Source organism: Micromonospora sp. NPDC049282, assembly GCF_043197045.1.
Lineage (GTDB): Bacteria > Actinomycetota > Actinomycetes > Mycobacteriales > Micromonosporaceae > Micromonospora.
The window spans coordinates 1-110,787 of the sequence record NZ_JBICSL010000018.1; the positions used below are offsets into that span (position 1 = coordinate 1).

General features: G+C 73.9%; 114 protein-coding genes and 5 pseudogenes (1 of these 119 only partly in view). 64 read left to right on the forward strand and 55 right to left on the reverse strand.

Annotation, left to right across the window (positions count from 1 at the left end; all coding sequences use genetic code 11):
- Positions 1-740 (reverse strand): annotated as a pseudogene (locus ACGFI2_RS24670) (hypothetical protein); the annotation flags it as partial.
- 148 nt (positions 741-888) lie between these two features.
- On the opposite strand from ACGFI2_RS24670, the gene ACGFI2_RS24675 reads away from it, so the two are divergent.
- From ACGFI2_RS24675 to ACGFI2_RS24690, 4 genes are all read left to right on the forward strand, one after another.
- Complete coding sequence (locus ACGFI2_RS24675) at positions 889-2,709, forward strand: acyl-CoA dehydrogenase (RefSeq protein ID WP_393521128.1); 1,821 nt, start codon at positions 889-891, stop codon at positions 2,707-2,709.
- A 90-nt stretch (positions 2,710-2,799) separates the two neighbouring features.
- Entirely contained in the window at positions 2,800-3,249 is a 450-nt protein-coding gene (locus ACGFI2_RS24680) for a class I SAM-dependent methyltransferase (protein WP_393521130.1), read from the forward strand.
- A complete protein-coding gene (locus tag ACGFI2_RS24685; RefSeq protein WP_393521132.1) occupies positions 3,209-3,751 on the forward strand; it encodes a hypothetical protein in 543 nt (180 codons plus the stop codon). Before ACGFI2_RS24680 ends, ACGFI2_RS24685 begins: the two co-directional genes overlap by 41 nt.
- A gap of 250 nt (positions 3,752-4,001) precedes the next feature.
- Complete coding sequence (locus tag ACGFI2_RS24690; RefSeq protein WP_393521134.1) at positions 4,002-4,679, forward strand: NYN domain-containing protein; 678 nt, start codon at positions 4,002-4,004, stop codon at positions 4,677-4,679.
- Positions 4,680-4,767: 88 nt separating this feature from the next.
- Here ACGFI2_RS24690 and ACGFI2_RS24695 read toward each other — a convergent pair whose 3' ends face one another.
- Positions 4,768-5,151: a hypothetical protein gene (locus ACGFI2_RS24695; RefSeq protein ID WP_393521136.1), complete on the reverse strand. Its 384-nt coding sequence runs from the start codon at positions 5,149-5,151 to the stop codon at positions 4,768-4,770.
- Positions 5,152-5,309: 158 nt separating this feature from the next.
- The gene (locus tag ACGFI2_RS24700; protein WP_393521138.1) at positions 5,310-6,263 is read right to left on the reverse strand and encodes a helix-turn-helix transcriptional regulator; all 954 of its coding nucleotides are present in this window, start codon (positions 6,261-6,263) and stop codon (positions 5,310-5,312) included.
- Positions 6,264-6,320: 57 nt separating this feature from the next.
- Between ACGFI2_RS24700 and ACGFI2_RS24705 the strand changes: the two genes are divergently transcribed.
- Both ACGFI2_RS24705 and ACGFI2_RS24710 read left to right on the forward strand, forming a co-directional pair.
- On the forward strand, positions 6,321-7,064 hold the full coding sequence (locus tag ACGFI2_RS24705; protein ID WP_393521140.1) for an alpha/beta fold hydrolase: 744 nt from the start codon (positions 6,321-6,323) through the stop codon (positions 7,062-7,064).
- Between the two features lie 232 nt (positions 7,065-7,296).
- Complete coding sequence (locus ACGFI2_RS24710; RefSeq protein WP_393521142.1) at positions 7,297-8,016, forward strand: VOC family protein; 720 nt, start codon at positions 7,297-7,299, stop codon at positions 8,014-8,016.
- Positions 8,017-8,163: 147 nt separating this feature from the next.
- Here ACGFI2_RS24710 and ACGFI2_RS24715 read toward each other — a convergent pair whose 3' ends face one another.
- Positions 8,164-8,358 (reverse strand): hypothetical protein, encoded by a 195-nt coding sequence (locus ACGFI2_RS24715; protein WP_393521144.1) that lies wholly within the window; start codon positions 8,356-8,358, stop codon positions 8,164-8,166.
- Between the two features lie 10 nt (positions 8,359-8,368).
- On the opposite strand from ACGFI2_RS24715, the gene ACGFI2_RS24720 reads away from it, so the two are divergent.
- From ACGFI2_RS24720 to ACGFI2_RS24740, 5 genes are all read left to right on the forward strand, one after another.
- The gene (locus ACGFI2_RS24720) at positions 8,369-9,019 is read left to right on the forward strand and encodes a methyltransferase family protein (protein WP_393521146.1); all 651 of its coding nucleotides are present in this window, start codon (positions 8,369-8,371) and stop codon (positions 9,017-9,019) included.
- Positions 9,020-9,281: 262 nt separating this feature from the next.
- Positions 9,282-9,695 carry a hypothetical protein gene (locus ACGFI2_RS24725; RefSeq protein WP_393521148.1) on the forward strand — a complete coding sequence of 138 codons (414 nt, stop codon included), beginning with the start codon at positions 9,282-9,284 and terminating at the stop codon, positions 9,693-9,695.
- Positions 9,696-9,713: 18 nt separating this feature from the next.
- Positions 9,714-9,935 carry a helix-turn-helix transcriptional regulator gene (locus ACGFI2_RS24730; RefSeq protein WP_393521150.1) on the forward strand — a complete coding sequence of 74 codons (222 nt, stop codon included), beginning with the start codon at positions 9,714-9,716 and terminating at the stop codon, positions 9,933-9,935.
- A gap of 139 nt (positions 9,936-10,074) precedes the next feature.
- Positions 10,075-10,590: a hypothetical protein gene (locus ACGFI2_RS24735; RefSeq protein WP_393521152.1), complete on the forward strand. Its 516-nt coding sequence runs from the start codon at positions 10,075-10,077 to the stop codon at positions 10,588-10,590.
- Between the two features lie 119 nt (positions 10,591-10,709).
- Positions 10,710-11,717, forward strand: a complete 1,008-nt coding sequence (locus ACGFI2_RS24740; RefSeq protein WP_393521154.1) for a hypothetical protein — start codon at positions 10,710-10,712, stop codon at positions 11,715-11,717.
- A gap of 166 nt (positions 11,718-11,883) precedes the next feature.
- On the opposite strand, the gene ACGFI2_RS24745 is transcribed toward ACGFI2_RS24740, so the two are convergent.
- Positions 11,884-12,159, reverse strand: a complete 276-nt coding sequence (locus ACGFI2_RS24745) for a hypothetical protein (protein ID WP_393521366.1) — start codon at positions 12,157-12,159, stop codon at positions 11,884-11,886.
- Between the two features lie 226 nt (positions 12,160-12,385).
- Here ACGFI2_RS24745 and ACGFI2_RS24750 point away from each other — a divergent pair, with 226 nt between their 5' ends.
- The 4 genes from ACGFI2_RS24750 (at position 12,386) to ACGFI2_RS24765 (ending at position 15,219) form a co-directional block, all read left to right on the forward strand.
- On the forward strand, positions 12,386-13,576 hold the full coding sequence (locus tag ACGFI2_RS24750; protein ID WP_393521156.1) for a helix-turn-helix domain-containing protein: 1,191 nt from the start codon (positions 12,386-12,388) through the stop codon (positions 13,574-13,576).
- 521 nt (positions 13,577-14,097) lie between these two features.
- Positions 14,098-14,316 (forward strand): hypothetical protein, encoded by a 219-nt coding sequence (locus ACGFI2_RS24755; protein ID WP_393521158.1) that lies wholly within the window; start codon positions 14,098-14,100, stop codon positions 14,314-14,316.
- Positions 14,317-14,372: 56 nt separating this feature from the next.
- Positions 14,373-14,540: a hypothetical protein gene (locus ACGFI2_RS24760; RefSeq protein ID WP_393521160.1), complete on the forward strand. Its 168-nt coding sequence runs from the start codon at positions 14,373-14,375 to the stop codon at positions 14,538-14,540.
- Positions 14,541-14,544: 4 nt separating this feature from the next.
- Entirely contained in the window at positions 14,545-15,219 is a 675-nt protein-coding gene (locus tag ACGFI2_RS24765) for an AAA family ATPase (protein WP_393521162.1), read from the forward strand.
- Positions 15,220-15,234: 15 nt separating this feature from the next.
- On the opposite strand, the gene ACGFI2_RS24770 is transcribed toward ACGFI2_RS24765, so the two are convergent.
- Positions 15,235-15,642 (reverse strand): nitroreductase family deazaflavin-dependent oxidoreductase, encoded by a 408-nt coding sequence (locus ACGFI2_RS24770; protein ID WP_393521164.1) that lies wholly within the window; start codon positions 15,640-15,642, stop codon positions 15,235-15,237.
- A 100-nt stretch (positions 15,643-15,742) separates the two neighbouring features.
- Between ACGFI2_RS24770 and ACGFI2_RS24775 the strand changes: the two genes are divergently transcribed.
- Positions 15,743-16,252 carry an AAA family ATPase gene (locus tag ACGFI2_RS24775; RefSeq protein WP_393521166.1) on the forward strand — a complete coding sequence of 170 codons (510 nt, stop codon included), beginning with the start codon at positions 15,743-15,745 and terminating at the stop codon, positions 16,250-16,252.
- A gap of 7 nt (positions 16,253-16,259) precedes the next feature.
- Here ACGFI2_RS24775 and ACGFI2_RS24780 read toward each other — a convergent pair whose 3' ends face one another.
- Positions 16,260-16,931: a DUF899 domain-containing protein gene (locus ACGFI2_RS24780; RefSeq protein ID WP_393521168.1), complete on the reverse strand. Its 672-nt coding sequence runs from the start codon at positions 16,929-16,931 to the stop codon at positions 16,260-16,262.
- Between the two features lie 131 nt (positions 16,932-17,062).
- Here ACGFI2_RS24780 and ACGFI2_RS24785 point away from each other — a divergent pair, with 131 nt between their 5' ends.
- Positions 17,063-17,578 (forward strand): winged helix-turn-helix transcriptional regulator, encoded by a 516-nt coding sequence (locus tag ACGFI2_RS24785; protein WP_393521170.1) that lies wholly within the window; start codon positions 17,063-17,065, stop codon positions 17,576-17,578.
- 103 nt (positions 17,579-17,681) lie between these two features.
- On the opposite strand, the gene ACGFI2_RS24790 is transcribed toward ACGFI2_RS24785, so the two are convergent.
- The 4 genes from ACGFI2_RS24790 to ACGFI2_RS24805 are packed head-to-tail and all read right to left on the reverse strand — an operon-like array spanning position 17,682 to position 20,325.
- Positions 17,682-18,458, reverse strand: a complete 777-nt coding sequence (locus ACGFI2_RS24790) for an MBL fold metallo-hydrolase (RefSeq protein WP_393521172.1) — start codon at positions 18,456-18,458, stop codon at positions 17,682-17,684.
- Between the two features lie 12 nt (positions 18,459-18,470).
- Positions 18,471-19,427 carry a sulfotransferase family protein gene (locus tag ACGFI2_RS24795; RefSeq protein ID WP_393521173.1) on the reverse strand — a complete coding sequence of 319 codons (957 nt, stop codon included), beginning with the start codon at positions 19,425-19,427 and terminating at the stop codon, positions 18,471-18,473.
- Positions 19,428-19,469: 42 nt separating this feature from the next.
- On the reverse strand, positions 19,470-20,060 hold the full coding sequence (locus ACGFI2_RS24800; protein WP_393521175.1) for a uridine kinase: 591 nt from the start codon (positions 20,058-20,060) through the stop codon (positions 19,470-19,472).
- 4 nt (positions 20,061-20,064) lie between these two features.
- Entirely contained in the window at positions 20,065-20,325 is a 261-nt protein-coding gene (locus ACGFI2_RS24805; protein WP_393521177.1) for a hypothetical protein, read from the reverse strand.
- 104 nt (positions 20,326-20,429) lie between these two features.
- Between ACGFI2_RS24805 and ACGFI2_RS24810 the strand changes: the two genes are divergently transcribed.
- Positions 20,430-21,689, forward strand: coding sequence for an MFS transporter (locus ACGFI2_RS24810; protein ID WP_393521179.1), 1,260 nt, complete (start codon positions 20,430-20,432; stop codon positions 21,687-21,689).
- Here ACGFI2_RS24810 and ACGFI2_RS24815 read toward each other — a convergent pair.
- Both ACGFI2_RS24815 and ACGFI2_RS24820 read right to left on the reverse strand, forming a co-directional pair.
- Positions 21,647-21,850: pseudogene (locus tag ACGFI2_RS24815) on the reverse strand (response regulator transcription factor); the annotation flags it as partial. The gene ACGFI2_RS24810 and the pseudogene ACGFI2_RS24815 overlap by 43 nt on opposite strands.
- 76 nt (positions 21,851-21,926) lie before the next feature.
- Positions 21,927-22,277, reverse strand: coding sequence for a MerR family transcriptional regulator (locus ACGFI2_RS24820; RefSeq protein WP_393521181.1), 351 nt, complete (start codon positions 22,275-22,277; stop codon positions 21,927-21,929).
- Positions 22,278-22,335: 58 nt separating this feature from the next.
- On the opposite strand from ACGFI2_RS24820, the gene ACGFI2_RS24825 reads away from it, so the two are divergent.
- Complete coding sequence (locus ACGFI2_RS24825; protein WP_393521183.1) at positions 22,336-23,226, forward strand: NAD(P)-dependent oxidoreductase; 891 nt, start codon at positions 22,336-22,338, stop codon at positions 23,224-23,226.
- Positions 23,227-23,362: 136 nt separating this feature from the next.
- On the opposite strand, the gene ACGFI2_RS24830 is transcribed toward ACGFI2_RS24825, so the two are convergent.
- Positions 23,363-23,926 carry a DUF4240 domain-containing protein gene (locus tag ACGFI2_RS24830; RefSeq protein WP_393521185.1) on the reverse strand — a complete coding sequence of 188 codons (564 nt, stop codon included), beginning with the start codon at positions 23,924-23,926 and terminating at the stop codon, positions 23,363-23,365.
- Positions 23,927-24,002: 76 nt separating this feature from the next.
- Between ACGFI2_RS24830 and ACGFI2_RS24835 the strand changes: the two genes are divergently transcribed.
- Positions 24,003-24,434 carry an SRPBCC family protein gene (locus ACGFI2_RS24835; RefSeq protein WP_393521187.1) on the forward strand — a complete coding sequence of 144 codons (432 nt, stop codon included), beginning with the start codon at positions 24,003-24,005 and terminating at the stop codon, positions 24,432-24,434.
- On the opposite strand, the gene ACGFI2_RS24840 is transcribed toward ACGFI2_RS24835, so the two are convergent.
- The 4 genes from ACGFI2_RS24840 to ACGFI2_RS24855 form a co-directional block, all read right to left on the reverse strand.
- Entirely contained in the window at positions 24,406-24,582 is a 177-nt protein-coding gene (locus ACGFI2_RS24840; RefSeq protein ID WP_393521189.1) for a hypothetical protein, read from the reverse strand. The two genes, ACGFI2_RS24835 and ACGFI2_RS24840, sit on opposite strands and share 29 nt — an antisense overlap.
- A gap of 96 nt (positions 24,583-24,678) precedes the next feature.
- Entirely contained in the window at positions 24,679-25,314 is a 636-nt protein-coding gene (locus tag ACGFI2_RS24845) for a DJ-1/PfpI family protein (RefSeq protein WP_393521191.1), read from the reverse strand.
- Positions 25,315-25,330: 16 nt separating this feature from the next.
- Positions 25,331-26,260, reverse strand: coding sequence for a GlxA family transcriptional regulator (locus ACGFI2_RS24850; RefSeq protein ID WP_393521193.1), 930 nt, complete (start codon positions 26,258-26,260; stop codon positions 25,331-25,333).
- A gap of 82 nt (positions 26,261-26,342) precedes the next feature.
- Positions 26,343-26,948 carry a YdeI family protein gene (locus ACGFI2_RS24855; protein WP_393521194.1) on the reverse strand — a complete coding sequence of 202 codons (606 nt, stop codon included), beginning with the start codon at positions 26,946-26,948 and terminating at the stop codon, positions 26,343-26,345.
- Positions 26,949-26,970: 22 nt separating this feature from the next.
- Here ACGFI2_RS24855 and ACGFI2_RS24860 point away from each other — a divergent pair, with 22 nt between their 5' ends.
- Together ACGFI2_RS24860 and ACGFI2_RS24865 are read left to right on the forward strand one after the other, a co-directional pair.
- Entirely contained in the window at positions 26,971-27,879 is a 909-nt protein-coding gene (locus ACGFI2_RS24860; RefSeq protein WP_393521196.1) for an aminoglycoside phosphotransferase family protein, read from the forward strand.
- A gap of 33 nt (positions 27,880-27,912) precedes the next feature.
- Positions 27,913-28,557 (forward strand): alpha/beta fold hydrolase, encoded by a 645-nt coding sequence (locus tag ACGFI2_RS24865; RefSeq protein WP_393521198.1) that lies wholly within the window; start codon positions 27,913-27,915, stop codon positions 28,555-28,557.
- 10 nt (positions 28,558-28,567) lie between these two features.
- Here ACGFI2_RS24865 and ACGFI2_RS24870 read toward each other — a convergent pair whose 3' ends face one another.
- The 3 genes from ACGFI2_RS24870 to ACGFI2_RS24880 form a co-directional block, all read right to left on the reverse strand.
- Positions 28,568-28,750 (reverse strand): hypothetical protein, encoded by a 183-nt coding sequence (locus ACGFI2_RS24870; protein WP_393521200.1) that lies wholly within the window; start codon positions 28,748-28,750, stop codon positions 28,568-28,570.
- Between the two features lie 12 nt (positions 28,751-28,762).
- Positions 28,763-29,386, reverse strand: coding sequence for a hypothetical protein (locus tag ACGFI2_RS24875; protein ID WP_393521202.1), 624 nt, complete (start codon positions 29,384-29,386; stop codon positions 28,763-28,765).
- Positions 29,387-29,468: 82 nt separating this feature from the next.
- Entirely contained in the window at positions 29,469-29,609 is a 141-nt protein-coding gene (locus ACGFI2_RS24880) for a hypothetical protein (protein WP_393521204.1), read from the reverse strand.
- A gap of 127 nt (positions 29,610-29,736) precedes the next feature.
- Here ACGFI2_RS24880 and ACGFI2_RS24885 point away from each other — a divergent pair, with 127 nt between their 5' ends.
- The 3 genes from ACGFI2_RS24885 (at position 29,737) to ACGFI2_RS24895 (ending at position 31,422) form a co-directional block, all read left to right on the forward strand.
- Complete coding sequence (locus ACGFI2_RS24885) at positions 29,737-30,126, forward strand: OsmC family protein (RefSeq protein WP_393521206.1); 390 nt, start codon at positions 29,737-29,739, stop codon at positions 30,124-30,126.
- A gap of 19 nt (positions 30,127-30,145) precedes the next feature.
- Complete coding sequence (locus tag ACGFI2_RS24890) at positions 30,146-30,754, forward strand: class I SAM-dependent DNA methyltransferase (RefSeq protein WP_393521208.1); 609 nt, start codon at positions 30,146-30,148, stop codon at positions 30,752-30,754.
- Positions 30,755-30,816: 62 nt separating this feature from the next.
- Entirely contained in the window at positions 30,817-31,422 is a 606-nt protein-coding gene (locus tag ACGFI2_RS24895) for a GNAT family N-acetyltransferase (RefSeq protein ID WP_393521210.1), read from the forward strand.
- 4 nt (positions 31,423-31,426) lie between these two features.
- Here ACGFI2_RS24895 and ACGFI2_RS24900 read toward each other — a convergent pair whose 3' ends face one another.
- The 3 genes from ACGFI2_RS24900 to ACGFI2_RS24910 form a co-directional block, all read right to left on the reverse strand.
- Positions 31,427-32,197, reverse strand: coding sequence for an alpha/beta fold hydrolase (locus ACGFI2_RS24900; protein WP_393521212.1), 771 nt, complete (start codon positions 32,195-32,197; stop codon positions 31,427-31,429).
- Positions 32,198-32,244: 47 nt separating this feature from the next.
- On the reverse strand, positions 32,245-32,511 hold the full coding sequence (locus ACGFI2_RS24905) for a hypothetical protein (protein WP_393521214.1): 267 nt from the start codon (positions 32,509-32,511) through the stop codon (positions 32,245-32,247).
- Between the two features lie 121 nt (positions 32,512-32,632).
- Entirely contained in the window at positions 32,633-33,901 is a 1,269-nt protein-coding gene (locus ACGFI2_RS24910; protein WP_393521216.1) for an MFS transporter, read from the reverse strand.
- A 91-nt stretch (positions 33,902-33,992) separates the two neighbouring features.
- Here ACGFI2_RS24910 and ACGFI2_RS24915 point away from each other — a divergent pair, with 91 nt between their 5' ends.
- Complete coding sequence (locus ACGFI2_RS24915; RefSeq protein WP_393521218.1) at positions 33,993-34,943, forward strand: LysR family transcriptional regulator; 951 nt, start codon at positions 33,993-33,995, stop codon at positions 34,941-34,943.
- On the opposite strand, the gene ACGFI2_RS24920 is transcribed toward ACGFI2_RS24915, so the two are convergent.
- Positions 34,918-35,823, reverse strand: a complete 906-nt coding sequence (locus ACGFI2_RS24920) for an aminoglycoside phosphotransferase family protein (RefSeq protein WP_393521220.1) — start codon at positions 35,821-35,823, stop codon at positions 34,918-34,920. The two genes, ACGFI2_RS24915 and ACGFI2_RS24920, sit on opposite strands and share 26 nt — an antisense overlap.
- A gap of 79 nt (positions 35,824-35,902) precedes the next feature.
- Here ACGFI2_RS24920 and ACGFI2_RS24925 point away from each other — a divergent pair, with 79 nt between their 5' ends.
- On the forward strand, positions 35,903-36,541 hold the full coding sequence (locus ACGFI2_RS24925) for a methyltransferase domain-containing protein (RefSeq protein ID WP_393521222.1): 639 nt from the start codon (positions 35,903-35,905) through the stop codon (positions 36,539-36,541).
- 18 nt (positions 36,542-36,559) lie between these two features.
- Complete coding sequence (locus ACGFI2_RS24930) at positions 36,560-37,225, forward strand: hypothetical protein (RefSeq protein ID WP_393521224.1); 666 nt, start codon at positions 36,560-36,562, stop codon at positions 37,223-37,225.
- Between the two features lie 22 nt (positions 37,226-37,247).
- On the opposite strand, the gene ACGFI2_RS24935 is transcribed toward ACGFI2_RS24930, so the two are convergent.
- The 3 genes from ACGFI2_RS24935 to ACGFI2_RS24945 are packed head-to-tail and all read right to left on the reverse strand — an operon-like array spanning position 37,248 to position 39,232.
- Positions 37,248-38,339, reverse strand: a complete 1,092-nt coding sequence (locus ACGFI2_RS24935; RefSeq protein ID WP_393521226.1) for a winged helix DNA-binding domain-containing protein — start codon at positions 38,337-38,339, stop codon at positions 37,248-37,250.
- A gap of 56 nt (positions 38,340-38,395) precedes the next feature.
- Positions 38,396-38,632 carry a hypothetical protein gene (locus ACGFI2_RS24940; RefSeq protein ID WP_393521228.1) on the reverse strand — a complete coding sequence of 79 codons (237 nt, stop codon included), beginning with the start codon at positions 38,630-38,632 and terminating at the stop codon, positions 38,396-38,398.
- Between the two features lie 39 nt (positions 38,633-38,671).
- The gene (locus ACGFI2_RS24945; RefSeq protein WP_393521230.1) at positions 38,672-39,232 is read right to left on the reverse strand and encodes a dihydrofolate reductase family protein; all 561 of its coding nucleotides are present in this window, start codon (positions 39,230-39,232) and stop codon (positions 38,672-38,674) included.
- Between the two features lie 110 nt (positions 39,233-39,342).
- Here ACGFI2_RS24945 and ACGFI2_RS24950 point away from each other — a divergent pair.
- The 5 genes and pseudogenes from ACGFI2_RS24950 to ACGFI2_RS24970 all read left to right on the forward strand — a co-directional run.
- Positions 39,343-39,546: pseudogene (locus ACGFI2_RS24950) on the forward strand (sigma-70 family RNA polymerase sigma factor); the annotation flags it as partial.
- Positions 39,547-39,682: 136 nt separating this feature from the next.
- On the forward strand, positions 39,683-40,576 hold the full coding sequence (locus tag ACGFI2_RS24955) for an ABC transporter ATP-binding protein (RefSeq protein WP_393521232.1): 894 nt from the start codon (positions 39,683-39,685) through the stop codon (positions 40,574-40,576).
- Between the two features lies 1 nt (position 40,577).
- Positions 40,578-41,306: an ABC transporter permease gene (locus ACGFI2_RS24960; protein ID WP_393521234.1), complete on the forward strand. Its 729-nt coding sequence runs from the start codon at positions 40,578-40,580 to the stop codon at positions 41,304-41,306.
- A 19-nt stretch (positions 41,307-41,325) separates the two neighbouring features.
- A complete protein-coding gene (locus ACGFI2_RS24965; protein ID WP_393521236.1) occupies positions 41,326-42,468 on the forward strand; it encodes a sensor histidine kinase in 1,143 nt (380 codons plus the stop codon).
- Positions 42,465-43,070 carry a response regulator transcription factor gene (locus ACGFI2_RS24970; protein WP_393521238.1) on the forward strand — a complete coding sequence of 202 codons (606 nt, stop codon included), beginning with the start codon at positions 42,465-42,467 and terminating at the stop codon, positions 43,068-43,070. The genes ACGFI2_RS24965 and ACGFI2_RS24970 overlap by 4 nt, the downstream gene beginning before the upstream one ends.
- Before the next feature lie 16 nt (positions 43,071-43,086).
- Here ACGFI2_RS24970 and ACGFI2_RS24975 read toward each other — a convergent pair whose 3' ends face one another.
- Positions 43,087-43,455, reverse strand: coding sequence for a nuclear transport factor 2 family protein (locus tag ACGFI2_RS24975; protein ID WP_393521240.1), 369 nt, complete (start codon positions 43,453-43,455; stop codon positions 43,087-43,089).
- A 149-nt stretch (positions 43,456-43,604) separates the two neighbouring features.
- Here ACGFI2_RS24975 and ACGFI2_RS24980 point away from each other — a divergent pair, with 149 nt between their 5' ends.
- Entirely contained in the window at positions 43,605-44,279 is a 675-nt protein-coding gene (locus ACGFI2_RS24980; protein ID WP_393521242.1) for a hypothetical protein, read from the forward strand.
- Between the two features lie 17 nt (positions 44,280-44,296).
- Here ACGFI2_RS24980 and ACGFI2_RS24985 read toward each other — a convergent pair whose 3' ends face one another.
- From ACGFI2_RS24985 to ACGFI2_RS25020, 8 genes are all read right to left on the reverse strand, one after another.
- Positions 44,297-45,976, reverse strand: a complete 1,680-nt coding sequence (locus ACGFI2_RS24985; protein ID WP_393521244.1) for a long-chain-fatty-acid--CoA ligase — start codon at positions 45,974-45,976, stop codon at positions 44,297-44,299.
- A gap of 90 nt (positions 45,977-46,066) precedes the next feature.
- A complete protein-coding gene (locus ACGFI2_RS24990) occupies positions 46,067-46,246 on the reverse strand; it encodes a hypothetical protein (RefSeq protein ID WP_393521246.1) in 180 nt (59 codons plus the stop codon).
- Positions 46,247-46,320: 74 nt separating this feature from the next.
- Positions 46,321-47,031 (reverse strand): spermidine synthase, encoded by a 711-nt coding sequence (locus tag ACGFI2_RS24995; protein WP_393521248.1) that lies wholly within the window; start codon positions 47,029-47,031, stop codon positions 46,321-46,323.
- Positions 47,032-47,111: 80 nt separating this feature from the next.
- Positions 47,112-47,720: a class I SAM-dependent methyltransferase gene (locus ACGFI2_RS25000; protein ID WP_393521250.1), complete on the reverse strand. Its 609-nt coding sequence runs from the start codon at positions 47,718-47,720 to the stop codon at positions 47,112-47,114.
- On the reverse strand, positions 47,659-48,558 hold the full coding sequence (locus ACGFI2_RS25005; RefSeq protein WP_393521360.1) for a sulfite exporter TauE/SafE family protein: 900 nt from the start codon (positions 48,556-48,558) through the stop codon (positions 47,659-47,661). Before ACGFI2_RS25005 ends, ACGFI2_RS25000 begins: the two co-directional genes overlap by 62 nt.
- A complete protein-coding gene (locus ACGFI2_RS25010) occupies positions 48,552-49,145 on the reverse strand; it encodes a rhodanese-like domain-containing protein (RefSeq protein WP_393521252.1) in 594 nt (197 codons plus the stop codon). The genes ACGFI2_RS25005 and ACGFI2_RS25010 overlap by 7 nt, the downstream gene beginning before the upstream one ends.
- A gap of 81 nt (positions 49,146-49,226) precedes the next feature.
- Entirely contained in the window at positions 49,227-50,627 is a 1,401-nt protein-coding gene (locus tag ACGFI2_RS25015; RefSeq protein ID WP_393521254.1) for a rhodanese-like domain-containing protein, read from the reverse strand.
- A gap of 129 nt (positions 50,628-50,756) precedes the next feature.
- Complete coding sequence (locus tag ACGFI2_RS25020) at positions 50,757-51,026, reverse strand: metal-sensitive transcriptional regulator (RefSeq protein ID WP_091064957.1); 270 nt, start codon at positions 51,024-51,026, stop codon at positions 50,757-50,759.
- A 336-nt stretch (positions 51,027-51,362) separates the two neighbouring features.
- Between ACGFI2_RS25020 and eccB the strand changes: the two genes are divergently transcribed.
- Positions 51,363-52,745, forward strand: coding sequence for a type VII secretion protein EccB (gene eccB, locus ACGFI2_RS25025; protein WP_393521256.1), 1,383 nt, complete (start codon positions 51,363-51,365; stop codon positions 52,743-52,745).
- Between the two features lie 13 nt (positions 52,746-52,758).
- On the opposite strand, the gene ACGFI2_RS25030 is transcribed toward eccB, so the two are convergent.
- From ACGFI2_RS25030 to ACGFI2_RS25050, 5 genes are read right to left on the reverse strand one after another with little or no spacing between them, the layout of a single operon-like run.
- Positions 52,759-53,361 (reverse strand): class I SAM-dependent methyltransferase, encoded by a 603-nt coding sequence (locus ACGFI2_RS25030; protein WP_393521258.1) that lies wholly within the window; start codon positions 53,359-53,361, stop codon positions 52,759-52,761.
- Between the two features lie 16 nt (positions 53,362-53,377).
- On the reverse strand, positions 53,378-53,980 hold the full coding sequence (locus ACGFI2_RS25035; protein ID WP_393521260.1) for a phosphatase PAP2 family protein: 603 nt from the start codon (positions 53,978-53,980) through the stop codon (positions 53,378-53,380).
- Between the two features lie 22 nt (positions 53,981-54,002).
- Complete coding sequence (locus ACGFI2_RS25040; RefSeq protein WP_393521262.1) at positions 54,003-54,869, reverse strand: carbohydrate ABC transporter permease; 867 nt, start codon at positions 54,867-54,869, stop codon at positions 54,003-54,005.
- The gene (locus tag ACGFI2_RS25045; RefSeq protein ID WP_393521264.1) at positions 54,869-55,828 is read right to left on the reverse strand and encodes a carbohydrate ABC transporter permease; all 960 of its coding nucleotides are present in this window, start codon (positions 55,826-55,828) and stop codon (positions 54,869-54,871) included. The genes ACGFI2_RS25040 and ACGFI2_RS25045 overlap by 1 nt, the downstream gene beginning before the upstream one ends.
- Positions 55,825-57,216 carry an ABC transporter substrate-binding protein gene (locus tag ACGFI2_RS25050; RefSeq protein ID WP_393521266.1) on the reverse strand — a complete coding sequence of 464 codons (1,392 nt, stop codon included), beginning with the start codon at positions 57,214-57,216 and terminating at the stop codon, positions 55,825-55,827. Before ACGFI2_RS25050 ends, ACGFI2_RS25045 begins: the two co-directional genes overlap by 4 nt.
- A 122-nt stretch (positions 57,217-57,338) precedes the next feature.
- On the opposite strand from ACGFI2_RS25050, the gene ACGFI2_RS25055 reads away from it, so the two are divergent.
- From ACGFI2_RS25055 to ACGFI2_RS25065, 3 genes are read left to right on the forward strand one after another with little or no spacing between them, the layout of a single operon-like run.
- On the forward strand, positions 57,339-58,376 hold the full coding sequence (locus tag ACGFI2_RS25055) for a zinc-binding dehydrogenase (RefSeq protein ID WP_393521268.1): 1,038 nt from the start codon (positions 57,339-57,341) through the stop codon (positions 58,374-58,376).
- Positions 58,377-59,195, forward strand: coding sequence for a sugar phosphate isomerase/epimerase family protein (locus ACGFI2_RS25060; protein WP_393521270.1), 819 nt, complete (start codon positions 58,377-58,379; stop codon positions 59,193-59,195).
- Positions 59,177-60,535 carry a hypothetical protein gene (locus tag ACGFI2_RS25065; RefSeq protein ID WP_393521272.1) on the forward strand — a complete coding sequence of 453 codons (1,359 nt, stop codon included), beginning with the start codon at positions 59,177-59,179 and terminating at the stop codon, positions 60,533-60,535. The genes ACGFI2_RS25060 and ACGFI2_RS25065 overlap by 19 nt, the downstream gene beginning before the upstream one ends.
- A 52-nt stretch (positions 60,536-60,587) precedes the next feature.
- Here the strand turns inward: ACGFI2_RS25065 and ACGFI2_RS25070 are convergent, their stop codons facing one another.
- On the reverse strand, positions 60,588-61,292 hold the full coding sequence (locus ACGFI2_RS25070) for a CBS domain-containing protein (RefSeq protein ID WP_393521274.1): 705 nt from the start codon (positions 61,290-61,292) through the stop codon (positions 60,588-60,590).
- A 354-nt stretch (positions 61,293-61,646) separates the two neighbouring features.
- Here ACGFI2_RS25070 and ACGFI2_RS25075 point away from each other — a divergent pair, with 354 nt between their 5' ends.
- The 10 genes from ACGFI2_RS25075 to ACGFI2_RS25120 all read left to right on the forward strand — a co-directional run bounded on the left by ACGFI2_RS25075 (position 61,647) and on the right by ACGFI2_RS25120 (position 90,056).
- On the forward strand, positions 61,647-62,042 hold the full coding sequence (locus tag ACGFI2_RS25075) for a DUF2267 domain-containing protein (protein WP_393521276.1): 396 nt from the start codon (positions 61,647-61,649) through the stop codon (positions 62,040-62,042).
- Positions 62,043-62,380: 338 nt separating this feature from the next.
- A complete protein-coding gene (locus tag ACGFI2_RS25080) occupies positions 62,381-65,836 on the forward strand; it encodes an AMP-binding protein (protein ID WP_393521278.1) in 3,456 nt (1,151 codons plus the stop codon).
- The gene (locus tag ACGFI2_RS25085; RefSeq protein ID WP_393521280.1) at positions 65,833-68,982 is read left to right on the forward strand and encodes a thioesterase domain-containing protein; all 3,150 of its coding nucleotides are present in this window, start codon (positions 65,833-65,835) and stop codon (positions 68,980-68,982) included. Before ACGFI2_RS25080 ends, ACGFI2_RS25085 begins: the two co-directional genes overlap by 4 nt.
- Positions 68,979-71,285 (forward strand): lantibiotic dehydratase, encoded by a 2,307-nt coding sequence (locus tag ACGFI2_RS25090; protein WP_393521282.1) that lies wholly within the window; start codon positions 68,979-68,981, stop codon positions 71,283-71,285. The genes ACGFI2_RS25085 and ACGFI2_RS25090 overlap by 4 nt, the downstream gene beginning before the upstream one ends.
- Positions 71,282-74,782: an amino acid adenylation domain-containing protein gene (locus tag ACGFI2_RS25095; RefSeq protein ID WP_393521284.1), complete on the forward strand. Its 3,501-nt coding sequence runs from the start codon at positions 71,282-71,284 to the stop codon at positions 74,780-74,782. Before ACGFI2_RS25090 ends, ACGFI2_RS25095 begins: the two co-directional genes overlap by 4 nt.
- 35 nt (positions 74,783-74,817) lie before the next feature.
- Complete coding sequence (locus ACGFI2_RS25100; RefSeq protein ID WP_393521286.1) at positions 74,818-80,274, forward strand: SDR family NAD(P)-dependent oxidoreductase; 5,457 nt, start codon at positions 74,818-74,820, stop codon at positions 80,272-80,274.
- Positions 80,275-80,307: 33 nt separating this feature from the next.
- Positions 80,308-81,261, forward strand: a complete 954-nt coding sequence (locus ACGFI2_RS25105; RefSeq protein ID WP_393521288.1) for a TauD/TfdA family dioxygenase — start codon at positions 80,308-80,310, stop codon at positions 81,259-81,261.
- A gap of 1 nt (position 81,262) precedes the next feature.
- Positions 81,263-81,451: an MbtH family protein gene (locus tag ACGFI2_RS25110; protein ID WP_393521290.1), complete on the forward strand. Its 189-nt coding sequence runs from the start codon at positions 81,263-81,265 to the stop codon at positions 81,449-81,451.
- Positions 81,448-84,570: an amino acid adenylation domain-containing protein gene (locus ACGFI2_RS25115; RefSeq protein ID WP_393521292.1), complete on the forward strand. Its 3,123-nt coding sequence runs from the start codon at positions 81,448-81,450 to the stop codon at positions 84,568-84,570. Before ACGFI2_RS25110 ends, ACGFI2_RS25115 begins: the two co-directional genes overlap by 4 nt.
- A complete protein-coding gene (locus ACGFI2_RS25120) occupies positions 84,570-90,056 on the forward strand; it encodes an amino acid adenylation domain-containing protein (protein ID WP_393521294.1) in 5,487 nt (1,828 codons plus the stop codon). The genes ACGFI2_RS25115 and ACGFI2_RS25120 overlap by 1 nt, the downstream gene beginning before the upstream one ends.
- A 91-nt stretch (positions 90,057-90,147) precedes the next feature.
- Here the strand turns inward: ACGFI2_RS25120 and ACGFI2_RS25125 are convergent, their stop codons facing one another.
- On the reverse strand, positions 90,148-90,900 hold the full coding sequence (locus tag ACGFI2_RS25125; RefSeq protein ID WP_393521296.1) for a GNAT family N-acetyltransferase: 753 nt from the start codon (positions 90,898-90,900) through the stop codon (positions 90,148-90,150).
- Between the two features lie 267 nt (positions 90,901-91,167).
- On the opposite strand from ACGFI2_RS25125, the gene ACGFI2_RS25130 reads away from it, so the two are divergent.
- Positions 91,168-91,452 (forward strand): DUF2277 domain-containing protein, encoded by a 285-nt coding sequence (locus ACGFI2_RS25130; protein WP_393521298.1) that lies wholly within the window; start codon positions 91,168-91,170, stop codon positions 91,450-91,452.
- 28 nt (positions 91,453-91,480) lie between these two features.
- On the opposite strand, the gene ACGFI2_RS25135 is transcribed toward ACGFI2_RS25130, so the two are convergent.
- Positions 91,481-92,605: an FAD-dependent oxidoreductase gene (locus ACGFI2_RS25135; protein WP_393521300.1), complete on the reverse strand. Its 1,125-nt coding sequence runs from the start codon at positions 92,603-92,605 to the stop codon at positions 91,481-91,483.
- A 28-nt stretch (positions 92,606-92,633) separates the two neighbouring features.
- Between ACGFI2_RS25135 and ACGFI2_RS25140 the strand changes: the two genes are divergently transcribed.
- Positions 92,634-93,359, forward strand: coding sequence for a TetR/AcrR family transcriptional regulator (locus ACGFI2_RS25140; RefSeq protein WP_393521302.1), 726 nt, complete (start codon positions 92,634-92,636; stop codon positions 93,357-93,359).
- Between the two features lies 1 nt (position 93,360).
- Here the strand turns inward: ACGFI2_RS25140 and ACGFI2_RS25145 are convergent, their stop codons facing one another.
- Entirely contained in the window at positions 93,361-93,957 is a 597-nt protein-coding gene (locus tag ACGFI2_RS25145) for a TetR/AcrR family transcriptional regulator (protein ID WP_393521304.1), read from the reverse strand.
- Positions 93,958-94,011: 54 nt separating this feature from the next.
- Here ACGFI2_RS25145 and ACGFI2_RS25150 point away from each other — a divergent pair, with 54 nt between their 5' ends.
- From ACGFI2_RS25150 to ACGFI2_RS25170, 5 genes are all read left to right on the forward strand, one after another.
- Positions 94,012-94,779, forward strand: a complete 768-nt coding sequence (locus ACGFI2_RS25150) for an SDR family NAD(P)-dependent oxidoreductase (RefSeq protein WP_393521306.1) — start codon at positions 94,012-94,014, stop codon at positions 94,777-94,779.
- Between the two features lie 80 nt (positions 94,780-94,859).
- On the forward strand, positions 94,860-95,294 hold the full coding sequence (locus ACGFI2_RS25155; RefSeq protein ID WP_393521308.1) for a GntR family transcriptional regulator: 435 nt from the start codon (positions 94,860-94,862) through the stop codon (positions 95,292-95,294).
- Positions 95,291-96,211, forward strand: a complete 921-nt coding sequence (locus tag ACGFI2_RS25160) for an ABC transporter ATP-binding protein (RefSeq protein ID WP_393521310.1) — start codon at positions 95,291-95,293, stop codon at positions 96,209-96,211. Before ACGFI2_RS25155 ends, ACGFI2_RS25160 begins: the two co-directional genes overlap by 4 nt.
- The gene (locus ACGFI2_RS25165) at positions 96,208-97,269 is read left to right on the forward strand and encodes an ABC transporter permease (protein ID WP_393521312.1); all 1,062 of its coding nucleotides are present in this window, start codon (positions 96,208-96,210) and stop codon (positions 97,267-97,269) included. The genes ACGFI2_RS25160 and ACGFI2_RS25165 overlap by 4 nt, the downstream gene beginning before the upstream one ends.
- Positions 97,270-97,335: 66 nt before the next feature.
- Complete coding sequence (locus ACGFI2_RS25170; protein WP_393521314.1) at positions 97,336-97,893, forward strand: DinB family protein; 558 nt, start codon at positions 97,336-97,338, stop codon at positions 97,891-97,893.
- On the opposite strand, the gene ACGFI2_RS25175 is transcribed toward ACGFI2_RS25170, so the two are convergent.
- The 3 genes from ACGFI2_RS25175 to ACGFI2_RS25185 are packed head-to-tail and all read right to left on the reverse strand — an operon-like array spanning position 97,839 to position 100,257.
- On the reverse strand, positions 97,839-99,056 hold the full coding sequence (locus tag ACGFI2_RS25175) for a hypothetical protein (RefSeq protein ID WP_393521316.1): 1,218 nt from the start codon (positions 99,054-99,056) through the stop codon (positions 97,839-97,841). The genes ACGFI2_RS25170 and ACGFI2_RS25175 overlap by 55 nt on opposite strands.
- Positions 99,057-99,096: 40 nt before the next feature.
- Complete coding sequence (locus ACGFI2_RS25180) at positions 99,097-99,609, reverse strand: NUDIX hydrolase (protein WP_393521318.1); 513 nt, start codon at positions 99,607-99,609, stop codon at positions 99,097-99,099.
- 27 nt (positions 99,610-99,636) lie between these two features.
- Positions 99,637-100,257, reverse strand: a complete 621-nt coding sequence (locus tag ACGFI2_RS25185; protein WP_393521320.1) for a hypothetical protein — start codon at positions 100,255-100,257, stop codon at positions 99,637-99,639.
- Positions 100,258-100,361: 104 nt separating this feature from the next.
- On the opposite strand from ACGFI2_RS25185, the gene ACGFI2_RS25190 reads away from it, so the two are divergent.
- Positions 100,362-101,099, forward strand: a complete 738-nt coding sequence (locus tag ACGFI2_RS25190; RefSeq protein ID WP_393521322.1) for a class I SAM-dependent methyltransferase — start codon at positions 100,362-100,364, stop codon at positions 101,097-101,099.
- Between the two features lie 94 nt (positions 101,100-101,193).
- Here the strand turns inward: ACGFI2_RS25190 and ACGFI2_RS25195 are convergent.
- Positions 101,194-101,406: pseudogene (locus tag ACGFI2_RS25195) on the reverse strand (DUF4291 family protein); the annotation flags it as partial.
- Between the two features lie 75 nt (positions 101,407-101,481).
- Between ACGFI2_RS25195 and ACGFI2_RS25200 the strand changes: the two are divergent.
- The gene (locus ACGFI2_RS25200; RefSeq protein ID WP_393521324.1) at positions 101,482-101,976 is read left to right on the forward strand and encodes a type II toxin-antitoxin system PemK/MazF family toxin; all 495 of its coding nucleotides are present in this window, start codon (positions 101,482-101,484) and stop codon (positions 101,974-101,976) included.
- Between the two features lie 31 nt (positions 101,977-102,007).
- Here ACGFI2_RS25200 and ACGFI2_RS25205 read toward each other — a convergent pair whose 3' ends face one another.
- On the reverse strand, positions 102,008-102,643 hold the full coding sequence (locus ACGFI2_RS25205; protein ID WP_393521326.1) for a GGDEF domain-containing protein: 636 nt from the start codon (positions 102,641-102,643) through the stop codon (positions 102,008-102,010).
- Positions 102,644-102,865: 222 nt separating this feature from the next.
- On the opposite strand from ACGFI2_RS25205, the gene ACGFI2_RS25210 reads away from it, so the two are divergent.
- From ACGFI2_RS25210 to ACGFI2_RS25220, 3 genes are all read left to right on the forward strand, one after another.
- Positions 102,866-103,123 carry a DUF397 domain-containing protein gene (locus ACGFI2_RS25210; RefSeq protein WP_091065094.1) on the forward strand — a complete coding sequence of 86 codons (258 nt, stop codon included), beginning with the start codon at positions 102,866-102,868 and terminating at the stop codon, positions 103,121-103,123.
- A gap of 104 nt (positions 103,124-103,227) precedes the next feature.
- Positions 103,228-104,115: a helix-turn-helix domain-containing protein gene (locus ACGFI2_RS25215; RefSeq protein WP_393521329.1), complete on the forward strand. Its 888-nt coding sequence runs from the start codon at positions 103,228-103,230 to the stop codon at positions 104,113-104,115.
- A 450-nt stretch (positions 104,116-104,565) separates the two neighbouring features.
- Entirely contained in the window at positions 104,566-105,612 is a 1,047-nt protein-coding gene (locus tag ACGFI2_RS25220; protein WP_393521362.1) for a serine/threonine-protein kinase, read from the forward strand.
- A gap of 6 nt (positions 105,613-105,618) precedes the next feature.
- Here the strand turns inward: ACGFI2_RS25220 and ACGFI2_RS25225 are convergent, their stop codons facing one another.
- A complete protein-coding gene (locus ACGFI2_RS25225; RefSeq protein ID WP_393521331.1) occupies positions 105,619-105,846 on the reverse strand; it encodes a hypothetical protein in 228 nt (75 codons plus the stop codon).
- A 23-nt stretch (positions 105,847-105,869) separates the two neighbouring features.
- Complete coding sequence (locus ACGFI2_RS25230) at positions 105,870-106,562, reverse strand: carbon-nitrogen hydrolase family protein (protein WP_393521333.1); 693 nt, start codon at positions 106,560-106,562, stop codon at positions 105,870-105,872.
- Positions 106,563-106,627: 65 nt separating this feature from the next.
- On the opposite strand from ACGFI2_RS25230, the gene ACGFI2_RS25235 reads away from it, so the two are divergent.
- Positions 106,628-107,374, forward strand: a complete 747-nt coding sequence (locus ACGFI2_RS25235; RefSeq protein ID WP_393521335.1) for a DedA family protein — start codon at positions 106,628-106,630, stop codon at positions 107,372-107,374.
- Here ACGFI2_RS25235 and ACGFI2_RS25240 read toward each other — a convergent pair.
- Positions 107,338-108,726, reverse strand: a complete 1,389-nt coding sequence (locus ACGFI2_RS25240) for an alpha/beta hydrolase family protein (RefSeq protein WP_393521337.1) — start codon at positions 108,724-108,726, stop codon at positions 107,338-107,340. The two genes, ACGFI2_RS25235 and ACGFI2_RS25240, sit on opposite strands and share 37 nt — an antisense overlap.
- A gap of 96 nt (positions 108,727-108,822) precedes the next feature.
- A pseudogene (locus ACGFI2_RS25245) lies at positions 108,823-108,963 on the reverse strand (glutamate dehydrogenase); the annotation flags it as partial.
- A 68-nt stretch (positions 108,964-109,031) separates the two neighbouring features.
- On the opposite strand from ACGFI2_RS25245, the gene ACGFI2_RS25250 reads away from it, so the two are divergent.
- The 3 genes in view from ACGFI2_RS25250 to ACGFI2_RS25260 are tightly spaced (at most 56 nt apart) and all read left to right on the forward strand, a layout consistent with a single transcriptional unit that may run on beyond the window.
- A complete protein-coding gene (locus ACGFI2_RS25250; protein ID WP_393521339.1) occupies positions 109,032-109,361 on the forward strand; it encodes a MazG-like family protein in 330 nt (109 codons plus the stop codon).
- Positions 109,362-109,417: 56 nt separating this feature from the next.
- Complete coding sequence (locus ACGFI2_RS25255) at positions 109,418-110,248, forward strand: hypothetical protein (RefSeq protein ID WP_393521340.1); 831 nt, start codon at positions 109,418-109,420, stop codon at positions 110,246-110,248.
- 16 nt (positions 110,249-110,264) lie between these two features.
- Positions 110,265-110,787, forward strand: the 5' portion of a protein-coding gene (locus ACGFI2_RS25260) for a pirin family protein (protein ID WP_393521342.1). Its footprint extends 449 nt past the window's final position; only the first 523 of its 972 coding nucleotides appear in the window; it begins with the start codon at positions 110,265-110,267; the stop codon falls past the right edge of the window.

The following is a 110,787-nucleotide window of genomic DNA, read 5'->3' on the forward strand; positions in this document are numbered from 1 at the left end:
CCGCTGTTGGTGTCGCGGAGGTAGAAGGTGGAGGTGCTGGGTCGGAAGACGCCGACGGTGTCGACGCCGTCGCCGTTCCAGTCACCCGAGATCGGAATGTCCTCCAGGCGAGGAGCGGCGACATCCCAGAGGCTGTCGACGATGATCTGGGCGTCCGGCGCCTGAACCTGGTAGCGGTCGGGGTAGGCGGACACCTGCACCGCCTGGCAGACCGTGCCGATCGGGGCGCTGGCCCAACTGCCGTTGGGATACTTCCGCACCATCGCGTCGAGGAAGGCGTTCGTGGCGTAGGCCGGGTTGAGCCGCTCAGCCCGGGTGCCCCACCACTCCTGCTGCTGGAACAGACCGAGGCTGGTGTGGTCCACCTCCTCGCTGATGTTCTGCAGGTGCGTCTCGACGATCACGGTGGTGATCGCGATGACCGCCGCGCGGGAGGAGAGGCCCCGCTCCCGTACCGCCTCGACCACCTCGCGGGCGCAGGAGACGCGGTACGCCGTCATGTAGCCGCGCATGTCGGAGTTCAGCCGCGAGTTGAGCTGGGTCGCGAGCGTCCCGTCGGCCCCGGTGGGACCGTTGGGGTCGCACGCCACCGTCTGGTACAGCGCGGTCAGCGGGGCGAGTGCCGGCGGCAGGTCCGGCTGCTGGGTCGCCTCCGCGCCGAGCGCGGGGGATGCGCCGATCAGCGTGGCCAGCACGACCGTGGCGCAGATGGGCGATACTTTCGAGAGCACGTTGTCCACCAGTGGTAATCCGTTCGCCGAGGGATCCGTCTACCGACCGGGTCGGGTCGACCGGGCCTGCGGTCAGACTCGGGCACGCCCCTGACGGACGGCTGACACCTGACTTCCAGGACCGATCCCGTATCCGGTACGACGGAAGGAACCCCCGTTGTCGTCCTCCGACCTGCTGCTGTCCCGCCGTGACCTGGCGTTTCTGCTGCACGACTGGCTGGACGTGAGCCGGCTGACCGAGCGGCCCCGCTACGCCGAGCACACCCGCGAGACCTTCGACGCGGTGCTCGACCTCGCCGCGCGGGTCGCCGCCGAGAAGTTCGCCCCGCACAACCGGGCCGCCGACACGAGCGAGCCCACCGTCGACGGTGGACGTGTACGCACCATTCCGCAGGTCAAGGCCGCCCTGGACGCGTTCGCCGACACCGGGCTGTTCGCCGCCACGCTGGACGAGTCGGTCGGCGGCATGCAGCTCCCGCACGCGGTGGCCGCCGCCGCGTTCGCCTGGTTCCAGGCCGCCAACGTGGGCACCTCGGCGTACCCGTTCCTCACCCTCGGCAACGCCAACCTGCTGCTCGCCCACGGCAGCCCCGAGCAGGTCGACACCTGGGTCCGCCCGATGGTGCAGGGCCGGTTCTTCGGCACCATGTGCCTGTCCGAGCCGCAGGCCGGCAGCTCCCTGGCCGACCTCACCACCCGCGCCGAGCCGCAGGACGACGGCACCTACCGGCTCACCGGCACCAAGATGTGGATCTCCGCGGGTGACCACGAGCTGGCCGAGAACATCGTGCACCTGGTCCTCGCCCGCATCCCCGGCGGGCCACCCGGCGTGAAGGGCCTGTCCCTGTTCGTCGTACCGAAGGTGCTGCTCGACGGCGACGGCGCGCCCGGCCCGCGCAACGACGTGGTGCTGGTCGGGCTCAACCACAAGCTCGGCTACCGGGGCGCCACCAACACGCTGCTCAACTTCGGCGAGGGCGTGCACCGGCCGTACGGGCGGGCCGGCGCGGTCGGCCATCTGGTCGGCACGCCGCACCAGGGGCTGGCGCTGATGTTCCACATGATGAACGAGGCGCGCATCGGCATCGGCGCCGGCGCCACCGCGCTCGGCTACACCGGCTACCTGAAATCCGTCGCGTACGCCCGGCAGCGGCCGCAGGGCCGCCCGGTCGCGGACAAGGACCCCACCGCCCCGCAGGTGCCGATCGTCGCCCACCCCGACGTACGCCGGATGCTGCTGGCCCAGAAGAGCTACGTGGAGGGCGCTCTCGCGCTCGTCCTCTACTGCGGTCGGCTGCTCGACGAGGAGAAGACCGCACCCGCCGAGTCCGACCGGGAGCGGGCGCACCTGCTGCTGGAACTGCTCACCCCGATCGCCAAGAGCTGGCCGTCGCAGTGGTGCCTGGCCGCCAACGACCTGGCCATCCAGGTGCACGGCGGCTACGGCTACACCCGCGACTACGACGTCGAGCAGCACTGGCGGGACAACCGGCTCAACGCCATCCACGAGGGCACCCACGGCATCCAGGCGCTCGACCTGCTCGGCCGCAAGGTCACCATGCGCGAAGGCGCCGCGTTGGAGCTGCTGCTGGAGACGATGCGCGCCACGGTGAACCGGGCCTGGAAGGCGGACGGGTTCGCCGCCGACCTGGCTGGACGGCTCGGGGCGGCGGTGGACCGGATCGCGGTGGTGACCCGGCGGTTGTGGGCGACCGGTGATCCGGAGGTGGCGCTGGCGAACGCCTCGGTCTACCTGGAGGCGGTCGGGCACGTGGTGGTCGCGTGGATCTGGCTGGAGCAGGTGCTCGCGGCGGAGACGTTGGGGTCACCGGAGGGGCCCGAGGGGGACTTCCTGGCGGGGAAGCGGGCGGCGGCGCGGTACTTCTACCGGTGGGAGCTGCCGAAGGTGGCGGCGCAGTTCGACCTGCTGGAGAGCCTGGACCGCACCACGTTGGACGCGCGCGAGAGCTGGTTCTAGGAAACGCGCGCCGATCAGCGGCATCGTCGCCCTCTCGTCATCCGACCCGTACCCGATGTCCGTGTCTGCGTCGGGGTTACGATGACGCGGGTGGCGACGGACAAGTGGGCACAGTGGCTCTTGACCCGTCGGGACGGCAACAGCGCGGGCTTGCGCGCCCGCAACGCCCTGGATCTGGCGGCGTTCCGGGACGGCGTCCTTGCGGGAGCTGACCTGGCGGCCGACGACGTGGTCCTCGACGTGGGCTGCGGGACGGGACTGATCGGATTCGGCGCGCTGGCTCGACTCGGCCCGGACGGTCATGTCATTTTCAGCGATGTCTCGCTGGATGTGCTCGACGAGTGCCGGCGCACCGCCAGTGGCGACGGGCGGTGCAGCTTCGTGGTCGCGTCGGCCGATGATCTCACCGGAATCGCCGACGCCTCTGTCGACGTCGTGACCACCCGGTCGGTGCTCATCTACTCCGATCGGCTGCCGGCGAAGGCCAAGCCGATCCGCCGTGAGCGAGGCCACCTGGTCGATCACCACGCGCAGCCGTAAGGCCGCCGCCTTCGCGGAGTTCTTCCGGGTCCTGCGGCCGGGCGGACGGATCTCCCTGTTCGAACCCATCAACCGCTTCATGGAGCGGCTCCGGCCCGATGATCTGTTCGGCACGGGCAGGACGCCCGTGAATGCCCTGATCGCCAAGGTCCACGATGTCTACCGGGGCACCACCGAGGACACCGCCCGATCGATGATGGACTTCGACGAGCGTGACCTCGTCGACTGGACGATGGCCGCCGGCTTCGAGGCGGTGGAACTGGATTACCGCGCCCAGGTCGACGTGCCAGCCGACCCGATCGGGGACTGGGAGACACTCAAGCGCGTGGCGCCCAACCCCCTGGTCCCCACGTACGGCGAAGCGGTCGCCGCCGCCCTGACCGACGACGAACGCGAGCGTCTCGACAAATACATGACCGCCCTGGCCGCAGCCGGCACGCCGACGCGGCGCACGATGGCCACGGCGTTCCTTCGCGCACGGCGTCCGCACCGGAACCGCTGAACCGTAAGCGGAGTTCCCGCGCCTCCAGCATCACGATGTCGATGCCCGCTACGTTCAGCGTTGGTGGTAGGCGTGCAGCCCGAGCAGGAGCCCGGCGGGGTCGATGACGTAGCAACCGCGGCCGACGCCGGCCAGCTCGAACGGCGGTACGACGACCCGTGCCGCCGTGCGCGCCGAACCGTGCCGCCGTGCGCGCCGACCGCAGCGTTTGCCGCGTCCAGGTCCGCCCGCCGGGTGGGCCAGGTGCTTGATGCCGGCAGGGCTGGCAGGCAATACCCTTGACCATGAGCACGGCTTTCTCCGGCACGTCAAACGCTCGGGCTCGACCGGTCCGCGCTCGCTGCTCGACTCGAGAGGCACGCCTATGCCCGGTACGACCGAACCCGTCACGTACCTCATCGTGGACGGGGAGAACATCGATGCCACTCTCGGCAACAGTGTGCTGGAGCGCCGGCCGGCCCCTGCGGAGCGACCTCGGTGGGAGCGTCTGCGGGACTTCGCGCGGGACACGTGGCAGCAGCCGGTGAAGGCGCTGTTCTTCCTCAACGCCTCGGGCGGCGGTCTGCCGATGCCCTTCGTCCGGGCCCTCCTGAGCATGGAATACCGGCCCATTCCGCTCGCTGGATCATCGGATCAGAAGGTGGTGGACATCGGCATCCAGCGGACGTTGGAGGCTATCGCCCGGCGCTCGGGCAATGTGATGCTCGCCAGCCACGACGGCGACTTCCTGCCGCAGGTCGACGAGCTCCTACGGAGTGATCATCAGGTCGCGGTCGTCGGGTTCAAGGAGTTCCTCAACGCCGGCTTCGCCGACCTGCCGGGCCTGCAGGTATTCGACATCGAGGAGGATGCGGGCTGCTTTACCAACGTCCTTCCCCGGGTTCGCATCATCGACCTCGAAAGCTTCGACCCTGAGCGCTTCCTGTAGGCCGGACAGCATCCGCGGACCGGCCGCAAGGGCGGTGGTCGCCGTGCCCACTGTGGCCCAGCACCGATCAGGTGCCCCCGCACCTTCGTCAACGCTTCAAGGTCTCGAGGCACAGGATCAGCACTTGGCCGTCCTCGAAAGTCTTCCAGAAGACGTCGTCGGCTGTCGGGGAGCCGGAGCATGCCTCATCGAGGACCTGCTCTGTCACCGGGCTCGGCCTTATCGCGCTGTCCACCACTCGTCTGCGGGCGGCCGGATCCTCACAGGCGACGATGCGCGCGTCCGCTGCCGTCTCCCCGGCTACGCAGTCCCCAATCTCGGCGGAGAACCTCTCTACATCCCGTACGCTGCGGACGAAGCCGAGGACACAACTGATCGCGCCAACGACGGCAAGAATCGCGACCGCAACCGCCGCGAACGCCCGTAGGCCCAACGCCCGAGATCTCTGTTCAGCGGGCAACGACATCAGCACTCCAGTGAAGTGTCGGCAGGGTCGGTGGCATCCAAGGTAGAGTTCGCCGTCAATCGCTGCCACACGACGCCTGTTGGTCCGGACGGCGCCTGGAGCCGCCGATGAAGATTGAGCCCCGCCAGCGGCCTCCTCGACCTGCCGAACGCTCGATCAGCGGCTCACTCGGCGTCGGTGAGCAGTCGGGCGGCCAGGGCGCGTATCTCGTCCTTGAGTTTGTCCGGTCGGTCGATCGTGAACGGCCAGCCGAGGCCGGCGAGCATCTGTGCCGCACCGTCGAGCCGTTCGACCCGGGTGGTGAGGCGCACTCCGTCGGGCACCTCGGTAAGCGTGCCGACCGACGGCGGGATCCGTCGCTGCGCCTGCTCCAGGCTGGTGTGCAGTACCACGGACATGTCGTGCGCGTACGGCACGGCTGCCAGACCGGCAAGTACCCGCGTGGTGGGATCGAAGCCGGCCGGGATGTCGAACCTGCCCTGGGCGGGGTGGGCTGTCCCGATCCGGTCGAGCCGGAACGTCCGCACGGCCCGGCGGTGGTGGTCGTGACCGGTGACGTACCACCGGCCGGCGTGGAAGACCAGCCCGTACGGGTCGAGTTGCCGCTCGCCGGACCGGCCGCGCCAGGTGGTGTAGGTGATGCTCACCGGTTGCTGATGTCGGGCCGCTTCGGCGAGCACCAGCAACACCTCGATGCCGGGCGGGGCGGACTTGCGGACCGGTGCGGTGAAGTCCACGGTGTCCAGCAGCGAATCGATCCGCCGGGTGAGGGCGGCCGGCAGCACCCGGCGGATCTTCGCGGTCGCGCTCTCGGCGGCCGCGCCTTCGGCGGTGACCAGCCCTGCCCGGGTGGCGGCGACGAGCCCGAGCATGACGGCGACCGCCTCCTCGTCGGTGAGCATGAGTGGCGGCAGCTTGTATCCGGGCCCGAGCCGGTACCCGCCGTAGCGACCGCGCCGGGCCTCGACCGGGATGCCGAGGTCGGCGAGGTGCGCAGCGTAGCGGCGGACCGTGCGCTCGTCGACGCCCAGCCGACCGGCCAGGTCCGCGACGGTGAAGCCGCCACCGGCCTGGAGGATCTCCAGCAACGCCAGTACGCGCGCGGTGGGCCGGGCCAATGATCTGACTCCTAATCCGGGCGGAATCTGTCCGGTATTGATCATAGCGTGTGGCGCATGACGACATTCGTACTGGTTCCCGGGTTCTGGCTCGGCGCGTGGGCCTGGCGCCCGGTCGCCGCCGCCCTGCGTGGGCAGGGCCACGAGGTGTATCCGCTGAGCCTGACCGGCCTGGGCGAGCGCGCCCACCTGGCCCGCCCGGACACCGACCTCGACGTCCACGTCACCGACGTGATCAACCTGCTGCGCTACGAGGACCTGCACGAGGTGGTCCTCGTCGGGCACAGCTACGCCGGCGCGGTCGTGACGACCGCCGCCGCCGACCGCATGACCGACCGCATAGCCCAGTTGGTATTCGTCGACACCGGCCCACTACCCGACGGGGCGGCGAACGACGATTTCAGCCCACCCCAGGAGCGTGAACGCAACGCGGCGATGGTCGCCGAACAAGGCGATGGCTGGCGGCTGCCACCCCCGCCGTGGGCCGAACTGGCGGCGAGAGCAGCAGATGTGGATGAATCGGTCGTCGCGCTGCTCGCTGAGCGGTCGGCGGCCCAACCGTGGGCGACCGCCACCACCCCGGTGCGGCTCACCGGGGCGTGGGAGAAGCTGCCCCGCCTCGGTGTGCTGTCGAGCTTCACCGTCGAGCAGGTGCGCGAGATGGCCGCCACCGTGCCGCTGTGCCAGCACATGACCGGCAACTCGTGGCGGTACGAGGAACTACCGACGTGGCACTGGCCGATGCTCAGCCGACCGGCCGAGCTGGCCCGGATCCTGCACGAAGCCAGGCCGTCGGCATAGCCGGCGATGCCCGGGTGACCGCGCACCGAGGTCACCCGGGCGCCGGTGCGCAATCGCGGACGGGCATCGAAACCATTTGATCTTGGCGAGACATATGGCAAGGCAGGAAGGCGCCGCCGATGGCTTGAATGGGCAGCGTTGCGTTCCCGGTCATCAGCCGATCGGATGACCGAAGGCGATGATCGGCTCTTTCCATGTGCGACGGACCACCTGCGACGCTTAGGAAGGAGGCATGACCAACGAGCGGACCGTGCCCCTGCTGCCGTGCGCATCCATTGACGACATCGAGACCTTCTACGGAGTTCTCGGTTTCCGCACCACATACAAACAACGCAAGCCCAATGCGTGCGTGGGGGTGCAGCGGGAAGACCTGCATCTGCAGTTCTTCGAGATCGCCGGATTCGACCCGGAGCAGTCCTATGGCTCCTGTCTCGTACTCACCGAGGACATCGAGGGACTACATCGGGCGTTCACAGCCGGCATGCGTGCCGCGTACGGCAAGGTGCTGGTGTCCGGAACACCGCGGATGACCCGGCCCAGGGCGCGGAAGAACGCCGACGGGTTGGGTGGATTCAGCGTCATCGACCCGGGCGGCAACTGGATCCGCGTCTTTCGGGACGCCGCCACCGCGCCCATGCCGGCCGCCACCCCTGCCGGGCGGCTGGCCAAGGCCCTGGCAAATGCTGTCGTGCAGGCCGACTCCAGGGGAAGCGTCGGACAGGCCGTTCGGATCCTCGACAGCGCGTTGGCCCGCGCGCACGCCGACGACGACCCGGTCGAGCAGGTAGAGGTCCTGGTCTACCGCGCCGAACTCGCGATGGTGCTGCACGATCCAAAGACCGCGGCCGAGATGCTGGCCCGCGCCCAGTCCGTCACGCTCACCGAACACGAATCCGAAAGGGCGGCACCCGCGTTCGACAACGCCGCCGACCTCGCAGCGGCACTGCGGTGACTCACCATACGAACGCCTCCCTCATCTCGGCTACGTCCGGCCGTCCTCGTAGCTGCCACGCCGAGGTCGGCGGCTCCGGAAGGCTACGGACGTGCCGGCACCGGCACGCGCACGATCGGCGGCAAGAGCGTGCGTCACCTCCTTGGGCTAACCCCAGTCGTCGGGGTCGGCGTCGAGGGCGTCCAGTTGTGCCTGGATCTCCGACAGAAGCGCAGCGGGTAGAACTACGACAAAGTCGTAGCTTTCGGGGTCTTGGCCCACACTCAAGGTGAGCTGGCCGTCGCTCGTCCACCACACGCGGCTTTTCGCCGACGTCCCGACGCTGACGTCCACCAGCGGCATGAGGTGCGTTGTGGGTGGCTTTCTCTGGGCGTTGCGGTTGTATACCGCGACCTGGTTCGGTGATACTCGCGGCGTGCCCGTGCCGTATGAAGAGGTCTCGCACTTGGCGCGTATCGTCCTTTTCGTCAGCGTCGGCGCCTTCTCTGCGGGCGAACTCTCACAGGCGCTCCGCGTACGCCGCAGCGCGACGCGCGCCAGTGTGCGCGCGGAGATCGTGTTCAGAGCGATGTTCTTCAGTGCGATCCTGCTGTTGCCCGTCGGTCGAGCTGTCGCCCCAGGCGCCGTGATCGCCGGTGGTGTGTGGCTGTTCGCGCTTGGCGTGGTGATCGGGTGGCTCGGCCTGCTGCTGCGCTGGTGGTCTTTTGCGAGCCTGGGAAACTACTTCACCGTGGTGGTGAAGACCAGTGAGGACCAGCCGGTTGTGGAACGGGGTCCATACAGGGTTCTGCGACACCCGAGCTACACCGGCCTACTGCTCGCCATCGCGGGAGGCGGCCTGATGTTGGGAAATTGGGTCAGCGCCGTGGGCGCGGCCGGCTTGGTGCTGATCGCCCTGATCTATCGCCTTCGGATCGAGGAGCGCGCCCTGAGTACGGCACTGGGCGACCGCTACCGAGAGTTTGCAGCGGGCCGCGCCCGGCTCATCCCCTACGTGTGGTAACCCTGGCTACCCAGCCCGATCCGTCTCGCCTACGCGGAACCTTGATGTGGCAGCAGGTTCGCGCGCTCATCGACAAGTCCGGACGTCGGCTCCAATTCGCTTGACATGACACTCCGTAACGCGCGGATCGCGGCATGTGCGTGCGTTCGCTCGCGGTCCAGGCGGCGACGTTCCCGCCCCGCCCCTGTCTTGGCGAGGGAGGGATTAGGCTCCGATGGAAAGCGTGCTTGACATACACGCGATGGCCGGACATGCTTCCATCATGACAAGCAAGCTTGACACGAACATGCGGAGTCGCGGGGACCGCGCCCGCACCCGCGCCTACTTCCGCGACTTCGCCCCCGCCATGGCCGCCTACGTCGTGGCTATCGTCGCCGTCGTCGCCTGGGGTGACCTCGACGGCGAGAGTCCGTGGCGCTTCGCCTGGGCGTTGCTGCCCGTGCTGCCCGTCCTGGGCGTGGTTCGTGCCGTGGTGCGCGGTCTACGCCGCTCCGATGAGTACGCCCAGCTGGTCCAGCTGCGCAGCCTCGCAGTCGGCTTCGCCGTCGCCATGGTCGCGTGCGTGGTCCTCGGCATGCTGATGGCCGCGAGCCTGAGCGTGCCGGCCGGTCCCTGGCTGGCTTTCAGCGCTGGGATGGGCTCGTGGGGAGTGACCGCTGCCGTCGCCTCCCGTTGAGTGCACCGGACACTAGTCGTGAAAAACCGCATCCGGCAACTGCGCACCGACCGCGGCTGGACCCAGGCCGCTCTCGCAGACCTCTTGGACGTCTCTCGGCAGACCGTCAACGCCTTGGAGACCGGCCGCTACGACCCCAGCCTGCCGCTGGCCTTCCGCCTGGCGCGCCTACTCGGTCAACCCCTCGAAGCGATCTTCGACCCCGAAGACGAACACCACGCCGCCCCGCCACTGCTCTGACCCAGAGACATCCGCAGATCGACAGAGTCGGACGTCTGAGAGCCTGGTCGAACGCGCGCGCGTCGCGGTAGATCCGGATGCGGACTGACTCACGCAGAGCACCCTTCGCGCTCGGTGCCGATCTTGGTAGCTTTCGGCCGTGACTGATGACCGCACGGTCGTTCGCCGTTTCGAGCCCTACGCCGATCATCTGGCCTTCGTCATTTCGGACGCGGAGGCGACCGAGGACATCTTTGACGAAGACACCTGGGACAAGGCCGATGACACCTGGCGCATCGCTGGAGAGCGTCACTGCGTCGTGGTCGGGACGGCCCGCTACGACTACGTACCGGTGAGGCTGGCACTGGTGGATACGCCTCCCGAAGATGCATCTCTCGACGCCTTCGACCATGTCGTCGAAGCAGACATTCTGGTGCCCTCGGGGAAGATGGCAGTGACCGGTGCCACGGAGCTTCCGAGCGAGGTTGAACCTGTGCCGCTGCCGGCAGGTCGATACCGCGTTCGGGTCGCGTACGCGCAGACAGACCGCCGGCCGGCCAGGTTTGATCTGGAAGGTGTGGGTGACCATCTGGAGTACCAAGTCACCATGTGGCCGACCGACGCAGACCTCGGCGTGTACGTCTTGAAGCAAGGCCCATCGCCTTGGGCGTCCTGATGAGTATTACGCACGAAAGGCGCCGCACCCGGTAACGACGGACTGCGGCAGCTGCGGATGCCGCATCGAGGCTTCGCGGACCGCATGATTTGTCGTACCCGATCGTAGGATCATCGGCCATGACTCGCACCACGCCGCCGCGGCCGCTGGACATAACGGAGCTCTTTCCCGAGTTGAGGGAGCACTCGGCGACGGCCACGCGGCTGCATCCCCGGCCCGGTACGCCGACGGCCGCCGCCAGTTCGGTCGGTGGGCCGCTGCTGTGGCCGGCGGATGAGGTTTGGCCAGTGTGCACAGATGGCGATGCTCATTACATCTTCCGGCTCCGGACGCCGTCGGCGGTCCGCCGCAGCCGGGAGATCTACGCGGCGGCGCAGGCCCGTGCCAACGCGACGGGCACTCGTTACGCTCTGAGCGACCAGGAGCGAGCGCAGTTGCCGGGCCTCGACTTCTCCGAGCCGCACAACCTGGTGAACCAGCCGATCTCCCTGGTCCCGGTGGCGCAGCTGTACCGCCGGGATGTTCCCGACTTCGCCGGCCCGGACGGCGCCGATCTGTTGCAGGTGCTGTGGTGCCCGCTGGACCACCCCGAGGAGGGTTACAACCCGCGGATACGGCTGTACTGGCGGCGCAGCGCCGACGTCAGCCGGCCCTTGGCCGCGGCCCCGGAGCCCCCCGTTGTCAACGACTCCTATCTGCCGACTCCCTGCGTCGTGTACCCGGAACAGATTCGCGAGTACCAGTACGGCGGACTGCTGCCCGAGGAACTCGACGCCCGGATCATCTCCTGGCAGGAGGAAACCGAGGAGGAATCCGACGACGAGGAGGGAATCGACTATCAGTTCGACCTGTCCCTGGCACCGGGCTGGAAGGTGGGCGGCTTCGCGAACTGGTCATTGACCGACCCGCATCCGGTGGACTGCACGGAGTGTGGCACGGCGATGACGCTGCTGTTCACTGCCGATTCCGGCGAGTGGCACGGGTCGGGCGGCAGCTGGCGACCGGTGGAAGATCCGGCGGAGGTTCCGCGCAACCCCACCGATGTCTCGATCGGCCGGGGTTATGCCCTGTACGTCTTCCGCTGCCCGGTCTCGTTCGATCACCCACCAGCCACCGCCATGCAGTGATCTCTCCGAACGTCGGCACCCGGAACGGCGCACCACTTTAGGCAGAGTCGGGCGGGAGCGGCTGGTGGGCGCTCGGTCGGCGGCGAATTCGGGTGCTCGGACGCCCGGACACGACCGTGCTGCACCGGGCCCGCAACGAGTCCGAGTGTCGGCTACCCAAACAGCCTCACATCGACAGATCGGGATGACGAGATGCCTGTGCTCCGGCGCAAGGACAATCAGCGACCTCCTCCATCACGACACGGGTGGGTTCAGCCATGCCATCGGTCGGCCGGTGAGTGCAGCGTCGGCGAGGCGTCGGGCGGACTTCGTCTTGAGCGTTCGGCGATCGACTCGGGTCCTTGACGCCGGCGAACCACCAGCCGGTGCGGGCGGCGCGTTTGAGCACGCCCGCCTCGAAGATGAACCTCATCGTCCCTGTGGCATCGCGGTCGTCGCTCATCTGCCACCACCTATGACTCGGCCGATGCGGAGCCTGTAAAGGATAAACCTCGCCTGTGGTCAGGAAATGACGATCCAGCGCTCGACATGGTTAACAAGGCCGCGGCCAGGGCGGGGCGCGGCATGCGTCCTTCGGCGGCCCGCGGTGTACGGTCCGAAAGGGGCAGCTCGTCCGGCAGCCTTTGGCCGTTGCGCGGGCCCTGGTTTTCTCCTGGGAGGCGAACGAGATGGTCGGGCGGACCGACACCATCGGAGCCCGGATCCGGTACTGGCGGATGGGTCGTGGCGGGATGAGTCAGGCGGTCCTCGCCGGGCTGGCCGGGGTCAGCCAGTCCTACATCTCCCAGGTCGAGTCAGGCCGCAAGACGATCGACCGGCGGTCCACCCTGGTCGCGGTCGCCGCCGCGTTGCAGGTGACGGTCGCGGATCTGCTCGGTCAGGGTGTGGAGACCGGGGACCCCGCCCGCGAGCGTGCGGCCGAGTGCGTGCCGGCGATCTGGTCCGCGCTCATCGAGATCGAGGACGGCGAGCGGCGGCCGTCCACGCGCACACCTCAGGAGTTGGCAGCGGGTGTCGCACGAAGTGAGCAGCTCCGTCACCGCTCGAACTTCCCGGCCATGGCCCAGATGCTGCCGGGCCTGCTGCTGGAGAGCGCCACAGCAGGCGGGACCACGCTCGCGCAGGTGGCCTACCAGGCATCGGCCTGCCTGCGGCACCTCGGGTACCGGCACCTGGCGTTGAACGCGGCACGGGTGGCGGTGTCGGCCGCCGAGGACGTGGCGGAACCGGCATGGCTGGGCGCGTCCCGCTTCGCGTACGCGCAGAGCCTGCCCATCGAGTCGGCGTCCCTGGCGGCGCGGGCGGCCGACCGATCGCTGGCGGAACTCCAGTCCGCCGCATCCGATGAGCGGGTCCGCCAGATGCTGGGCCAGTTGCACCTCTCGGCGGCGCTGGCGTCGACGGTGAGTGGTCGGCCGGATGTCGCGCGCGACCACCTGACCGAGGCGGCCCGGGAGGCCGCGACGCTCGGGGATCCCCAGGACGGGATGGGGTTCAACGGCTGCGGGTTCGGACCGACCAACGTGGCGCTGTGGGAGATGTCCATCGCCGGTGAGTCGGGCGAGCCCGGCCGTGTGATCGAGCTGTCCCGCACCGTACGACCCCAGGTTCTCGCGGCGTCGATCCGGCAGATGTCGTACTGGCTCGACCTCGGGCGCGCGCTGGCCGACTCCGGTCGTCGGGACGGGGAGGCGCTTGCGGCGTTCGTCCGCGCGGAGCAGGCGGCGCCGGTGCCGTTCTCGCTCAATCCGCTCGCTCAGGATGCCGTCGTCGCGATGGCGCAACGGGCCAAACGCCGGGCGGTGCCCAACGAACTTCGTCTGCTGGCCGGACGTCTCGGCATCATCCTGACCCCATAACCGCGAGTGATTTCCTTCTCACCGTCAGCTTCTAATGTCCCCTCCGGGTGAGGCGCCCGCTTCGCCCTGGTCCCAGCAGACGGAGGCGGGCATGGGCGGTCGGAACAGGCGGACCGGAAGCCGCAGTGGCCAGCGGATCCAGGCGGCCGAATGGGAGGCGGCCAAGCAACGGATCCTTTCCTTGGCCGAATCGGGCCAGCGACAAAGTGTCCCATCAAGGTCGGGGGACAGGATCAGCGGTGCCGCGCCCTCCGCGCCGCGCAGGCGTCTGCTGCCGTACGACGGCCACCTGCTCGCCGTGGTGCTGACGCTCGTGCGTCGCCACCGGCCGGTCTGGTCGTGGCGCAGGTGGCGGTGGGTGTGCCGGTGCGGCGCCGACCTGCCCTGCCGGGTCCGCCACCGGGTGCCCATCGGCCGGTCGCACTGGCTGCCGGGCGACCGCGGGTGAACGACAGGCGCGAGGAGGGGGTGCGGGCGGGGGAACGGGCGCGCTCCACTCCGTACCTCTGTGGGGTGTGGGGGTGAGCGCGCACGGGCCGGTGCTGCCGGTCTGGACGTGCGACGGTTGCGGCGGGCCGTGGCCGTGCGAGACGCGCCGGCGCGAGCTGCGGGCGGAGTACGCGGGCGCGCCGATCTCGTTGGCGTTGTACATGGGGGCGCAGTTGGCGCGGGCGACGGCGGACCTGAGCTGGGCGCCGGCTAGGGCGTTGCACCGGCGGTTCCTGGGGTGGCTGCGGTGAGGGGCCGCTCGTGAACTCGGTGGCGTGAGCGCCGGGCCAGGCGTGAGGATGCGTCCATGGCGCACGATCCGTTGCTCGCCCGGGCTCGCGGGGCCTGGCTCAAGACGGCCGGCGTGCCGATGGCCTTCCCCGATGCTCGGCCGGAACCGTCCCGCCGGGTGGCGCGGGCGCTGGGCTTCCGCCAGCTCGGCGCGCAACTGAGCCTCTCGCTTACGGGGGAGTGACGGCATGGAGTACGGCACCCGCGACGATCTGCTCCGCCACCTGGCCGAGGCGGTCGGCGCCGTGCCGGCCGGACATCCGACGCGGGTCGCCGTCGACGGGCCGCCCGCCGCCGGCAAGACCACGCTCGCCGACGAGCTGGCCGGCGTCCTGCGCGCGCGGGGCCGGCACGTCATCCGGGCGACGGTCGACGACTTCCTCGTTCCCCGGGAGCGGCGCTATGCGCGCGGCGAGTTCTCGGCCGAGGGCTGTTACCTCGACGCCCACGACCACGGCGCGTTGAACCGGGTGCTGCTCGATCCGCTCGGCCCGGGAGGAGACCGACGCTTCCGGCACGCGGTCTACGACCACGCGACGGACGCCGTGCCGTCCCCGCCGGTCCGGACCGCCCCGGCCGACGCCGTGCTGGTCTTCGACGGTGTCTTCCTGATGCGCCCGGAACTGGTCGACCGGTGGGACCTGCGCGTCCTCGTGTCGGTCGCGCTCGACCGGACCGTCGAACGTGCCGTGACGCGTGAGCGTCGGGTGTCCTCGCGGGCCGAGGTCGAGCGGCGCTGGCGGGAGCGTTACCTCCCCGCCCAGCAGCTCTACTTCACCACGGTCCGTCCGAGCGACCGCGTCGACGTCGTCGTGCACAACGACGAGCCGCAGCGGCCGGCCTGGCAGATCCGGCGACGCTGACGGCGCTCGCTCCGCCTACCGCGCGGGTTCCAGCACGACGACCGGGATCGTGCGGGTGGTCTTCCGCTCGTAGTCGGCGAAACCCGGGTATGCGGCCTTCTGCGCGTCCCAGATCCGGTCCCGCTCGTCCCCGTCGGTGACCCGGGCGACCAGGTCGACGGTGTCCGTGCCGATCTCGGCCCGGACCCGCGGCTGGGCGAGCAGGTTGTGGTACCAGTCGGGATTGGTGGGCGCGCCGGCCTTGGACGCGAACACGGCGTAGCCGTCGTCCAGCTTCTGGTACATCATCGGGTTGACCCGAGGCTGGCCGCTCTTCGCGCCGACGGTGTGCAGCAGCAGCAGCGGGGCGCCCGCGAACTGCCCACCCACCCGGCCGCCGTTGGCCCGGAACTCGGAAATGATCTTGTCGTTCCAGTCGCTCACGTCTGCTCCTCACTCCCGCCGGTCGGCGGTCCGAACACTACCCTGATCCTTACCCAACAATTCGGCGGCGATGATGAGGCGACCAACACTGTTCCTGACTGTGGGACTTCCGTGCACCGGGAAGACCACCGCCGCCCGGCGCATCGAGGTCGAACGCAAGGCACTGCGTCTCACCAAGGACGAGTGGGTGAAGGCCCTCTACGGTGACGAGAATCCGCCCTCGGCCCAGGACGTGATCGAGGGACGACTCATCCAGATCGGGTTGCGCGCGCTCGAACTCGGCACCAACGTCGTGATCGACTTCGGCCTCTGGAGTCGGGACGAGCGCTCCGCCCTCCGGCAGGCCGCAGCCGACGTCGGCGCGGCGGTGGAGTTGCGGTACTTCGCACTCACCGCCACCGAGCAGCGTCGACGACTCGACCGGCGCCAGGCCGAAGCGCCGCACACGACGTGGCCCATGTCCGAGGAGGAACTCACCGAGTGGGCCGCCATTATCGAGATCCCGACGTCGGGTGAACTCGACGGCAGCGAACCCGTCGACGACCCACCGGCCGGATTCGCGACGTGGAACGAGTGGCGCACCCACCGCTGGCCGCCGTCGGTCTTCTGACGCCGGATCACCGGTTCTGAGCGGGTTGCGGGTCGTACTCGTCGTGCAGCCGCCACCACCGGTAGGGCTCGGTCTGCGGCCAGCCCTCCGGCGAGTCCTCCCAGTTCTCCCGCCGGCCGTACGGTGTGAGGTCGAGGAAGGTCCAGTTGCTGCCGAGCCGTTCCACCCCGCGGGCGGTGGTGGAGTAGGTGCGGAAGACCTGGTCACCGACGCGGAGGAAGACGTTCAACCCGAACCCGTCACCAGCTCCCATGTCGACGTTGAAGCTGTTGTTCAGTGACGAGTACCAGGGCAGGGCCCAGCCCATTCTCCGCCGCAACGTCATGAGGTCGGCCAGCGGACCACCGGACGTCAACGTCAGAGTGACATCGCGGGCGTTGAGGTGAGCCAGGTGTCCGACATTGTCGGCGAACATCGAGCAGCCGGTGCAGGCATCCTCGGCGCCGTGCCACATGAAGGTGTAGACGATGAGTTGACTGCGGCCCTGGAACAGGTCGACCAGAGTGGCCGGTCCGTCCGGACCCTCGAACACATAGTCCCGCTCGACCGGTGCCATCGGTAGCCGGCGACGCGCTGCGGCTACCTTGTCCAGCTCACGGGTGAGCATCTTCTCCTGGACGCGCACGCTGTCCAGCGCGGCCTGCCAGTCCTCGGTCGGCACGATGGGCGGGTGGTTCATGCGGCCTCTTCTCGGGCTCTTCCGGCTTGAGGTGGGAACGTGCCCCCAAGCCCGTTCCCTGACGGAACGGACTGGAGGTGACGGTAGCAGCATCCGTTCCCTGAGGGAACCTACTGGCGTATCGTGGCGTCATGCAGCGAACCCAGTTCGGCGCCATGACGTGCTCGATCGCCCGCACCCTCGATGTCATCGGTGAACCGTGGTCTCCGCTGATCCTGCGAGACGTCTACGCCGGAACGAACCGCTTCGAGCAACTCCAGCGAGGGCTCGGCATCTCCCGCAAGGTGCTTACCGAGAGACTGAACTGGCTGGTCGCCCAAGGGGTGCTCGCTCGACGTGAATACTCCGCCCGGCCGGTCCGTCACGAGTACACGCTCACCGACAAGGGGACGGAGTTGTGCGACCTACTCCTGGTCATGGTCCGATGGGGCGACCGGTGGACGGCGGGTGAGGCCGGTCCGCCGGTGCTCTACCGGCACCATGCCTGCGGCAGCACCAGCCATGTGGAACTGCGGTGCTCGGAATGCGAACGACCGATGCGTGCCACCGACATCGACCTGTTGCCCGGCCCCGGTGCCGGCGGACCGTCGGATCGGTCGACGACCGACGGGCAGGAGGGGGAACCTCACGGTTCGGCGAAGCCCTGACGTGGCGATGAATTCCGGGCAGATCCGCACACCGTTCGCCGTGGACCTGGCCGGCGACGCCATCGCGGCCGGATCGCCGCAACAGCCGAGACAGGGACCGAGATCAGGTCGGGCCGAGTGGGACGACGAGGTCCTCGTCCGCGACGAGTACGTCGCCGCCGAAGGTCGAACGGGCCGCGGCCGCGGCGGCGGCCCGATCGTTGCCCGGCCAGAAGTGGGTGAGCATCAGCCTGCGCGCACCGGCCCGGGCGGCCCAGTGACCTGCCTCCTCGGAGGTCAGCAGGTTGCGGTGGGGCTGTTGCGGCTCACCTGTCCGGTCGGTGGCTTCGACGATGTACAGGTCCGCGGCCCTACCCAGCTCAGCCAGACGCGGATCCGGTCCGGTGTCCCCGGTGTAGGCGAGTGTCACCTGGTCATTCCGCAGACGGACGCCGACGTTGGGCACATAGTGGGGCAGCGGAACGCCGTCAAGCTCGAACGGACCGACCCGATACGCTCCGGGCAACTCGTGAACGTCGAACACGGTACGCAGATCGGCCTCGGGCTCCAGACCGTTGAGCCGGGTCAGCACACCCGGCGTGCAGTACAGCGGCAGTCTGGAGCCGGCCCGTCCGCCGTAGAGGCGCATCCGGAACAGCCCGTGCAGGTCGACGCAGTGGTCGGGGTGTTCGTGAGTGATGACGACGGCGTCCACGGCGCCGTCGGGACAGTGGGTCAGCAACCGCGGCAGGGCGGCGTACCCGAGGTCGAGCACGAGCCGGAAACCGTCCCACTCCACCAGAAAACCGCTGCAGGCCCTGCCGGGCTCCGGGTAGGCGCCACAGCTACCGAGCACCGTAACCTGTCGCATCGGCACAGCATTGTTGCCGGGTAGGGACATGATCGTCTCGATTCACTCGTATCCCATGGCCGGCACGACCGTGCCGAGAGCCTCTTCGACGTACTCGCGGGTTCGGTTGTCGAACTGGTGGTCGCGGTTCGCGAGCTTGTGCGACTGGAACGCCGACCGGGTGGCGACGTCGTCGACGCCGAGCCGTTCGAACAGGGCGCGGCGCTGCCCGGGCCAGTCGGCGGCGAGGTCCTCCGCCTTCACCTCGATGTAGCGCCGGCCCGTCAGGTCGACCGTGTCCTTCCAGGCCAGCCAGCGGTGATAGATCGGCTCGAGGTAGGCGAGCGCGCCCTCGACGGTGGGCGGCGCCCACGGCTGGGCCAGGTGGGAGGCGAGCACCGAGACCGGGTGACGCTTGATGTGCACGATCGTCGCGTCGGGGACCAGTTCCCAGAGGAACTCCATGCACAGCAGGTTGAACGGTGTCTTCTCGCACCAGGTCGGCTTGCCCGCGTCGGCGGCCGCGCCGCCGAACAGCGTGTCGACCAGGCCGTGCAGGATGCCGAGCAGCTCCCCCCGGTCGCGGAAATACCTGGGTACGACCCGCCGGCGGCTGGGCGGCCCGAACGGTCCCGTCGGCCGGTCCGCGTCCCCGAAGCCTTCCGCCGGCGCCGGCTCGTCGTACGTGTCCGCGATCAACCGCGGCCAGAGCCGCTGCACCGCGTCCCGGTAGCGCCGCTGGCCGACCAGCTCGGGGACGGTCTTGCCGCGATCGTCGCGCCGGCCGGGCAGCCGGACGGTGAGGAAGTCGCTCAACCGGTGCAGGGCGTCCTCACCGACGGTCGGGTCGTAGCGGTCGGTGAGCGCGTCGGCCAGGTCCCGCAGGCCACCCGGGTCGACGAGGAACCGGGTCTCCATCGGGATCCGGTGGATCAGCGGATGCTGGCCGATGATGTCGGCGATCCGCGACGTGCCCGAGCGGCCCGTGCCCGCGACGAAGACCGGTGAGGGGGAAGGCATGGCGGGCAGTCAAACCCCGCTCCCGGCGCCCGGGCAAGCGGTTTATCCCGGAGGGCCGGGCACGACGAGGTGGACCCTGGTCTCCGGCCGCGTCGTGCGGAGGTAGAAGTCCTCGGCGGCGCGCCACCGCCCGATCCACTCCTCGCTGTTCTCGCCCCTGGCCCGTACCCGGCGTAGGCAGATCTCCCGCGGAGCGTCGACGAAGGCGGTGAGGTCGTAGTAACGGGTCAGCTCCGGGCGGGCGGCGTAGACACCCTCCACGATCACCAGGGACCCCGGGTCGATCTCGTGCCACGTGGTGAGCTGCCCGGTGGACCAGTCGTAGCTCTGCCAGCGGGCCGACCGACCCGCGCGCAACGGCGTCAGCACCTCGTCGCGGAGGCGTTGCCAGTCGAAGTAACGCTGGTAGCCCCGCCGCGGATCGAGCCGAGCGCGCTCGTGGTCGGGCATCGGCCGGTAGAAGTCGTCCCCATGGACGATCGACGCGCCGTCGAGCAGGTCGGCGACGGCCGCCGCCAGCGTCGTCTTGCCCGACCCGCCCGCCCCGTCGACGGCGACGATCGTCGACTCACCGGCGCGCTCGACGGCGCGCGCGGCCTCGGCGACCTCCTGTGCGCGTTCGAAGGAGTCCACGAGTTCATGCTGCTGCCCGCAGGGCGTCCTCGCGGCCAGGACTGGTGAGCACGATCTCCTTGGCTCGTCCGAGGGCGCCCGGGCCGGCACCCAGCAGCTCCCGGGTGACGACGACAGCGTCGACGACAGTGATGTTCCGGTCGCGCAGGAACCGCTGGACGGCATCCATGCCCGCGCCACGTTCCAACAGCGGTCGACACCACTCGACCAGGGCGGCACGTCGCGCGCCCCGCTCCGGATCGGGACCGTTGACGGTGTCGGACATTCGAGCTCCTGCCAGGTGGTGGTATCGGCTCGGGTCACGCTATGTCAGTCATCCGGCACGAGGCTCGCCTGGCTCGCGCTGGTCCCGCGCCATACCGTGGCGAGGTGGCCACGGCTCGCAGGGCGCCGCCGGGGGAGATGAGCCGCCGGTTGACGTTCCTGCTCGCGGTGGCGGCCGGGGCGGCCATCGGCAACCTGTACTGGACGCAGCCGCTGCTCGGCCTCATCGCGGGCGACCTGCGGACCGCCACCGCGACGGCCGGCTGGCTGGTCACCGCCACGCAGGTCGGCTACGCCGTCGGCGTGCTGCTGCTCGTGCCGCTCGGCGACGTCCTCGACCGCCGCCGGTTCGTCCCGCTGATGCTGTCGGCCTCGGCCGCCGTGCTGCTGATGTGCGCGCTGGCGACGTCGATCGGCGTACTCCTGCTCGCGCTCGGCCTGCTCGGCGTGACGACAATCTCCGGGCAGGTCCTCACCCCGCTGGCCGGGGATCTCGCCGGCGCCGCCGACCGTGGCCGCGTCGTCGGCGTCGTCGGATCCGGGACCCTCACCGGCATCCTGGCCTCCCGTACGATCAGCGGCCTCGTCGCCGACGCTGCGGGGTGGCGTGCGATCTTCGCCGTCGCGGCGGTCGTCGCCGTCCTGCTCGCGATCGTGCTGCGCCGCGCGATCCCCCCGCTGGCGCCACGGACGCGCATGCCGTACCCGCGGCTCGTCGCCTCGGTCTTCGCGGTGGTGCTGCGGGAGCGGGCGGCCCGCTGGACGCTGGTCCTGGCCGGTACCGGCTTCGCCGCGTTCTCGCTGTTCTGGACGGCGCTGACGTTCCTGCTCAGCAGCCCACCGTTCGGGTACCCGGCGCCGGTGATCGGGTTGTTCGGGCTGGCCGGCCTCGCCGGCGTCCTCTCCGGACTGCGCGGCGGCCGGCTGCACGACCGCGGCTGGTCGCTGCCGGCCACCGGCGCGGCCTGGTCGCTGGCGCTCGGCGCCTTCGTCGTCGCGGCGTTCGCCGGCCGCTCCCTCGCGCTCGTCCTCGTCGCCGTCGTCATGATCGATGTTGCCCTCCAGACCCAGGCGCTGCTCAACCGGGCGCGGCTGTTCGCCCTCTCCGACGAGGCCCGTAGCCGGCTCAACACGGCGCTGGCCACCAGCAACTTCATCGGCGCGGCGGTCGGCTCGGCCGCCGCGACCATGCTCTGGTCCGTCGGCGGCTGGACCGCGATCACGAGTACCGGCGCGGCACTGTGCGGCGTCGCGCTCGCCGCGTGGGCGCTGGGACGTCGGGGGCCGCTCGTGGTCCGCGCAGCCGTCGACGCACCGCCGCGTCAGTCCTCCGGCGTTCCGGGGCTGACCAGACCGGTCTCGTAGGCGACGACCACCGCCTGCACCCGGTCGCGCAACCCGAGCTTGCCGAGGATGCGGGCCACGTGGGTCTTCACGGTCGCTTCGGACAGGTGCAACGCGGCCGCGAGCTCGGCGTTGCTGAGGCCACGGGCCAGCAGGCGCAGCACCTCCGTCTCGCGCGGCGCGGCGCGCTGCTGCCGGCCGGATGGGCGGCCCGGGCCAGGACCGCGGTGGTGCTGCGTGCCGAGTAGCGCGGCGCGATCAGCCTGGGCCCTGGATGAGGCGGTCCAGGATGTGCCGGGCCGCCGCGAGCTTCTCGATGGACCTGGTGATCCGGACCCGCTCCTCGGCCAGGGCGTCGAGGAGTTCGGGACAGGTGGGTGCGAGCACGGTCCGGTCGTCGGGGATGCAGGGCAGGATCTCGGCGATCGCGGCGGTGCCCAGGCCGGCGGAGAGCAACAGCTGGATGTGCCGCACGACGCGTACGGCCTGCCCGTCGTAGTCCCGGTAGCCGCTGTCGCGACGTGCCGGTCTCAGCAGACCCTGCTCCTCGTAGTAGCGCAGGGCGCGGGGGGTGGTGCCCGTCTGCCGGGCCAGTTCGCCGATCCGCATGCGCAGAGCAGAACAGGACTTGACCTTCACGTCAACGTGAAGGTCTACCGTCACCGCTGTGACAGAAAATGCCATTGCCGTCCTGGGGCTCGGTCCGATGGGCCGGGCGCTCGCCGCCACCGCACTCGCCGCAGGCCACCCGACGGTGGTCTGGAACCGCACGCCGGGCAGGGCCGACACCCTCGTGGCCGAGGGGGCGGTGCTCGCGCCCACCGTGGCCGACGCGGTACGCCAGGCGCGGACCACGATCGCCTGCATGATCCACTACGACGCGGTCCGGGCGAGCATGACCGACCTCGCCGACCTGTCCGGGAGCACGTTCGTCAACCTCAGCAGCGGTCACGCCGGCGAGGCACGCGCCATGGCCGACTGGGCGGCACAGCGCGGCATCCCGTACCTGGAGGGCGCCATCCTGACACCGGCGCCCACCATCGGCACACCCGCCGCGACGATCCTCTACAGCGGCCGACACTCGCTCTATCAACGCAGCCGATCCCTGCTGGACGCCTTCGGCGGCACCAGCATCCACCTCGGCGACGACATCGGCGCCGCGGCGGCGTACGAGATGGCGCTGCTCGACCTGTTCGCCATGTCGGTCGGTGGACTCGCGCACGCCTTCGCGCTGGCCACCGCCGAGGGCATCGAGCCGGCGGCGTTCGCCCGCTTCGCCAAGGGGATCGGCGGCCTGCTCCCCGGCCTCGCCGACCGGTTCGCCGAACAACTCGCCGCCGGCGACTTCCCCGCCGACATCTCCAGCGTCGCGTCGGCGGCCTCCGCGCTGTCCCATGTCAGCGCCGCCGCAGCCGCCCACGGCATCGACACCGCGCCGCTGGAGGCCGTTCGACGCCTCATCGGTCGCGCCGCGGCGGCGGGCCACGGCGGGGACAGCTACGCCCGGCTCGCCCAGTTCCTCGCCGAGACCGACGGCGTGGCCTCGCCGGTGGGCTGACCCGTCCGGGCCGGCCGTCGCGCACACCCGGGTCACCGCATGGTGGAAGCGTCCGATCCATCGCACGGCGGCGTGACGTCGGCGAGCACTGCCGAACCCTACGCCGGCGCGAAGTCGGACGGACGCCTCCGCGACCTCACTGCGCAGGGCGGTAGATGGCGGCGAGCCGGGGAAGGCGGGCGCGCATCTGCTCGTCGTCGTCGAAGTCGAAGTCCTCGCCGGCCGGGTCGGCGGACGCCGTGGGTTCGTCGTCACCTTCGGTCTGCTCCAGCGCTTCCCAGAACGCCTCGTCGTCACCGGTCGACGCGGCATGGGCGTCACCGGCTGCCGCCACCATCTCCTCGCACTCGACCAAGTCGTCGTCCGGGTCGACGCCGACGCCCGCCAACGAGTCCGGGTCGGCCACCGCCTGCTCCCACACGGCCCGTCCCTGGGCGATCAACCAGCCGCGGAAGTAGTCGAAGCCGTCGTCGGAGCAACCGCCCCGCATGAGATACGCCGCGGCCCACAGGTCCCAGCGATATGTCTCCTGGTCCAGCGAGTCGTAGACGTGCTGGAACTCGACCGCCGTCGAGGGTCCCAGGGCGGTCAGCTGTGCGACCAGGTGACGGGCGACCGTCGCGGCCGACGAGGCGTGACGGGTGTCGCCCACCTCGGCCCGCGACCGCTCCACGATCTCCCAGAACGTCTCACGATTCACGATCGAGATCGTACGCACAACGCCCGCCCCTCGGCGGTAGGCTGCTGCCCTGCCTGCCCGTTGGGAAGTGTCGATCATGGCGATGATCCGTGTCGAAGCTGTCGTCGACGTCCCCGCGCAGCGGGTGTGGGAGGCCGTCGCCGACGTGGGCGCGGTACACCGCCGGCTGTTGCCCGGCCGGGTCACCGACGCCCGGGTCGAGGGCGACATACGGACCCTGACCATGCCGGACGGTCAGCAGGTCCGCGAACTCATCCTGGGCATCGACGACGGCCTCCGCCGAATGGCCTACAGCGTGGTCGAGGGTCAGCGCCTGCCGTTGACCTACCACCACGCGGCGTTCCAGGTGTTCGACGAGGGCGACCGCAGCCGACTCGTCTGGCTGACCGATGTGCTGCCGCACGGGATGGCGGACGCGGTGCGGGCCCGGGTCGAGCGGGGGATCGTGGAGATGAAGGCGGCCCTGGAGAGCGACGAGGTCACCGCCCCGGTTCCGGGGCGACGGTGAGCAGGTATTCCCCGAACCGGTCCGCCCGCAACGCCACGTCGACCAGCTCGGCGGCGCCCTCCGGATACCAGCTGCCCGCCCTCGCCACGTCGAGGAGCGCGGCGCGCAGAACCGCGGCCTGCTCGTCCGACACGCGTCGCCTGCCCATGCCGAGCAGGATGCCGGAGCAGGGCGCACCGCGGCATCCGATTTCGCCGCGACGGTCACGGCGCGCGCGGGTCACTGCCCCAGAGGAAGGGGCCCGTCACGTGACGATCGCCCGGCGGCGGGCGAGGACCGCCGCCACGACGGCTTCGGGCGCGGTGGCCGGGCTGCCGGCCTGGTACGGCGGCTCGGGCTGGTACTCGTGGGCGAGTTGGATGCTCTGGGCGACCATGTCGCCGGCGATGCGGCCGGCCAGGCCGAAGGCCAGGTCGATCCCGGCGGACACCCCCGCGGCGGTGACGTACTTCCCGTCGAAGACGACCCGCTCATGCGTGGGAACGGCGCCCAGCGGAGCCAGGTCGTCGTGGAGCAGCCAGTGCGTGGTGGCGCGACGGCCGGTCAGCAGACCGGCGGCGGCGAGCAGCAGCGAACCGCTGCAGACCGAGGCGGTCCACGTGCTGTGCGCGTCGACGGCGCACAGCCAGCGCCGGACCGGGCCGTCGTGCATGTGCGCGTTCTGTCCCGGGCCGCCCGGGACGACGACCACGTCGGGGCGGGGCACGTCACCGAGCGCCGAGTCGGCGTTCAGGAGCAGGCCGCCGACCTCGTTGCCCACCGGGCCGGGTCGTTCGGCGACGAAGGTCACCCGCGCACCGGGCAGGTGACTGAGCACGTCGTAGGGGCCGACCACGTCCAGGGCGGTGAAGCGGTCGAAGAGCAGGAACGCGATCTGCATGTGGGACTCCTCCGGATCAGAAGCGGCGTCGGTACTCGGTGGGCGGGACGCCCAGCACGCGGACGAAGGCGCGGCGCATGGCCTCGCTCGTCCCGTAGCCGCACCGGCCGGCGATCCGGTCGATGCTGTCGTCGCTCTCCGCCAGGAGGCGGCGGGCGGTTTCCAGGCGTACCCGGTCGACGTAACGGCCCGGCGTCTCGCCGACCTCGGCGGTGAATGCCCGGGCGAACTGCCGCGGTGACAGACTGGCCCGGCGGGCCAACGCCGGAATGCTGAGGTCGGCGTGTGGATTGTCGGTGATCCACCGCTGCGCCTCCCGTAGCCCGGACCGGCTCGCGACCTGGGCGGAGAGCTGGGCGCTGAACTGGGCCTGATTGGCCGGCCGGCGCAGGAACATCACCAGGTGCCGGGCGATGGTCAGCGCGACGTCGCGGCCGAGGTCCTCCTCGACCAGCGCGAGGGCGAGATCGATGCCGGCGGTCACGCCGGCCGAAGTGGCGATCGGCCCGTCCCGTATGAAGATCGGCTCCGGATCGACCTGGACGTCGGGATATCGCCGCGCCAACGTGCCGCAGACCCGCCAGTGGGTGGTGGCCCGGCGGCCGGCCAACAGCCCGGCCTCGGCAAGGACGAACGCGCCGCTGCACACCGAGACGACCCGCCGCGCCTCCGCGGCGTGCGCCCGCAGCCATCGCACGATCCTCGGATCGGTGTCGCGGGTGCCCTCTCCGCCCGGCACGATCACCGTGTCCGGCGCCGGCCCGGCCGGTAGGTCCCCGTCGGGCACCAGGGTGAGCCCGCTCGACGTGCGTACCGCCGCGCCGCCGGGGCTGGCGGTGGCCACCCGGTAGGCCGCGCCGGCGCCCGCGAAGACCTCCAACGGACCGGTCACGTCGAGGCTCTGCACACCCGGGAACAGCAGGATCAGAACGTCGCGGCCGGACATGCCACCAGCCTGCGGCCCGCCGGCGATGGCAGCAACGTCGTGGTTCCCACCTTTTCCGCCATCCGACCCGTGCCGGTGCCGATCACGGCGCGTCCGGCGGCTTGGCCTTCTGCGGGTGGATCGTCTCGTGGCGGGCCAGCATGGCGACGAACTCGCCGATCTTCCGCTCGCGGGTCTCCGCCCGCTTCACCGCGTTGAGGCGGTGCACCAGTGAGAACCGGTTGGTCTTGGTGAGCACGTCGAACATGGCCTGGGCGGCGGGCTCGGCGGCGATGGCGGCGAGCAGGTCGGCCGGCACCTCGGTCTCCGACGGCGGGGCGTAGGCCGCCGCCCAGCGCCCGTCCGCCTTCGCGGCCTCCACCGCGGCGCGGCCGGCCGGCTGCATCCGCCCCTGCTCCTCCAGCCGGGCCACGTGGGCGACGTTGCGCTGCGACCAGGAACTGCGGGCACGGCGCGGGGTGAACCGGATCCAGGAGGTTTCCGCGTCCCGCCGGCGGGCCTGCCCGTCGATCCAGCCGAAGCACAGCGCCTCGTCGACCGCCTGTTGCCAGGTCAGCGTCGTCACGGTGCCGCCCTTGCGGGTCAGGGCCAACCACACGCCGGGTGAGGTGGCATGGTGGGCCGACAACCAGGTACGCAGCTCGTCGGCGTCCCTGACGACCAACTCGTCCAGCTCGGCGCTCGGCATGACGGAAGGCTAACCGGTCGGTATGACACCCGAGATCACCGCGGAGCTGGTCGGGGATCTGCTCCGCGACCAGCATCCCGACCTCGCCGACCGCCCGGTCCGGCTGGGCGCGCGCGGATGGGACAACCAGATGTGGCGGCTCGGCGACGACCTGGCCGTCCGGCTGCCCTGGGCGACCGGATCCGCCGGCGCGCTGCTGCTGCGCAAGGAGCACCGTTGGGTGCCCCGGCTCGCCCCACGCCTGCCGCTGCCGGTACCCGTCCCGCAACGGCTCGGCGAGCCGTCCGAGCGGTTCCCGTACCCCTGGCTCGTCACCACCTGGATCCCGGGTACGCCCGCGGACCGCGCACCGGTCTCCCGAGCCGCCGACGCGGCCACCTCGCTGGCCGGCTTCCTGTCCGCCCTGCACCGGCCGGCCCCCGGCGACGCGCCCACCAGCCACAGCCGTGGCGGGCCGCTGGCCGAGCAGACGGACGGGTTCACCGAGGCGCTGACCTCGGCCACCGAGCGAGGGCTGGTCGACGACCCGGACGCCGTGCGTGCCGTCTGGCACGACGCGGTCACCGCGCCACCGTGGACCGGCCCGGCGCTGTGGCTGCACGCCGACCTGCACCCGGCCAACGTCCTGGTCGCCGACGGCACGATCTGCGGTGTGATCGACTTCGGCGATCTCTGCGTGGGCGATCCGGCGTACGACCTGGCCGCCGGGTGGCTGCTGCTGCCGGCGGGCGCCCTCGACGACTTCCACGCGGCCTACCGGCCGGCCCCGGACGCCGCCACCGCGCGCCGCGCCCGGGGCTGGGCGGCGGCGCGTGCCCTCGGCGGTCTCCTCATCGGCGACAACGGCGTCCACGGTCGACCGGGCGGCAAGGTCACCTGGGGGCCGCCCGCCGACGCCGCGCTGCGACGCCTGACCGCCACGATCCACTGACGAGTGTCGTACCCGGATGTGACGCTTCCGGGCATGGCGACGTTCGTTCTGATCCACGGCGGCGGGGGCAGCGCCTGGGACTGGCATCTCCTGATTCCAGAGCTGGTTGCCCTCGGCCACGACGTGGTGGTGCCGGAGCTGCCGATCGAGGACAGGTCGGCCGGCCTCACCGAGTTCTGCCAGGCGGTCGTCGACGCGGTCGGCGACCGGCGCGATCTCGTGGTGGTCGGCCAGTCCTACGGCGCGTTCACCGCGCCGCTGATCGCCGAGCGGCTGCCGGTCCGCCTGCTCCTCCTGCTCACCCCGATGATTCCGCGACCGGGGGAGAAGCCCGGCGACTGGTGGGACCGCACCGGCTACCGGGGTGTCGAAGGGCTAACCGAGGAGCAGCAGTTCTACAACGGCGTGCCGGCCGAGGTGGTGGCCGAGGCCGCGGCCCACGTGCGGGAGCAGGTCAGCGCCGAGGGCGACGAGCCTTGGCCCCTCGACGCCTGGCCGGACGTGCCGACGAAGGTGCTTATCGCCCGCGAGGACCAGCTCTTCGATGTGGACTTCCAGCGGCGGGTGGCCGCCGACCGGCTCGGCATCACTCCGAACGAGATCGACGGCGGTCACTCGGTGGCGCTCAGTCACCCGAAGCAGCTCGCCGACCGGCTGTCCGGCTACCTGCGGCCCTGAGGCCGCGGGTTCACTGGTCGCGCTTCCTCAACTCCCGCAGCCGGCCGACCTGCGCGCCTGCCAGGCAGGCCATGCCGACCGCGATCGCCCAGGGGCCGATCCGGGAGGGATCGAGCAGGGACAGCACGAGACTGGCGATACCGACGGCGACGGCGGTCACCAGCAGGATCAGCGTGCCTCTCTTCCCCTGCACGCCCGGCGCCGATCAGGCAGCCGGGTCGGCGCCGGCCGACCGGCGACCACCGTGGGAGGTGACCAGTGCGTCAGCCACGGCGTCGGCGTCGGCGTCGGCGATGTCGGCAGGGTATTCCGGCAGCAGGTCGTCCCAGACGACCAGCCAGGATCCGTAGAGCTGCGCCTGGCCCTGCGGCCGGGCGAAGAACCAGACGTGCAGGTGGGCGGCGCCGTCACCGAAGCGATAGACGTGGGCCCTCGAGACGTGCGCCAACGCCTGCATGTGGCGCACGATGCGCGTGGTCAGCAGTCCCAGCTCCGCGGCGAGTTCATCGGGAAGATCCGCCATGTCGTGGTGGTCACGCGGATACAGCATCAGCACGAGCGGCACGCCCACCCCCGGGACCCGGGCCAACCGCCAGCGCTCGTTGAACCAGATCCCCTCGTCGCGTTCGCGGCACATCCCGCAGTCCGCCGGATCCTCGCCGTGCCGCGCCGGCTCGGGCAGCACCGGCGGGCGCAGCGGCGCGACGCGCAGCCCGTCCTGCTCGAACGGGCTGATGTCCCATCCCGTCATCCGTGCCAGCGGCAGCCGACGCTCGCCGTCCGCGACAGCCAGGGCATGGTCGTGGAACTGCTCGGGGGAAAGGGCCACCGCGCAAGGCTAGACCAGGCGGGCGCTCGGAAGGTGACCGTGGGGATCCGACCGGGACGGTGGAGACGCTCGGCATCGCTGATCACGGGACGGTGACGAAGCCCGCCGCGTACTCGTTTGCCGTTCCGCCGTTGTTCGCCGCGCTGGCCTCGGCCCGCAACATCCTCATCGCCGGCGGCAGGTCATCAGGCGCATCGCGGCGTTCCGCGAGGAACTGCGCCACGTCCGCGTCCCCCGGGCGTTTCCGCACTGACCGCCGCGCGGTCGGTGGTGGCCGGACCCCTGGCCAGATCGGTTGGGTGCCGACACAATGACGCGGTCCGGTGTGGCCCGAGGGGACGAGGTAGGCCATGGATCAGTTCGCCGCGGTGGTCGGTGCCGGCGCGCTCAGATCGAGTGCGGCCGACGCGGTACGGTCTCCCCACCACTGGACGCCGGAGGGCGTGACGGTCACCGCCGACTTCACCGGGGCCCACCTCCTGCACGTCGCGGTCGCGGGCTGCGTGCTCAACGACGTGTACCGGGAGGCCGGCGAACTGGGCATCCGCATCGACGGCGTGCGGGTGACGGCCTCGGGCGGCTTCGACCCGGAGAACTGGGCGTCCACCGGCATCACCTACCAGGTCGAGCTTCGCTCACCCGCGCCCGCCGACGAGCTGGACCGGCTGCTGGAGCGGGTCGACGAGGTGGCCGAGATCCCGCGCGCCCTGCGAGCCGGGGCCCCGGTGCGGCGGCGCTGACACCCCATAGGGTCGCGGGGTGACGACAGAACAGGTCCGGCGGGCGTACGCGTCCGTGGCCGATCTCTACATCGAGCTGTTCGGCACCAGCGGCCAGGTCCACGCCGACGACCTCGCGTTCATCCGGCGGCACCTGGCCGATCGGCCCGGACCCGTGCTCGACCTGGGCTGCGGGCCGGGCCACCTGACGGACTTCCTCCGCTCGTGCGGCGCCGACGCGACGGGCTTCGACATCGTCGCCGAGTTCATCGCCCACGCGCGGGCCACCCACCCGGGCGGTCGCTACGTGCTCGGGTCGATGCGCGGCCTCGCCGTCGCCACCGGACGCGTCGCCGGCATCCTGGCCTGGGGCTCGGTGATCCACCTGCCGCCGCCCGACCTCGACGGCGTGCTCGCCGAGTTCCGCCGGGTGACGGCGCCCGGGGCGACGGCCGTGTTCGGCATCTTCGTCGGCGACGAGGTCGCCGCGTTCGACCACAAGGTCACCACCGCCTACCGCTGGCCGGTCGACGAGTTCTCCGCGCGGCTGGCGCGAGCCGGTTTCACCGAGGTCGAGCGCCTGCACCGACCGGGCGACGACAACCGCCGGCCGCACGCCGCCGTCGCCGCGGTCAGGACCGCCGGCTGAGTCCCGCCGGCCGGCGGCGGAAAACGATCGCCGGGCAGGCAGGACCGTGCGATCGTGGCCGGATGCCCCAACCGATCTTGCGCACCGACCGCCTGCTGATGGTTCCGCTGGCCGACCGGCACCTCGAACTGGAGGTGCGGCTCGACTCCGACGCCGAGGTGCTCCGCTACCTGTTCAGCCGGCCGCATACCAGGGACGAGGTGGTCGACTACCACGCACGGCGGATGGCCCAGGCCGCCAAGGTCGACGGCCTGGGCTTCTGGATGGCGTTCGGGTCCGACGACTGCGGGCGTGACTCGATCGCGCCCGCGAGCGAGGACGAGGGCGAGTTCGTCGGGCTGATGATGCTGCCGCCGGCGCACGGACCCGACCAGCCCGACGACCCGACCGTCGCGGAACTGGGCTACCGACTCGTCCGTCGGCACTGGCGCAAGGGCCTGGCCAGCGAGGCGTCCCGCGGCCTGCTGCGGCACGCCTTCGACACCGTCGGGCAGCGCCTGGTGATCGCGCAGACCATGACCGTGAACGTCGGTTCGCGCGGCGTCATGGAGGCCGTCGGCATGCGCTACGTGCGCACGTACGTCCCCGAGTGGGACGAGCCGCTGCCGGGCGCGGACCAGGGCGAGGTCGAGTACGAGATGACCCGGGAGATGTGGCAGGCCAGCTGAGGTGTCACGGGTTCGTCCTCGGCAGCTCGGGGTCGCCGCTGGCGACCAGCTGCCGCACCAGCGGCCACGGATCGTCGTCCCGCGTGCCGTCGGCGCACCGGAGCAGATCGGCCGGCGTCACCCGGATCCTCCGTCGCAGGGGCGAGGCGCGGACCCCGCCGCGGTGGCGGCGTACCAGGCGTCGGGGTAGGCGTTGATGACCCGCTCCGGAATGTCCGGCTGGGCGGAGAAGAACCAGTGGTACCAGTCGCGGGCGAACGTGGCGTCGCACCTGGCGAGGGCCGCGCTGATCGGCACGCCCGATGACCACCAGGTGGTCGACCGCGTCGGGGTGGTCGAGGGCCAGGCGCAACGCCACGTACGCACCGCGGTCGTGCCCGACCACGGCGAACCGCTCGTGGCCCAGCGTGGCCATCAACCGCGCCAGGTCCGCCGCCACCGCCCGCTTGGACTGCTGGGAGTGGTCCGGGCGGAGGTCCGCCTTGCCGGACTGACCGTAGCCCCGCATGTCGGGGCAGACGACGGTGAACCCGCGATGCACCAGTCGCGGGCCGACCTGGTGCCAGGTCGCCCCGGTGCGCGGGTGGCCGTGGACGAGGAGGACGGCAGGGCCGTGCCCGGCGTGCCGGACCCGCGGCTCCACCTCCCCGACGTCGATCCGCTCGTCGGTGAAGTCGTCGAACCCGCCCGGCGTACCCACGGGCGAGCGGCGGCTCCGCTGCTCACCGTCACCGGGCGGCCGGCCCGCCCACCGTCTGACCTGCCGTCCGGCCACCAGCATCCCCACGCCGGCGCCGGCGAGCCCCAGTCCGATCAGCCTCGCTACCGATGAGGTCCTCCCGAGGGCTTCCGGCCGGGGTGGCCGGCGGATCGTCGGAACCGGCGGATCATGATCCTGATGCCCTGATGGATCAGCACCCCGGCCCCGGTGTTGGCGACGGCGAGCAGGGAAGCGCCGAGCAGACCCGGGCCGACCTCCATCACGTCGGCGACGACCAGCAGGGCCGGCCAGCCGACCGCGGCGGCGCCGAGCGACGCTCGCCACCAGCGCCCGACCAGCAGGCCGAACAGGATCAGCGTCGGGATCACGGCGCACCTCCCGGCGCGCCGACGGAGCGGACGTCGCGTGCCGGCGACGCGCCCGGCACCCGGGCGCCGGCACGCCGCCCGGCCCGGTGGGGGACGTCCCGGAGTCGGTGGACCGCCAGGTTCACGAACCGATCCTGCCGGATCGTGCGGCCGGGCGAAAGCCGGTCGACGGCGGCGAGCCGGCACCCGCCGATCGCCGCAGCGCCGCGCCGGGCAGCAGGAGCGGGGTGGCGAGCAGGAGCACACCGGAGACGGTGATCGCGGCCAGCGGGCCGACCAGGGTGGCGAGGACGCCCCACAGCACCGTCAGCGCGGCCTGGGCGAGCCGGCTGCTGACGCTCCACGCGCTGAGCACCCGGGCGGCCCGGTCCGGGGGAGTCCGCCGCAGGCGTTCGGTGGCGAAGATCGGGTTGAACACGCCCATGCACACGATCAACAGGGCCTCCACCACGATCACGATGACCAGCCCGGTGACGCCCGGACGGAGGAACGCGAGACCGAGCGGGAACACCGCGCGCAGCCAACCGGACACGGTCACGACCCGGTGCGGGCCGTGCCGCCGGACCAGGCGCGGACAGAGGCGGGCCCCGGCGAACCCGCCCAGCGCCGGCAGGCCGAACGCGAGCCCGTACTGCCAGGCCGGGAAGCCGTAGTCGCCCAGCAGCAGGACGGCCAGCAGCGGCACGGTGGCCGTGATCAGGCCGTTGACCAGGACCGAGTTGAGGAACAGGCGCCACAGCACCGGGTCGTGGTGGATGAACCGCCAACCGGCGAGCAGGTCGGCGGCACGCATCCCGCCGGCCCGGGGCGTCGTCACGTCGCCGCCGCGGACACGGCGCACCGCCGACGCGGAGAGCAGGTAGCTCACCGCGTCGGCCGCGACGGTGACGACCGGGCCGAGCAGCCCGACCAGCGCGCCGCCGAGCGGCGGGCCGGCCGCCGTCGCCACCCAGGCCGTGCCCTCGAACCGTCCGGTCGCGACCAGCAGCCGGTCGCCGGGGACCAGATGCTTCAGGTACGCGCCGGACGCCGCGGTGAACGCGATGCCCGCGCTACCGGACACCACCGCGACGACCAGGAGTTGGCCGTAGGAGAGCACCCCCAGGCCGTACGTGACCGGCACGCTCGCCGTCGCGGCGAACCGGACCAGATCCGTCGCGATCATCACCGGTCGTTTCGGTCGGTGCTCGACCCACGGCCCGAGCGGGATCGCGACGACCGCCGCCACGGCGAGCCCGGCCGCCTCCAGCAGCGACACCGCGAACGCCGACGAGTGCAGCACCCGCACCGCGAGCAGCGGAAAAGCGCCGAAGGCGAGCCACGTGCCGTAGGTGCTGACCGCGTAGGCCGACCACAGCCAGCCGAAGCCGGCCCCCAGTTTCTCCCGCACCCCCGCATCAGATCGACCACCCGCGCGCGGGAGCAAACAACCGCCCACCGGCGAGCCACAACCGTCGGTTGGGCGGCCCTAGGGTGAGCCGGTGGACACCGAGGCAGTGCGATCGTTCGTCCGGGCGGCCGAGCTGGGTCAGCTCCGACACGCGGCCGACGAGCTGGGCGTCACCCAGCAGGCCGTCTCGAAGCGGGTCGCCGCCCTGGAGCGTGAACTGGCCGTGCGCCTGTTCACCCGTACCGCCCGGGGGGTCGACCTGACGCTCGACGGCCAGGCGTTCCTCCCGCACGCCCGCGGCGTCGTCGCGCACGCCGACCGGGCCGTCGTCGCGGTCCGGCCGGGCTCCCGGTCCCCGCGCGTCGACGTGCTCGGCCTGCGCAGCGCGCAGGCCGTCCTGCTGCACGACTACTGGCGGGCACGCCCCGGCGTCGACCTCGACGTGGTGACGCTGCGGGTGGACGACCCGCACCTGGTGGCCGGCGCCGTCCGGGCCGGCGACCTGGACGCCGCGTTCCGCACCGTCACCGACCCGGCCACCCTGCCGCCCGACGTGCGGATGGTCCACGCGTTCGACTCGCCGCTGGAACTCCTCGTCGGCCCCCGGCACCCGCTCGCCGCCGCCCGCACGCTGACCCCGGCCGAGCTGCGCGGGCACCGCATCTGGGTGCCGGGCATCGTGGCCGGCAGCGAATGGTCGGAGTTCTACGACCAGCTCGCCACCGCGTTCGACCTGCGCATCGACGCCACCGGCCCGAACTTCGGCACCGAGGTCCTCCTCGACGCGCTGGCCGGCGCCGCCGACCTGGCCACCCTCGTCGGCGCCCGCGACCGCTACCTCTGGCCGGCCGGGCACGACCTGCGGCGCATCCCGATCGTCGACCCGACGCTCGCGTACCCCATCTCGCTGATGCTGCCGGCGGCGGACCCGCACCCGGCGCTCCGGCCGATCATCGACCATTTCGCGGGCCTGCCGCCGCTTCCCGAGCCGGTCTGGCGGCCGTCCTGGCCGCGGTTCAGGCCGGCGGCGGCGCGGCGGTGACACGCGCCAGGGTGCGCCGGCCCATCCGGCTCATCGGCGGATTCGACTCCCGGTAGTACCAGACCAGGCCCAGCGCCTGCTGGAACGCCCACGCCCGGCCGCGTTCCCACTCCAGGTCGTCGCAGCCGAGGCGCCGCCGCAGCGCCTCGCGCGGACCGGCGTCCAGCAGGTGCCAGCCGCCGACCAGGTCGAGCGACGGGTCGGCCGGCCCCAGGCCGCCCACGTCGAGCACCCCGGCCAGCCGTCCCTCCCGAACCAGGACGTTGCCCGGTATCAGGTCGGTGTGGTTCATCAGGTCCGGCGTGGCGCCCCTGGGCAGCTCCCGCATCGCCGCCCAGAACCGGCGCAGCGACGGCACGTCCAGCAGCGACCCGCTGTGCCGCAGGCAGGTCTCCACCCAGTCGTCGTGCGTCCGCAGGTCACCGCCTCGACCCCGGCCGGCGAACGTGCGCCCCCGGGTGTCGATGGCCCGCACGCCGGTGACGAACTCGGCCAGGTCGTCGGCGAACGCGTACGAGCCGCCCGGGTCCCGGTCGGTCGCCACCACCCCGGGCAGCCAGGTCTGGACCGACCAGGGCAGGGGATAGCCGGCGCCGGGTCCGCCGACCGCGACCGGCTCGGGGGTGGGGAACCGGGTACGCCCCCGCAGCTCACGAGCCGCGTCCGCCTCGCGTCGCAGCCACCGTCGCGCCGTCTCGGGCTCCTGCGGCTGCCGCGGGAACCGCGCGGTCAGCCGGTCGCCCAGCCGGAAGATGGCGTTGACGGTGCCTTGCGCGGCCACCGGGCGGACCGGCAGCTTCCGCCACTCGGGGAACTGCGCGTCCACCAGCTCCCGCACCGTCTCCGGCGAGACGGTCAGCTCTCCCTCGTGCATCGGCATGCCCGGCAGCCTCGCCGTCGGGCCGGTGGCCCGCAACCGGATTGCCGGCTCGCCGCGACCGACGGCTAGGGTGCCGACGGTGGACGACTCCGGCTGGCTCGACGACACGCGGACCTCCTACGACACGGTGGCGGTCAGCTACGCCGACCTGCTGCGCGACGCGCTCGCCGCCGAACCGTTCCAGCGCGGCATACTCGCGCTCTTCACCGAACTGGTGCGGGCCCGGGGGAGCGGCCCGGTCGCCGACGTCGGCTGCGGGCCGGGGCGGATCACCGGGTACCTGCACGGGCTCGGCCTGGACGCGTTCGGCGTCGACCTGTCCCCGGCGATGATCGAGGTGGCCCGACGCGACCACCCCGGCCTGCGGTTCGAGGTGGGCAGCATGACCCGCCTCGACCTCGCCGACGAGTGCCTCACCGGGCTGCTCGCCTGGTTCTCGCTCATCCACGTCCCGGACGACGAGGTGCCCGTGGTCCTCGCCGAGTTCCACCGCGTGCTGCGGCCGGGCGGCGTCGTGCTGCTCGGGTTCCACGCCGGCGACGGCAGCCGGCTCAAGACCGAGGGGTACGGCGGTCACCCGATGCGCGTCCACGTGCACCGGCGTCCGCCCGAGCGGGTCGCGGGCTGGCTGACGGCGGCCGGGTTCACCGTGGCGGCCGAGATGGCGCACCACCCGGCCCCGGGTGTCGAGGGCGGATTCGTCTTCGCCCACCGCTGAGCGCGATACCGTGCCGGGGTGATCGAGGCTTCGGTGCCGCCGGCCGCCGTGACGTCCACGCTCGACTACTACCTGCTCGGCCCGGCCTCGCCGTGCGGGCTGCTGGTCGAGGAGTTCGAGCTGGCCGACGACCTGTCGGCGACCCGCCTGCGTACCGCCGGTTGGACGCCGGCGGACGGCTGGTGGAGTTCGGCGGCCTTCGCCCGCGCGGTCCGCGCGGACCCGGACGTGCGGGCCCGGGTGCGCGCCGTGACCCGCGCCGACGCGGCGGCGACCTACCGCCGGCTGGGCGGCGGGGCGCTGCCGGACGAGGAGACGCTGCGCGGGCGCTTCCGCGACGACGTGCCGTTGGCGGCCACGGCGCCGCTGCGGCTCGGCCTCGGACCGGCCGTGCACCGGGTGCTGTTCGCCGGCGGGCTCGACGCCGATCGGCTGACCGCGTTGCGGGCGGCGCTGCGCCTCGACGGGATGGCGGACCCGGGTGTCGTCGGCACCGGTCGGCTGCGCGTCGACGGGACAACGTTGCGCTGGGACCTGCGTCGCGTCGGCGGCGGGGTGGCGTGGTGCCTGGACGTGACGGCCGAGCCGGCCGACCGGGAGGCGCTGCGCCCGCTGCTGCGCCGGCTCACCGGCGTCGTGCGCGGCCACGGCCTGGTGCCCGCGACGATCGACTGCCTCGCCTGACCTCGAGCCGGCCCTGCTTCCGTCAGTCGGCGAACTCGACACCGGCGAGGGTGGCGGAGCGGTGCGCGGCGAGGCGTTCGGCCTGCTCGACCACGGCCCGGCGGTGAGCGGCGGTGAGCTTCTGCCACGGCTGCACGGTGACGGTCAGCTTCGTGCCGGACTTGCGGGGACGCCAGGTGCCGACCAGGTCGCCGTCGGCCAGCACCGCGCCCGGTCGACCCAGCACCGGCCACAGCTCCCTGGCCCGGGCCGGGTCGGGCGCCAGCGTCGCCCGGTCCTTCGCCTGGAGAAAGAGGTCGAACGGGCCGAGCAGGCGGGTCGGCGTGCTCCCGGCCGACGCCAGCGCCGCCTCGTCGGCGGCCAGGAGCCAGCGCGTCTCGCCGTCGACCGTCACCTCCACCGCGTCCTGCGGCCAGCGCGCCCTCACGTCCTTGACCGGGGCGTCGAGGTAGTCGGCCACGAGTTTCGGCGTGGCCGGGCCGAGCAGCCGGAGGTAGGCGCGGACAAGATCGAGCCGCTCCCCGGGGGACGCCGCCCGGCGGAAGGCCGGGATGCGGCGCAGCACCGGCGGTGAGGTGTCGGGCGTCAGCTCCAGGCCCGCCCGCACGGCAGCCAGGCGGAACGGCATCTCGTAGAGGTGGGTGACGCCGCACGGCCGGCAGAACCGCAGATAGGGCTCGGGCAGCGCGTCGGCGAGGCGGCCCGAGACGTCGCCCTTGACCGTCGGCTCGGTGACGATCGTCCGCATCCGCGCGGCCACCTCGTCGAGGGCGGCGAGGATGCCGATCCCGGCCGCCTTCAAGGGTTTGGCCGCGTCGTAGATGCGCTTGGCCGCGTCGGCGTCCGAGAACGGCTCGACCGCGGCCGCCACCCGCCCGACGTCGGCGCGACGGTAGAGGTGGGGAGCGCCGCGCACGGTCCAGAGCAGGACCAGGTCGTCGCCGGCGGACGCCGACGCGTCGACCCCGCGCAGAGCCAGCGCCCACCGACCGCCGTCGGGGCCGGTGTGCTGCGCGCCGAGGTCGAGCACGGCGGTTTCGGCCACCGTGCCCCCGGCGCGGTCGAGCTGCTGGGCCCGGACGCGGAAGCCCATCACCTGCCGTCGGTCGACCATCGCCACAGCCTAGGCGCAGGCACCGACACCGGCCGCGGGACGCGGCCGGTGTCGGGTCAGCGTGCCTGCTGCCCCGCGATCGGCGCGGAGGTCGAGCCCTCCGCTCGGCGAGGGCTGCCCGAACGCTTGAGCGCGAACACCCCGCCGCCGATCAGCACCGCGCTGAGGACGATCCCGACGAGGTTGCCGTCGGCGAGACTGCCGAACGCCATGAGCAGCCCGCAGATCACCGACACCCCGCCGACGAGCCGCAAAAGGTAACGCCCGACCGCCTTGCCCCGTGAATCCACCATGGACGCTCGTCTACCCGTGGCGTCGCGACGGCAAACCGCTCACCGGGCGCTGCGCAGCACCGTCAGTGTCGCCGCGTCCACCGGTTCGGCCCGGGTGAACCGGAAGTCGGCGGGCGTGCCGGCGGCGAACAGCCGCTCGCCCCGCCCGAGGACCGTCGGAAAGGTGATCAGCCGGTACTCGTCGACCACATCGGCCCGGGCCAGCGCGTGCACCAGGCTCAGGCTGCCGATCACGACCACGTCGCGCCGGGCCCGCTCCTCGCCGGCCCAGGCCACCGGGTCGCCGTCGATCGCCGCCGAGTTCGACCAGGCGTCCGCGTCGATGCCGGTGCGGGTCGCCACCCGCTTCGGCACGGCGTTCATCAGCCGGGGGTAGTCGCCGGCGCGGGCCGGCCACAGCCGGGCGAAGTGCTCCCACGTCCGCCGGCCGTAGAGCTGGACGCCCCGCTCCATCCGCTCCCCGAGGCGGAACTTGTCACCGCTGACCGCGCCCGGGCCGTACCGGAAGGCCCAGCCGCCGTGGTCGGTGCCGCCGCGCCCGTCGGGGTCGGAGACCACTCCGTCCAGCGTGACGAACTGAATGACGATGATGTCGCCCATCGAAGCTCCCTGCGGTCGTGGCGGCTCCGGTCGGGCCGCCCTCACCCCGCACATACCGGTGCGCCACGCAGAACTCATCGGGCAGGGGAGTTCCGCGTAGGCTCGCGCGGGTGGCGGGGAACACGACGCAGCACGAGGCGTACCGCGGTGACCTGCTGGCGCACTGCTACCGGATGCTCGGCTCCGTCGAGGAGGCCGAGGACGTGGTGCAGGAGACGCTGGTGCGGGCGTGGCGGGCCGCCGACCGGTACGACCCGCGGCGGGCGTCGGTGCGCACCTGGCTGCACCGGATCGCCACCAACGCCTGCCTCACCGCGCCGACCCGGCGGTGTTCGACCTGTTCGGCCTGCCGCACACGCTGGAGCCCCACGCCGTCGGGTGACATTTGTACCGGCCGACCGGGTATCGCCGACCCTGCCGGAGCCGCCCCCGTCTCCCTACCGTCGGGGCATGGACGACGACGCGGTACGACTGGCCGGGCTGACCCGGCACTACGGCCCGGTCCGGGCGGTCGACGGGATCGACCTGACCATCGCGCGGGGGAGCACGGTGGCCCTGCTCGGACCGAACGGCGCCGGCAAGACCACCACCATCTCGATCCTGTTGGGGCTCGCGCCGGCCGACGCCGGTACGGTGTCGCTGTTCGGCGGGACGCCCGCCGAGGCGGTCCGGGCCGGCCGGGTCGGCGCGATGCTCCAGGGCGCCGGGTTCGTCCCCGGTGCCACGGTCACGGACCTGCTCGAGCTGGCCCGGGCGCTCTATCCCCACCCGCTGGACACCGACCGGATCCTGCGCCTGGCCGGGCTCACCGACCTGGCCACGCGCCGCGTCGACCGGCTCTCCGGCGGCGAGGCGCAACGTGCCCGGTTCGCGTTCGCGTTGGCCAGCCAGCCGGACCTGCTGGTCCTCGACGAGCCGACCGCCGCCCTGGACGTCGAGGCCCGGTTGGCGTTCTGGACGGCGATCCGGCGCTACGCCGACGACGGCCACACCGTGCTGTTCAGCACCCACCAGCTGCACGAGGCCGACGAGTACGCCGACCGGGTCGTGGTGCTCGCCGCCGGGCGGGTGGTGGCCGACGGCACGCCCGCGCAGGTCCGCGCGCTCGCCGGTGCCCGCACGGTCGCGTTCGACCTGGCCGGCGGGGCGGTCGACGGTCTGGAGTTGCTGCCCGCCGTACGGTCGGTGCGGGTGCGCGGGGACCGCGTGGTGCTCACCACCGAGGACGCCGACGCGACGGTGCTGGCGCTGGCGGCGGGCCGCGGCTTCCGGGGTCTGGAGGTCGCCGCCCCCGGGCTGGAGGCCGCCTTCCGTGCGCTCACCTCGACTCCGAAGGAGCACTGACATGCGCGCCTATCTGCGGTTCGAGCTGCGGCGGTTGGTCCGGGACCCGCGGCTGACCATGTTCACCGTCCTCGGGCCGGTCGTCACCTACCTGATCTTCTCGCCGCTGGCCGGCGACGACCGGCTGGAGGGCCTCGACGCCGCCACCGCGCTCATGGTCGGCCTGGCCGGCTACGGCGCGGTGGCAGGCGCGCTCACGGTGGCCGGCTCGGTCGCGCAGGAACGCGCGTCGGGCTGGTTGCACCAGCTCCGCGTCACCCCGCTGCCGCCGTGGCGGGTGGTGGTCGCGAAGGCCGTGACCAGCATGCTCAGCGGCGTCCCGGCGGTCGTCGCGGTCGGCCTCACCGGCGTGCTCCAGCACCACGTCGCGCTCCCCGCCGGGCGGTGGGTCGCGCTGGTGGTGACGCTGTGGCTCGGCACGGCGCCGTTCGCGCTGCTCGGGCTCGCCATCGGGTACGCGCTGGCGCCGCACCTCGCCCAGCCGGCCGTCTTCCTCGCCTTCCTCGCCCTGTCCGTGCTCGGTGGCCTGCTCGTGCCGGTGGCGTACTTCCCCGACGCGCTGCGGCACCTCGCGCACGTGCTGCCCACCTTCCGGTTCGCCGAACTGGGGTGGCGCGCGGTCGACGGGCGGGCGCCCGCCCCGGCCGGGCTGGCGTTGCTGCTCGCCTGGACCGGCGTGTTCGCGGTGCTGGCAGCCGGCGCGTACCGTCGCTCGACCGTCCGCCGCTGACCGCCGTACGGTGACTGCCATGGCCCGCCCCGACCCTGACGCCGCCGCCCGGAGGCGGGGCGTCGCGCTGGTCGCGGCGCACACGCTGTGGTTCTGGCTGCTGGTCCCGCCGGCCGCCGCGATCGTCGACGGCGAGGTGCGGCCCGCCGCGCCGGCGGCCGTCGGGCTGATCGGGTTCGCGCTGCTCTACCTCACCATGGTGGCCGTGCCGGTGGTGTCCCTGCCGGTCCCGCCGCTGGCGCGGCGCCTCGGGCTGGCGGTGTTCGCGCTGCTCGGTGTGGGGCTCGCCGCAGCGTACGCCGGTGGTCCCGGCGGCTGGTTGATCCTGTTGATGTACGTGGCGGCGGCGGGTGCCGTGACGGTGGACCGTCCGGCGTGGGGCTTCGGCTGGGTCGGCGCCGCGGTCGCCGCGGTCGCGGCGATCGGCGTGGCCCGTGGGGCGCCGGCCGCGGAGACCGCGCAGACGGCGCTGATCACGATGCTCGCCGGCGCCATGACGCTGGCGTTCGTCCGGATGGCGCAGCTCGTCGACGAGCTGCGCCGGACCCAGCGCGAGCTGGCCCGCTCGGCGGTGCGGCAGGAACGGCTCCGGTTCGCCCGTGACCTGCACGACCTGCTCGGTCACACGCTTTCGCTGGTCGTGGTGAAGGCGGAGGTGGTACGCCGGCTCGTGCCGGCGGACCCGGACCGGGCGGCGGCGGAGGCCGCGGACATCGAACGGATCGGCCGGACCGCGTTGGCCGAGGTCCGCGAGGCCGTCACCGGCTACCGGGACCACAGCTTCGGCCGGGAGCTGGCCAACGCCCGGGCCGCCCTGGCCGACGCCGGGATCGCGGTGACGGTACGGCACGGCGGCGACCCGCTCGACGCGGCGGTCGACGACACGTTCGGCTGGGTGCTGCGGGAGGCGGTGACGAACGTGCTGCGGCACAGCCGGGCGACCCGTTGCGAGATCGATGTCCACCTCGACGCCGACGGGTCGGTGCTGAGCGTCCGGGACGACGGCGTCGGCGGCCGGCCCGAGTTCGGCAACGGGCTGCGCGGTCTCGCCGAACGTCTGGGCCGGGCCCGGGGCACGCTTGACGTCACCCCGGACCCCGACGGCGGCCTGCGGCTCACCGCCCGGGTCCACGGCCGGCCCGCTCCGGCGGTGTGCCGGTGATCCGGCTGCTGCTGGCCGAGGACCAGGGCATGATGCGCGGCGCGTTGGCCCTGCTGCTGAACCTCGAACCCGATATCGAGGTGGTGGCCGAGGTGGGCACCGGCGCCGGCGCGGTCGAGGCGGCCCGGCGGGTCCGCCCGGACGTGGCGCTGCTCGACATCGAGATGCCCGACGGCACCGGCCTGGACGCCGCCGCCGCGCTGCGGGCCGAGGTGCCGACCTGCCGGGTGCTCATCCTCACCACGTTCGGCCGGCCCGGCTACCTCCGTCGGGCCATGGCGGCCGGCGCCCGGGGTTTCCTGGTCAAGGACGGCCCGGTGGAGGAGTTGGCGGCGGCGGTCCGGCGGGTCCTGGCCGGCGAGCGGGTGATCGACCCGGCGCTGGCGGTGGCGGCGCTGTCGGCCGGCCCGGATCCGCTGACCGGCCGGGAACGCGAGGTGCTCGCTGCCGCCATGGACGGCGCGACGGTCGCCGACGTCGCGGCCGAGCTGCACCTGTCGGAGAGCACGGTCCGCAACTACCTGTCGGCGGCGATCGGCAAGACCGGCACCCGCAACCGGATCGAGGCGGCCCGCGCCGCCCGCGCCAACGGCTGGCTCTGACCGTCCCGCCGCGCGCTCAGGACCGCTCGCGGATCTCCATCTCGGCCACCAGCCCGTCGGCGAGGCGGTAGACGTGCGTGACCGTCTGGTTCGCCAGCTCCGACCCGGCCCGGTCCCGGACCACCTGGTGGACGGTGACGGCGATGCGGCCGTCGGGTTCGACGGCGAAGGCGGTCGGCGTCACCGTCGGGTCGATCTCGGCCCACTGCCGGCGCCAGTAGGCGCCCACCTCGGCGTGGCCGTGCAGGACACCGTCCTCCCAGCCGTTGGGCCATCTGACGTCCGGGGTCATCGCAGCCAGCAGGCTGGCTACGTCACGCCCGTTGAAGGCCGCGTAGAGGCTCGCGAGCCGCGTCTGCGGCGCGTCCGGTCCAGGATCCGTCATCCCACGATTCTGGCCGGTCCGGGCGGATCGTGATCGGTGACTTCGCGCTCGGCAGAACGGATCGGACTCGCGCCTCCTGCGGGTCGGCCGGCTGCCGACGACCTTCCCGCCCGGGGCATCGGTGACGCAGCGGATAGTAGGGTCGCGCGGTGACCGCGTACGACATCGCCGCCGAACTGCCGGACATCGACGTGCTGAAACGGCGGTGCCGGGCGCTGGCCGTGCTGGAACGCATTCTCGACGGTGGGCATCCGTACTACGCCTACGATCCGGCGTGGGGTCCGGACGAGGCGGCGCTGATGAGCAACGGCAGTGGCGACGAGTGGGCCGTCGTGTTCACCGCCGACGGCGTGTTCATCCGGGTCTTCGACCACGAGTCGCCCATGTCGCCCTACGCCCACGAGGATCGCGAGTTGTGGCCGGGCCTGCTCGACGGTCTGCCGGAGGTGCTGGGCCCGTTGGTGGCCGAGCCGGCGTTCGGCGACGAGGAGGGGCATTTCGTCGCGACCGCCGTGCTGTGGCGGCTGGACGGCGACGACCGCTGGCAGGCCGGCGCGGACATCACCTTCCCGCCGCGTGCCGGACTGTACGACGACGTCGGGCCGGACGGGTCCGGGATGCTGAAGATCCTCCTCGACGACATCGTGGAGCGGTACGTGGTATTCGCCGAGGACTACTACGAGATCGCCGTGGACCGGGCGGCCGTCGCGCACGTGGTCGCCCACCGGCCGCTGACCGACGCGGTGACGCGGACCCTGAACCCTCGCCTCGTCCTCGCCGACGTCCGGCACGACGTCGCGGCGACGGGCTATCCGGTCGACTGACGCGCGATACCGGCCTGTCAGCCGTCGGCGAGGAGCCGGTCGCGGACCTCGCGGCGGAGGATCTTGCCGATCTGGGAGCGGGGCAGGTCCTCGACCACCACCACCCGGCGCGGCACCTTGTAGCCGGCCAGGTGGGTGCGGCAGGCGGTGCGGATCGCCTCCGGGGTGCCGGCCACGGCGACGTCGAGCACCACGGCCGCGACCACCTCCTCGCCGTCCGCGGTGGGCACGCCCACGGCGGCGGCCTCGATAACGCCGGGGATGCGACGCAACGCCTCCTCCACCTCGGACGGGTAGACGTTGAAGCCGCCGGTGATGATGAGTTCCTTGATCCGGTCGACCACGGTCACGAAGCCGTCGGCGTCCATGGTGACGATGTCGCCGGTGCGCAGCCAGCCGTCGGGCAGCAGCACCCGCGCCGTCTCGTCGGGTCGGTTCCAGTAGCCGGAGAACACCTGCGGGCCGCGTACCAGCAGTTCGCCGGCCTCGCCGGCGGGCCGGTCGCGGGTCGGGTCCTCCGGGTCGACGATACGGACCTCGGTGGAGGGGAACGGCACCCCGACCGTGCCGGGCCGGCGGGTCGGCGCGACCGGGTTGCCAAGCGTGATCGGGGACGTCTCGGTCATCCCGTAGCCCTCGACGAGCAGCCCGCCGGTCACCTGTTCCCACAGGTCCACGGTGGTCGGCGGCAGTGCCATCGCGCCGGAGATGGCGTACCGGATCGAGGTGAGGTCCGCGCCGCGCTCGCGGGCGGCGGTGGCCAGTCGCGCGTAGACCGGCGGCACCGCCGGCAGGAACGTCGGCGGGCGGCGGCGGGCCGCGTCGAGCACCTGGTCGGCGTCGAAGCGCGGGAACAGCACCAGCGTCGCCCCGATGCCCACGGCGAAGGTGAGGCAGAGCGTCAGCCCGTACGCGTGGAACAGCGGCAGCACCGCGTACACCGTCTCCGCGCCGTCGCGCAGGCCGGGCACCCAGGCCCGGCCCTGCGCGGCGTTGGCCCGTAGGTTGCGGTGGGTCAGCACGGCGCCCTTGGGCACCCCGGTGGTGCCGCCGGTGTACTGCAACAGCGCCACGTCGTCGACGCCCGGCCCCGGGTGCGCGGCCGGCAGCGGGTCGGCGGCGGCGACCAGGTCCGACCAGGCCCGCGCGCCGGGCGCGGTGCCGGTCATGGCCGCGCGGGCGGCGCGGACCTTCGGCAGCGGCAACCGCAGCGCCCACCGCTTGAGCCGGGGCAGCGCCGCGGTCAGGTCGACCGCGACCACGGTACGCACGGCGCCGCGCCCCGCCACCAGCGGCGCGATCCGGTCCCACACGACCGCCACCTCGGCGCCGTGGTCGGTGAGCTGCCGGTCCAGTTCGACGGCGGTGTAGAGCGGGTTGTGCTCGACCACCACCGCGCCGAGGCGCAGCACCGCGTAGAAGGCGACCACGTGCTGCGGACAGTTCGGCAGCACCAGCGCCACCCGGTCGCCCGGCGAGACGCCCAGCCGGCGCAGCGCCTCGGCGGCGCGGGCCACCTGGTCGGCCAGCTCAGTGAAGGTGGTGGTGGCGCCGTAGAAGTCGAGGGCCACCCGGGGCCCGAACCGGCCCGCCGCGTCGGTGAGCAGCTCGACCAGCGAGCCGTCCGGCTCGGCGATCTCAGCCGGCACCCCGGGTGCGTAGCTCTGGGTCCAGGGTCGCCGGTCGGTCGCGTCCATCGCCGTCTCTCCTCGCTGCGCGGATGACGGCCCCAGCCTAACGTGACCGGCCGGTAACTTACGCTGGCGTAGGTTGCCGGGTTGGTCACATCAGCGGTGCCTCGCCGAGTGCCGGTCGACCACCCGCCGGGTCTTCAGGATGGCGAAGATGACGACCGCGGCCAGCGCGATCACGCCGATGATGACCAGCCAGCGGACCGCCTCCAGCAGCAGCCCGAGCAGGATGAGCACGCCGGCGACCACGCCGACCACCCAGAGCAACGCACGCATGTCGTGCCTCCCGTCTCCCCCGGTGGGCCGCGCGCTTTCCCGCTCCGCCGGCGACCATGCCCACCGGCGGGCGGTCAGCGCCGGGCCACGTAGACGGTGTTCGCCGCCTCCCGGCCCTGCAGCGGGTTGGGGAACCGGACGACGTGCGCCACCGACGTCGGGAACACCTCGGTCAGCGTGCGCTGGAACTCGGAGTCCGGCGGGTCGTTCGACCAGAGCGCGAACACCCCGTCCGGGTGCAGCAGCGTGGCCAGCCGCCGCAGGCCCTCGACCGTGTAGAACGGGGCGTGGCTCGGGTGCAGCACGTGGCGGGGGGAGTGGTCCACGTCGAGCAGCACCGCGTGGAACCGCCGCCCGGGCTCGTCCGGGTCGAACCCGCCGTCGGCGACCGCGGCGAAGAAGTCCGCCCGGACGAACCGGGTACGCGGGTCCGCGGCCAGACCGGCGGCGAACGGCAGCAGGTCCCGGCAGTGCCAGTCGATCACGTCCTCGATCGCCTCGACCACCAGCAGCGAACGCACCCGGGCGTCCGCCAGCGCGGTGCGCGCGGTGTAGCCGAGCCCGAGCCCGCCCACCACCACGTCGAGCGTCTCGCCGGTGAGCGGGGCCAGCCCGAGTCGGGCCAGCTCGATCTCCGCGACCGGGAAGGCGCTGGACATGAGGTACTCGTCGTCGAGCTTCACCTCGTAGACTTCGGCGCCCAACGCCGGGTCGTGGCGCCGGCGCAGGCTGATCTCCCCGATCGGGGTCTCCCGCCAGGCCAACTCCTCGAAACGCACGCCCACCCGGTGTCCTCTCCGCCGATCCGTCACCGGATGGTACCGGCCGGCTCGGGACTCGGCCCGGCGAACGCCCCGGCCGGCGGTCAGTCCGCCGGGCGGGTGGCCACCACCACGGTGTCCAGCGCGTCGACCGTGCCGCCGTCGGTGGTCGGCACCGGGCGGCGGGCCGTCTCGGCGCGCCGGATACGCAGCCCGGCCAGCCCGTCGACCACCGCCTCCGGGGTGAGCAGCACGTTGGCGTCCTGCGGACCGCCGGTGCCGCCGGAGAGGTTCGCCAGGTCGTGGCCGACCACCACGAGCGTGCCGCCGGGGCGCAGCGCCGACCGGGCCGCGGCGAGCACCCCGGCGAAGTCGGCGGCCGGCAGGTGCAGGTAGCTGATCAGCACCAGGTCGTAGCTGCCCGGCACCGGCCGGTACGCGGTCACGTCGGCGACCCGCCAGTCGACCGAGACGCCCCGCGCGGCGGCCAGCTCCCGCCCGCGCTCGATGGCCACGGTCGAGAAGTCCACCGCGTTGACCCGCCAACCCTGACCGGCCAGCCAGACCGCGTTGCGCCCCTCGCCGGCGGCGATGTCCAACGCCGAGCCGGGACTCAGGCCGGCGACCGACTCGACCACGAACCGGTTGGGCTCAGCGCTCCACACCAGTCCGGATGCTTTGGCGTACCGGTCGTCCCAGGCGTTGCTGTCCACTGTGTCCCCTCCTTCGGCGGCCCCACACCGCCACCGTGACCGTACCGGCTGCGGCGAGAATGGCCAGCGCGAGTCCCGTAACCGGCGGTAACTGCCGGGTCAGGACGAACACGCCCATCACCACGACGAACCAGCCGAACGCCTTGCGCAGCACGTCCTCCGGGATGCGGCCGGCCAGTCGGCCGCCGAGCAGGCTGCCGACGATCGCGGCGGCGGTCACCGCGCCCGCGAGCCCCCAGTCGATCTGCACGCTGGACAGGTAGCCGGCCAGGCCGGCGAATGACTTCATCGCGATGACGACCAGCGACGTGCCGACCGCGACCGGCATCGGCAGCCCGCCGAGCAGCGCCAGGGCGGGCACGACCAGGAACCCGCCGCCGGCGCCGACCAGGCCGGTGACCAGGCCGACGACCACGCCGTCGAGGATCACCCGGCGCACCGGCGGCTCGTGCGGCGTCGCCCGTCCCTCGGCGGGACGCCGGCCGCGGATCATCGCGGCCGCGGTGGCGAGCATCATCAGGGCGAACGCGGTGAGCAGGACGCTCGCCGGGACGAACTCGGCCAGCCGGCCGCCCGCGTACGCCCCGGTCATGCCGGCCAGGCCGAAGACCAGTCCGGTGCGCCAGCGCACCCGGTGGGCGCGGGCGTGCGGCAGCACGCCGACGGCGCTGGTGGCGCCGACGACGAGCAGCGAGGTGGCGATGGCCTCCTTGGCGGGCAGGTCGGCGACGTAGACCAGCAGCGGCACGGCGAGGATGGATCCGCCGCCGCCGAGCAGGCCGAGGCTGACGCCGATGAGCATCGCGCCGGCCACGGTCAGCGCCAGGGCGGTCACGATCGCCGCCCGGCGCCGGAGTCGCGCAGCTGGCCGACGACGGTGTCCAGGTCGCAGCTTGCGCCCCGGTTGTAGGGCAGCTTGCTCAGCAGCATGCCCATCGCGCAGGTGTTCGAGACCGCCGCGAAGGTGAGGCCGGCGCCGATGACGCCGGCGACCCACTCGAGGCCCGGCGCCCACACCGAGCCGACGACGGCGGCCAGCACGATCGAGCCGGCGACGAGGCGGACCTGGCGCTCCAGGTCCCAGCGCGGCCGGCCCCGGTTGACCGGTGCGTTCGCGGCCTGCCACGCCAGCATGCCGCCGTCGAGGACCTTGAGGTTGGGCAGGCCGACGATGGCGAGCGCCTGCTCGGCCTGGGTGGCGCGGGCGCCGGAGCGGCAGATCAGCACCACGTCCTCGTCGAGGTGGTCGCGCAGCTCCTCGCGGTGTTCCCGGAGCAGGTCCAGCGGCACGTTGTAGGCGCCGGCGACGTGCGCGGCCTCGAACTCGCCGGGGCTGCGGACGTCCAGCATCCGGGGGGCGCGGCCGGCGGCGATCAGCTCCCGCAGGGTGGCCGCGTCGATGGTCGACGGGGTCGTGGTGGTCATGCTCTCTCCTTCGGTGGTTCTGGGCAGGGGGCATCGCCGGCCGGCGCGGTGGGCGCGCCGGCCGGGCGGGGAACGGGGAGATCAGGCGGTCGGTGCCAGCCGGACGCCGGCGGCCTCGGCCCGGCCGAACATGTCGTCGATCAGCACCACGTCGTGGCCGGCGTTGGCCAGCAGGGACGCGGCGGCGGTGGCCCGGTAGCCGGAGCCGCAGTGCACCCAGACCGTGCCGGCGGGCACGTCCGCGAGCCGCGTGGGCAGGTCGGGAAGCGGGATGTGCACCGCGCCGTCGACGTGCCCGGCCGTCCACTCGTTGGTCATCCGCACGTCCAGGACGACCTGCGGGGCGGGCAGTCCGGCCGGGGTGTTCCCGGCCTGCGCGGCGGCCAGCGCCGGGAAGTCGGCCACGGTCAGCTCGCGCAGCTCCGACCGTTCGGCGGTCCACCGCTCGGGCGTGCCGGTGGCCTGGGCGGCCGGCCGGTCGATGCCGATCCGGACCAGCTCCCGCTGGGCGTCGGCGACCTGGTCCGGTGTCTCGGCCAGGAGCGTGATCGGCACGCCCCACTCGATCAGCCAGCCGAGCCAGGTCGACATCGGCCCGTCCAGGCCGAGGCTGACGGTGCCGGCCAGGTGCGAGGCCGCGTACGCCTTGCGGTGCCGCAGGTCGACCACCCACTCGCCGGCGGCGATCCGGCGGCGCAGCTCGCCGGCGTCGGCCCGGGCCACCGGGGTGAGGTCGACCGGGGCGGGACCGGCGGCGTTGGCCACCCCCATGTGGGCGTAGTAGGCCGGGTAGGCGTCCAGGCCGGCGAGCGTCTCGGTGACGAACCGGTCGGCGGCCAGCCGCAGCACCGGGTTGGCGTCCTTCTCCCGGCCGATGGTCGACTCGGGGGCGTCGGCCTGGCTGGCCGAGCAGAAGCTGCCGAAGCCGTGCGTCGGCCACACCTGCGCGCCGTCGGGCAGCAGGTCGGCCAGCTTGCGCGCGGAGGCGTGCTGGTGGTGGGCCAGTTCGTGGGCGTGCTGCTGGCCCAGCAGGTCGGTGCGGCCGGTGGTGCCGAACAACAGCGAGCCGCCGGTGAACACGCCGACCGGCGTCCAGCCGCCGTCGCTCGTCTCGTCCAGCACGTACGACAGGTGGTGGAACGTGTGGCCCGGCGTGCCGACGACCCGCAGCCGCAGGTCGTCCGAGACCGGGACCACGTCGCCGTCGGCCGCGCGCATCCGTTCGAAGCCGACCTGGTCGGCGGCGGCCACCAGGTAGTGCGCGCCGGTGATCCGGGCCAGTTCCAGGCCGCCGGAGACGTAGTCGTTGTGGATGTGGGTCTCCACCACGTGGGTGATGCGCACCCCCTTGGCGCCGGCCAGGTGCAGGACGCGGTCGATGTCGCGCTGCGGGTCGACCACGATCGCCACCCGGCCGTCGGCGGCCAGGTAGCTGCGGTCGCCGAGCGAGGACGTGGCGATGACGGAAACCTCGACGGTCACGTGCCGTTCTCCTCTCGTCGTCGCGTATACCCCCGGGGGTATGCGCGGGACAGACTCCGGCCCGGGTTCTCCGGACACGGGTTACCCGCCCGGGCCGCGATCACGCGACCCGGGTCGGATGTCGTGGTGCTAGGCCAGGGAGAGGAAGAGCTTCTCCAGCTCCTCCTCGGTCATCTCCGGCTCCTCGCCCGCCTGCCGGGCGGTGCCGCAGTGCCGCATGCCGGAGGCGATGATCTTGAAGCCGGCCCGGTCGATGGCCTTGGACACCGCGGCGAGCTGGGTCAACGCCGCACGGCAGTCCTCACCGTTCTCCATCATCTCGATCACGGCGTTGAGCTGACCCCGGGCCCGCTTGAGCCGGGTCAGCGCGTCGCCGGTCATCTCGGGTCGTAGCTTCACGTCGCACCTCCTGCCTCCGAACATACCCCAGGGGGTACCCGTTCGCCACCGCCCAGGGCTCCTGCGGCGATCGATCACGACGTTGACGGCGGTCATGTCCGGTATGTCGGTCGCTGACCTCATGATCGACCGAGGCTTGTGGCGTGATCGACACCAGTTCGGCGAAGTGGCGGTGTCGCGGTGGGGTTGATACCGCCACCTCGGCGACGTTGCGATCCCCGCCCCCGAGCGCGAGAGCCCGCGGGCGGGGGGCGTCGGGCGGGGGACACGCAGGGTCGCCGGAGGATCGACGGAGCGCTTATCCTGTGCGCCGGTGAACCCGGCGGAAGGGACTCGATGGCGTCGCGGCAGGATCAGCTGCACTCGTACCAGTTCACCGTCCAGCGTGCGGTCGCCGCGCTTGTCATGCGCGAGACCGACCCGGCGCAGTCGCCGTTCCGCCGGCTGGCCGGCGCCGGTCTGGCCAGCGTGCTGGTGGCGGCGATCGCGCTCGGCGGGGTGGCGCTGTACGGCCTGTTCACCGGCGGCGGCAGCTCCTGGCGGGACACCCGGGCGGTGATCGTGGAGAAGGAGTCCGGCGCCCGGTTCGTCTACCGCGACGAGAAGCTGCACCCGGTGCTCAACTACGCCTCGGCCCTGCTGATCATCGGGGCGGACCGGCCGAAGACCGTGCTGGTCACCCGCCGCGCCATCGAGGGCGTGCCGCGCGGCCTGCCACTCGGCATCGCGGACGCCCCGGACTCGCTGCCCGCCGCGAACCGGCTGGTCCGGGACGGCTGGACGCTCTGTTCGTCGGTGACCGGGGAGGCGGGCCGGGCCGAGGCCCGGTCCGCGCTGCTGATCGGCCGGGGCGCGCCCGGCGGCCGGGCGCTCGGCGAGCAGGGCCTGCTGGTCCGCCACCCGGACGGCGGGCTGCACCTGCTCTGGCACGACCGGCGTTACCTGCTGCGCGACACCGACCGGGTGCTCGCCGCGCTGGCCGCCACCCGGGAACGGGCCGTGCCGGTCGCGGCGGCGTTGCTCAACACCCTGCCGGCCGGCGCCGACCTGGTCCCACCGCCGGTGGGCGATCTCGGCGCCCCCTCCGAGCGGGTCGGCGGCGCCGCGGTGGGCGACGTCTACCTGGTGCGCAACTCCGGCGGCGGCCGGCAGTACGCGGTGGCCGCGCGCGGCGGGCTGGCCGGCATCACCGAGTTGCAGGCCGCGTTGCTGCTGGCGCGCACCGGCCAGGGCGAGCCGGAACCGATCACGCTCGGCCGGTTCGCCGCGCTGCCGAAGCTGCCCGACCTGGAGCCGTCGGGGCCGACCGCGCCGCCCGCCGTGCCGCCCCGGCTGGCCACGCCCGAGGGCGGCGCGCTCTGCGCCCGGGCCGGCGACGACGCGGGCGTACGGGAGATCCGGCTCGGCGTGACCGCGCCGGACCTGACCGCCGCCACGCGTACCCCCGGGGGTCGGGGTGGGCTGGCCGACCAGGTCGTGGTGGAACCGGGGCGCGGCGCGCTGGTGGAGGCGGCGGCCGCGCCGGGCGCGACCGGCGGCGCGGTCTGCGTGGTCACTGACCTGGGCCGGCGGTACGCGCTGTCCGGCGCGGACGTGCCGGGCATGCTCGGCTACGCCGGGGTGCGCCCGGTGCGGCTGCCGGCCGGCCTGGTCGACCTGCTGCCGGCGGGCAGCCCGCTGGACCCGGAGGCCGCCCGCGCGGTGGCCGCCCCGGCGTGACCGGCGGCCCGACTCAGGCGGGCCGGCGCAGCACGGTCACCGCGAACTCGGCGCCGTCGTGCCAGGGCCGCAGGTCCCAGGTGGCGAAGCGGTGCTCCAGGCGCAGCCCGGCGGCGACCGCGTCGGCGTCCAGCTCGGCGACCGGGTAGCCCCGGTCGGTGCCGAAGCCGACCACGACCGCTCCGTCCGGGCGCACGTGCGCGGCGATGCGGGCCAGCACGGCGCGTTCGGTGCCGGGGGCGACGAAGGTCATCACGTTGCCGGCCACCACGGCCGCGTCGAACGGCTCCGCCTCGCCCTGCCCGGGCAGGTCCAGCTCGGCCAGGTCGGCGACCAGGAAGCGCGGCCCGGGGTGGTCGGCGCGGGCCGCCTCGACAAGCGTCGGGTCGGCGTCCACGCCGACGACGGCGTGGCCGCGCCCGGCCAGCGCGGCGGCCACCCGGCCGGTGCCGCAGCCGGCGTCGAGGATCCGCGCCCCGGGCGGCACGAGCGCGTCCACCAGCCGGGCCTCGCCGGCCAGGTCGGCGCCCTCGGCGGCGAGGCGGCGGAACCGGTCGACGTACCACTGCGAGTGGCCGGGTTCGGTGTCGGTCACCCAGCGGGTCGGCTTGCTCATGGGCCAACCGTAACGGTCAGGTCAGCGCGAGGAACGTGCCGGCGGCCAGCGGTGTGCCGAGCGCGACCCCGGCCAGCACCTGCGGCCAGGTGTGGTCGCGCAGCCGCACCCGGGACCAGCCGACCGCCGCCACCAGCGGCCAGCCCAGGTGCGCCACCGGGGGAAACAGCAGCACCAGCACGGCGACCGTGGCGCCGGCCACCGCCGCGTGGATGCTCAGCTTCCACCAGTGGTTGACGAGCGTGCAGGCGGCGCCGACCACGAAGATGACCACGATCACCGCGAACAGCTCGGCCGGCGCGCGCAGCGCCGCCAGCAGCAGCAGCCCGACCGCCACCGAGGCCAGCCCGATCGAGAGCGGGCGGGCCCGCTGCCGGTGGTCGCCGACGTGCCGGTCGGTGAGCCGGCCCCGGCGGACGCCGGACACGATCACCCCGACCGGGATCACCGCGCAGAACAGCAGCGCGGTGCCGCCCCAGAGCAGCAGCTGGGCCGGGGCGCGGCTGACCCGGGCGACGGCGACCAGCGGCAGCGCGGTGACCAGGACGCCCGGGGCGAGCACCTCGGTGAGCAGCCGGGCCAGCCGCGCGCCGGCCGGTCCCTCCCGTGGTGATCGCACCCGGTCATCCTGGCATGCCGCGTCAGCCCTTCTCCGCCCCGCTGGTGAGGCCCTCGGTGAGCAGCCGTTCGCCGGCGAAGAAGAGCACCACGATCGGCAGGGTGAGGATGACCGAGCCGGCCATCAGCACGGTCTTGGGCACCTCGACGCCGTCGGCGAGCAGCGACAGCCCGAGTGAGACGGTCCACCGGTCCGGCCGGTCGACCAGGAACAGCAGGGCGAACAGGAACTCGTTCCAGGCGATCATGAAGTCGTAGAGCGCGACCGCCATCACCGACGGCGCGGCCAGGGGCAGGCTGACCCGGCGGATGATGCCGAGCCGGCCGGCGCCGTCGATCGCCGCGGACTCCTCCAAACTGACCGGGATGGTCTCGAAGTAGTTCTTCAGCATGTAGACCGAGACCGGCAGCGTCTGCGAGATGTAGACCAGCACCAGCCCGAACAGCGACCCGCGCAGCCCGGCCCGGCTGAAGACCACGAACAGCGGGATCGCGATGACGATCGACGGGAACAGGTAGACCGCCAGGAACAGCGCGCTGACCTGCCGGCGGCCGAAGAACCGCAGCCGGGAGACCGCGTACGCGCCGGGGATGGCCACCACCAGGGTGAGCACGGTGGCGGCCAGCGCCACCAGGCCGCTGTTGCGGATGAACGTGAGGAAGCCCTGACCGCCGTTCTCGACCGACCGCAGCACCTCGGCGTACGTGGCGAGGGTCAGCTCGCCGAACGGCACCCAGAGCGAGCCGGGGTCGAGCAGCAGCCGCTCGATCGGGCGCACCGAGAGCACCAGCATGTACCAGAACGGCAGCAGCGTGACCAGCAGGAAGCCGGTGATCACCAGCCGGCGCAGCCAGCGCAGGCCGACCGTCTCGATCCGGTCCCGATCCATCACGCCTCCCGTTTCGCGCCGAAGAAGCGCAGGTAGATGGCCACGAAGACGAGCAGCACCACGGCCAGTACGACGGCTTGGGCGGCGGCCGCGCCGATGTCGGTGCGGGCGGTGAGGAACTGGTAGACCCGGACGCTTACCACCTCGGTGCCGGCGGAGCCGCCGGTGAGCAGGTAGACGTCGTCGAACTTGTTGAACGTCATGATGAACCGGAGCACGCCGAGCAGCGCGATCACCGGCATCAGCTGCGGCAGCAGGATGTGCCGGAACCGCTGCGTCGGCGTCGCCCCGTCGACCCGGGCGGCCTCCTCCAACTCGGCCGGCACGGCCTGGAGCCGGGCCAGCAGGAACAGGAACGCGAACGGGAAGTAGCGCCACGCTTCGAACGCGATCACGGTCCACAGCGCGGTGGACTCCTGGGACAGGAACGCCACCGGAGCGTCCCAGCCGAGGAAGCGCCGCCCCCAGTCGTTGACGATGCCGAGCTGCGGGTCGAGCATCACCTGCCAGACGAACGTCATGGCGACCACCGGCGCCACGTACGGCAGCAGCATCGACGCGCGTACCAGTGTGCGGCCCCGGAACGGCCCGCGTACCGCCAGCGCCGCGACCAGGCCGACCACGATCGAGCCGGCGGTGCCGCCGACGCTGTAGAGCACGGTGGTCCAGAGCGTGTCGGCGAACCCGGGGGTGTGCAGCACCCGGTCGACGTTGTCCAGCGTCAGTTCGCCGAAAAGACCGGTCTTGCGCAGTGTCGCCAGGCGTACCCGTTGGAAGGCCAGCACCACCGTCCACACGATGGGTATGCCGATCACCGCGAGCACGACGAGCAATGTGGGGGTGACCAGCGCGAGTCCGGCGCGGGACTCGCGGCGGCGCAGGGTCAGCGGGCGGCGGCCGGGCCGGCGGGGCCGCTCCGGGGTGGGGGACCGGCCGGCCTCCGGCGCGGTGGTGGTCAATTGACGCCCTTGGCGATGGCCTCGACGTCCTTCTTGGCCCGCTCGGCGGCGGCCTGGGCGTCGGACTTGCCGCCGACCACGTCGGCGAGCGCCTTCGGCACCGGCAGCTCGCCCAGGATCGCCCCGACCAGCTTGCCCTGGCCCTGGGTCAGCCCCCAGCGCTGGAACGTGTCCGGGCTCTCCCGCAGGGTGGCGAGCACGTCGTCGCCGTAGACGTCGGAGAGGGGCTTCCTGGTGTCCACGCCGGCCGGGCTGGTGTTCCAGGCGGTGCGGAACTTCTGCTTGTCCTCGGGCGTGCCGGTGCGCACCGGGAAGCGGCCCTCGGGGGACATGCCGAACCAGCGCGGGTAGCCGTCGGAGAGCATGTACTCCACGAAGGACTTCGCCGGGTCGGCGGCGCCGTCGAGCACCGCCCAGGAGCTGACCTCGCCGTACTGGGCCGGCTCGGTGCCGTTCGGGCCCTTGATCGCGGTGACGAAACCGCTGTTGCGCGCCAGCCAGGCCGGGTCGGACTGGCACTGTGGGCAGGTGGGTCGGGCGTCGTTGCGCAGGCCGGCCAGCTCGTCGAGGACGAACGGCGACCAGATCAGCATGGCCGCCCTGCCGGCGAAGTAGGTGGCCCGGGTGGTGTCGACGTCCTGGGCGCCCTTGACCGAGTTGTTCCGCATCAGGTCGCCGTAGAACCGGAACGCCTCGACGCACTGCGGCGAATCCAGGGTGATCTTGCCGGTGTCGTCGGTGAGCTGGCAGCCGTTGGCCAGCGCGAGGTGCTCGAACGTCTGCTGGGTGAACACGTCGCCGGGGGCGGTCGCCGCGGTGATGCCGGCGACGCCGCCGGTGTTCAGCTTCGCCGCCGCGGCGGCGATCTTTTCGTACGTGTCGGGGGCGGGCAGGCCGGCGGCGTCGAACAGGTCCTTGCGGTAGACCAGCAGCTGGCCCCAGCCGTCGCTGGGCACGGCGAGCTGCGTGCCGCCGTCGCTGGTCAGCTCCAGCGCGCGGGGGGAGAACGTGTCCCGCCCGAGCTTCTCCACCACCGCCTTGTTGGCGTCCGGCTCCAGCAGCTCGTTGCCGGCGAGGGTGCGGACGCCGGCGAGCGACACCGAGCCGACCACGTCGGGCAGGTCACCGGCGGCGGCGCTGGACGCGATCAGGGCGGGGAACTGGTCCTCGTTGACGGTGACCAGGTTGACCTTGACGCCGGATTTCGCGGTGTAGTCGGCGATGATCGCCTTGGTGGCGTTGACCCGGTCCGCCACGTCCTCCAGGCTCCACACGGTGATCTGCGTACTGTCGGATTTCTGCCCGTCGTCGCTGCAGGCGGTCGCGCCGGCCCCGGCCAGTGCCAGGATCAGGCTCGACGCGAGCAACCGTGTTGAGGGTGATGACATCGGTGGCACCTTTCTCCAAGGAGCACGGCGCGGCATCAATACCCACGGATTCATCAATCTAATCAGATATGCCCATTTTTAGGGGTTAGAATCGAGGCCGGCACTTTCCTCGGAGCGACGCCATGGGCAACTGGGTTGTCTCTCTGGCCGGGCCCCGGCGCGTTCGCCTGGAGCCCTGCCCCCCGGACCGGCTCGGCCCGGGTCAGGTCCGCGTCCGCACCCGCTACTCCGGCATCTCCGCCGGCACCGAGCTGACCCTCTACCGGGGCAGCAACCCCCGCCTCCGCAAGGACTGGGACGCGGGCGCCCGGATGTTCGTGCCCCGCCAGGCCGGACCCGCGTACCCGGTGGTCGGCTTCGGCTACGAGGAGGTCGGCGAGATCGTCGAGGTCGCCCCCGACGTCGCCGACCGCCGCGCCGGGCAACTCGTCTGGGGCATCTGGGGGCACCGCGCCGAGGCGGTGCTCCCCGCCGCCGCCGCGCACCCGCTCACCCCCGGCCTCGACCCGCTCGCCGCCGTCTTCGCCCGGCCCGGAGCCATCGCGCTGACCGCGGTGCTCGCCGGCGACCTGCACCTCGGCGACTGGGTCGGCGTCTTCGGCCAGGGCGTGATCGGGTTGCTCGGCACCCGACTCGCGGTCCTGTCCGGCACCCGGGTGGTCGCCGTCGACACCGAACCAGCGCGGCTGGCGCACGCCACCGGGCTCGGCGCCCGCCGGGTGGTCGAGGCCGTCGGCGACTCGGCCGCCACCGCGCTGCGGGCGGCCACCGACGGCCGGGGCGCCGACGTGTGCCTGGAGCTGTCCGGCGCGTACCCGGCGCTGCACCAGGCGATCAAGGCCACCGCGCACGCCGGCCGCGTCGTCGCCGCCGGCTTCTACCAGGGGTACGCACACGGGCTGGAACTCGGCGAGGAGTTCCACCACAACCGGATCCAGCTGGTGGCCGCGCAGGTCTCCGGGCCGGACCCGGCACCCGGCACGGCCGGCCGGTGGACCCCGACGCGGATCGCACACACCTTCATGGACCTGGTGGCGGAGGGCAGCGTCGACCCGCTGCCGCTGGTGAGCCACGTCGTCGACGCGGGCGCGGTGGCCGACGCCCTGGCGTTGCTCGACCGCGGTGACGGTGACGTCCTCCAAGTGGTGCTGAGGTTCTGAATGGACATCCCACTGGCCTGCCAGGAGCAGCTGCTCCCCGGCGCCGACCTGATCGACAGGTACGCCCTCGCCGTCTCCCTCGGCTACCAGGGCATCGAGCTGCGCGGGCGGGGGGACCTGGCGCTGGCCCGGCGGCTGCCGGAGCTGCGCCGGGCCCACGCCGCCGGGGTGGTGACGCCGACCGTCTGCGTCGAGATGGACCACTTCATCGGCGACTTCGACCCGGACCGCTCCCGGGACGCGGTGCGCAACCTGCGTTCCCAGCTCTCCGTGATCGCCGAGCTGGGCGGCGTCGGGGCCATGACGCCCGCCGCCTGGGGCATGTTCTCCCGCCGGCTGCCACCGTTCGAGCCGCCCCGGTCGCCCGCCGACGACCGGCGGGTGCTCGTCGACGCCCTCGGCGAGCTGGGCGAGCACGCCCGGGCCGAGGGGGTCACGCTCTTCCTGGAACCGCTCAACCGGTACGAGGACCACATGGTCAACCGGCTCGACCAGGCGGTCGAGCTGTGCCGGGCGGTCGGGTCGCCCGCGGTGCGGGTGGTCGCCGACACCTACCACATGAACATCGAGGAGGACGATCCCGGCGCCGCGCTGCGCGCCGCCGCGCCGCACCTCGGGCACGTGCAGGTCAGCGACTCCAACCGGTACCAACCCGGCGCCGGGCACCTGGACTGGGCCGCGCTGCTGGGCACGCTCGACGACCTCGGCTATCCCGGGTGGCTGGCGCTGGAGTGCCGGCTGCGCGGTGAACCGGTCGCCGCGCTGCGCCAGGCCGCCGACGTGCTGCGGGCGGACCGGCCGTGGCGGGCCGCCGCGTGACCGGCAGCCTGGCGGCCGGCGTACGGGCCGGCGCCGAACGGGACGCCCGGCTGCGCCGGCTCGCGCTGGCCACCCTGGACGCCAACTGGGAACACGACCACACCGTGCCGTCGCGCACGCTCTACCCGCACCAATGGAGCTGGGACTCGGCGTTCATCGCGGTCGGGCTGGCGCACGTACGCCCGGATCGGGCCTGGCGTGAGCTGCGCACCCTGTTCGCCGCGCAGTGGGTCGACGGGCGGGTGCCGCACATCGTGTTCAACCCGGCGCTGCGCGTCGGCTCCTACTTCCCCGGCCCCGAGTTCTGGGACTCGGCCCGCGCCGACGGCGCCCCGGCGGCGCCCACCTCCGGCATCGTCCAACCGCCCGTGCACGCCCCGGCCGCATGGCTGGTGCACCGCCGCGCGCCGTCCGAGGCGTCGGTGGCCGCGCTGCGCCGGCTCTATCCCCGGCTGGTCGCCCAGCAGCGCTACCTGGCCGGGCGGCGGGACGTCGGCGGGGGCGGGCTGGCCGCCGTCGTGCACCCGTGGGAGTCCGGCCTGGACAACAGCCCCGCCTGGGACGCCCCGCTGGCGGCGGTGCCGGCCGACGAGTCGGTGATGCGCGCGTACCGCCGGCACGACACCGCGTACGCCGACGCCGCGCACCGGCCCACCGACCTGGACTACGCGCGCTACGTCGCCCTGGTGGACAGCTACCGCGCCGGCCGCTACCGGGACGAGGGGCTGCTCGGCCGGCATCCGTTCCTGGTGGAGTGCCCGCTGGTCAACGCCGCGCTCGGGGTCTCCGAGTACGCGCTGGCCCGGATCGCGACCGTCGTCGGCGCGGACCCGTGCCCGCACCGCGACCGGGCCGCCCGGATCACCGAGGCCCTGGTGAGCCGGCTCTGGGATCCGGTAGCCGGCACGTTCCGCCCCCGCGACGTGCGCACCGACCGGCTCGTCGGACCCCGTACCGTGCTCGGTCTGCTGCCGCTGGCGCTGCCCGACCTGCCCGAGCCGCAGGTGCGGGCCGTGCTGGCCGAGGCGTGCTCGCCCCGGTTCGGCCTGGCCGCCCGGATGGACCGGCCGCTGCCCACCCACGACCGCACCGCGCCGGACTTCGAACCGCTGCGCTACTGGCGCGGGCCGAGCTGGGTGAACACGGGCTGGCTGCTCTGGCAGGGGCTGCGGACGCACCGCCGGGCCGACCTGGCGGCCGGGTTGCGCGAGTCCCTGCTCGACCTGGTCGACGGCGCCGGCTGCCACGAGTACTTCCACCCGGACACCGGGGCCGGACTCGGCTCACCGGCGTTCAGCTGGACCGCCGCGCTGGTGCTGGACGCGCTCGCCGAAGGGTGAGCGGGCCGGCGGCGTCACCCGCGGGCCGACGCCGCCGACCGACCGGGTCGGCTCAGGCGATGCCGGCCGGCATGCCGCCGCCGAGCCGCAGGGCCGAGCGCGGCGCGTCGTCGATCGCGTAGCCGAGCGCGTCGACCACCTCGACCACGCCGCTTACCTGACGGGTCAACCGCAGCGCCAGGCGCACCGTGGACCAGCGCTCCAGCTGACCGGTGAGCGTCACCACGCCGCCGTGCACGGTCACGTCCACCACGCCGTCGCGCACGCCGAGCGTGCGCCGCAGCACCTCGTCGACCACGTCCCGCCGGATGTCCGGGTCCGGGCGCAGGTGCACCTTGAGCAGGTCGCCGCGGGTCACGATGCCGACCAGTCGGCCCAGGTCGTCGACCACCGGCAGCCGCTTCACGCCGCGGGAGTCCATCAGCCGGGCCGCCTCGACCAGCGTGGCGTCCGACGTGACGGTGACCGGGGGAGCGGTCATCAGGTCGGCCGCGAGCGTCGCGCCGGCCTTCGCCCGCGCCTCCCGGCGGTGCCGGTCGGGCCGGATCCGCCGCTCACGCGGCTGCCCGGACAGCTCCACCTTGTACATCAGGTCCGCCTCGGAGACCACCCCGAGGACCCGCCGGTCGCCGTCCACCACCGGCGCCGCCGTCACCTGCCGGCCGGTCAGCACGTCGACGATCTCCCGGTACGCCGTGCCCTCCCGCACCGACGCCACGTCGGTGGTCATCACGTCCCGCACCTGCCACGTACGCATGGCGTCCTCCTCGTCCCCGGCGCGCCGGCTCGAGCCGGCGCCTCCGTCCTCGACGCTAGGCGGCGGGGGTGGGCCGGAGCAGGGGCGCACGGACCCGGTGACCGGGCCGGAAGTCCCGGCTCAGCCGGTCGACGCGGGCACGTCCGCGACGTGGTCGGCCGGCGGTTGCCAGCCTTGGTCGGCTCCTTGATCCACACCAGCTCGCCGTGACGGTGGTATCCGATCGGCCGTGATGGAGCCACTTCGCCGAAGTGGAGTGGATCTTGGGAGTGTGGGCTCCGTTTGGTGGGGGTGGGCGCGGGTATTCCGCGGGCCGGCGGAGGGTCGGTGGCCGGCGACGAGGGGAGGGGCGGCATGCGTTTTCCCCTGTTCGTCGACGCGGTGGCGCGTCGGGCCGAGCTGCCCACGGACGACGCCGCGACGATCTCCCGGGCGGTGCTGCAGACCCTCGCCGAACGGATCACCGCCGACGAGTCGGCCGACCTGGCCGCCCAGTTGCCGGACGACGTGGGCGGCTATCTGTCCGCGCCGGACCGGGCGGGAGCGACCGGCGCCGCGGTGGACTTCCTCTACCGGGTGGCCGAGCGGGCCGCGGTGGACCCGGCGGTCGCCGAGGTGGGCGCGCGGGCGGTGCTCGCCACGTTGCGCGACACGGTCACGGTCGGCGAGTTCGAGGATCTCGTGGCGCAGCTTCCGCGCGGATTCGACGCGATGGTGGACCCCATTCCGCGCCCGCCGTACGATGTCTGAGCAGGCTCCCCGCGATCCGGGTCGAGCTGCCGAGCAGGGGCCGTGAGGCGAAAATTTGACGGCCCGGAAGTATTTTCACCGTAAAATAACTCGCGAGTAGGTACCTACGCTGTAAATCGTCTACGCGCCAGAGGGATGATCGGACGAAATCCTCCGTCCGGGGTACCACGGTTCCTCCCACCTTCGGCTCAACCCGCATCGATGCTCTTCCGGTCGAGAGATTGAGCCTTATTCTGCTTCCAATGTGAAGTCCTGGGGGGGATCAATGGTCACATTTGTCGATTGCTGCGTGCCTGCCGTCAGTGGAGCGCGACCCGCTTCCTGACATGACAGAGACGATGATCATCAATCGTTTCGGCGCGGTCGCAGCGGTCCACGGGGGCCGTCCGGCGCTTCTCGGTGAGACCCACGAGGTCGGTTACGCCGAGTTGGCCGGTGCGGCCGGCGGGTACGCGGCCGTGCTCGTCGCCGCCGGCTTCCGACCCGGCGACCGCATCGCGCTGCTCACCACGCACGGCGCGCCGACCGTCGCCGCGCTGCTCGGCACGCTCGCCGCCGGATGCGCGTACGTGCCGCTGGACCCGGGCTTCCCGGTCGCCCGGCTGCGACACATGGTCGCCGCCGCCGGGGTCACCGCCGTGGCGTGCGCCGCCGAGCACCGTGAGCTGGCCCGTGAGCTGGCCGACGGGCGTCTCGTGGTGCCGCTGGACGAGGTGCCGCCGGCTCCGCTGCGACCGGTACCGGTCGACCCGGACGCGCTGGCGTACGTGCTGTTCACCTCCGGCTCCACCGGCGTGCCCAAGGCGGTCGGGCAGACCCACCGCAACCTGGCCCACGTCGTCGACAACCAGATCGAGGCGCTCGGCGTCGGCCCGGCGGACCGGCTCAGCCTGCTCGCCTCGTTCAGCTTCGACGCCGCCATCCCCGACCTCTACCCGGCGCTGCTCACCGGCGCCGCGGTCGTCCCGGTCGACCTGCGCCGGCAGGGCCTGGCGTACGCGGTCGAGCAGCTCGACCGGCACCGGACCACCGTGCTGCACGGCACGCCCACCGTCTACCGGTACCTGCTCGACACGCTCGGCGAGCGCCGGCTGACCTCGGTGCGCGCGGTGCTGCTCGGCGGCGAGCAGGTCACCTGGGCCGACGCCGCGCGCGGCCGGGACCGGTTCGCCCCCGACTGCGTGCTGGTCAACGGCTACGGCGCGACCGAGATGACGTTCGCGGCCCGGCACCTGCTGCCCCTGTCCGAGGTGGACCCGGACGCCGTCGGGCCGCTGCCGGTCGGCACCGCGTTCCCCGGCTACCGGCTCGACCTCGACCCGGACACCGGCGAGATCGTGGTCCGCAGCCGGCACCTCGCGCCCGGCTACCTCAACCAGGACAGCGACCGCTTCGCCATCGACGACGGCGGCGTGCGGTCGTACCGCACCGGCGACCTCGGCCGGCGACTGCCCGGCGGGGAGCTGGTCTGCCTGGGCCGGCTCGACCGGCAGGTCAAGGTGCGCGGGCACCGGGTGGAGCTGACCGAGATCGAGGCCGTGCTCGCCGACCGGCCCGGTGTGGCCGGCGTCCGCGCCATCGCCCGCGACGGCGAGCTGCTGGCGTACGTCCGGCCGGCCGGCGCCCGACCCGACCCGGCCGCGTTGCGGGCGGCCCTGGCCGCCGCCCTGCCCGACTACGCCGTGCCCCGCGCGGTGGTCGTGGTCGACGACTTCCCGCTCACCGTCAGCGGCAAGGTCGACGAGCGGGCGCTGCCCGACCCGGCCACCGAGGTGCCCGCCGAGGCGGCCCCGGCCACCGACACCGAACGCGCCGTGCACGACATCTGGTGCGCGGTGCTCGGCCGCCCGGCGGTCGGCCGCACCGACAGCTTCTTCGACGTGGGCGGGCAGTCGCTGCTGCTGGGCCGGGTGCAGCAGCGGATCGCCGAGCGCTTCGGCGTACGACTGCCGATGCTGCGCCTGTTCGACCATCCCACCGTCGCCGCCCAGGCCGCACTGCTCGACGCCCCGCCCGAGGCGGTCCGCGCCCCGCTGCTGCCCGCGCCCGCCGCGCCGCCGCGCGCGGCCCGCGACCACACCGGCGACGAGATCGCCGTGGTCGGGCTCGCCGGCCGCTTCCCCGGCGCGCCCGACGTGGCGACGTTCTGGTGGAACCTGTGCACCGGGGTGGACTCCGTGCACGACCACACCGACGAGGAGCTGGCCGCGCTCGGCGTCGGGCCGCGGCTGCGCGCCGACCCCCGCCACGTCCGCGCCGCCGGCCGGCTCGACGGGGTGACCGACTTCGACGCCGAGTTCTTCTCCTTCGGCGCCGACGAGGCGGCCCGCACCGACCCCCAGCACCGCCTCTTCCTGGAGACCGCGTGGGAGGCGCTGGAGGACGCCGGGCACGACCCGCGCCGCTTCCCGGGCCTGGTCGGCGTCTACTCCGCCACCTCCGCCAACCGGTACTTCCTGTTCCACCTGATGGACAACCCGGCCGTGGTCGGCGACGTCGACCCGGACGACTGGGAGGCGCGGCTCGTCGGCCGGCAGTTCACCGACCACCTGCCCGGTCAGGTGGCCTACCGGCTCGGCCTGACCGGGCCCGCGCTGGCCGTGCAGAGCGCCTGCTCCAGCTCACTGGTCGCGGTCTGCCTGGCCGCGCAGAGCCTCGCCGACTACCAGTGCGACCTCGCCCTGGCCGGCGGCGCCACGGTCATGTGGCCCCGGCACCGGGCCACCCCCGGCGGGCTCGCCTCGCCCGACGGCCGGTGCCGCGCCTTCGACGAGGCCGCCGACGGCTCCGGCTTCGGCTCCGGCGCGGGCGTGGTCGCGCTGCGCCGGCTCGCCGACGCGCAGGCCGACGGCGACCGGATCTACGCGATCCTGCCCGGCTGGGCGGTCACCAACGACGGCTCGGACCGGGCCGGTTTCGCCGTGCCCGGCCCGACCGGGCAGGCCGCCGCCGTGGCCAACGCGCTCGCCACCGCCGAGGTCGCCCCCGGCGAGGTCCGCTTCGTCGAGGGCCACGGCAGCGGCACCCCGCTCGGCGACGCCATCGAGGTGGCCGCGCTGCACGAGGTGTACGCCGGCGTCGCGCCCGCCGGCACCTGCGCGCTCGGCTCGGTGAAGACGAACATCGGTCACCTCGACGCCGCCGCCGGCATCGCCGGGCTGATCAAGACCGTGCTCGCCGTCCGCCACGGCGTGATCCCGCCGAACCTGCACTTCACCCGCCCGCACCCGGAGATCGACCTGGCCGCCGGCCCGTTCTACGTGCCGACCAAGGCCCGGGACTGGCCGGACGGCGGACGCCGGGTGGCCGGCGTGAGCGCGTTCGGCCTCGGCGGCACCAACGCCCACGTGGTGGTGGAGCAGCCGCCGCCGGTCGAGCCGGTCGACCCGCCCGGCGACGGGCCGTGGCTGCTGCCGGTCTCCGCGCGTACCCCGGTGGCCTTGCGGGCCGCGCTGGCCCGGCTGCGGGCCCACCTGGCCGGAGCCGCGCCGGCGCTGCCCGAGGTGGCCGCCACGCTGGCGCTCGGCCGGCGGCCGTTCGCCCACCGGGCGGCCGTGGTCGCCGCCGACCTGCCCGCCGCGCTGTCCGCGCTCGACGTGCTGCTCGACACCGACGCCCGGACGGCCGGCGACGCCGGGCCGGTGCGCGAGCTGGCCGCGGACTGGGTCGCCGGGCGCGACGTCGACTGGGACGCCCTGCACCCCGAGGGCGCCGTCCGGCGCACCGGGCTGCCCACCTACCCGTTCCAGCGCCGCCGGCACTGGATCGACCCTGTGCAGAGAGGCCCGCGGTGAACTGGTTCGTCTCCACCGGAAGCCGACCCGAGGCGCCGATGCGGTTGTTCTGCCTGCCCTACGCCGGCGCGGGCGCCAGCGCGTTCCGGCGCTGGCCGGCCGCGTTCGACCCGGGCGTCGAGGTGCTGCCGGTGCAGTTGCCCGGCCGGGAGAACCGGATCACCGAGGACCCCCGCTTCTCCGTCGCCGACGTGGCCGACGCCATCGCCTCCCGGGTCGACCGCCCGTACGCGATCTACGGTCACTCGATGGGTGGCCGCCTCGGCTTCGAGGTGGTGCGGGAGCTGCGCCGTACCGGCCGGCCGCTGCCGCTGCGGCTCTACGTCGGCGGCGCCCGCGCCCCGCACGTCGCCGCGCCGGGGCTCTTCGACGGGTTGTCCCGCGCCGACGACGAGGAGCTGCTGCGCCGCCTCGGCGACGGCGGCGGCCTCCCCGCCGAGCTGCTCGACCACCCGGAGCTGGTGGAGCTGCTGCTGCCGTTGCTGCGGGCCGACTTCGGCCGGGTGGACGACTACCGCTACCTCCCCGGCGAGCCGCTGCCGGTGCCGATCGTCGCGTTCGCCGGCCACCAGGACCGGGCGGTCACCCGCGAGCAGAGCGCGGCCTGGGCGGAGCACACCGCCGCCGGGTTCACCCTGCACGAGCTGCCCGGCGGGCACTTCTTCCTGCACGACCGGCTCGCCGAGCTGGTCGCGCTGATTCGGGCCGACCTGACGGCGGGCGCCGCGACCGCGCCGGACGCGGAGACCGCCGGGCCCGGCACCCCGACCACCCGCGCCGCGACACCGGGCGCGGGTCCGGCACCGGTGCGCGCCGCCGGCCGCGGGACCGCCGGCGGTGCGCACCGGGTGCCGCTGGGCGACACCGGCTGGTCGGTGTGGCGCGACGCGATGCTGCGGACCACCGGTTTCCCCGCCGACGGGCTGGAGCTGTTGAGCGCGCCACGGGCCGCGGCGGCCGCCGACGAGCTGCTCGCCACCGGCACCGGCGAGGACCGCTTCGACAAGGAGTTCGACGAGGCGGTGCGCGCCGCGGCCGAGCGGATCGGCGCGCTGGCCGCCGATCCGCTGCTGCGCGAGGCGGTCACCTGGCAGAACCGGGGCGCCCTGGTCGCGCTGGACGGGCTGGTGCGCGGCGGCGCCGACGCGCCCCGCAACGTGCGCCGGCGGGACCGGGAACGGGCGCTGCTCAAGTACTGGCAGCGCTACTGCGGTAAGAACGAGACGGTCGGCTTCTTCGGGCCGAGCTGCTGGGTCACCGTCGACCCCGACCAGCCGGAGGTTGCCCGGGTCAACCCTGGTGACCGGCTGACCCGGCGGCGCTGGGTGTGGTTCGAGTCCTGGGCGCTGACCGCGTACGCCGACCGGATCGGCGCGGACCTGGCGGTCCGCCGCTGGTGGCCGCCGGCGCTGCGGCCCCACCTGGCGATCCGGAACCGGGTCGTGCTGCGGCCCGGCCGCCCGCCGCTGACGCTGACCCCGGTCGAGGCGGCGTTGCTGCGCGCCGCCGACGGGCGCCGCGCCGCCGCGGACCTGGTCGCCGACCCGGCGATCGGGCTGCGCCGGCCGGAGGACGGCTACGCGCTGCTCGACCGGCTGGTGGAACGGGAGCTGGTCACCTGGGACGCGGCGCTGCCGGTGAGCCCGGACGCCGAGCGGGTGCTGGCCGACCGGATCGCCGCGATCGGCGACGAGCCGGCCCGCGCCGTCGCCCGGGCCGGCTTCGACCGGCTGCGCGCCGCCCGCGACGCGGTGGCCGGCGCGGCCGGCGACCCGGCGTCGCTGCGCGCCGCGCTGGACACCCTCGACGCCACGTTCACCGAGCTGACCGGCGCGCCCGCGGTGCGCCGCGCCGGCCAGATGTACGCCGGCCGCACCATCTGCTACGAGGACACCGCCCGCGACCTGGACGTGGTCTTCGGCGCCCCGCTGCTGGCCGAGCTGGCCGCGCCGCTGGACGTGCTGATGCGCGCCGCCCGCTGGCTGGCCAACGCGCTCGCCGAGGCCTACCTCCAGGTGCTGCGCGGCCTGCACGACGAGCTGCGCGCCGAGTCCGGCGGCCCGGTGGCGCTGGCCGACCTGTGGTTCCTGGCCCAGGGCCTGTTCTGGGGCGGCGGCGAGCGGCCGGTCGACGCGGTCGCGGCCGACTTCGCGGCCCGCTGGGCCGGGCTGTTCGGCCTGGACACGTTGCCCACCGGCGCCACCGGGGTGGAGCTGCGCGCGGCCGACCTCGCCGAGAAGATCGACGCGGTCTTCCCCGGCGCCCGACCGAACTGGTCCAACGCCGCCATGCACAGCCCCGACCTGCAGATCTGCGCCACCGACGAGGCGGCGCTGCGGCGCGGCGACTACACCGTGGTGCTCGGTGAGCTGCACGCCGCCTGGTCGTCGTTCGACTGCGCGGTCTTCACCCCGTCGCACCCGCGGGTGGAGCGGCTGCGCGAGGCGCTGACCGCCGACCTCGGCGAGCGGCGGATCCGGTTGCTCTTCCCGGCCGACTGGCCGCGCCGGACCAGCCGCACCGCCGAGTCGCTGACCGGCCCGACCGACCGCCAACTGGCCTTCCTCGACGCGCCGGGCGCCGACCCGGCGCGGGTGCTGCCCACGGTGGACCTCACCGTCGACGAAACCGACGGCGAGCTGGTCGCCACCGCCTCGGACGGGCAGCGCTGGCCGCTCGCCGAGGTCTTCGCCGAGGCGTTCAGCGCGCACGCCGTGGACGGCTTCAAGCTGGTCGCCGCCGCGCCGTACACGCCGCGGATCACGGTGGACCGGCTGGTGGTGGCCCGGCAGACGTGGCGCACCACGGTGGGCGAGAGCGGCTTGGCCACCGCCACCGGTGAACGGCAGCGGTTCCTGGCCGTCCGGGCCTGGCGTCGCCGGCTCGGCCTGCCCGAGCAGGTCTACGTCAAGTTGGGCACCGAGACCAAGCCCTGCTTCGTGGACCTGGCCGCACCCGGGTTCGCCACCATGCTCTGCGCGCTGGTGCGAGCCGCGCGCGTCGACGGCGGCGACGGCGTCCCGGTCACGGTCAGCGAGATGCTGCCCGCCCCGGAGCTGGCCTGGGTGCCCGACGGCGCGGGCCGCCGCTACTTCAGCGAGCTGCGCCTGCACATCACCGACGCCGGCCGGGAGGACGCGCGATGAGTCACCTGGTGCCCCTGGGCGCGACCGGCTGGTCGGTGTGGCGGGACGTGGTCCTGCGTACCGCCGGGTTCCCGGCCGCCGGGCTGGACCGGTTCGCCGCGCCGGAGTGCGCGGGCGCCGCCGACGCGTTGCTGGCCGGCGTCGGCACCGTCGAGGTGTTCGACAAGACGCTGCGCGAGGCGTTCGCCGAGTCCTCCGCGGTGGCCGGTGAGCTTGCCGCCGACCCGCTGCTGCGCGAGGCCGTGACCTGGCAGAACCCGGACATGCTCATCGCGCTGGACGGCCTGTTGCGTACCGACCCGCAGGTGCGCAACGTGCGCCGGCGCAAGCGGGAGCTGAGCCTGCTGCGGTACTGGCAGCGCTACTGCGGCAAGGCCGAGACCATCGGCTTCTTCGGCCCGGTCTGCTGGGGCACGTTCGACCCGACGGTGCGCGGCGTCCGCACCGTGCCCGGCGCGACGCTGGTGCACCGCCGCCGGGTGTTCTTCGAGGCGTGGGCGCTGATCGCGTACGCCGACCGGCTCGCCGACGACCTGGCGGTGCGCCGCTGGTGGGCGCCGGCGCTGCAGCCGCACCTCACCGTGGTCGGCCGGGAGCTGCGCTGGCCGCTGCACCCGCCGATCGCGCTGACCCCGGTCGAGGCCCGGCTGCTCGCCGCCGCCGACGGGCGCACGCCGGCGGTGGAGCTGGCCGGGCGGCTGTGCGCCGAGGGCGTGGTGCACGGTGCCGACGACGTCTACCTGCTGCTCGACCGGTGGGTCGAACGCGGCCAGCTGAGCTGGGGCGCGAACCTGCCGATCGCCCCGGACGCCGAGGCGGTGCTCACCGCCCGGATCGCCGCCATCGGCGACGAGCCGGTCCGCGCCGCGACGGCGGCGGAGTTCGACCGGCTCCGGGCGGCCCGCGACGAGGTGGCGGCCGCGGCCGGCGACCCGGACCGGCTCGGCGCCGCGCTCGCCGCGCTCAACGCCGGTTTCACCGCGGTCACCGGACGCCCGGCCACCCGCAACAGCGGACAGATGTACGCCGCCCGCACCGTCTGCTACGAGGAGACCGCCCGCGACCTGGAGTTCCGGATCGGCTCGGCGGTCACCGACGCGCTCGCCGAACCCCTCGCGGTGGTGCTGCGCACCGCCCGCTGGTTCACCGTGCAGGTCGCCGAGCGCTGCGGCGAACTCTTCACCGAGCTGCACGAGGAGCTGGCCGCCGGCGGCGAGCCGGTGCGGCTTGCCGACCTGTGGCTGCTGGCCCAGGGCACGCTGATCGCCCCGGACGGCCCGATCGGCCGGGCCGGGACGGCGCTCACCGAGCGGTGGGCCGAGCTGTTCGGCCTGCGCGACCTGCCCGCCGGGCAGGCGGAGCTGCGGGTACGCGCGGCGGACCTGGCCGAGCGGGTGCGGGAGCTGTTCCCGGCCGAGACCCCCGGCTGGCCGTCGGCCCGGCTGCACAACCCGGACGTCCAGCTCAGCGCCGCGTCACCGGACGCGGTCGAGCGGGGCGACTTCCTGCTCGTGCTCGGCGAGCTGCACCCCGCCTCGGTCGCCTTCGACAGCGCGGTGCTCAGCCCGTTCCACCCCGACCCGGCCGCGCTGCGCGCCGACCTCGACGCCGACCTCGGCCCGGCCCGGCTGCGGGTGCTCTGGCCGGACAGCTTCCCCCGCCGGACCACCCGCACCACGTACGCGCTGACCGGCCCGGCGGACCGCCAGCTCGGCATCGACACCGCGCACGGCGCCGACGTGGACCGGCTGGTCCCGGCCACCGCGGTGGTGGTGGAACGGGCCGGCGACCGGCTCACCGCGGTCTTCCCGGACGGCGCCCGCTGGCCGCTGATGGAGGTCTTCGCCACCCTGCTCGGCTCGCTGCTGCTGGACGCGTTCAAGCTGTTCGGCGCCACGCCGCACACGCCCCGGATCACCATCGACCGGCTGGTGGTGGCCCGGCGTACCTGGCGCACCACGGCCGGCGCGTGCGGGCTGGGCGGCCACCCCGACGAGAGCGCCCGCTACCTGGCGGTGCGCCGCTGGCGGGCGGCCACCGGCCTGCCCGAGCGGGTGTTCGTCAAGGTGGGCACCGAGATCAAACCCTGCTACGTGGACCTGACCGGTCCGCTGTACGCGCAGTCGCTGTGCGCCATGGTGGACGCCGCGCTGCGCACCGGCGCGGACGTGCCGGTGGTGGTCTCCGAGCTGTTGCCCGCCCCCACCGCGGCCTGGGTGCCCGACGCCCGGGGCCGCGGCTACGTCAGCGAACTCCGCCTCCAGATCACCGATCCGGCCGAGCACCTGGGAGCACACCGGTGACCGACACCCTGACCGTCAGCGCCGCCTCCGGGGCGGACCTGCCCTGGCCGGACGCCACCCTCGCCGACCTGATCACCGACCGGGCCGCCCGGGTGCCGGACGCGGTGGCGGTGCGCCAGTGGGACAGCCGGCTCACCTACCGGCAACTCGTCGAACGGGCCGCCGGGGTGGCCGCCGCGCTGCGCGAGCACGGCGTCGGCCGCGGCGACCGGGTCGGCGTGTGCGGCGCGCGCACCCCCGACCTGGTGGTGACCGTGGTCGGCGTGCTGCTGGCCGGCGCCGCGTACGTGCCGCTGGAGCCGGGCGGCCCGCGTGACCGGCTGCGCGAGATCGCCCGGGACGCCGGCGTGCGGGTGGTGGTCGGCGACGCGGCGGCGGCCGAGTTCGGCGACGAGCCCGGCGTCGAGGCGCTCGGCCTGCCCGGCCCGGCCCCGCTCGCGCCCTGCCCGGCGCGTCCCGGCGACCCGGCGTACGTGCTGTTCACCTCCGGCTCCACCGGCCGCCCCAAGGGCGTGCTCACCACCCACCGCAACGCGGTCGAGTTCGTCACCGGGGTGAGCGCGCTGACCGGCGCCGACGCGTCGGTGCGCAGCCTCGGCATCGCCTCGCTCGGGTTCGACGCGGCCACCATGGACCTGTTCGTGCCGCTGTCCCTCGGCGGCGCGGTGCAGCTGCTCGGCGCCGACGACCGGTCCGACCCGGCGCGGCTGGCCCGGTTCGTCGCCGCGCACGAGGTGACCTGGGGCTTCATCACCCCGACCGTGCTCGCCCTGCTCGACCCGGCGGACGCGCCGTCGTGGCGGGTGCTGCTCTGCGGCGGCGAGGCGGTCCCGGCCGAGCTGGTGGCCCGCTGGGCGCCCGGCCGGCGCTTCCTCAACGGCTACGGGCCGACCGAGACCACCGTGCTGGCGGTCAGCGGCGACCTCACCCCGGCCGACGCCGACCCGGTGCCGATCGGCCGGCCGCTGCCCAACCACCGCGCCTACGTGGTCGACGCGGACCTGCGGCCGGTGCCGCCGGGGGAGACCGGCGAGCTGCTGATCGGCGGGCCGGGGCTGGCCGACGGCTACCTCAACCGGCCCGCGCTGACCGCCGAGCGGTTCGTGCCGGACGAGTTCGGCGCGGTTCCCGGCCAGCGGCTCTACCGCACCGGTGACCTGGTCCACCAGGCGCCGGACGGCCGGATCGTCTACCTGGGCCGGGCCGACCGGCAGGTCAAGGTGCGCGGCCAGCGGATCGAGCTCGGCGAGGTCGAGGCGGTGCTGGCCGCCCACCCGGGCGTCGAGCGTGCCGCCGTGGAGGCCGTGCCCGGCCCGGCCGGCACCGAACTGGTCGCGTTCCTCAGCCCGGCCGGGGCGCCGGACGACGACGTGCTGCGGGCGTACGCCGAGCAGCGGCTGACCGCCGCGATGCTGCCGGCCCGGACGCTGCGGCTGGCCGCGTTGCCGGTCAGCCCGACCACCGGCAAGCTGGACCGGCCGGCGTTGCGCGAGCTGGCCACCGCCGCCGCGCCGGCGGCCGACACCCCCGACGACGGTGACCCGGTCGAGGCCACCGTCCGGCGACTCTGGACCCGGCTGCTCGGCGCCGCCCCGGCCCCGGACAGCGACTTCCTCGCCGCCGGCGGCAACAGCATCGCCGCGATGCGGCTGGTCGCCGCGCTCCGCGCGGAGACGGGCCGGCAGGTGGACACCCGGGTGCTGTTCACCGACCGCACGTTCGCCGCGCTGGTGGGGCGGGTCCGCGCCGCCGATCCGGCCGGCGGCGACGGGCTGCGCACCGGCAACCCGCCCACGCTCTCCCCGCCGCAGCGACGGCTGTGGTTCATGGACCAGCTCGCCCCGTCCAGCGCGCCCTACAACATCGCCGTCGCGCACCGGCTGCGCGGGCCGCTCGACGTCACCGCGCTCGGCGCCGCGCTGCGCGTGGTGGTCGAACGGCACGACGTGCTGCGCTGGCGCATCGCGCAGCAGGGCGGCGTGCCGTACGCGGTCCGCGAGGAACCGACCGACGTGGCCGTGCCGGTGGTCGACCTGACCGCCGCCGCCGACCCGGACACCGAGCTGACGAGCATGCTCGCGGCCGGCGCCGGGCACGCGTTCGACCTGGCCACCGGGCCGCCCTGGCAGGTGACCGTGTACCGGCTCGCGGCCGAGGAGCATGTGCTCGCGGTGACCGTGCACCACGCGGTCTTCGACGGCTGGTCCGAGGCGCTGCTCTACGACGAGCTGGCCGCCGCGTACGACCGCGCGCTCGGCCGGCCGACGCCGGGCCGCCCACCGCTGCCCGCCACGTACGCCGACTACGCGGTCTGGCGGGAGGACCGTGACCGGCGCCGGGGCGAGGCCGACCTGGCCTGGTGGACCGGGCACCTGGCCGGCGCGCCGACCGTGTTGGAGCTGCCCCGCGACCGCCCCCGCCCGGCCGTGCAGACGTACGCCGGCGCGGAGGCCGCGGTCCGGCTGGACGCCGCCGCCGACCGGGCGGTGCGCGACCTGGCCGCCCGGCGTGGCACCACGGTCGCGGCCGTGCTGCTGGCCGGCTTCGGCGAGCTGCTGCGCCGGCTCACCGGTGGCGACGACCACGTGCTCGGCGCGATCGTCGCGGACCGGCGGCTGGCCGCGTTCGACGAGGTGATCGGCTTCTTCATCGACACCGTGCCGGTGCGGGTGCGCGCCGGCGGCAGCTTCGCCGAGCAGGTCGACCGGTGCGCCACCGAGCTGCACGAGGTCACCACGCATCCGGGCGCCCCGCTGGAACGCATCGTCGAGGCGCTCGGCGTCGGCCGGGACACCTCCCGCGCCCCGCTGGTGCAGGTGCTGTTCAACGTGCTCAACTTCGTCCCGCCCCGGCTGGCGCTGGCCGACCTGACCGTCGACCCGGTGCCGGTACCGAAGCCCGGGTCGCCGTTCGACCTCACCGTCTACGTGGTGGAGTCCGACGGCCGCGCCGGCGTCGAGGTGGTGCACAACCCGGACCTGTTCGAGGCCGACCGGATCTCCGCGCTCCTGGCCGACCTGGCCGCGCTGGTCGGCGCGCTCGCCGCCGACCCGGACGCGCCGGCCGGCGAGGTGGCGGCCGAGCTGCCCCGCCCGGCGGTACGGGTGGCCGCGCTCGGCGCGATGACCGTGGTCGCCGCCGAGGCGGCCCGGGCGTCGCTGCCCGCCGGCCCGGACGCGCTCACCGCGACCGAGGAGCTGATCGCCGGCATCTGGCGGGACGTGCTCGGTCGGGACACCGTCGGCGTCGCCGACAACTTCTTCGACATCGGCGGCCACTCGATGGCGCTCGCCGCGGTGCACGCCCGGCTCACCGAGGCCACCGGCCGCTCGATCACCATGCTCGACCTGTTCCGCCACCCGACCGTGCGGGCGCTCGCCGCGAACCTCGACGGCGCCGCCGAGCGGCCGGAGCTGGCCCGTGCCGCGCTGCGCGCCGCCGCCCGGCGGGGCCGCGCCCGCCGTACCCCGCCTCCCCGCCGACCTCACCAGCCGTGATGCCGCAACCGCTTGCGAATGAAGGACGACCTCCCATGCAGAACGACATTCCCGCCGCCGACGACGGCATCGAACCCATCGCCATCGTCGGGCTGGCCGCCCGCCTGCCCGGCGCGGCCGACGTCGACGAGTTCTGGCGCAACCTGGTCGACGGCGTGGAGTCGACGACCGAGCTGACCCGCGAGGAGCAGCTCGCCCGCGGCGCCACCGCCGACGAGGTCGACGACCCCAGCTGGGTGAACCGGGCCCCGCTGGTCGACGGCTACGACGAGTTCGACGCCGGCCTGTTCGGGATGACCGCCCGCGAGGCCGAGATCACCGACCCGCAGCACCGGCTGTTCCTGGAGAGCTGCTACACCGCGTTGCAGGACGCCGGCTACGACCCGGGCCGCTACGACGGCGCGGTCGGGGTGTACGCCGGCACCGGCGGCACGACCTACCTGAACCGCTACGTGCTGCGCAACAAGCGGGTCGGGGGCAGCCCGCACGGCGCGGTCTCCATCGCCACCGGCAACTCGCCGAACTACGTGGCCACCAACGCCTCGTACCGGCTGGACCTGCGCGGCCCGAGCCTGACCGTGCACACCGCCTGCTCCACCTCGCTTGTCGCGTTCCACCTCGCCTGCGAGGCGCTGCGCAACGGCGAGTGCGACATGGCGCTGGCCGGCGGCGTCAACATCGAGCTGCCGCACGCCGGCTACCTCGGCATGGACGGCTTCACCTCGCCGGACGGGCGGTGCCGGCCGTTCGACGCGAGCGCGAACGGCACGGTGTGGGGCAGCGGCGTCGGCGTCACCCTGCTCAAGCGCCTCTCCGACGCGATCGCCGACGGGGACACCGTCCGGGCCGTGGTGCTCGGCAACGCGATCAACAACGACGGCGCCGGGAAGGTCGGCTTCACCGCCCCCAGCATCGACGGGCAGATGGAGGCCGTGGCACAGGCCGTCGGGCTGGCCGGGATCGACCCGCGCAGCATCAGCTACGTCGAGGCGCACGGCACCGGCACCGCGCTCGGCGACCCGATCGAGATCGCCGCGCTCTCCGCCGTCTACACCAGGGACACCGACGAGCGGGGCTGGTGCGGCATCGGCTCGGTGAAGTCCAACATCGGCCACCTCAGCCAGCCCTCCGGCATCGTCAGCGTGATCAAGACGGTGCTCGCGATGGAACACGGGCTGATCCCGCCGACCATCAACTACGAGACGCCGAACCCGGCCATCGACTTCGCCGACACCCCGTTCTACGTGGCGAACACGCTGACCAAGTGGGACGCCGACGGCGGGCCGCGCCGGGCCGGGGTCAGCTCGTTCGGCATCGGCGGCACCAACGCGCACGTGGTCCTGGAGGAGGCGCCGGCGGCGTACCGGTCCGAGCGGCGGGTCCGCCCGGCGCACCTGCTCCAGGTGTCGGCGAAGACCCCCACCGCGCTGGACGCCGCGGTGCGCGACCTCGCCGACCACCTGGAGCGCGCCACCGCCGGCGGCCCGGACCTGCTCGCCGACGTGGCGCACACGCTGCGCGTCGGCCGCCAGCGGTACGCGCACCGTGCCGCCGTGGTCGCCGGCGACCCGCAGGCCGCCGCCGCCGCGCTGCGCGACCGGCGCAAGGCGCACCGGGGCGTCGTCGACGGGCCCGCCCCCCGGGTGGCCTTCCTGTTCAGCGGCCAGGGCTCGCAGTACGCCGGGATGGGCGCCGAGCTGTACGCCGAGGACCGGGTGTTCGCGGCCGCCGTGGACGAGTGCGCCGAGCTGCTCCGCGGCGACCTGGGCCTGGACATCCGGGACCTGATCCTCGGCCGGGATCCGGAGGCGGCGGCGAAGCTCACCGAGACCCGCTGGACCCAGCCGGCCCTGTTCACCGTCGAGTACGCGCTCGCGGCCGCGTGGCGCGCCGCCGGGGTCATCCCGGCCGCGATGATCGGCCACTCCATCGGCGAGTACGTGGCCGCCACCCTCGCCGGGGTGCTCGACCTTCCCGACGCGCTGCGGGTGGTGGCCGCCCGCGGCCGGCTCATGCACGCCCTGCCGGCCGGGTCCATGCTGGCCGTGACGCTTGACGAGTCGGCGGTGGCCGACCGGCTGCCCGAGGGCCTGTCGGTGGCCACCGTGAACGGCCCCGGCACCTGTGTGGTGGCCGGCGGGACCGCGCTGGTCGAGGCGTTCGCGGAGAGCCTGGGCGGCAGGAACAAGTCCAAGCTGCTGCGTACCTCGCACGCCTTCCACTCGCCGATGATGGACCCGATCCTGGACGAGTTCACCGCGCTGATGGCGAGCGTGCCGCTGCGCCCGCCGGCCGCGCCGTTCGTGTCCAACGTGACCGGCACCTGGATCACCGACGCGCAGGCCACCGATCCGGCGTACTGGGCGGCGCACCTGCGCCGGCCGGTCCGTTTCGGCGCGTGCGTGGCCACCCTGCTCGCCGAGGGCACCTGGGCGCTCGTCGAGTGCGGCCCGGGCCGGCAGCTGGCCAACCTGGCCCGGATGCAGGTCGCCAAGGCCGGCGAGGCGCAGCGCGCGCTCACCCCGTTGGGCAGCCTGCCCGGGCCGGGGGAGCCCACCGGCGACCTGGCCACGCTGCTCGGCACCGCCGGCGCGCTCTGGTGCGCCGGTGCGCCGGTGGACCTGGCCGTCGACCCGGAGGCGCGGCGGGTGCCGCTGCCCACGTACCCGTTCGAGCGGCGCCGCTACTGGGTCGACCCGGACCCGGTGCGGGAGGAGGCCGCGGCCCTGGCCGAGACCGGCCCCCGCCCGCTGCCGGAGTGGTTCGCCGTGCCGGTGTGGCGGCAGGCGGCGCCGGCCCGCGCGGTCGAGCCGCTCGGCCGCTGCCTGGTGCTGGCCGACGGCCCGCGCGGCGACGCGCTCGTCGCCGCGTTGCGGGCCGCCGGCGACGACCCGGTCGAGGTACGCGCCGGCGGCGCGTTCACCGCCACCGCGACCGGCTTCCGGCTGCGCCCCGGCGCGCGGGAGGACGCCGAGGCGCTTGTCGCCGCGCTCGGCGCGGACCTGCCCCGGCGGATCGTGCACGCGTTCGCGCTCGACGGCGAGCCGGCCGGCACCGACGTGGCCGCCGCCTGGGCCGCCCAGGAGCGTGGCTTCTTCGGCGCGCTGCACCTGGTGCAGGCGCTCGCCGGCGCCGGCCTGACCGCCGACGAGGCGGGCGTCCGCCTCGACCTGGTCACCGCCGGCATCGGCGACGTGCGCGGCGACGACCTGGTCCGGCCGGAGCACGCCACGCTGGCCGGGTTGGCCCGGGTGCTCCCGGTCGAGCTGCCCGGCCTCACCGTCCGGTTGCTCGACGGCGACCCCGCCGCGCGCGGTGTGGCCGCCCTCGCGGTGGAGCTGCGCAGCCCGGTCGACCCGGAGCACCCGGAGGTGGCGCTGCGCCGCGACCGGCGCTGGGTGGCCGGCTACGAGCAGGTCACCGTGGCCGCCGAGGACGAGCCGGGCGTGCTGCGCGAGGAGGGCCGCTACCTGATCACCGGCGGTCTCGGTGGCATCGGCGTCACCCTGGCCGAGGACTTCGCCCGCCGGGCCCGCGCCAAGCTGGTGCTGCTGGCCCGCTCCGGCCTGCCCGGGCGGGACGACTGGGACGCGCACCTGGCGGTGCACGGCGGCGCCGACCGGGCCGGCCGGGCCATCGCGGCGATCCGCCGGATGGAGGCCGCCGGGGCGGAGGTGCTGGTGCTCGCCGCCGACGTCACCGACGCGGCGGACCTGCGTCGGGTGCGCGCCGAGGCGGAGCGCCGCTTCGGCGGGCTGGACGGCATCGTGCACGCCGCCGGCCTGCCCGGCGGTGGCATGGCCGAGGTGAAGGAGCGGGCCGAGGCGGAGCGGGTGCTGGCGCCGAAGCTCGCCGGCACGCTCGCGCTGGCCCAGGTCTTCGGTGACCTGCCGCTGGACTTCGTGGCGCTCTGCTCCTCGATCACCGCGGTGATCGGCGGCTTCGGTCAGGTCGACTACTGCGCCGCGAACAACGTGCTGGACGCCCTCGCCCGCTCCGGCGCCGGTTTCCGGGCGCCTGTGGTGTCGCAGAACTGGGGCGGCTGGGCCGAGGTCGGCATGGCGGTGGAGACCGCCGCGCCGGCCGCGTTCCGGGCCGCCGGGCGGGACACCGTGACCAGCCCGGTCACCCACCCGGTGCTGACCACCATGGTCGCCGGGCCGGACGGCACGGTGCTGCACGGCCTGGTCGCGGCGGACACCCACTGGCTGCTCGACGAGCACCGGATCGGCGGGGTGCCGGTGGTGCCCGGCACCGCCCACCTGGAGTCGGTGCGCGCCGCGGTGGTCGCCGCGCTGCCCGCGCCGGCGCCGGACGCCGCGGTGGAGCTGCGCGACGTGGTCTTCCTGGAGCCGTTCTCGGTGCCGGACGGGACCGTCGCCCAGTACCGGGTGGAGCTGGCCCCGGCCGAGGACGGGGTGGACTTCACGGTGGCCAGCCTCGCCGCCGGCCGGTTGCGCACGCACGTGCGCGGCACGGCCGGTTGGACCACCGAGTCCGCGCCACCGGCCGCTCCGGCCGAGGTGGCCGGCCGGCGGGTCGACGACGACGCCTCGTTCGGGCGCGGGCGCACCAGCATGCTCACGTTCGGGCCGCGCTGGGCCGCCCTCGCCGAGCACCACCTCGGCGAGGGGGAGGAGCTGGCCCGGGTGCAGGCGCCCGCCGCGGCGCTGGGCGACCTGCCCGCCTGGGGGCTGCATCCGGCGCTGCTCGACGTGGCCACCGCGTTCGGCCGCGGTCAGGGCGCCGGCACCTACCTGCCGCTGTCGTACGGGCGGATCGTGGTGCGCGGGGCGTTGCCGGCGCAGTTCCACAGTCACCTGCGGCACCGGCCCGCCGCCACCGACGAGGTGGTCGCCGCCGACCTGTCGCTGCGCGACCCGGACGGTCGGGAGCTGGTCGCGATCAGCGACTTCGTGCTGCGCCGGGTGGACCAGGGCGCGGTCACCGGGAATCTCGCGGAGTCCCCGGCGGCCACCGACGCGCCGGCCCCGGTCACCGAGGACATCCGCCCGGTCGACGGCGCGGAGGCGTTCCGCCGCAGTCTCGGCGCCGGCCTCGGCGCGCAGGTGGTCATCGCCACCCGCACCGTGGCCGACATCCGGCGCCGGGCCGCCCGGGTCACCACGGACAGCCTGGCCGAGGAGACCGACGCCCCGGCCGGCACGCCGGCCACCGGCGGCGGCTCGGCCGCGCCCGGCACCGAGCTGGAGAAGACCATCGCCCAGGTGTGGCGCGACGGCCTCGGCGTCACCGACGTCGGCATCGACGACGACTTCTTCGCCCTCGGTGGCAACTCGCTTGTCGCCGTGCAACTGATCGCCGCGATGCGCAAGGCGACCGGGGTGCGGCTGCCGATGCGCAGCCTCTTCGAGACCCCCACCGTGGCCGGACTGGCGGCCCGGATCGAGGAGCTGCGCGCCGAGGCGCCCGCCGACCGACCGGCCGCCCCGGCGGCGATCCCGGCCATCCCGCGCCTGCCCCGCGGCTGACACCCCCCGACGGAAACAAGGAGACACCGCATCATGAGCGAGACAACCGCCACGCTCCCGGTGGTCGTCGAGAACGACGGCCGGTCGCTGACCGACCTCATCGCGGCCCGGCGCGCCGAGCTGCGGGACACCCTCGTCGCCAGCGGCGGGCTGCTGTTCCGCGGCTTCGACGTGGGCGGGGTGGACGGCTTCGACGCGGCCGTGCGCGCCCTGGCCGGCGAGCCGCTGACCTACACCGAGCGTTCCTCGCCCCGGCACTCCATCAAGGGCCGGGTCTACACCTCGACCGACTACCCGCCGGACGAGGAGATCTTCCTGCACAACGAGAACTCGTACCAGGCGCGGTGGCCGCTGACGCTGTTCTTCTACTGCGTGACCGCGCCGGAGACCCTCGGCGCCACGCCGCTGGCCGACGTGCGCCGGGTCCACGAGCTGATCGACCCCGCGGTGCGGGAGGAGTTCGTCCGGCGGCGCTGGATGCTGGTGCGCAACTTCCACGGCGACTTCGGCACCCGTTGGCAGGAGGTCTTCAACACCGAGAGCCGCGTCGAGGTCGAGTCGTACGCGGCGGCGAACGGGATCACCGTGGAGTGGGTCGGCAAGGACGGCCTGCGGACCCGCGCGGTGCGCGACGCGGTGCACCTGCGGCCCGGCTCGGACACCCCGCGCTGGTTCAACCACGCCACGTTCTTCCACCTCAGCACGCTGCCGAAGGACTACCAGGAGGGCCTGCTGGCCATGTTCGGCGCCGACGGGCTGCCGTCGAACACCTACTACGGCGACGGCGGCGAGATCCCCGCCGACGTCATGGACCACCTGCGCGCCGCCTACCGGGCGGCCACGGTCCGCTTCGACTACCAGCGTGACGACGTGCTGGTGGTCGACAACATGACGGCCGCGCACGGCCGGGAGCCGTTCACCGGCCCCCGCAAGATCGCCGTGGCGATGGCCGAGGCGTACACCCCCGACACCGCTGGAGCGAACTGACATGGCCGAAGCCCGATTCCTGGTCGTCCGCAACGACGAGGAGCAGTACTCAATCTGGTCGGCCGACCGGGAGCTGCCCGCCGGCTGGCACGACACCGGCTTCGCCGGCAGCCGCGAGGAGTGCCTGGCCCACGTGGACGAGGTCTGGACCGACATGCGTCCCCGCTCGGTACGCGAGGGAACCTCATGAGTCAGGAGTGGACCTTCCCGGCCTCGTACGCCCAGGAACGGGTGTGGATGGCCAACCAGCTCGACGCCGGCTCGCCGGTGTTCAACGTCTCCGTCCCGTGGGCCTTCCCGGCCGGCGTGGACGCGCGGACGGCGAGCGACGTGGTCAACCGGGTGGTGGCCCGGCACGAGGCGCTCCGTACCCACCTGCGGGTCGACGACGGCGCGCTGGTGCAGGTGGTGCGCGCCCACGAGCCGACGTCGCTGGCCACCGTCGACCTGAGCCACCTGCCCGCCGGTGAGCGGCTGGCCGAGTTCGAGCGGCTCCGGGGCGAGCTGGCCCGCACCCCGATCCCGCTGGACGCGGCGCCGCTGTGGCGGGCCCGGCTGATCCGCCTCGAGGACGCCTGGGCGCTGGCGTTCGTGGCGCACCACGCGGTGTTCGACAGCCACTCGGCGGTGCTGTTCCACGCCGAACTCGCCGCGTTCTGCGAGGCCGCGCGCACCGGCGCCGAGCCCGCCGTGCCCGACCTGCCCATCCAGTACGCCGACTTCGCGGTCTGGCAGCGCCAGCAGCTCACCGGCGACGCGCTGGAGCGGCAGCTGGCGTTCTGGACCGGTCACCTGGCCGGCGCGCCGGCGGTCACCGGCCTGCCGCTGGACCGGCCCCGCCCGGCCCAGCTCGGCTTCGCCGGCGACGAGGTGCGCTTCGCGCTGCCCGACGGCCTGCTCGACCGGATCGGCGCGCTGGCGGTCGGCGCGCAGGCCACGCCGTACATGGTGCTGCTGGCCGGCTTCGCGGCGCTGCTGTCGCGGATCTCCGGCGACACCGAGGTGGTGGTCGGCGTCTCCACCGCGGGCCGCGACAACCCCGAGCTGGCCCCGCTGATCGGCATGTTCGTCAACCCGGTGGCGTTGCGCTGCGACGTCTCCGGCGACCCGACCTTCGCCGAGCTGCTCGGCCGGGTGCGCAACGGCCTCATCGACGCGATGGAACACGGGCAGACGCCGTTCCAGAAGATCGTCGAGGCGGTGGACCCGCAGCGTGACCCGTCGGTGCAGCCGGTCTTCCAGACCGCCCTGAACTGGATCCCGGACTCCGGCCTCGACCCGGTGGAGCTGGGCACCACCAAGGACGACCTGGCGTTCGACATCACCACCGGGGAGTCCCGGCTGGTCTACCGGACCGCGTTGTTCGACCGGGGGACCGCGGCGGCGGTGGTGCGGCGCTACGTGCGGCTGCTCGCCGCCGCCGTGGCCGAGCCGGGGCGCGCGGTAGGCGCGCTGCCGCTGCTCACCGACGACGAGCGGGACCTGGTGCTCGGCGGCGACACCACGTACGACGTGCCGGTGACCACCGTGGTCGACGAGGTGCAGCGGCAGGCCGCGGCCACCCCGGACACCGCCGCGCTGGTCTGCGACGGGGTGACGCTCAGCTACGCCGAGCTGAACAGCGCGGCGAACCGGCTGGCCCGGCTGCTGGTGGCCCGCGGCGCCGGCCCGGAGACCCGGGTCGCGCTCCTCCTGCCCCGCTCCTGCGAGCTGGTGGTGGCGATGCTCGCGGTGCTGAAGTCCGGCGCCGCGTACCTGCCGGTGGACCCCGCCTACCCGGCCGGTCGGATCGCCTACCTGCTGTCGGACGCCACGCCGGCGCTGGTGGTGACCACTGGCGACACCGCCGCGTCGGCCTCCGGCGACACGCTGGTGCTCGACGGGGAGGTCGGCGCGGACCAGCCCGGCGACGACCTCACCGACGCCGACCGGGTCGCCCCGCTGCGCCCCGGGCACCCGGCGTACGTGCTGCACACCTCCGGCTCCACCGGCCGGCCGAAGGGCGTGGTGGTCGAGCACCGGGCGGTGACCGCCTATCTGGCCTGGGCCCGGCAGACCTACCCGGGGCTGACCGGCGTCGCGTTGCTGCACTCGCCGGTCTCGTTCGACCTCACCGTCACCGGCCTGCTCGGCACGCTCACCGCCGGCGGCACGGTGCGGCTGGCCGCGATCGACTCCCCGGCCGCCCGGGCCGGCGGCCGGCCGGCCTTCCTCAAGGTCACCCCGAGCCATCTGCCGTTGCTCGACGGCGAGCTGTCGCCCACCACCGACCTGGTGATCGGCGGCGAGGCGCTGAGCGGCGAGCAGCTCGCCGGCTGGCGGGCCGCGCACCCCGAGGTGGCGGTGGTCAACGAGTACGGCCCGACCGAGGCGACGGTCGGCTGCGTCGCGGCCCGGATCGCCCCCGGCGAGCCGGTGCCCCCCGGTCCGGTGCCGATCGGCAGGCCCACCTGGAACACCGGGGGGCTGCTGCTCGACGGCGCGTTCCAGCCGGTGCCGCCGGGCGTGGTCGGCGAGCTGTACGTCACCGGCGTCCAGCTGGCCCGCGGCTACCACGACCGTCCCGGCCTGACCGCGGAGCGGTTCCTGCCCTGCCCGTACGGCCCGCCCGGCGCCCGGATGTACGCCACCGGCGACCTGGCCCGCCGGCGTCCCGACGGGACGCTGGACTACCTGGGCCGCCGGGACGATCAGGTCAAGGTGCGTGGCATGCGGATCGAGCTGGGCGAGGTGGAGGCCGCGCTGCTGGCGCACCCGGACGTGCGGGCCGCCGCCGCGGCGGTCCGCGTCGACGGCGGTGGCGGTGGCGAACCGATGCTTGTCGGCTACCTGGTCGGCCCCGCCCACGAGGACTCCGTCCGCGCCGAGCTGGCCCGCGAGCTGCCGGCGCACCTGGTGCCGGCCGCCCTGGTGCGACTCGACGCGCTGCCGTTGACCCCGAACGGCAAGCTGGACCGGGCCGCGTTGCCCGCCCCGGCGGCCACCGAGCCGACCGAGGACAGCTACGTCGCGCCGCGCACGGAGGCCGAGGGCCTGGTCGCCGAGGTGTACGCCGACATCCTCCAGGTGGAGAAGGTGGGCGCGCTGGACGACTTCTTCACCCTCGGCGGCAACTCGCTGCGGGGCATGCGGGCGATGGCCCGGATCCGCGCCGAGGTGGACGTCGACCTGCCCATGCGGGCGCTGTTCTCCAGCCCCGTGGTGGCCGACCTGGCCGCCCAGATCGAACAGCGGATCGCCGCCGAACTCGACGGTCTCTCCGACACCGAGGTCGCCGCGCTGCTCGCGGCGGAAGAGGACGACAACTGATGACCGACCTGAAGGATCCGGCCCGCGAAGCGGCCCGGCAGGCGCTGATCGCCAAGCGACTCCGCGCCCGCCAGGCCGCCCCCGCGCCCCGGATCACCCCCCGGCCCGACGGCGCGCCGGTGCCGCTGTCCTACGCCCAGGAGCGGGTCTGGTTCATGGACCAGCTCGCCCCGGGCGAGGCCGCGTACCACATCGCGGTGCCGCTGCGGGTGCGCGGACCGCTCGACGTCGAGGCGCTGCGCGCGGCCCTGGCCGCGCTCGGCGCCCGGCACGAGTCGCAGCGCACCCGCTTCCCGGCGGACGCCGACGGCCGCCCCACCGTGGTGGTCGCCGAGACGCCGGACATCCCGCTGACCGTGGTGGAGGCGGCCGACGAGGCCGCCGCGCAGGCCCTGGTCGACGCGGCGGCGGCCGAGCCGTTCGACCTGGCCCACGGCCCGCTGCTGCGCGCGCTGCTGATCCGGATGAACGTCGAGGATCACGTGCTCTTCCTCGGCCAGCACCACATCGTCGGCGACGGCTGGTCGGTGGACGTGCTGCTGCGCGACCTGATCACGCTCTACCGGGGCGGCGAGCCGCCCGCCCTGCCGATCCAGTACGGCGACTTCGCCGCCTGGGAGGTTCGGGAGCTGGACGGCCCGCAGGCCCGGGGGCACGTGGACTACTGGAAGCAGCGCCTCGCGGGGATCACTCCGCTGGAGCTGCCGCTGGACCGGCCGCGCCCGGCCACCCAGACCTACCGGGGTGACTTCGTCGAGTTCCAGCTCGACCCGGCGGCCACCGAGGCGCTGAACGCGCTCGCCCGCGACAGCGGCGGCACGCTGTTCATGACGCTGCTCGCGGCGTACCAGGTGCTGCTGGCGCGGCACGCCGGCCAGGACGACTTCGCCGTCGGCGCGTCGGTGGCCGGCCGGTCCGCGCCGGAGCTGGAGAACGTCGTCGGCATGTTCATCAACATGCTGCCGCTGCGTGCCGAGCTGGCCGGCGACCCGACCTTCACCGAGCTGCTGGCCCGTACCCGCCGCAGCGTGCTCGACGGCTTCGAGCACGCCGACGTCCCGTTCGCCAAGGTGGTGCACGAGCTGGGGCTGGCCCGCGACGTCAGCCGCTCCCCGGTGTTCCAGACCATGTTCGTGCTGCAGAACTACGAGATGGGCCGGTTCCGCGGGGTGTCCCGCACCGACGAGGTCACCTTCGAGTGGACCCCGATGGAGCTGAAGGCGACCCGGTTCGACTTCGAGCTGCACGCGGTGGAGACCGTCGACGGGCTCTGGGGCAAGCTGGTCTTCAACACCGACCTGTTCGACCGGGACACGGTCGAGCGGATGGCGCGGCGCTGGACCGCCCTGCTGGACGCGGTCGTCGCCGCGCCGGACACTCCGGTCTCCCGGCTGCCGCTGCTGCCGGACGCGGAGCGCGCGCTGCTGGCCGGCTGGAACGACACGGCGGCGGACTTCCCGCGCGCGCAGACGCTGCACGGCCCGATCGAGGAGCGGGCCGCCGCCACCCCGGACGCGGTCGCCGTCACCATCGACGGGCACAGCCGCACGTACGCGCAGCTCAACGCGGACGCCAACCGCATCGCGCACCGGCTGCGCGCGGCCGGCGTCGGCCCGGAGACGCTGGTCGGGGTGTGCGCGGAACGCTCGGTCGAGCTGGTCGCCGGCCTGCTCGGCGTACTCAAGGCCGGCGGCGCCTACCTGCCGCTGGACCCGGAGTATCCGGCGGACCGGCTCGCCTTCATGGTCACCGACGCGGACGCGCCGGTGGTGCTGGTCCAGTCGCACCTGCGCGACGTGCTGCCGGGCACCACCGCCACCGTGCTCGACCTGGACGACGCGGCGATCTGGGCCGACCGGCCGGCCACCGATCCGACGCCGCTGGCCGGTCCGGAGCACCTGGCGTACGTCATCTACACGTCCGGCTCCACCGGCCGCCCGAAGGGTGTGCCGAACACCCACCGGGGCATCGTCAACCGGCTCGACTGGATGCAGAAGACGTACGGCCTCGGCGCCGACGACGCGGTGCTGCAGAAGACGCCGGCCAGCTTCGACGTCTCGGTCTGGGAGTTCTTCTGGCCGCTGCGCACCGGCGCCCGGCTGGTGCTGGCGAAGCCGGGCGGGCACAAGGACGCCGGTTACCTGCGTGACCTGCTGGTGTCCGAGCGGATCACCACCACCCACTTCGTGCCGTCGATGCTGACCGTCTTCCTCGCCGAGGAGGGCGTGGAGGCGGCCACCGCGCTGCGCCGGGTGATCTGCTCCGGTGAGGAGCTGCCGCTGACCTCGGCGGTCGACTTCACCACCCGGCTGCCCTGGTGCGGCCTGCACAACCTCTACGGTCCGACCGAGGCGGCCATCGACGTCACCGCCTGGCCGTGCGAGCCGGCGCGGCTGGCCGAGGTGAGCGCGGTGCCGATCGGCGCGCCGATCGCCAACCTGCGGCTGCACGTGCTCGACCCGTCCGGGGCGGTGTGCCCGGTCGGGGTGGCCGGTGAGCTGCACATCGGCGGGGCCGGGCTGGCCCGCGGCTACCACCGCCGGCCGGCGCTGACCGCGGAGAAGTTCGTCCCCGACCCGTTCTCGGCCGAGCCGGGGGCCCGTCTCTACCGCACCGGCGACCTGGCCCGCTGGGTCGTCGGGCCGGACGGCGCCGGGGTGATCGAGTTCCTCGGCCGGATCGACCACCAGGTGAAGTTGCGCGGCCTGCGGATCGAGCTGGGCGAGATCGAGAGCGCGTTGCGCGAGCAGCCCGGTGTCACCGAGGCCACGGTGATCGTCCGCGAGGACAGCCCCGGCGACAAGCGGCTCACCGGCTACCTGGTCGGGCCGGCCGAGCACACCGCGCTGAAGGCGGCGCTGAAGGACACGCTGCCCGAATACATGGTGCCGGCCGCGTTCGTCACGCTGGACGCGTTGCCGCTGACCCCCAACGGCAAGCTCGACCGCAAGGCGTTGCCCGCCCCGGTGGTCACCCGCGAGGCGTCGGTGGCGCTTGTCGAGCCGCGCGACGACACCGAGCGGGCGCTGGCCGCGATCTGGTCCGAGGTGCTCGGCGTGGAGACGCTCGGCATCGACGACGACTTCTTCGACCTGGGCGGGCACTCCATGCTCGCCACCCAGGTGGTGGCGAAGATCCGCAAGGCGGAGCTGGGCGGCCGGGCGGTGGGCGTGATGGACCTGTTCCAGCAGCGCACAATCCGCGACCTGGCCGCGTTCATCTCCGGCGACGCGACGCAGGAGGGGCCGCGTCGGCTGCTCTACGAGCTGACCAAGCCGATCCCGGCCGGCAAGCGGGTGCTGACCTACGTCTGCGTCCCGTACGGCGGTGGCAGCGCCATCGTCTACCAGCCGCTCGCCGACGCGCTGCCGGCCGGCTACGGGCTGTGGTCGCTCGCCATCCCCGGTCACGACGTCGGTCTCAGCGAGGACGGGCTGCCGTTCGACGAACTCACCACCCGGGTCGCGGACGAGATCGTGGAGCGGGTGGAGGGGCCGATCGCGCTCTACGGCCACTGCGGCGTGGGCAGCGCGATCGTCGCCGAGGTGGCCCGCAAGGTGGAGGCGGCCGGCCGGGACCTGGACGCCGTCTACATCGGCGCGATGTTCCCGTTCGCCCGCCCGAAGGGGCCCTTCGCGGCCGCCCGCAACCGCCTGGAGCAGTTGCGCAGCAACAAGCACTACGCGAGCTGGCTCAAGTCGATGGGCGTGGACACCGACGAGCTGGAGCCGGAGCAGGCGGACCGGATCATCAGCAACATGCGGGCCGACTCCCGCGCCTCGGAGGAGTACTTCACCGGCCTGCTGGACCGGCAGGCGACGAAGCTGCGCGCCCCGATCATCTCGGTGGTCGGCTCCGAGGACCCGGTCACCGACTACTACCGCGAGCGGTACGCCGAGTGGCAGTTCCTCAGCGACACGCTGGGGCTGGTCGTGCTCGACCAGGCCGGGCACTTCTTCCTGAAGTACCGCGCCGAGGAGCTGGCCGAGATCGTCACCCAGGTGCACCCGGCGGTGGTGGCCGGCGACGTCGGCGGGCTGGACCCGGCGGCCCGGGGCGAGGACGCCGGCTGGGCGGTGCACGACACGCTGCGGGTCGGCGACACCGGCAAGCCCGCCACCACGGTCAAACCCAGCATGGGCCGGTTCCTGGCGGTCACGGTCGGGCAGCTCGTCTCCAGCACCGGGTCGGCGCTGACCGCGTTCGCGCTGCCGATCTGGCTGTTCAACCGCACCGGCTCGGTGGCCGACCTCGGGCTGCTCTGGGCGCTCGCGCTGATCTGCGGCGTGCTCATGCTGCCGGTCGCCGGCGCCCTGGTGGACCGGGTCAGCCGACGCCGGATCATGATGTTGGCCAGCTGCGTGGCCGGCGCGGTCCAACTGGTGCTGGCCGCCCTGCTGTGGACCGACAACCTGGTGCTCTGGCACATCTACCTGCTGGTGGCGTTCAGTTCGGTGGCCGGGTCGTTCCAGCGGATCGCGTTCCAGTCGGCGGTGCCCCAGTTGGTGCCGAAGCGCTACCTCGGGCACGCGATGGGCATCACCCAGCTCTCCACCGGCGTGGCCACGCTGCTGATGCCGGCCTTCGCCGCCGGCCTGCTCGCCGCGATCGAGCTGAAGGGCATCCTGGTCGTCGACGTGGCCAGCTACGTGGTCGCGGTGCTCACCCTGGCCGTGGTCCGTTTCCCGGACCTGCTCGGCTGGCGGCCCCGCGAGCGGCTGCTGGTGGCCATCGCGAACGGCATGCGCTACTCCTGGCGGCACCGCGGGTTCCGGCTGATGCTCGGCTACTTCGCGTTGGGCAACATCTTCCTGGCGCCGGCGCTGGTGCTCGCCACCCCGCTGGTGCTGTCGTTCGGCAGCCCGACCCAGGTGGCCCAGGTGGCGCTGGCCGAGGCCGTGGGCGCGGTGCTCGGCGGGGTGCTGATGTCGCTGTGGGGCGGGCCGCGCAAGCGGCGGATGATCGGCGTGCTGATCGGCAACCTGGGCACCGCGATCGGCTGCGTGCTGATCGGGCTGGACGCGTCGATCGTGATGATCTGCGTCGGCTTCTGCTGGCTGGCCATGGCGATGACCACCGCGCAGTCGATCTACGCGACGATCGTCCAGGTGAAGGTGCCGCAGCGCTTCCACGGCCGGGTGTTCAGCCTGAACCAGACCATCTCCTGGTCCACCCTGCCGATCGGGTTCGCGCTGCTCGCGCCGGCCGCCACCGCCCTGTTCGAGCCGATGCTCGCCCCGGGCGGGTCGCTCGCCGGCACGGTGGGCGAGGTGATCGGCACCGGTCCGGGCCGCGGCATCGGCTTCGCGTACGTCTGCTTCGGGGTGATCCTGATCCTGATCACCCTGGGCGGCTTCGGGATCCGGCTGCTGCGCCGCTTCGACCTGGAGGTCGAGGACTCCCTGCCGGACGACCTGATCGGCGCCCAGGAGCGGGAGAAGCGCCTGGCCGCCAAGGCGGAGGCCCGGGAGGCCGTCCCGGTCTGACACCCCACCCCGCGCGGTTGATCAAGGAGTTCGCGTCGGTTCCCGGCCGGGGCCGACGCGAACTCCTTGATCACCTCACCTCACCTCGGCGTCAGTCGGCGGCGACGTACAGCCGTTCGCCGGCGGGTCGGTAGCCGACGCGCTGGTACACCCGCCACGACTCCGCGCCGCCGGCCTCCAGCCAGGCCACCTCCGCGCCGGCGTCGAAGAGTTGCCGGGTCGTCTCGGCGGTGATCGCGCCGGCCAGGCCCCGCCGGCGGTACGGCTCGCGGACGGCGATGCCGGCGACCTCGCTCACCGCGTCCGCGGGCGGGGGCGCCCCGCCGCCGCCGGCGCAGGCGCCGGATCCGGCGACCGCCATGACGGCCACGGCGCCGGCCTCCTGCTGGCGCCGGAGCCGGGCCACATCGGCCGCGGTGGCCACCGGTTTCTCGCCGAACGCCTCGTTCTGCGCGCCGATCAACGCGGCCCGCTGGTCATCGGTGCGCGGCTCGACCAGCTCGACGCCGGCGGGCGTGGGCGGTGTCCGCAGCGTGTCGGGCAGACAGACCAGGTAGGTGTGCCGGGCCGCCACGACGAACCCGGCGGCGGTCAGCAGCGCCTCCAGGCCGGGGGCGCAACTGGCGACGTACTCCAGGCGGGGCTTGCGACCGGCCGAGCGGAACGCGGCGATCAGCGCGGTGACGTCGGCGGCGGTGATCGCCGACCCCGGGCGGGGCGTGGCGTAGTTGATGTGCGGGCTGGCCGTGGTCGGGTCGACACCCACCACGAACGGCCCCACCTCCACGGCCGCGGGACGCGCCGACAGGGTGGCGACGACGCACTGTTGGACGCGAGCATCCATGATCAACATAGCACCTCGATGCAGGAGAGAACGGACGGTGGACGGACGATGCGTCGGACCGCCGAACCGTGGCCGGACGGCGCGACGGTCATCCGTCGCGCGGTCGACACTCAGGCGGCCGCTCGGCCCACCCGGATCACAGGCGTCATTCCCTCATGCGGAGTGCCACGCCGAACGCGTGGTCGGCGGCAAGCCTGCCGCAGGCGGCGCCGGCCTGTCAACCATCGGGTCGGTGCGGGTGTCGGACCGGGCTGGCATGGTGGAGGCATGTGCCGGAACATTCGCGTGCTCCACAACTTCGAGCCGCCCGCGACCGACGACGAGATCGAAGCCGCCGCCCTTCAGTACGTGCGCAAGGTCAGCGGCGCGACCCGGCCGTCCGCGGCCAACGAGGAGGCGTTCGACGAGGCGGTCCGCGCCGTCACCACGGCCACCCGGACGCTGCTGGACCACCTCGTGACGAAGGCGCCCTCGCGCGACCGCGAGGTGGAGGCCGCGAAGGCGAAGGCGCGCGCGGCCGAACGCTACGGGCCGAGGGCGGCCACGTCCTGAGTCGACCGGCGCGCGCCGTCGCCTTTCGTCAGTCGACGGGCGCCGGTTCGGCGGGTCGTCGACCGAAGAAGCGGACGAGTTCGTCGCCCGCGGTGGGGGAGAGCATCATTTCCTGCACCCGGTCGCACATCTCCGCGATCGGGCGGATCCTGGCGAACATCGCCTCCTCGTACGCCCGGATCGCCGAGTCGGGGTCGCCGACGTGGGCGGCGAGCGCGGCGGCGAGTTCGGCGCCGTCGAGCATGGCCTGGTTGGCCCCCTCGCCGACCGGCGGCATGAGGTGCGCGGCGTCACCGATGAGCGTGACGCCGGGCCGGTGGGCCCACCGGGCGCCGATGGGCAGCGCCTCGATCCGGTGCGGGACGGGCGTGCCGTCGCCGGCCTCGATGAGCGCGGTGAGGCGGGGGGCCCAGCCGTCGAACTCCTCGAGCAGTGCGCGCTTGCTGCGGTAGCTGTCGGGGTCGCGGTCGTCGGCCGGCAGCGTGACCCCGACCCGGATGTCGCCGTCGCCGAGGCGTTGCCCGGACAGGATCCGGCACTCGCCGACGCACCAGAGGTTGCCGGGGCCGACCAACTCGGCGAGATCCGGGTGGCGCCGGTCGGCGTCGCGGATGGTCAACTCCACCGCCGTGGAGATCGCGGACGGTGTCGTGTCGGTCAGCAGTGGCCGCAGGACCGAGCGGGCGCCGTCCGCGCCGACCAGGACGTCGCAGTCGGCGTGTCGGCCGTTGTCGAACGTCAGCGCGAAACCGCCGGTGGGTCGCGGGGTCGCGGCGACGAGCCGATGACCCCACGCCACCGTGTCGGCGGGGAGCGAGTCGAGCAGCAGATCACGCAACGTGCGACGGTCGATCTCGGGCCGCCCGGAGAACGAGCCGGGCTGCGGCCGGTGGTGCACGAGCGTGCGTCCGGCCGGGTCGAGGATGCGGTGTTCCTCGCCCTGGGTCCGGGCCGCGGAGCGGAACACCTCCTCGAGACCGGCCTCGGCCAGGGCCCGCTGCCCGGACTCCGGGTGCAGGTCGAGCGAGCCGCCCTGCGAGCGCGCGGTCCGGTGCGCCTCGCGTTCGTACACCACCGAGGGGATGCCGTGCAGGTGCAGGATCCGGGCCAGCGTGAGGCCGCCGAGGCCGCCGCCGGCGATCGCGATGCGCATCGGGTCTCCTTGCCGTACACTGTATTCCGTGGATACGCCGTACGGTAACGCATCGCTGCCGATCTGGGAACGGCCCGAGCCCCGCCCCCGGGCGACGCCGGTGCCGCTGACCCGCGCGAAGATCGTCACCACGGCGACCCGGATCGCCGACGCGGACGGCCTCGACGGGCTGTCGCTCCGCAAGCTCGCCAAGGACCTCGGCGTCGGGCCGATGCGGCTCTACGACTACGTGCTCAACCGCGCCGAGCTGCTCGACGTGATGGTCGACGCGGTGTACGCCGGCATCGCCGGGACCGCCCCGCCCGAGGGGTGGCGCGCCGCGGCGCGCGCCTTCGCCAGGGCGACCCGCGAGGCCGCCCTCGACCACGAGTGGTTCGCCGACCTGCTCGGCTCCCGGCCGCACCTGGGGCCGCACGGGCTCGCCGTGGCGGAGGCGACCGCGGCGGCGCTCGCCCGGGCCCCGGGCGTTCGCGATGTCGACGACCTCCAGCGGGCGCTGGGCGCCTTCAACGCGTACCTCGTCGGCGCGCTCCGGCGGGAGGTCACCGAGCGGCGCACCGCGCGGGCGACAGGCGTCGACGTGTCCGCCTGGCAGGCCGCGCTCGGGCCCTACCTGACCCGCATGCTCGACACGGGCCGCTATCCCACCGTCGCCCGGCTCGTCGTCGACGGCGCCCACCTCGACGCCGCGGAAACCTTCGACCACAACCTGACCATCGTGCTGGACGGCATCGCCGGCCGCCCCCGGCCGTGACCTACCGGGGTGCGGCGTCGCCGAAGGCCGCGGCGAACGCCTCGCCGATGAGGTCGGGCAGGTCGCGGCGCCCGTCCTCCGCCGCCCACCGCACCAGCGCGGTGTGCATGGCCGCCAGGCAGGCGCTGGCCGCCGCCGCGGCCTGAAAGGCCCGCTCCGGGTCGGCGGCCTCGTCCCCGAGGCCGTCCACGATGGCCTGTTGCAGCACGTGGTGGTTGTCCAGGTGGCGGGCCCGCAGGGCGGGTGTCGCGATCATCAGTCGCAGGCGGGCCAGCAGGAACCGGTCGTCGCCGGCGGTAAGCGTCCGCGCCGACTCGACGAGCGCGCCGCCGATGCGGCGGACGAGCGGCTGCCCGGCCGGCGTCGCGGCGATCCGCTCGGCGACCAGTGGGCCGTTCTGATCGACCAGGACGAGGTCCTCCTTGGTCGGGAAGTGCCGGTACACCGTCATCGGGGACACGCCGGCGGCCTCGGCGACGTCGTTCACCGTCGTGCCGTCGTAGCCGCGCGCGACGAACAACCGGACCGCGTGCGCCTGGATCACGCGCTGCGTCTCGGCCCGTCGCTTCTCCCGCAGGGTTGAGTGCCGCTCCTCCACATGCTAGACACTACCAGCCTGGTAGTCACTAACAAGTTGGGAGCGGCTAACATCATGAACGATCTGATCGGCAGGACGGCCCTGGTGACCGGCGCGTCGCGCGGCATCGGGGCGGCTGTCGCGATCCGGCTGGCAACTCGGGGGGCCGCCGTCATCGTGCACTTCGGCTCGGACGAGGACGGTGCGGCGGCGACGGTCGGCGAGATCGCGCGGGCCGGTGGGACGGCGTACCCCGTCCGCGCGGCGCTGGGCGTGGACGGGGATGTCGAGACGCTGTTCACGGGCGTCGAGGCCCACCTGGCCGGGCGGCCGCTGGACATCCTCGTCAACAACGCGGCGGCGCCACCCGCCGGTCCGCTGGGCGCCACGACCCGCGCCGCCTTCGACCACCTGTTCGCGGTCAACGTGCGAGCGCCGTACTTCATCATCGAGCGCGCGTTGCCGCTGTTCCGCGACGACCGCGGCCGGATCGTCACGGTGTCGTCCGTGGCGACCCGGATGGCCAACGCCACCCAGACCTCGTTCGCCATGACCAAGGGCGCGGTCGAGACGATGACCCGCACGCTGGCCAACCAGCTCGGCTCCCGGGGCGTCACGGTGAACGCGGTCGCGCCCGGCGCCACCCGGACCGCGACCAACGGGCCGGTCTTCGAGACCCCGGGCCTCGCCGACCTGATCGCCGGTATGACGGCGCTCGGCCGGCTGGGCGCTCCCGGCGACGTCGCCGACGTGGTCGCGTTCCTCGCCTCCGACGCCGCACGCTGGGTCACCGGGCAGGTCGTCGACGCCAGCGGCGGCCTGTTCCTGGGCCCGCGCGTCTGACCCTTGCCATGTTTATTGGCTGGTGTTCTACTTAACCAGAACAATCCGTGACGTCCGGAGCGGATGAGGAGGGTCACCAGGTGATCAACTTTCATGTCGACCGATCCAGCAGCGTCCCCGCCTACGCCCAACTGGTACGCCAGGTGCGCGAAGGGCTGCGGATCGGGACGCTGCGGCCCGGGGACCAACTCCCCACCGTGCGCAGCGTGGTGACCTCGTGCACGGTCAACCCGACCACGGTGCTCAAGGCCTACCGGGAGCTGGAGCTGTCCGGCCTGGTGGAGGCACGGCAGGGCGCGGGCACCTTCGTCAGCGGCACGCTCGGTCACGCCGACCCGCACGTCATGGCCCGGCTGCGCGGCAGCCTGGCCCGGTGGCTCGACCAGGCCCGCGAGGCCGGCCTGGAGGACGAGGACGTCCAGGCGCTGCTCGCCTCGGTGATCGTGGAGAACTCGACCCGACGAACCGCGCCGCCGGCGCCGGGCGCGGGGTATGGGAAGGAGGGCGCCGCATGAGCGCGCAGTCCGTCGCCGTGGAGGCGCGCGACGTCAGCCGGCGATACGGCGCCGTCTGGGCGCTGCGGGAGTGCAGCTTCGAGTTGCCGGCCGGCCGCATCATCGCGCTGGTCGGCGCGAACGGCGCGGGCAAGTCGACGCTGATGAGCATCATCGCCGGCACGTTGGCGGCCACCAGCGGCTCGTTGCTGGTCCACGGCCGGCCGGTGCTGCGAGGCAGGTCCGGCGACGAGGGCGGTTCCGCCGGCAGCCGGGTCGCGATCCTGGCCCAGGACAAGCCGCTCTACCGGGACTTCAGCGTGTCGGACATGCTCCGCTTCGGCAGGTCCACGAACCGGGTGTGGGACCAGCGGCGGTCGCTGTCCTGGCTGGAACGCTTCGACATTCCGCTGGACCGCCGCTGCGGCAGGCTCTCCGGTGGGCAGCGGGCCCAGGTCGCGCTGGCGGTCGCCCTGGGTTCCCGCCCGGCGGTGCTGCTGTTGGACGAGCCCCTCGCGAACCTGGACCCGGTGGCCCGCACCGAGGTGACCGGTGAACTCATGGCGGAGGCCGCCGACGGCGACATGACCATCATGCTCTCCACCCACATCATCGCCGAGCTCAGTGGCGTCGGTGACCATCTGCTGCTGCTCGACGCGGGCCGGCCCGTGCTCACCGGCGACGTCGAGGAGCTGCTCGACGGCCACGTACGGCTGACCGGGCCGCGCGCGGACCAGCCGCCCGGCCCGGGCGTCATCGTCCAGGCGCGGCACACCGACCGCCAGTCCACGTTCGTGCTCCGGCAGCCGGCGACCCCGACGGCGCACGCCGTGGTCGCGCCCGGCTGGGCGGCCCAGTCCCTCACCCTGGACGAGCTGATCCTGACCTACCTCAGGGCGTCGGCCACGGAATCCCGCAATCTGGAGGCGGTTTCATGAACGTGGTCGTGGACACCGCCCCCGCGCAGCGCCGGGAGGATGCCGGGTCCGGCGCGGGGCTGCGCGGCCTGCTGTGGCTGACCTGGCGCCAGCACCGCTGGACTCTGGTCGCCACGCTCGTCCTGGCCGGGGTCCTGGCGGGTTGGATGACCTACCTGTCGATGGAGCTGACGGACCTGTGGCACCAGTGCCACGAGACGTTCTGCCCGGAGAACTCCCCGCAGGGCCGGCGGCTCGGCGGGTCCGAACCCCTGAGCCTGACCCTGGCCGCCCTGGAGCGGCTGGTGCAGTACATGCCGCTGCTGGTCGGCCTGTTCATCGGCGTCCCGGTGCTGGCCAGGGAGCACGAGCAGCGGACGCTGCTGCTGGCCTGGAGCCAGGACGTCTCCCCGACGCGCTGGCTGTGGACCAGGCTGGGTCTGCTCGGCCTGTTCGTGGCGACGGTGACGGCGGTCGTCGGCGTCGTCAGCGACCACCTCCAGCGGACGACCGCCCTGGTCGGCCCGGTGACCCTCTTCGACTACCTGCCGTTCCTGAACACCGGGATGCTGCCGGTGGCGATCAGCCTCGCCTGGTTCGCGGTCGGCGTCGCACTCGGTGGCGCGATCAGACGCACGCTTCCCGCCGTGTTCGCCGTGATCGCGGGCTTCATCGGCCTGACCTACCTCGTCCAGTGGCGCTATCCCACCCTGATGGAGCCGCTGTCCGCGCACCGCCCCATCGGCGGTCCGAACCTCGATGTGCTTCGCGGCAACGCCTTGGTCGTTGACGGCGGCATGGTCGACTACGGGATCGACGGGCCGTCCGGCGCGTTCACCGCCTCCGGGCGCGAGCTCACCGGCGTCGAGCTGCAACGCCTCTGCCAGCCCGACAACGGCACCGGCGAGACGCTCGCCTGCTTCGCGCGCAACCACCTTGAGCAGCACCTGCTGTACCAGCCGGGCAGCCGGATCCCCGACTTCCACCTGATCGTCGCGTCCGGCTACCTGGGTCTGACCGCGCTGGCCCTGCTCGCCGTCTGGTGGATCGTCCGCCGCATCGACCTCAGCGCGGGCTGACCCCGGTCGCCGATCCCGCCCCGGAAGCGGACGCTCTCCGGGGCGGCGGTCTGGAATGCTTCGCCCATGCCTTCCTTCCCGCCCACCTTCGCCGACCGGGTCGTCGCGCTGCCGCCCGGCGGCCAGTTCGAGGCGTTTCTCGACGAGCACCGCGCGGCGCTCGACGGCTGCCTGGACGGGCTGACCGAGGAGCAGGCGCGTCGGTCCCTGGTGGCCTCCCGGACCACGCTGCTGGGCCTGGTGAAGCACGTGACCTTCGTGGAGAAGGTCTGGTTCGACGAGGCCGTCACGGGCCGGTCACGCGCGCAGATCGGCATCCCCGAGCGGTCGGAGGACTCCTTCGTCCTCGACGACGGCGACACGATCGCCACCGTCCGGCAGGCACACCGCGAAGCCTGCGAGGCATCGCGGCGGGCGACGTCGTCCCTGGGCCCCGACGACGTCCTGCGCGGGCACCGGCGTGGCCCGCTTCCGCTGCGGTGGGTCTACCTGCACGTGCTGCGCGAGCTCGCGCAGCACTGCGGGCACGCGGACATCCTCCGCGAGCAGATCCTCGACGTCGGGCCCCGTCAGCCGGCCTCGTCGGCCGGGACGTCCTCCGGGTCCGTGACCCAGGCGGAGTAGACCGGTAGGGCGTGCCACGGGCCGCCCGCGGTGTCCGTGGCCACCGCGACCACCGCGTACGGATGGGCGAAGCGCAGGTCGGCGACGCGGGCGACACCCTCCGGCGGCAGCCCGGCCACCATCCCGAACGCGGTCACCGCGGCGGCCTCGAAGCCGTAGCGGCCGAACCGCGCCACCGCCGACTGCGCCGCCTCGAACGGCGGCTTGGCCAGCCCGAGCAGCTCGCCCAGCGCCCGGGCCGCCGCGTCGAAGCCGAACCCGGCCGCCGTGAGGTCGTGCCGGCTGCGCGCGGCCCAGCACGGCAGCACGGCGGTGGCGCGTTCCTCCCGGCCGTCCCGGGCGAACGTCCGGGTCGGCTCCTCCCGAAGCGTCCACAGCGGGGTCTCGCCCAGCGGCAGGTCGAACAGCGACAGGCGTCCCGGCGCCGGCCCGTCCCCGACGACGGCGGCGGTGACGGCCAGCTCCCGCGCGGCGGCCAGCACCTCCACGGGCGGCACGTCCGGCGCGGCGACCACCGACACCACGAGCATCCCGGCGCCGTCGTCACCCACCTGCGCCGGCGCCACGTGCACCGCCACGTCGCCGGCCCGCTCGGTGGCCGCCACCCAGGCGCGGTGCCCGACCGGGGGCGTCCGGAGCACCTGCCGCAGCCGGCCGGCCCAGGCGCTGCCCGCGCCCAGCTCCGCGGCCGGCGCCACCTCGAACGGGTCGGCCCAGGAAACCCGGGTGGCCAGGGCGTTGGCCAGGATCAGCAGCGTCTCCGGGGCGACGTCGACCGGGAACCGCTCGATCAGACCGCCGGTGCGCTCCCGGGCCCAGGCGTCCAGCGCGGCCTGGTCGGGCAGTGGACCCCGCTCGGTCTGCTCGGGCAGGCCGGCCCGCCACTCGGCCAGCTCCTCGAACGGGGTCCGCTCCCACAGCGCGGTGGCCGCCGCGACCATCGGGTGGGGTGCGGCGAGCAACGCCCGGGCCGCCGCGGCGGCGTCGTCCGGGTCGGCGCCGAGCGCCTCGGCCAGCGCCGCCCGGGCCTCGCCGGTGGCGGCCGGGCCGGTCAGCGCCAGCAGCAGCCAGGCGCCCAGCGGCGAGGCGACGTGGTGGGTGTCACCGGCGGCGCGGTGCAGCCGCTCGGCGTAGTGGGCCAGGGGTGCGTGGAGAGGAGTCACCGTTCCACTCTGCCCGTTGACGCGCCCACCGGCACGTCGGTCAGGACCACAGTTCGAACGGCTCGTCGATCTCCTCGCCGGCGAGGAACGCCGGCAGCAGCTCCGGCAGCCGGCCGGGATAGCAGCGCGGCCGGTCGGCGAGCACCTCGGCCAGCGGCCACCAGCGGAACCCGAAGTAGTCCTCCACCTCGTAGTCCAGCCGGGACGCACCGTCCACCTCCGGCCCCGGACCGGGTAGCCGCACCGGCACCACCACCTCGTCCTGCAGGTGCCGCCGCTGCCGGTGCCGGAAGCTGGCCCGCCGCCGCCAGGTCGGCGCGCCGACCTCGTCCGGCGCGACCACGATGCCGGTCTCCTCGCGCAGCTCGCGCACCGCCGCCTCCCGGTACGTCTCACCCGGGTCCAGCCCGCCGCCGGGCAGCTCCCACCACACCCCCAGGTCGGGGTGCTCCGGGTCCCGGGTGTGGAACAGCAGCACCCGGTCGGCGACGTCGAGCACCACCACCCGCACCGCGCTTCGCTCGAACAACGGCAGATCGCTGGGCAACTCCATGCCCGCAGCCTAAGGAGGGGCCCCCGCTCAACGCTTCCGGTGGAGGAAGGGGCCCCTCTCCGCACCGGGCTTGACGGTGGGCGCGACCCGCTCCGTGCCGCAGCGGGGGCAGCGCACCCGGACTCCGGCCGGGGCACCCGGCGCGCGCAGCCGCTGGCCGCACCGGCAGGCGAACACCACCGACCGCACCATCCGCAGGTACTCCGCCCGGTCCCGGCGGGGCCACCGGCCGTGGCAGCGCCGGCAGACCCGCGGCGGGAAGCTGTGATACCAGGCCATCCCGGCGGCGCCCGCCACCATCACCGTGCCGGACGCCACCAGACCCAGCGGCGCGGCCAGTCCGGGCAGCGCCGCCGTCAGGTCACCCGCCCAGGCGTCACGCACCCCGAACGCGACGAGGAGCACGACCACGGGTACGCCGAGCACGGTCGCGGCGAATCCCCAGACGAACGCCAGCAGCGAGAGCACGAACACCGCCGTCGCCGACGGTGGCGCCCACCGTGCCACGCCGTACCCGCCGCAGCGCGGGCAGTCCGGCGGGGCCGGCTGCGGCGCCGACCGCAGCACCTTCGGGACGACCCAGGTGAGGAGCATCTTCACCAGCTCCTCGGCGAGCTTCTTCACCAGTTCCTGCGCCAGACCACCCACGGCTGTCCTCCTCACCTCCGCTCATCGTCGCCGCCGGCCGCCGGCCCGGCGAGCGCGGCGCGTGACGGGCATCCGACATCGCCCGAACCTGGGAGGATGGCGGCATGTCGCAACTGTTCGGGGAGACGGCCGACACCTACCACGAGGCGCGACCGGGCTACCCGGTCGAGGTCGCCGACGCCGTCCGCGACTACCACGGCGGGCCGCCCGACACCCTGGTCGAGGTCGGCGCCGGCACCGGCCTGGCCACCGCGGCGTTGCTCGCCCTCGGCGCGGCCACCACCTGCGTCGAGCCGGACGCCCGGATGGCCCGGGTGCTCGCCGAGCGCTTCCCGGACGTGGACGTGGTGACCGCCAGCTTCGAGCGGTGGAGCCCGCCGGCCGGCGGCGTGGCCGCGCTGGCCTGCGCGATGGCCTGGCACTGGCTCGACCCGGCCACCCGCAACCAGCGCGCCCGTGACGCCCTGCGCCCGGGCGGCACGCTCGCCGTCCTCGGCCACCGCTACGCCTACGTCGAGGCGGAGCAGGCCGAGGCGATCCGGGCCGCGTTCGCCTCCGCCGACCCCGGCGACCGGGGCGACCGGCCCGACGGCTGGTTCCACGACGACATCGCCGACAGCGGCTGCTTCACCGACGTGCGGCTGTCCCGGTTCCGTCGCGCGGTGCCGCTGGACACCGCCGCCTACCTGCGGCTGGTCGACACGTTCTCGCCGCAGCTGCGCCGCCCGCCCGAGCTGCGCGAGCGGGTCCGCGCCGCGGTCGGCGCGGCGGTCGACGGCTTCGGCGGCACCGTCGTGCTGGACCTGCGCACGACGCTGGTCCTGGCCCGCCGTCCGGTCTGACCGGTCGCCCTGATCGGCCGGGGTCGCCGCCCGGGCAGGGCGATCCGCCGCCGGGCAGGGGCGAGTCGCTGCCCGGCAGCGCCGGCCCCGCGTGCACCCGTTCCTGCCCGGGCTTGAGCGCCCAACCGCAGCGGTACATCATCCACCGGAACGACGGCTTGATCCAGGTCATCCGCTCCCGCTTGAACGGCGGCACGAAGCGGCCGGCGGCCAGCGCCGCGTCGGCGATCTGCGGCGGGTACGCCTGGTAGACGGTGACGGTGTCGTCGGTGAAGGCGGCCCGGATCTGGTGGCGGGGAACGGTCACCTGGGCATGGTGGCGAACCGGGCGGCGCGACCGCCACCGGATTCCGCCGCGCACCGGCGGGATAGGCTGCCCGCCGTGGCAGGTCTGTTGAGGAACGTGGCGTCCCGGCTCGGCCGGATCACCGGGGGCGCCGCCGCGCCCGCCCGCACCGGCGGGCCGATCCCGGCCCAGGTCGCCCGGCGGCGCCAGGTCAGCGCGCTGCAGCGCCGCGAGCTGTCGTACGCGCCGGAGCCGGACGGGCAGGCGGACCCGGGTGAGATCGTCTGGACGTGGGTGCCCTACGAGGACGACCCCCGGCAGGGCAAGGACCGGCCGGTGCTGGTGGTGGGCCGGCACAGCCGCACCCTGTTCGGGCTGATGCTGTCCAGCCAGAGTGACCGGGACGGCCAGCGGCACTGGCTGTCGCTCGGGCCGGGGGAGTGGGACCGGGAGAAGCGACCCAGCTGGGTCCGGCTGGACCGGGTGCTCACCATGCGCGAGGACGCCATCCGCCGGGAGGGCGCGGTGCTCGACCGGCCCCGGTTCGACCGGGTCGGGCAGGCGTTGCGCGCCGGCTACGGCTGGCGCTGACCGAACCCGACGGACGGGTCGGCCGACCGGGTCAGTGTTCGGCGACGAGCTGGCGGGGCGCGCGGGCCGCGCCGAGCGTCTTCGCCTCGTACATGGCGGCGTCGGCGCGGCAGAGCGCGTCGGTGAGCTGGGCGGGGCTGTGGACCGGGGCGAGCCCGACCGAGGCGGTGACCCGGATGCTGCGACCGCCCAGCGGGATCGGCGCGGCGAGCGCCTCGTAGAGCCGGCGGGTGGCGTGCTCGATCCAGCGCCGGTCGGCGGTGGGGCTGGCCAGCAGGCCGGCGAACTCGTCGCCGCCGAGGCGGGCCACCAGGTTGTTGCCGGCGAACGCGGCCAGCCGCTGGGCGACGCAGACCAGGACCTGGTCGCCGGCGGCGTGTCCGAAGCGGTCGTTGATCTGTTTGAAGTCGTCGAGGTCGAGCACCACCGCGACCAGGGGTTGGCCGCCGGGGTCGGTGAGCAGGGTGGCGGCCAGCCGGAAGAAGGCCCGGCGGTTGGGCAGCCCGGTCAGTGGGTCGTGGCTGGCGGCGTGCCGTTCGGCGGCCAGCTCGGCCTGGAGCAGATCGAGTTCGGCCTCGGCGCGCAGGGCCCGACGGCGTAGCTGCCAGGCGGAGAGCAGGGCGCCGGCGGCGGAGATGCCGGAGGCGACGGTCATCGGATCCGGCACGCGCCCTCCTCACCACAGTCGCCGACCGCGCGGGGGCGGCATCCGGGGGCCGGGTTCGAGTCACCGAACGTGAGCGACCCGGCACACCGCACGTTCGGCTATCATGCTCGCAGTCCATTGCAGATGCAATAGCAGATGCACGTGCATCTCACTCCTCAGTCGACACACGTCGCCGCCACCGCTCCTCCCCGCGGCCCCGGCTGGCCTTCCCGAAGGACGCCCATGCAACCGCCCCCCAACGGCGTACCCGTGCCCCACCTGCCCCCGATGCGGTGGTTGAAGAGTCGTCGCAGCAACCCCAGCGGCAACTGCGTCGAGCTGGCCGAGCTGCCCGGCGGCGGTGGCATCGCGGTGCGCAACTCCCGGCACCCGGAGGGGCCGGCGCTGATCTACACCGTGGACGAGATCGCGGCGTTCGTGCTCGGCGCCCGGGACGGTGACTTCGACCACCTGATCCCGCCGTCCCGTACACGAGACTAATTCGTCCGTCCGGAGGAGTTCACCTCACTGTCGGTCCATGGCATGCTTACTCGTCGGCCGGGAGGGCGCCCGGTCGGGAGCAGCCGGGATGCGAGGGCGGTCAGGTGGCGACGGTGCCCGTCGAGGGCGGACCGACAAGCGGTCCGACGGTGCTGCGCATGCTGCTCGGGGCGCAGCTACGCCGCCTGCGCGAGAGCGCCGCGGTCAGCCGGGAGAGCGCCGGTTGGGAGATCCGCTCCTCCGAATCCAAGATCAGCCGGATGGAGCTGGGCCGGGTCGGCTTCAAGGAACGCGACGTCGCCGACCTGCTCACGCTCTACGGCGTCGCCGCGCCGGAGGACCGCGCCGCGCTGCTCAAGCTGGCCCGCGACGCGAACAGCCCGGGCTGGTGGCACCGCTACGGCGACGTGCTCCCCAGTTGGTTCCAGTCCTATCTGGGGCTGGAGGCCGCTACCGCGCTGATCCGCACGTACGAGGTGCAGTTCGTGCCCGGCCTGCTGCAGACCGCCGCGTACGCGCGGGAGGTGATCCTGCTCGGGCATCGCGGCGCCACCCCGGCGGAGCTGGACCGGCGGGTCGACCTGCGGATGGAGCGACAGGAGCTGCTGCGCCGCGCCAACCCCCCGCAGCTCTGGGCGGTGCTGGACGAGGCCGTGCTGCGCCGGCCGATCGGCGGCGCCGCGGTGATGCGCGAGCAGTTGGACGCGCTGATCCAGGCTACCGCCGCGCCGCACGTGCGGCTCCAGATCGTCCCGTTCACCGCCGGCGGGCACGCCGCAGCCAGCGGCGCCTTCAGCATCCTGCGCTTCGGCGACGAGGACCTGCCCGACATCGTCTACATCGAGCAGTTGACCAGCGCCATCTACCTCGACAAGCGGGACGACCTCGACTACTACGCGGAGGCGATGGAGCGGTTGTGCGCCGAGGCCGCGCCGCCGGAGCGCACGCGCGAGCTGCTGGCCCGCGTCCGCGACGAGCTCTACCCGGCCTGACCGGCAGGTCAGACCGGGACGAAGCGTTCACCGGTTGGTGCGGACGGCGGCCGGCCGGGCAGACTGGGGCCATCATGTCGCCGTTCACGCCCGCCCTCCGGCTGCACGACCGCTACGTCCTGCACGAGCGCATCGGGCTCGGCGGGATGTCCGAGGTGTGGCGCGCCGACGACGAGGTGCTGCACCGCCCGGTCGCGGTCAAGGCGCTCGCCGGCCGGCTCGCCGCCGACCCGCACCTGCGCGCCACCATCCAGCGCGAGGCCCGCGCGGCGGCGCGGCTCACCCATCCGCACGTGACCCAGGTGTACGACTACGGCGAGGCGACGCTGCCCGGCGGCCTGGTCACGCCGTACCTGGTGATGGAGCTGGTGCAGGGTCAGACCCTGGCCGACCGGCGGGCCGCTCGCCTGGCCGGACGCGGTCCGGACGGCCGGGCAGGTCGCCGCCGCGCTGGCCGCCGCGCACCGGATCGGCGTGGTGCACCGCGACGTCAAGCCGGCCAACGTGATGCTCACCGAGACCGGCGCGAAGGTGCTCGACTTCGGCATCGCCGCACCGGCCGGTCCGCAGCACCCGGTGGCCGGGCCGGCCGGTGAACCGCTGGCCGGCACCCCGGCCTACTTCGCCCCGGAACGGCTCGATCCCGGCCCGACCCATCCAGCCGGCGACGTGTACGCGCTCGGCGTGCTGCTCTACCGCAGTCTCACCGGCCGCCCGCCGTTGCCGGTGCGGACCTGGGACGACGTGGTCGAGCTGCGGGACCGGCGACCACCGGTGCCGGCGCTCCGGGTGCCCGGGCTGCCCGCCGACGTCGCCGACCTGGTCCTGGACTGCCTGTCGGTGGATCCGGCCCGGCGTCCCACCGCGGCCCGGCTGGCGGATCGGCTCGGCGCGGCCCGCCCGGTCGACCCACCGACCGCGTTCCTGCCCACCGTGCCCCGGCCGGAGCGCCCGCCGACACTTGTCGAGCGGTCCCCGGAGCGGGCGGCTCCGCCGAGCCGGGTCTTTGCGCCGGCCCGCGCGGAGGTCCCGCCGAGCCGGCTGACCGGCGTGCTGGTCGTCGGCGCGGTGGTGCTGCTGCTCGCGCTGGTCGGGGCACTGGTGTTCGAGGGCCGCTCCGGTCCGTCGCCCACCGCCGTCCCACCGGCCGCGTCGACGAGCACCGCCGCCCGGTCCGCGCCGGCGCCGACCCGCGCGGCCCCGTCGGCCGCCGCCCCCCGACCGGTCACCGCGCGCCAGCTCGCGGACCGGTTCACCGACCTGCTGGACCGGGCCGAGGCGGCCCGGCTGATCGACCGTAAGACGGCCGGCGACCTGCGGAAGAAGGTCGTCGAGCTGGACCGGGGCAAGGCCAGGGACCGCGCCAAGCGGGTCGAGGACCTGCACGAGCGGATCGAGGACGCCGTCGACGACGACAAGCTCGACGGGGCCACCGCCGGCGCGTTGCGCGAGGTGCTCGACGCCTACGACCGCCTGCGCGGCGGCGGCGCGGGCTGAGCCCGGTCACCGCCCGCGGATCGCCTCCGCGACCAGGGCCGCCGCGTCGGGCAGCCGGTCGGGATCGGGCGCCCGGCCGTCGGCGCGGTGCCGCATCACCTCGGCCTCGGCGCGCACGTCGCCACCGGCCCGGTAGCGGCGCAGCACCCGCCCGCCGGGCAGCGCCCACACGTCGGCGGTGCGGCCGGCGGCCAGCAGGTGGGCCCCGCCGGCGGGCGGGCGTGGCTGTTCCATCGGCCCAGGCTAACCGTCCGTCCTCAGTGCAGGGTGGCGGTGACCAGCTCACCGGTGGCCGGGCCGGCACGCGCCACCGCCACGCCGGCCGGCGACCAGACGCCCGAGCCGCCGGCCGCCCGCGGGTAGCCGCCGCCGGTCGACCCGGCGAAGCTCGCCATCGCCACCCACACGCCGTGCGCGCCGGCGACCCGGCGGGCGCGCTCGTCCGGGACCGCGGCGTCGTCGGCCGACTCCAGCACCCCGGCCAGGTAGGCGTCCGCGCCCCCGGCCAGGGTCGCCGCCGCGTGCGCCGGCACCCCGGTGTCCTTGCAGACCGCCAGGCCGAGCCGCCAGCCGTCGACGGCGAGCACCGCCGGCTCCCGGCCGGGCCGGAACCGGCTCGGCTCCGCGCCGCCCAGCCAGATCTTCCGGTACGCCACCCGCACGCCGTCGCCGTCGACCGCGAGCACCGCGATGTGCGGTCCCGCCACCGGCGCGCCGGCCAACGCCAGCGTCCCGGTCTCGGCGCAGGCCGTCCGCAGCGGGGCGAGACGGTCGTCGGCCGGGTCCAGGGGCGCGGCGGCCAGCTCGTACCCGGTCAGGGACAGCTCGGGGAAGACCACCACCCGGGCCCCGGCGGCCCGCACCGCGGCGGCGTGCCGGGCGGCGTTGCCCGCGACGTCGTGGGCGACGGTGAGCGGCTGGGCGACCGCGATCCGCAGCGGCGTACGCATGTGCGGCAGCGTAACCGGCCCAGCTTTCCGTGGTCGTCGGTCCGCTCGCCCCGTAACGTGGCCGGATGATCGGAAACGCACAGTTGCTCGCCGGCCCCCGGGTGAGTGCCGCGCGGGCCGCGGAGCCGGCCGGCGAGGGACCCGTCGGGTGGGTCACCGGCCTGGTGGAACGGCTCGGCGGCCCCGGCGCCGGCCTCGCGGTGGCGCTGGAGAACCTGTTCCCGCCCATCCCCAGCGAGGTCATCCTGCCGCTGGCCGGGTTCGCCGCCAGCCAGGGCCGGATGAGCCTGCTCGGCGCGATCGGGTGGACCACGCTCGGCTCGGTGGTGGGCGCGCTGGCGCTCTACTACGTCGGCGCGGCGCTCGGGCGGGACCGGATGCGGGCCCTGGCCGCGCGGCTGCCGCTGATCAAGCTGGACGATGTGGACCGCACCGAGGCGTGGTTCCTGCGCCACGGCGTCAAAGCGGTGTTCTTCGGCCGGATGATTCCGATCTTCCGCAGTCTGATCTCGATTCCGGCCGGCGTGGAACGGATGCCGGTGCCGGTGTTCCTGCTGTTCACCGCGTTGGGCAGCCTGATCTGGAACACCGCGTTCGTGCTCGCCGGCTATCTGCTGGGCGACAACTGGCACGTGGTCGAGGCGTACGCCGGCACGCTCCAGAACGTGGTGATCCTGGCGGTGGTGGCCGGGGTGGGCTGGTTCGTGGTGAGCCGGTTGCGCCGGTCCCGCCGGACCGCCGCCACGCCGGACGCCCCACCCCGGCCGGGCACCGTCTACCGGGGCGGCTGGTACGGCGCCGACGAGGACTGACACGCGGGGTAGAGGCGGCGGGTGCCGGCGCCGGCGGTCCAGGCGGCCGGGTCGCTGAACCGGCAGCCGAAGTCCGCCGCCGCCACCGCCCGTGCGTCGGTGACCGGGTCGCCGGCCGGACGCTTGCCGGTGCGGACCCAGCGGGTCAGGTCGTCCCAGGCGGCGCCGGCCTCGGCCGGGCTGAACTCGCAGTGCTGCGCGGCCCGGACCGCCCGCTGCACCAGCAGCCGGGACCGGCCGTGCCACGCCACGTCCCGGGCGTACGCCTGTTCCATGCTGAACGGCACGAACAGGTCGCCGAGGTCGTGCAGGCTGAGCACCGGCACGGTGGGCCGGCCGGCGATCCGGGGCACCTCGGTCAGGCCGGGGGAGAGCCGCTGGCGCAGGTTCTCCGGCGCGACCCGCTGCACGGTGGCGTTGAGGTTGACCGGCTGGTTCGGGGCGTAGCGGGTGAGCAGGTTGGTGGCGAGCTGACCGGGCCGCTGGGCGGGGGAGTCGCCGCCGTCGGTGGTGGCGATGCCGAACAGGAAGTCCTTCCACACCGCGAACGCGGCGTCGGCGCCCGGCCGGTCACCGCCGGAGCGGGCCACGGTGACCGCGCGCAGTTGCCTGCCGAGCGCGTTTGTGGTGTCCGGGCCGGTGGGGGTGAGCCCGGCCAGCCCGGTCGCCACCTGGATCCGGGGCACCGCGTTCGTCAGGTAGTCGGCCGGCGGCGGGTAGGCGCGCACCCCGGTGAGCGCCTGCGCGACCAGGTTGTAGTCGAGGAAGTAGTCGAACAGCTCCTGGTCGCCGAGCACCCCGCACATCGGCAGCGCGCCGGCGTAGTAGCCGGGGTACTGCTCCAGCGAGCGGCCGATGACGTGCCCGCCCATGGAGACACCGGCGATGAGCACCCGGTGCGGTCGCCGTACGGTGCGGGCGAACAGGTCGGCGAGGGCCCGGGTGCCGAGGACGCCGGAGCGGATGTCGTAGCCGTTGCGGTCGTACGAGGAGGACGCCCAGGCGTAGCCCTGGGCGAGCAGGCGCTGCCGCAGGTCGAAGGCGGGTGGTTCGGGGGAGAGTTCGGTGCCCTGGCCGCGGTAGCCGTGCGCCCACATCACCAGGTCGCCGTTCCACCTCGCGGGGACCTCGACGACGTAGCCGGCGTGCGCGTGCACGCCCTGCCGGACGGTGGTGGCGACGCCGCCCACGACCAGTGGCGGCAGCGGCGGGTTGACGATGGTGTAGCCGGGCAGCGGCTGGCCGCCGTCGTCGTGGCCGGCGGCGCCGGCGGGCGCCGCGCCGGCCAGGCCGAGCGCGACCACGAGGGCGGCGCCGGCGGCGAGCAGCCGGCGGGTGGATGAGGTCTGCATCGCTGCTCCCGGGGGACGGGTGCCTACCGGCCGGTAGGCACCTGAACCTAGGCCGGAGGTCGAGACCTGTCAATCACTGACTGACCGCTCACACCAGCACCTGTCGTGCACGTCCCGCATGATCTCGCGCAACCGCTGCTCCGAGCGGGCGAACGTCCACGAGTCGCGACTGGCGTTCTGCTGCATCTCCAGCGCGCTCACCGCCACCCCGCCGGCGTTGGCCGCCTTGCCGGGCGCGCGCCGGCACCGTTGCCCGCACCGCACCCGGATCCGGATCGTCACCGCAGTCCGGTTCACTTGACCGGGTGGACGACATGATCTGGACCTCGGCCCGGGACGCCCGCGCCTGGCTGGACGCCGCCAACGGCACCGGTGACACGGAGTTGACCTGCCGCATCCTCAAGCTCGGCGAGGAGACCGGCGAGGTGGCCGCGGCGTGGATCGGCGCGCTCGGGCAGAACCCGCGCAAGGGCGTGACCCACACCCGGGCCGAGGTGGCCGCCGAGCTGGCCGACGTGGCGTTCACCGCGCTGGTCGCGATCGAGAGCCTCGGCCTCGACGCGCACGCCACGCTGTCCGCCTGCGCGGCCAAGGTGCGGGCCCGACTCGCCGACGCCTCCCCGCCGGGCGAATGAACCGCGGCGGAAACGGAGACGTATGACCCGGTGGGGACCGGTGAGAGGGGACGACCATGACGACATCCGGGGACGACGCCGACCTGACCGACACACGCTGGTCCGCGACCGCCCGGCTACTGGTCGCCGCCGCCGTGCTGGTGGTGGCGCTCGGCGCGGTCGCGGTCGCGGTAACCCTGTCCAACCCGGCCCGCCTCGGCGTGGTCTTCTCCGGTGGGCCGTCGTCCTCGCCGGGCGCCGGCGGCTCGGGTGGCGTCGGTGGCGCCGAGGTCGCCGCCGCCGAGACGCTCACCGCTCCGCGCGGCGACCGGCGGCGGGCGGACTTCGAGCTGGTCGACGGCCTGACCAGCTTCACCCTGCGGGCCGCCGACCTCGGCGACGACCTCTACCGGATCGCCACCCCGGACGACGCCGGCGTGACGCCGCGCCCGCAACTGGCCGGCGACCGGGTCCGGCTGCGGATCGAGGAGAACGGCCGCCCCGGCCCGTCCGCCGTGGAGGTGGTGCTCAACTCCCGGCTGACCTGGCGGCTTCGGCTGGTCGGCGGCGTCCGGGAGCAGCTACTGGACCTGGGCGCGGCGCGGCTCGCCGGCATCGAGCTGGTCGGCGGCGCGTCGCGTACCGAACTGCGGTTGCCCCCGCTGGACGGCACGCTCACCGTGCGGATGACCGGCGGGGTCAGCGAGCTGACCGTGACCGTGCCCGGCGGGCCCCCGGCCCGGGTGCGGGTGGCCTCCGGCGCCGGCTCGCTGGCCGTGTACGACGAGCGCCGCGCCGGGATCGCCGCCGGGGACGTGGTCGGCTCGCCGGGTTGGGACCGGGCGGCCGACCGGCTCTACCTCGACCTGGTGGCCGGCGCGAACGCGGTGAGCGTCACCGCGGACTGAGCGTACAGTTCGGGCGGTGGACGGTATCGAATCGTTGCCCGCGCAGACGCTCCCACCCGGGGTCGGCCCCACCGACCCGGGCAGCGTGCTGCTGCCCGGCCACGACGTTCCCCTCGGCCGCTACACCACGGTGCGCCGGCTGCTGCCGCAGCGGCAGCGGCGGATGGTCGGCGCGTGGTGCTTCGTCGACCACTTCGGCCCGGACGACGTGGCGCAGCGGCCGGGCATGGAGGTGCCGCCGCATCCGCACACCGGGTTGCAGACGGTCACCTGGCTGCTCGACGGCGAGATCCTGCACCGGGACAGCCTCGGCAATGTGCAGCCGATCCGCCCCGGCCAGCTCAACGTGATGACCTCGGGGCGGGGCATCGCCCACTCGGAGCGCTCTCCGCTGGCGCACCCGCCGTTGATGCACGGCGTGCAGCTCTGGGTGGCGCTGCCCGACCCGGCCCGGGCCGGCGACCCCGACTTCGCCCACCACGCCGAGCTGCCCCGGTGGCGTGCCGGTGACTGGGACCTGACGCTGCTCGTCGGGGAGT

Excerpts from the sequence above, each read along its gene's own strand:
- ACGFI2_RS24690 (WP_393521134.1), top strand. The coding sequence starts at position 4,002 with ATGCCGGCAGGGCTGGCAGGCAATACCCTTGACCATGAGCACGGCTTT.
- ACGFI2_RS24705 (WP_393521140.1), top strand. The coding sequence starts at position 6,321 with ATGACGACATTCGTACTGGTTCCCGGGTTCTGGCTCGGCGCGTGGGCC.
- ACGFI2_RS24710 (WP_393521142.1), top strand. The coding sequence starts at position 7,297 with ATGACCAACGAGCGGACCGTGCCCCTGCTGCCGTGCGCATCCATTGAC.
- ACGFI2_RS24715 (WP_393521144.1), bottom strand. The coding sequence starts at position 8,358 with ATGCCGCTGGTGGACGTCAGCGTCGGGACGTCGGCGAAAAGCCGCGTG.
- ACGFI2_RS24725 (WP_393521148.1), top strand. The coding sequence starts at position 9,282 with ATGACAAGCAAGCTTGACACGAACATGCGGAGTCGCGGGGACCGCGCC.
- ACGFI2_RS24740 (WP_393521154.1), top strand. The coding sequence starts at position 10,710 with ATGACTCGCACCACGCCGCCGCGGCCGCTGGACATAACGGAGCTCTTT.
- ACGFI2_RS24745 (WP_393521366.1), bottom strand. The coding sequence starts at position 12,159 with ATGAGCGACGACCGCGATGCCACAGGGACGATGAGGTTCATCTTCGAG.
- ACGFI2_RS24750 (WP_393521156.1), top strand. The coding sequence starts at position 12,386 with ATGGTCGGGCGGACCGACACCATCGGAGCCCGGATCCGGTACTGGCGG.
- ACGFI2_RS24760 (WP_393521160.1), top strand. The coding sequence starts at position 14,373 with ATGGCGCACGATCCGTTGCTCGCCCGGGCTCGCGGGGCCTGGCTCAAG.
- ACGFI2_RS24765 (WP_393521162.1), top strand. The coding sequence starts at position 14,545 with ATGGAGTACGGCACCCGCGACGATCTGCTCCGCCACCTGGCCGAGGCG.
- ACGFI2_RS24780 (WP_393521168.1), bottom strand. The coding sequence starts at position 16,931 with ATGAACCACCCGCCCATCGTGCCGACCGAGGACTGGCAGGCCGCGCTG.
- ACGFI2_RS24785 (WP_393521170.1), top strand. The coding sequence starts at position 17,063 with ATGCAGCGAACCCAGTTCGGCGCCATGACGTGCTCGATCGCCCGCACC.
- ACGFI2_RS24790 (WP_393521172.1), bottom strand. The coding sequence starts at position 18,458 with ATGTCCCTACCCGGCAACAATGCTGTGCCGATGCGACAGGTTACGGTG.
- ACGFI2_RS24795 (WP_393521173.1), bottom strand. The coding sequence starts at position 19,427 with ATGCCTTCCCCCTCACCGGTCTTCGTCGCGGGCACGGGCCGCTCGGGC.
- ACGFI2_RS24805 (WP_393521177.1), bottom strand. The coding sequence starts at position 20,325 with ATGTCCGACACCGTCAACGGTCCCGATCCGGAGCGGGGCGCGCGACGT.
- ACGFI2_RS24820 (WP_393521181.1), bottom strand. The coding sequence starts at position 22,277 with ATGCGGATCGGCGAACTGGCCCGGCAGACGGGCACCACCCCCCGCGCC.
- ACGFI2_RS24835 (WP_393521187.1), top strand. The coding sequence starts at position 24,003 with ATGGCGATGATCCGTGTCGAAGCTGTCGTCGACGTCCCCGCGCAGCGG.
- ACGFI2_RS24840 (WP_393521189.1), bottom strand. The coding sequence starts at position 24,582 with ATGGGCAGGCGACGCGTGTCGGACGAGCAGGCCGCGGTTCTGCGCGCC.
- ACGFI2_RS24845 (WP_393521191.1), bottom strand. The coding sequence starts at position 25,314 with ATGCAGATCGCGTTCCTGCTCTTCGACCGCTTCACCGCCCTGGACGTG.
- ACGFI2_RS24850 (WP_393521193.1), bottom strand. The coding sequence starts at position 26,260 with ATGTCCGGCCGCGACGTTCTGATCCTGCTGTTCCCGGGTGTGCAGAGC.
- ACGFI2_RS24855 (WP_393521194.1), bottom strand. The coding sequence starts at position 26,948 with ATGCCGAGCGCCGAGCTGGACGAGTTGGTCGTCAGGGACGCCGACGAG.
- ACGFI2_RS24860 (WP_393521196.1), top strand. The coding sequence starts at position 26,971 with ATGACACCCGAGATCACCGCGGAGCTGGTCGGGGATCTGCTCCGCGAC.
- ACGFI2_RS24865 (WP_393521198.1), top strand. The coding sequence starts at position 27,913 with ATGGCGACGTTCGTTCTGATCCACGGCGGCGGGGGCAGCGCCTGGGAC.
- ACGFI2_RS24885 (WP_393521206.1), top strand. The coding sequence starts at position 29,737 with ATGGATCAGTTCGCCGCGGTGGTCGGTGCCGGCGCGCTCAGATCGAGT.
- ACGFI2_RS24895 (WP_393521210.1), top strand. The coding sequence starts at position 30,817 with ATGCCCCAACCGATCTTGCGCACCGACCGCCTGCTGATGGTTCCGCTG.
- ACGFI2_RS24920 (WP_393521220.1), bottom strand. The coding sequence starts at position 35,823 with ATGCCGATGCACGAGGGAGAGCTGACCGTCTCGCCGGAGACGGTGCGG.
- ACGFI2_RS24935 (WP_393521226.1), bottom strand. The coding sequence starts at position 38,339 with ATGGTCGACCGACGGCAGGTGATGGGCTTCCGCGTCCGGGCCCAGCAG.
- ACGFI2_RS24940 (WP_393521228.1), bottom strand. The coding sequence starts at position 38,632 with ATGGTGGATTCACGGGGCAAGGCGGTCGGGCGTTACCTTTTGCGGCTC.
- ACGFI2_RS24945 (WP_393521230.1), bottom strand. The coding sequence starts at position 39,232 with ATGGGCGACATCATCGTCATTCAGTTCGTCACGCTGGACGGAGTGGTC.
- ACGFI2_RS24955 (WP_393521232.1), top strand. The coding sequence starts at position 39,683 with ATGGACGACGACGCGGTACGACTGGCCGGGCTGACCCGGCACTACGGC.
- ACGFI2_RS24960 (WP_393521234.1), top strand. The coding sequence starts at position 40,578 with ATGCGCGCCTATCTGCGGTTCGAGCTGCGGCGGTTGGTCCGGGACCCG.
- ACGFI2_RS24965 (WP_393521236.1), top strand. The coding sequence starts at position 41,326 with ATGGCCCGCCCCGACCCTGACGCCGCCGCCCGGAGGCGGGGCGTCGCG.
- ACGFI2_RS24975 (WP_393521240.1), bottom strand. The coding sequence starts at position 43,455 with ATGACGGATCCTGGACCGGACGCGCCGCAGACGCGGCTCGCGAGCCTC.
- ACGFI2_RS24985 (WP_393521244.1), bottom strand. The coding sequence starts at position 45,976 with ATGGACGCGACCGACCGGCGACCCTGGACCCAGAGCTACGCACCCGGG.
- ACGFI2_RS24990 (WP_393521246.1), bottom strand. The coding sequence starts at position 46,246 with ATGCGTGCGTTGCTCTGGGTGGTCGGCGTGGTCGCCGGCGTGCTCATC.
- ACGFI2_RS25010 (WP_393521252.1), bottom strand. The coding sequence starts at position 49,145 with ATGACCACCACGACCCCGTCGACCATCGACGCGGCCACCCTGCGGGAG.
- eccB (WP_393521256.1), top strand. The coding sequence starts at position 51,363 with ATGGCGTCGCGGCAGGATCAGCTGCACTCGTACCAGTTCACCGTCCAG.
- ACGFI2_RS25030 (WP_393521258.1), bottom strand. The coding sequence starts at position 53,361 with ATGAGCAAGCCGACCCGCTGGGTGACCGACACCGAACCCGGCCACTCG.
- ACGFI2_RS25040 (WP_393521262.1), bottom strand. The coding sequence starts at position 54,869 with ATGGATCGGGACCGGATCGAGACGGTCGGCCTGCGCTGGCTGCGCCGG.
- ACGFI2_RS25050 (WP_393521266.1), bottom strand. The coding sequence starts at position 57,216 with ATGTCATCACCCTCAACACGGTTGCTCGCGTCGAGCCTGATCCTGGCA.
- ACGFI2_RS25055 (WP_393521268.1), top strand. The coding sequence starts at position 57,339 with ATGGGCAACTGGGTTGTCTCTCTGGCCGGGCCCCGGCGCGTTCGCCTG.
- ACGFI2_RS25060 (WP_393521270.1), top strand. The coding sequence starts at position 58,377 with ATGGACATCCCACTGGCCTGCCAGGAGCAGCTGCTCCCCGGCGCCGAC.
- ACGFI2_RS25070 (WP_393521274.1), bottom strand. The coding sequence starts at position 61,292 with ATGCGTACGTGGCAGGTGCGGGACGTGATGACCACCGACGTGGCGTCG.
- ACGFI2_RS25075 (WP_393521276.1), top strand. The coding sequence starts at position 61,647 with ATGCGTTTTCCCCTGTTCGTCGACGCGGTGGCGCGTCGGGCCGAGCTG.
- ACGFI2_RS25080 (WP_393521278.1), top strand. The coding sequence starts at position 62,381 with ATGATCATCAATCGTTTCGGCGCGGTCGCAGCGGTCCACGGGGGCCGT.
- ACGFI2_RS25090 (WP_393521282.1), top strand. The coding sequence starts at position 68,979 with ATGAGTCACCTGGTGCCCCTGGGCGCGACCGGCTGGTCGGTGTGGCGG.
- ACGFI2_RS25100 (WP_393521286.1), top strand. The coding sequence starts at position 74,818 with ATGCAGAACGACATTCCCGCCGCCGACGACGGCATCGAACCCATCGCC.
- ACGFI2_RS25105 (WP_393521288.1), top strand. The coding sequence starts at position 80,308 with ATGAGCGAGACAACCGCCACGCTCCCGGTGGTCGTCGAGAACGACGGC.
- ACGFI2_RS25110 (WP_393521290.1), top strand. The coding sequence starts at position 81,263 with ATGGCCGAAGCCCGATTCCTGGTCGTCCGCAACGACGAGGAGCAGTAC.
- ACGFI2_RS25115 (WP_393521292.1), top strand. The coding sequence starts at position 81,448 with ATGAGTCAGGAGTGGACCTTCCCGGCCTCGTACGCCCAGGAACGGGTG.
- ACGFI2_RS25120 (WP_393521294.1), top strand. The coding sequence starts at position 84,570 with ATGACCGACCTGAAGGATCCGGCCCGCGAAGCGGCCCGGCAGGCGCTG.
- ACGFI2_RS25125 (WP_393521296.1), bottom strand. The coding sequence starts at position 90,900 with ATGGATGCTCGCGTCCAACAGTGCGTCGTCGCCACCCTGTCGGCGCGT.
- ACGFI2_RS25130 (WP_393521298.1), top strand. The coding sequence starts at position 91,168 with ATGTGCCGGAACATTCGCGTGCTCCACAACTTCGAGCCGCCCGCGACC.
- ACGFI2_RS25135 (WP_393521300.1), bottom strand. The coding sequence starts at position 92,605 with ATGCGCATCGCGATCGCCGGCGGCGGCCTCGGCGGCCTCACGCTGGCC.
- ACGFI2_RS25150 (WP_393521306.1), top strand. The coding sequence starts at position 94,012 with ATGAACGATCTGATCGGCAGGACGGCCCTGGTGACCGGCGCGTCGCGC.
- ACGFI2_RS25160 (WP_393521310.1), top strand. The coding sequence starts at position 95,291 with ATGAGCGCGCAGTCCGTCGCCGTGGAGGCGCGCGACGTCAGCCGGCGA.
- ACGFI2_RS25165 (WP_393521312.1), top strand. The coding sequence starts at position 96,208 with ATGAACGTGGTCGTGGACACCGCCCCCGCGCAGCGCCGGGAGGATGCC.
- ACGFI2_RS25170 (WP_393521314.1), top strand. The coding sequence starts at position 97,336 with ATGCCTTCCTTCCCGCCCACCTTCGCCGACCGGGTCGTCGCGCTGCCG.
- ACGFI2_RS25180 (WP_393521318.1), bottom strand. The coding sequence starts at position 99,609 with ATGGAGTTGCCCAGCGATCTGCCGTTGTTCGAGCGAAGCGCGGTGCGG.
- ACGFI2_RS25190 (WP_393521322.1), top strand. The coding sequence starts at position 100,362 with ATGTCGCAACTGTTCGGGGAGACGGCCGACACCTACCACGAGGCGCGA.
- ACGFI2_RS25210 (WP_091065094.1), top strand. The coding sequence starts at position 102,866 with ATGCAACCGCCCCCCAACGGCGTACCCGTGCCCCACCTGCCCCCGATG.
- ACGFI2_RS25225 (WP_393521331.1), bottom strand. The coding sequence starts at position 105,846 with ATGGAACAGCCACGCCCGCCCGCCGGCGGGGCCCACCTGCTGGCCGCC.
- ACGFI2_RS25230 (WP_393521333.1), bottom strand. The coding sequence starts at position 106,562 with ATGCGTACGCCGCTGCGGATCGCGGTCGCCCAGCCGCTCACCGTCGCC.
- ACGFI2_RS25235 (WP_393521335.1), top strand. The coding sequence starts at position 106,628 with ATGATCGGAAACGCACAGTTGCTCGCCGGCCCCCGGGTGAGTGCCGCG.
- ACGFI2_RS25240 (WP_393521337.1), bottom strand. The coding sequence starts at position 108,726 with ATGCAGACCTCATCCACCCGCCGGCTGCTCGCCGCCGGCGCCGCCCTC.
- ACGFI2_RS25255 (WP_393521340.1), top strand. The coding sequence starts at position 109,418 with ATGACGACATCCGGGGACGACGCCGACCTGACCGACACACGCTGGTCC.